The organism is Sphingomonas hominis (assembly GCF_013328205.1).
GTDB classification, from domain to species: domain Bacteria; phylum Pseudomonadota; class Alphaproteobacteria; order Sphingomonadales; family Sphingomonadaceae; genus Sphingomonas; species Sphingomonas hominis.
The window spans coordinates 113,420-226,200 of sequence record NZ_JABULH010000004.1 but is presented as its reverse complement, the minus strand read 5'-3'; the positions used below and the strand labels follow the sequence as shown (position 1 = coordinate 226,200).

112 protein-coding genes and 2 tRNA genes (2 of these 114 running past the window's edge) are annotated in these 112,781 nt (G+C 67.6%); 72 read left to right on the top strand and 42 right to left on the bottom strand.

Features of this window, described 5'->3' with window-relative positions; genetic code table 11:
- From edd to HRV97_RS11160, 5 genes are all read left to right on the top strand, one after another.
- Positions 1-1,398 carry the 3' portion of a phosphogluconate dehydratase gene (gene edd / locus HRV97_RS11180; protein ID WP_174194348.1) on the top strand. 429 nt of this gene lie to the left of the window's left edge, so the window shows 1,398 of its 1,827 coding nt (coding positions 430-1,827); its start codon lies beyond the left edge, outside the window; the stop codon is at positions 1,396-1,398.
- Positions 1,395-2,363: a glucokinase gene (gene glk, locus HRV97_RS11175; RefSeq protein WP_174194347.1), complete on the top strand. Its 969-nt coding sequence runs from the start codon at positions 1,395-1,397 to the stop codon at positions 2,361-2,363. The genes edd and glk overlap by 4 nt, the downstream gene beginning before the upstream one ends.
- Entirely contained in the window at positions 2,360-2,962 is a 603-nt protein-coding gene (gene eda / locus HRV97_RS11170) for a bifunctional 4-hydroxy-2-oxoglutarate aldolase/2-dehydro-3-deoxy-phosphogluconate aldolase (RefSeq protein ID WP_174194346.1), read from the top strand. Before glk ends, eda begins: the two co-directional genes overlap by 4 nt.
- Positions 2,963-3,133: 171 nt before the next feature.
- A complete protein-coding gene (locus HRV97_RS11165; RefSeq protein ID WP_174194345.1) occupies positions 3,134-3,835 on the top strand; it encodes a bacteriorhodopsin in 702 nt (233 codons plus the stop codon).
- Entirely contained in the window at positions 3,832-4,662 is an 831-nt protein-coding gene (locus HRV97_RS11160; protein ID WP_343044492.1) for a Brp/Blh family beta-carotene 15,15'-dioxygenase, read from the top strand. The genes HRV97_RS11165 and HRV97_RS11160 overlap by 4 nt, the downstream gene beginning before the upstream one ends.
- A 214-nt stretch (positions 4,663-4,876) precedes the next feature.
- On the opposite strand, the gene mltG is transcribed toward HRV97_RS11160, so the two are convergent.
- The 6 genes from mltG to HRV97_RS11130 all read right to left on the bottom strand — a co-directional run bounded on the left by mltG (position 4,877) and on the right by HRV97_RS11130 (position 10,900).
- Positions 4,877-5,845: an endolytic transglycosylase MltG gene (gene mltG / locus HRV97_RS11155; protein WP_174194344.1), complete on the bottom strand. Its 969-nt coding sequence runs from the start codon at positions 5,843-5,845 to the stop codon at positions 4,877-4,879.
- Between the two features lie 13 nt (positions 5,846-5,858).
- Entirely contained in the window at positions 5,859-7,118 is a 1,260-nt protein-coding gene (fabF, locus tag HRV97_RS11150) for a beta-ketoacyl-ACP synthase II (RefSeq protein WP_174194343.1), read from the bottom strand.
- 129 nt (positions 7,119-7,247) lie between these two features.
- Positions 7,248-7,484: an acyl carrier protein gene (locus HRV97_RS11145; RefSeq protein ID WP_019515010.1), complete on the bottom strand. Its 237-nt coding sequence runs from the start codon at positions 7,482-7,484 to the stop codon at positions 7,248-7,250.
- Between the two features lie 125 nt (positions 7,485-7,609).
- Complete coding sequence (fabG, locus tag HRV97_RS11140; protein ID WP_174194342.1) at positions 7,610-8,407, bottom strand: 3-oxoacyl-[acyl-carrier-protein] reductase; 798 nt, start codon at positions 8,405-8,407, stop codon at positions 7,610-7,612.
- A gap of 23 nt (positions 8,408-8,430) precedes the next feature.
- Entirely contained in the window at positions 8,431-9,390 is a 960-nt protein-coding gene (gene fabD, locus HRV97_RS11135) for an ACP S-malonyltransferase (RefSeq protein ID WP_174194341.1), read from the bottom strand.
- A 52-nt stretch (positions 9,391-9,442) separates the two neighbouring features.
- Positions 9,443-10,900, bottom strand: a complete 1,458-nt coding sequence (locus HRV97_RS11130; protein WP_174194340.1) for a hypothetical protein — start codon at positions 10,898-10,900, stop codon at positions 9,443-9,445.
- Between the two features lie 206 nt (positions 10,901-11,106).
- On the opposite strand from HRV97_RS11130, the gene HRV97_RS11125 reads away from it, so the two are divergent.
- The 4 genes from HRV97_RS11125 (at position 11,107) to rplI (ending at position 12,911) form a co-directional block, all read left to right on the top strand.
- Positions 11,107-11,463, top strand: coding sequence for an RcnB family protein (locus tag HRV97_RS11125; protein ID WP_174194339.1), 357 nt, complete (start codon positions 11,107-11,109; stop codon positions 11,461-11,463).
- A 168-nt stretch (positions 11,464-11,631) separates the two neighbouring features.
- Positions 11,632-12,081, top strand: coding sequence for a 30S ribosomal protein S6 (rpsF, locus tag HRV97_RS11120; protein ID WP_174194338.1), 450 nt, complete (start codon positions 11,632-11,634; stop codon positions 12,079-12,081).
- Positions 12,081-12,305, top strand: coding sequence for a 30S ribosomal protein S18 (gene rpsR / locus HRV97_RS11115; RefSeq protein ID WP_010163758.1), 225 nt, complete (start codon positions 12,081-12,083; stop codon positions 12,303-12,305). The genes rpsF and rpsR overlap by 1 nt, the downstream gene beginning before the upstream one ends.
- Before the next feature lie 12 nt (positions 12,306-12,317).
- Positions 12,318-12,911, top strand: a complete 594-nt coding sequence (rplI, locus tag HRV97_RS11110) for a 50S ribosomal protein L9 (protein ID WP_174194337.1) — start codon at positions 12,318-12,320, stop codon at positions 12,909-12,911.
- Between the two features lie 536 nt (positions 12,912-13,447).
- Here the strand turns inward: rplI and HRV97_RS11105 are convergent.
- Both HRV97_RS11105 and mutL read right to left on the bottom strand, forming a co-directional pair.
- Entirely contained in the window at positions 13,448-13,939 is a 492-nt protein-coding gene (locus HRV97_RS11105; RefSeq protein ID WP_174194336.1) for a MarR family winged helix-turn-helix transcriptional regulator, read from the bottom strand.
- A gap of 91 nt (positions 13,940-14,030) precedes the next feature.
- Entirely contained in the window at positions 14,031-15,812 is a 1,782-nt protein-coding gene (mutL, locus tag HRV97_RS11100) for a DNA mismatch repair endonuclease MutL (RefSeq protein WP_174194335.1), read from the bottom strand.
- Between the two features lie 134 nt (positions 15,813-15,946).
- Between mutL and HRV97_RS11095 the strand changes: the two genes are divergently transcribed.
- From HRV97_RS11095 to HRV97_RS11070, 6 genes are all read left to right on the top strand, one after another.
- On the top strand, positions 15,947-16,987 hold the full coding sequence (locus HRV97_RS11095) for a rod shape-determining protein (RefSeq protein WP_174194334.1): 1,041 nt from the start codon (positions 15,947-15,949) through the stop codon (positions 16,985-16,987).
- Between the two features lie 16 nt (positions 16,988-17,003).
- Positions 17,004-17,945: a rod shape-determining protein MreC gene (locus HRV97_RS11090; RefSeq protein WP_174194333.1), complete on the top strand. Its 942-nt coding sequence runs from the start codon at positions 17,004-17,006 to the stop codon at positions 17,943-17,945.
- Complete coding sequence (gene mreD, locus HRV97_RS11085) at positions 17,942-18,445, top strand: rod shape-determining protein MreD (RefSeq protein WP_174194332.1); 504 nt, start codon at positions 17,942-17,944, stop codon at positions 18,443-18,445. The genes HRV97_RS11090 and mreD overlap by 4 nt, the downstream gene beginning before the upstream one ends.
- Positions 18,445-20,586 (top strand): penicillin-binding protein 2, encoded by a 2,142-nt coding sequence (gene mrdA / locus HRV97_RS11080; RefSeq protein WP_174194331.1) that lies wholly within the window; start codon positions 18,445-18,447, stop codon positions 20,584-20,586. The genes mreD and mrdA overlap by 1 nt, the downstream gene beginning before the upstream one ends.
- Positions 20,587-20,591: 5 nt before the next feature.
- Entirely contained in the window at positions 20,592-21,689 is a 1,098-nt protein-coding gene (rodA, locus tag HRV97_RS11075) for a rod shape-determining protein RodA (RefSeq protein ID WP_174194461.1), read from the top strand.
- A 120-nt stretch (positions 21,690-21,809) separates the two neighbouring features.
- Positions 21,810-21,885 (top strand) — tRNA-Lys (locus HRV97_RS11070).
- Between the two features lie 78 nt (positions 21,886-21,963).
- On the opposite strand, the gene HRV97_RS11065 is transcribed toward HRV97_RS11070, so the two are convergent.
- Entirely contained in the window at positions 21,964-22,329 is a 366-nt protein-coding gene (locus HRV97_RS11065) for a hypothetical protein (protein WP_174194330.1), read from the bottom strand.
- A gap of 194 nt (positions 22,330-22,523) precedes the next feature.
- On the opposite strand from HRV97_RS11065, the gene HRV97_RS11060 reads away from it, so the two are divergent.
- Positions 22,524-23,315, top strand: coding sequence for a S1/P1 nuclease (locus HRV97_RS11060; RefSeq protein WP_174194329.1), 792 nt, complete (start codon positions 22,524-22,526; stop codon positions 23,313-23,315).
- Positions 23,316-23,375: 60 nt separating this feature from the next.
- On the opposite strand, the gene ald is transcribed toward HRV97_RS11060, so the two are convergent.
- Complete coding sequence (gene ald / locus HRV97_RS11055; protein WP_174194328.1) at positions 23,376-24,455, bottom strand: alanine dehydrogenase; 1,080 nt, start codon at positions 24,453-24,455, stop codon at positions 23,376-23,378.
- Between the two features lie 110 nt (positions 24,456-24,565).
- Between ald and HRV97_RS11050 the strand changes: the two genes are divergently transcribed.
- Both HRV97_RS11050 and HRV97_RS11045 read left to right on the top strand, forming a co-directional pair.
- Positions 24,566-25,048 (top strand): Lrp/AsnC family transcriptional regulator, encoded by a 483-nt coding sequence (locus HRV97_RS11050; protein ID WP_174194327.1) that lies wholly within the window; start codon positions 24,566-24,568, stop codon positions 25,046-25,048.
- A 43-nt stretch (positions 25,049-25,091) separates the two neighbouring features.
- Positions 25,092-25,664, top strand: a complete 573-nt coding sequence (locus tag HRV97_RS11045) for a Uma2 family endonuclease (RefSeq protein WP_174194326.1) — start codon at positions 25,092-25,094, stop codon at positions 25,662-25,664.
- A gap of 3 nt (positions 25,665-25,667) precedes the next feature.
- On the opposite strand, the gene HRV97_RS11040 is transcribed toward HRV97_RS11045, so the two are convergent.
- Together HRV97_RS11040 and ettA are read right to left on the bottom strand one after the other, a co-directional pair.
- Complete coding sequence (locus tag HRV97_RS11040) at positions 25,668-26,096, bottom strand: ribose-phosphate pyrophosphokinase (RefSeq protein ID WP_174194325.1); 429 nt, start codon at positions 26,094-26,096, stop codon at positions 25,668-25,670.
- Entirely contained in the window at positions 26,096-27,775 is a 1,680-nt protein-coding gene (ettA, locus tag HRV97_RS11035) for an energy-dependent translational throttle protein EttA (protein WP_174194324.1), read from the bottom strand. The genes HRV97_RS11040 and ettA overlap by 1 nt, the downstream gene beginning before the upstream one ends.
- 107 nt (positions 27,776-27,882) lie before the next feature.
- On the opposite strand from ettA, the gene HRV97_RS11030 reads away from it, so the two are divergent.
- From HRV97_RS11030 to HRV97_RS11010, 5 genes are all read left to right on the top strand, one after another.
- On the top strand, positions 27,883-29,328 hold the full coding sequence (locus HRV97_RS11030) for a M20/M25/M40 family metallo-hydrolase (protein WP_174194323.1): 1,446 nt from the start codon (positions 27,883-27,885) through the stop codon (positions 29,326-29,328).
- Positions 29,329-29,468: 140 nt separating this feature from the next.
- Positions 29,469-29,732: a hypothetical protein gene (locus tag HRV97_RS11025; protein WP_174194322.1), complete on the top strand. Its 264-nt coding sequence runs from the start codon at positions 29,469-29,471 to the stop codon at positions 29,730-29,732.
- A 30-nt stretch (positions 29,733-29,762) separates the two neighbouring features.
- On the top strand, positions 29,763-30,014 hold the full coding sequence (locus HRV97_RS11020) for a hypothetical protein (RefSeq protein WP_174194321.1): 252 nt from the start codon (positions 29,763-29,765) through the stop codon (positions 30,012-30,014).
- Positions 30,015-30,150: 136 nt separating this feature from the next.
- Positions 30,151-30,606 carry a DUF4126 family protein gene (locus tag HRV97_RS11015; protein WP_174194320.1) on the top strand — a complete coding sequence of 152 codons (456 nt, stop codon included), beginning with the start codon at positions 30,151-30,153 and terminating at the stop codon, positions 30,604-30,606.
- 72 nt (positions 30,607-30,678) lie between these two features.
- Positions 30,679-30,751, top strand: a tRNA-Ile gene (locus HRV97_RS11010).
- Here HRV97_RS11010 and HRV97_RS11005 read toward each other — a convergent pair.
- Positions 30,720-31,760: a polysaccharide deacetylase family protein gene (locus tag HRV97_RS11005; RefSeq protein ID WP_343044491.1), complete on the bottom strand. Its 1,041-nt coding sequence runs from the start codon at positions 31,758-31,760 to the stop codon at positions 30,720-30,722. The two genes, HRV97_RS11010 and HRV97_RS11005, sit on opposite strands and share 32 nt — an antisense overlap.
- Positions 31,757-33,487: a histidine kinase dimerization/phospho-acceptor domain-containing protein gene (locus tag HRV97_RS11000; RefSeq protein ID WP_174194319.1), complete on the bottom strand. Its 1,731-nt coding sequence runs from the start codon at positions 33,485-33,487 to the stop codon at positions 31,757-31,759. The genes HRV97_RS11005 and HRV97_RS11000 overlap by 4 nt, the downstream gene beginning before the upstream one ends.
- 197 nt (positions 33,488-33,684) lie before the next feature.
- Here HRV97_RS11000 and HRV97_RS10995 point away from each other — a divergent pair, with 197 nt between their 5' ends.
- Positions 33,685-34,146 carry an Lrp/AsnC family transcriptional regulator gene (locus HRV97_RS10995; RefSeq protein ID WP_174194318.1) on the top strand — a complete coding sequence of 154 codons (462 nt, stop codon included), beginning with the start codon at positions 33,685-33,687 and terminating at the stop codon, positions 34,144-34,146.
- A gap of 64 nt (positions 34,147-34,210) precedes the next feature.
- Here the strand turns inward: HRV97_RS10995 and HRV97_RS10990 are convergent, their stop codons facing one another.
- On the bottom strand, positions 34,211-35,485 hold the full coding sequence (locus tag HRV97_RS10990; protein ID WP_174194317.1) for a hypothetical protein: 1,275 nt from the start codon (positions 35,483-35,485) through the stop codon (positions 34,211-34,213).
- A 150-nt stretch (positions 35,486-35,635) separates the two neighbouring features.
- On the opposite strand from HRV97_RS10990, the gene yaaA reads away from it, so the two are divergent.
- From yaaA to HRV97_RS10970, 4 genes are all read left to right on the top strand, one after another.
- Positions 35,636-36,391 (top strand): peroxide stress protein YaaA, encoded by a 756-nt coding sequence (gene yaaA, locus HRV97_RS10985; RefSeq protein WP_174194316.1) that lies wholly within the window; start codon positions 35,636-35,638, stop codon positions 36,389-36,391.
- The gene (locus HRV97_RS10980; RefSeq protein ID WP_174194315.1) at positions 36,388-37,071 is read left to right on the top strand and encodes an SDR family NAD(P)-dependent oxidoreductase; all 684 of its coding nucleotides are present in this window, start codon (positions 36,388-36,390) and stop codon (positions 37,069-37,071) included. Before yaaA ends, HRV97_RS10980 begins: the two co-directional genes overlap by 4 nt.
- Positions 37,072-37,181: 110 nt before the next feature.
- Positions 37,182-39,956, top strand: coding sequence for a DNA gyrase subunit A (gene gyrA / locus HRV97_RS10975; protein WP_174194314.1), 2,775 nt, complete (start codon positions 37,182-37,184; stop codon positions 39,954-39,956).
- Entirely contained in the window at positions 39,953-40,315 is a 363-nt protein-coding gene (locus HRV97_RS10970) for a DUF952 domain-containing protein (RefSeq protein WP_174194313.1), read from the top strand. The genes gyrA and HRV97_RS10970 overlap by 4 nt, the downstream gene beginning before the upstream one ends.
- 104 nt (positions 40,316-40,419) lie before the next feature.
- Here HRV97_RS10970 and HRV97_RS10965 read toward each other — a convergent pair whose 3' ends face one another.
- The gene (locus HRV97_RS10965; protein ID WP_174194459.1) at positions 40,420-40,851 is read right to left on the bottom strand and encodes a DUF488 domain-containing protein; all 432 of its coding nucleotides are present in this window, start codon (positions 40,849-40,851) and stop codon (positions 40,420-40,422) included.
- 62 nt (positions 40,852-40,913) lie between these two features.
- On the opposite strand from HRV97_RS10965, the gene HRV97_RS10960 reads away from it, so the two are divergent.
- The gene (locus HRV97_RS10960) at positions 40,914-41,903 is read left to right on the top strand and encodes an aspartate carbamoyltransferase catalytic subunit (protein WP_174194312.1); all 990 of its coding nucleotides are present in this window, start codon (positions 40,914-40,916) and stop codon (positions 41,901-41,903) included.
- The gene (locus tag HRV97_RS10955; protein ID WP_174194311.1) at positions 41,900-43,111 is read left to right on the top strand and encodes a dihydroorotase; all 1,212 of its coding nucleotides are present in this window, start codon (positions 41,900-41,902) and stop codon (positions 43,109-43,111) included. The genes HRV97_RS10960 and HRV97_RS10955 overlap by 4 nt, the downstream gene beginning before the upstream one ends.
- Before the next feature lie 162 nt (positions 43,112-43,273).
- Here HRV97_RS10955 and HRV97_RS10950 read toward each other — a convergent pair whose 3' ends face one another.
- A complete protein-coding gene (locus HRV97_RS10950; RefSeq protein ID WP_174194310.1) occupies positions 43,274-44,599 on the bottom strand; it encodes an SPOR domain-containing protein in 1,326 nt (441 codons plus the stop codon).
- 214 nt (positions 44,600-44,813) lie between these two features.
- On the opposite strand from HRV97_RS10950, the gene HRV97_RS10945 reads away from it, so the two are divergent.
- The 3 genes from HRV97_RS10945 (at position 44,814) to HRV97_RS10935 (ending at position 48,018) form a co-directional block, all read left to right on the top strand.
- Positions 44,814-45,878, top strand: a complete 1,065-nt coding sequence (locus tag HRV97_RS10945; RefSeq protein WP_174194309.1) for an SPOR domain-containing protein — start codon at positions 44,814-44,816, stop codon at positions 45,876-45,878.
- Between the two features lie 348 nt (positions 45,879-46,226).
- Positions 46,227-47,459, top strand: coding sequence for a M20 metallopeptidase family protein (locus tag HRV97_RS10940; protein ID WP_174194308.1), 1,233 nt, complete (start codon positions 46,227-46,229; stop codon positions 47,457-47,459).
- Positions 47,460-47,463: 4 nt separating this feature from the next.
- Positions 47,464-48,018: a biliverdin-producing heme oxygenase gene (locus HRV97_RS10935; RefSeq protein ID WP_174194307.1), complete on the top strand. Its 555-nt coding sequence runs from the start codon at positions 47,464-47,466 to the stop codon at positions 48,016-48,018.
- Between the two features lie 40 nt (positions 48,019-48,058).
- Here HRV97_RS10935 and HRV97_RS10930 read toward each other — a convergent pair whose 3' ends face one another.
- Complete coding sequence (locus HRV97_RS10930; RefSeq protein ID WP_343044490.1) at positions 48,059-50,173, bottom strand: histidine kinase dimerization/phosphoacceptor domain -containing protein; 2,115 nt, start codon at positions 50,171-50,173, stop codon at positions 48,059-48,061.
- Between the two features lie 267 nt (positions 50,174-50,440).
- On the opposite strand from HRV97_RS10930, the gene HRV97_RS10925 reads away from it, so the two are divergent.
- The gene (locus HRV97_RS10925; RefSeq protein WP_174194306.1) at positions 50,441-51,565 is read left to right on the top strand and encodes a CaiB/BaiF CoA transferase family protein; all 1,125 of its coding nucleotides are present in this window, start codon (positions 50,441-50,443) and stop codon (positions 51,563-51,565) included.
- A gap of 37 nt (positions 51,566-51,602) precedes the next feature.
- Here HRV97_RS10925 and HRV97_RS10920 read toward each other — a convergent pair whose 3' ends face one another.
- Positions 51,603-52,898, bottom strand: coding sequence for a sugar MFS transporter (locus HRV97_RS10920; protein ID WP_174194305.1), 1,296 nt, complete (start codon positions 52,896-52,898; stop codon positions 51,603-51,605).
- Positions 52,899-52,995: 97 nt separating this feature from the next.
- Here HRV97_RS10920 and HRV97_RS10915 point away from each other — a divergent pair, with 97 nt between their 5' ends.
- A complete protein-coding gene (locus HRV97_RS10915) occupies positions 52,996-53,532 on the top strand; it encodes a (2Fe-2S)-binding protein (protein WP_174194304.1) in 537 nt (178 codons plus the stop codon).
- A 247-nt stretch (positions 53,533-53,779) separates the two neighbouring features.
- On the opposite strand, the gene HRV97_RS10910 is transcribed toward HRV97_RS10915, so the two are convergent.
- A complete protein-coding gene (locus tag HRV97_RS10910) occupies positions 53,780-55,108 on the bottom strand; it encodes an MFS transporter (protein WP_174194303.1) in 1,329 nt (442 codons plus the stop codon).
- A gap of 110 nt (positions 55,109-55,218) precedes the next feature.
- Between HRV97_RS10910 and cyoA the strand changes: the two genes are divergently transcribed.
- The 10 genes from cyoA to HRV97_RS10860 all read left to right on the top strand — a co-directional run bounded on the left by cyoA (position 55,219) and on the right by HRV97_RS10860 (position 64,551).
- Positions 55,219-56,364, top strand: a complete 1,146-nt coding sequence (cyoA, locus tag HRV97_RS10905; protein ID WP_174194302.1) for a ubiquinol oxidase subunit II — start codon at positions 55,219-55,221, stop codon at positions 56,362-56,364.
- Between the two features lie 6 nt (positions 56,365-56,370).
- Entirely contained in the window at positions 56,371-58,377 is a 2,007-nt protein-coding gene (cyoB, locus tag HRV97_RS10900) for a cytochrome o ubiquinol oxidase subunit I (protein ID WP_174194301.1), read from the top strand.
- 3 nt (positions 58,378-58,380) lie between these two features.
- Positions 58,381-59,016: a cytochrome o ubiquinol oxidase subunit III gene (cyoC, locus tag HRV97_RS10895; RefSeq protein WP_174194300.1), complete on the top strand. Its 636-nt coding sequence runs from the start codon at positions 58,381-58,383 to the stop codon at positions 59,014-59,016.
- Entirely contained in the window at positions 59,013-59,480 is a 468-nt protein-coding gene (gene cyoD, locus HRV97_RS10890; protein WP_174194299.1) for a cytochrome o ubiquinol oxidase subunit IV, read from the top strand. Before cyoC ends, cyoD begins: the two co-directional genes overlap by 4 nt.
- Positions 59,477-60,163 carry an SURF1 family cytochrome oxidase biogenesis protein gene (locus tag HRV97_RS10885; RefSeq protein ID WP_174194298.1) on the top strand — a complete coding sequence of 229 codons (687 nt, stop codon included), beginning with the start codon at positions 59,477-59,479 and terminating at the stop codon, positions 60,161-60,163. Before cyoD ends, HRV97_RS10885 begins: the two co-directional genes overlap by 4 nt.
- Before the next feature lie 8 nt (positions 60,164-60,171).
- Entirely contained in the window at positions 60,172-61,461 is a 1,290-nt protein-coding gene (locus tag HRV97_RS10880) for an ATP-binding protein (protein ID WP_174194297.1), read from the top strand.
- Complete coding sequence (locus HRV97_RS10875) at positions 61,458-61,988, top strand: response regulator (protein WP_174194296.1); 531 nt, start codon at positions 61,458-61,460, stop codon at positions 61,986-61,988. The genes HRV97_RS10880 and HRV97_RS10875 overlap by 4 nt, the downstream gene beginning before the upstream one ends.
- 78 nt (positions 61,989-62,066) lie before the next feature.
- The gene (locus tag HRV97_RS10870; protein WP_246248683.1) at positions 62,067-62,639 is read left to right on the top strand and encodes a cysteine hydrolase family protein; all 573 of its coding nucleotides are present in this window, start codon (positions 62,067-62,069) and stop codon (positions 62,637-62,639) included.
- A gap of 44 nt (positions 62,640-62,683) precedes the next feature.
- On the top strand, positions 62,684-63,823 hold the full coding sequence (locus tag HRV97_RS10865; protein WP_174194294.1) for a glycosyltransferase: 1,140 nt from the start codon (positions 62,684-62,686) through the stop codon (positions 63,821-63,823).
- A complete protein-coding gene (locus HRV97_RS10860; protein WP_174194293.1) occupies positions 63,820-64,551 on the top strand; it encodes a heparin lyase I family protein in 732 nt (243 codons plus the stop codon). The genes HRV97_RS10865 and HRV97_RS10860 overlap by 4 nt, the downstream gene beginning before the upstream one ends.
- A 75-nt stretch (positions 64,552-64,626) precedes the next feature.
- On the opposite strand, the gene HRV97_RS10855 is transcribed toward HRV97_RS10860, so the two are convergent.
- The 3 genes from HRV97_RS10855 to HRV97_RS10845 form a co-directional block, all read right to left on the bottom strand.
- Positions 64,627-65,349 carry a sugar transferase gene (locus HRV97_RS10855; RefSeq protein ID WP_174194292.1) on the bottom strand — a complete coding sequence of 241 codons (723 nt, stop codon included), beginning with the start codon at positions 65,347-65,349 and terminating at the stop codon, positions 64,627-64,629.
- A gap of 85 nt (positions 65,350-65,434) precedes the next feature.
- Entirely contained in the window at positions 65,435-66,658 is a 1,224-nt protein-coding gene (locus tag HRV97_RS10850) for a polysaccharide deacetylase family protein (RefSeq protein ID WP_174194291.1), read from the bottom strand.
- A complete protein-coding gene (locus tag HRV97_RS10845) occupies positions 66,628-67,620 on the bottom strand; it encodes a GNAT family N-acetyltransferase (protein ID WP_174194290.1) in 993 nt (330 codons plus the stop codon). Before HRV97_RS10845 ends, HRV97_RS10850 begins: the two co-directional genes overlap by 31 nt.
- A gap of 67 nt (positions 67,621-67,687) precedes the next feature.
- Between HRV97_RS10845 and HRV97_RS10840 the strand changes: the two genes are divergently transcribed.
- From HRV97_RS10840 to HRV97_RS10805, 8 genes are all read left to right on the top strand, one after another.
- Complete coding sequence (locus tag HRV97_RS10840; protein WP_174194289.1) at positions 67,688-68,773, top strand: lipid II:glycine glycyltransferase FemX; 1,086 nt, start codon at positions 67,688-67,690, stop codon at positions 68,771-68,773.
- The gene (locus tag HRV97_RS10835) at positions 68,766-69,416 is read left to right on the top strand and encodes a GNAT family N-acetyltransferase (RefSeq protein WP_174194288.1); all 651 of its coding nucleotides are present in this window, start codon (positions 68,766-68,768) and stop codon (positions 69,414-69,416) included. Before HRV97_RS10840 ends, HRV97_RS10835 begins: the two co-directional genes overlap by 8 nt.
- A complete protein-coding gene (locus tag HRV97_RS10830) occupies positions 69,413-71,017 on the top strand; it encodes a lipid II flippase MurJ (protein ID WP_174194287.1) in 1,605 nt (534 codons plus the stop codon). Before HRV97_RS10835 ends, HRV97_RS10830 begins: the two co-directional genes overlap by 4 nt.
- A complete protein-coding gene (locus HRV97_RS10825; RefSeq protein WP_174194286.1) occupies positions 71,014-72,090 on the top strand; it encodes a glycosyltransferase in 1,077 nt (358 codons plus the stop codon). The genes HRV97_RS10830 and HRV97_RS10825 overlap by 4 nt, the downstream gene beginning before the upstream one ends.
- Positions 72,091-72,168: 78 nt before the next feature.
- Complete coding sequence (locus HRV97_RS10820; protein WP_174194285.1) at positions 72,169-72,918, top strand: polysaccharide biosynthesis/export family protein; 750 nt, start codon at positions 72,169-72,171, stop codon at positions 72,916-72,918.
- Between the two features lie 28 nt (positions 72,919-72,946).
- On the top strand, positions 72,947-74,809 hold the full coding sequence (locus HRV97_RS10815; protein ID WP_174194284.1) for a GumC domain-containing protein: 1,863 nt from the start codon (positions 72,947-72,949) through the stop codon (positions 74,807-74,809).
- Positions 74,787-76,130 (top strand): O-antigen ligase family protein, encoded by a 1,344-nt coding sequence (locus HRV97_RS10810; protein WP_174194283.1) that lies wholly within the window; start codon positions 74,787-74,789, stop codon positions 76,128-76,130. Before HRV97_RS10815 ends, HRV97_RS10810 begins: the two co-directional genes overlap by 23 nt.
- Positions 76,127-77,326, top strand: a complete 1,200-nt coding sequence (locus HRV97_RS10805) for a glycosyltransferase family 4 protein (protein ID WP_174194282.1) — start codon at positions 76,127-76,129, stop codon at positions 77,324-77,326. The genes HRV97_RS10810 and HRV97_RS10805 overlap by 4 nt, the downstream gene beginning before the upstream one ends.
- A 54-nt stretch (positions 77,327-77,380) precedes the next feature.
- On the opposite strand, the gene HRV97_RS10800 is transcribed toward HRV97_RS10805, so the two are convergent.
- On the bottom strand, positions 77,381-78,271 hold the full coding sequence (locus HRV97_RS10800; RefSeq protein ID WP_174194281.1) for a JmjC domain-containing protein: 891 nt from the start codon (positions 78,269-78,271) through the stop codon (positions 77,381-77,383).
- Entirely contained in the window at positions 78,268-79,374 is a 1,107-nt protein-coding gene (locus HRV97_RS10795; RefSeq protein ID WP_174194280.1) for a GNAT family N-acetyltransferase, read from the bottom strand. Before HRV97_RS10795 ends, HRV97_RS10800 begins: the two co-directional genes overlap by 4 nt.
- Positions 79,375-79,497: 123 nt before the next feature.
- On the opposite strand from HRV97_RS10795, the gene HRV97_RS10790 reads away from it, so the two are divergent.
- The gene (locus HRV97_RS10790; RefSeq protein ID WP_174194279.1) at positions 79,498-80,625 is read left to right on the top strand and encodes an SET domain-containing protein-lysine N-methyltransferase; all 1,128 of its coding nucleotides are present in this window, start codon (positions 79,498-79,500) and stop codon (positions 80,623-80,625) included.
- Between the two features lie 398 nt (positions 80,626-81,023).
- Complete coding sequence (locus HRV97_RS10785; protein WP_174194278.1) at positions 81,024-81,380, top strand: hypothetical protein; 357 nt, start codon at positions 81,024-81,026, stop codon at positions 81,378-81,380.
- 19 nt (positions 81,381-81,399) lie between these two features.
- Here the strand turns inward: HRV97_RS10785 and HRV97_RS10780 are convergent, their stop codons facing one another.
- Together HRV97_RS10780 and HRV97_RS10775 are read right to left on the bottom strand one after the other, a co-directional pair.
- Positions 81,400-81,963: a sensor histidine kinase gene (locus HRV97_RS10780; protein ID WP_246248682.1), complete on the bottom strand. Its 564-nt coding sequence runs from the start codon at positions 81,961-81,963 to the stop codon at positions 81,400-81,402.
- A 150-nt stretch (positions 81,964-82,113) separates the two neighbouring features.
- The gene (locus tag HRV97_RS10775; protein WP_174194277.1) at positions 82,114-82,410 is read right to left on the bottom strand and encodes a hypothetical protein; all 297 of its coding nucleotides are present in this window, start codon (positions 82,408-82,410) and stop codon (positions 82,114-82,116) included.
- Between the two features lie 123 nt (positions 82,411-82,533).
- Between HRV97_RS10775 and HRV97_RS10770 the strand changes: the two genes are divergently transcribed.
- Both HRV97_RS10770 and HRV97_RS10765 read left to right on the top strand, forming a co-directional pair.
- Complete coding sequence (locus HRV97_RS10770) at positions 82,534-82,842, top strand: hypothetical protein (RefSeq protein WP_174194276.1); 309 nt, start codon at positions 82,534-82,536, stop codon at positions 82,840-82,842.
- 341 nt (positions 82,843-83,183) lie between these two features.
- Positions 83,184-83,894, top strand: coding sequence for a hypothetical protein (locus HRV97_RS10765; RefSeq protein ID WP_223176769.1), 711 nt, complete (start codon positions 83,184-83,186; stop codon positions 83,892-83,894).
- Positions 83,895-83,942: 48 nt separating this feature from the next.
- Here the strand turns inward: HRV97_RS10765 and HRV97_RS10760 are convergent, their stop codons facing one another.
- The 4 genes from HRV97_RS10760 to HRV97_RS10745 form a co-directional block, all read right to left on the bottom strand.
- The gene (locus tag HRV97_RS10760; RefSeq protein ID WP_174194274.1) at positions 83,943-85,811 is read right to left on the bottom strand and encodes a CHASE4 domain-containing protein; all 1,869 of its coding nucleotides are present in this window, start codon (positions 85,809-85,811) and stop codon (positions 83,943-83,945) included.
- The gene (locus tag HRV97_RS10755; RefSeq protein ID WP_174194273.1) at positions 85,811-87,694 is read right to left on the bottom strand and encodes a putative bifunctional diguanylate cyclase/phosphodiesterase; all 1,884 of its coding nucleotides are present in this window, start codon (positions 87,692-87,694) and stop codon (positions 85,811-85,813) included. Before HRV97_RS10755 ends, HRV97_RS10760 begins: the two co-directional genes overlap by 1 nt.
- A 61-nt stretch (positions 87,695-87,755) precedes the next feature.
- A complete protein-coding gene (locus HRV97_RS10750; protein WP_174194272.1) occupies positions 87,756-88,673 on the bottom strand; it encodes an ROK family protein in 918 nt (305 codons plus the stop codon).
- Entirely contained in the window at positions 88,670-89,113 is a 444-nt protein-coding gene (locus HRV97_RS10745; RefSeq protein ID WP_174194271.1) for a MarR family winged helix-turn-helix transcriptional regulator, read from the bottom strand. Before HRV97_RS10745 ends, HRV97_RS10750 begins: the two co-directional genes overlap by 4 nt.
- A gap of 145 nt (positions 89,114-89,258) precedes the next feature.
- On the opposite strand from HRV97_RS10745, the gene HRV97_RS10740 reads away from it, so the two are divergent.
- A complete protein-coding gene (locus tag HRV97_RS10740) occupies positions 89,259-90,170 on the top strand; it encodes an alpha/beta fold hydrolase (RefSeq protein WP_174194270.1) in 912 nt (303 codons plus the stop codon).
- Positions 90,171-90,481: 311 nt separating this feature from the next.
- On the opposite strand, the gene glmS is transcribed toward HRV97_RS10740, so the two are convergent.
- Together glmS and glmU are read right to left on the bottom strand one after the other, a co-directional pair.
- Positions 90,482-92,305 carry a glutamine--fructose-6-phosphate transaminase (isomerizing) gene (glmS, locus tag HRV97_RS10735; RefSeq protein ID WP_174194269.1) on the bottom strand — a complete coding sequence of 608 codons (1,824 nt, stop codon included), beginning with the start codon at positions 92,303-92,305 and terminating at the stop codon, positions 90,482-90,484.
- A gap of 119 nt (positions 92,306-92,424) precedes the next feature.
- Positions 92,425-93,792: a bifunctional UDP-N-acetylglucosamine diphosphorylase/glucosamine-1-phosphate N-acetyltransferase GlmU gene (glmU, locus tag HRV97_RS10730; RefSeq protein ID WP_174194268.1), complete on the bottom strand. Its 1,368-nt coding sequence runs from the start codon at positions 93,790-93,792 to the stop codon at positions 92,425-92,427.
- Positions 93,793-93,896: 104 nt separating this feature from the next.
- Here glmU and HRV97_RS10725 point away from each other — a divergent pair, with 104 nt between their 5' ends.
- On the top strand, positions 93,897-94,565 hold the full coding sequence (locus tag HRV97_RS10725) for an HAD-IA family hydrolase (RefSeq protein WP_174194267.1): 669 nt from the start codon (positions 93,897-93,899) through the stop codon (positions 94,563-94,565).
- Positions 94,562-94,933: a VanZ family protein gene (locus HRV97_RS10720; protein ID WP_246248681.1), complete on the top strand. Its 372-nt coding sequence runs from the start codon at positions 94,562-94,564 to the stop codon at positions 94,931-94,933. Before HRV97_RS10725 ends, HRV97_RS10720 begins: the two co-directional genes overlap by 4 nt.
- Here the strand turns inward: HRV97_RS10720 and HRV97_RS10715 are convergent.
- Genes HRV97_RS10715 through HRV97_RS10700 form a run of 4 tightly spaced genes read right to left on the bottom strand, consistent with a single transcriptional unit; the run spans position 94,881 to position 97,482 of the window.
- Positions 94,881-95,939, bottom strand: coding sequence for a nucleotidyltransferase family protein (locus HRV97_RS10715; RefSeq protein WP_174194266.1), 1,059 nt, complete (start codon positions 95,937-95,939; stop codon positions 94,881-94,883). The genes HRV97_RS10720 and HRV97_RS10715 overlap by 53 nt on opposite strands.
- Complete coding sequence (locus HRV97_RS10710) at positions 95,924-96,778, bottom strand: HprK-related kinase A (RefSeq protein WP_174194265.1); 855 nt, start codon at positions 96,776-96,778, stop codon at positions 95,924-95,926. Before HRV97_RS10710 ends, HRV97_RS10715 begins: the two co-directional genes overlap by 16 nt.
- A 13-nt stretch (positions 96,779-96,791) precedes the next feature.
- A complete protein-coding gene (locus HRV97_RS10705; protein ID WP_174194264.1) occupies positions 96,792-97,067 on the bottom strand; it encodes an HPr-rel-A system PqqD family peptide chaperone in 276 nt (91 codons plus the stop codon).
- A 4-nt stretch (positions 97,068-97,071) separates the two neighbouring features.
- On the bottom strand, positions 97,072-97,482 hold the full coding sequence (locus HRV97_RS10700) for a hypothetical protein (protein WP_174194263.1): 411 nt from the start codon (positions 97,480-97,482) through the stop codon (positions 97,072-97,074).
- Positions 97,483-97,622: 140 nt separating this feature from the next.
- On the opposite strand from HRV97_RS10700, the gene HRV97_RS10695 reads away from it, so the two are divergent.
- The 9 genes from HRV97_RS10695 to HRV97_RS10655 all read left to right on the top strand — a co-directional run bounded on the left by HRV97_RS10695 (position 97,623) and on the right by HRV97_RS10655 (position 106,472).
- Positions 97,623-98,828, top strand: coding sequence for an ATP-binding protein (locus HRV97_RS10695; RefSeq protein ID WP_174194262.1), 1,206 nt, complete (start codon positions 97,623-97,625; stop codon positions 98,826-98,828).
- A 105-nt stretch (positions 98,829-98,933) separates the two neighbouring features.
- Entirely contained in the window at positions 98,934-100,001 is a 1,068-nt protein-coding gene (locus HRV97_RS10690) for a substrate-binding domain-containing protein (RefSeq protein ID WP_174194261.1), read from the top strand.
- Positions 100,001-101,377, top strand: coding sequence for a phosphate ABC transporter permease subunit PstC (gene pstC / locus HRV97_RS10685; protein ID WP_174194260.1), 1,377 nt, complete (start codon positions 100,001-100,003; stop codon positions 101,375-101,377). The genes HRV97_RS10690 and pstC overlap by 1 nt, the downstream gene beginning before the upstream one ends.
- The gene (pstA, locus tag HRV97_RS10680; protein ID WP_174194259.1) at positions 101,370-102,665 is read left to right on the top strand and encodes a phosphate ABC transporter permease PstA; all 1,296 of its coding nucleotides are present in this window, start codon (positions 101,370-101,372) and stop codon (positions 102,663-102,665) included. Before pstC ends, pstA begins: the two co-directional genes overlap by 8 nt.
- On the top strand, positions 102,665-103,432 hold the full coding sequence (gene pstB / locus HRV97_RS10675) for a phosphate ABC transporter ATP-binding protein PstB (protein WP_174194258.1): 768 nt from the start codon (positions 102,665-102,667) through the stop codon (positions 103,430-103,432). Before pstA ends, pstB begins: the two co-directional genes overlap by 1 nt.
- A gap of 11 nt (positions 103,433-103,443) precedes the next feature.
- Positions 103,444-104,148, top strand: a complete 705-nt coding sequence (phoU, locus tag HRV97_RS10670) for a phosphate signaling complex protein PhoU (RefSeq protein WP_174194257.1) — start codon at positions 103,444-103,446, stop codon at positions 104,146-104,148.
- Between the two features lie 6 nt (positions 104,149-104,154).
- Entirely contained in the window at positions 104,155-104,847 is a 693-nt protein-coding gene (gene phoB / locus HRV97_RS10665; protein ID WP_174194256.1) for a phosphate regulon transcriptional regulator PhoB, read from the top strand.
- 153 nt (positions 104,848-105,000) lie between these two features.
- Positions 105,001-105,492 (top strand): hypothetical protein, encoded by a 492-nt coding sequence (locus HRV97_RS10660; protein ID WP_174194255.1) that lies wholly within the window; start codon positions 105,001-105,003, stop codon positions 105,490-105,492.
- Between the two features lie 80 nt (positions 105,493-105,572).
- The gene (locus tag HRV97_RS10655) at positions 105,573-106,472 is read left to right on the top strand and encodes an SDR family NAD(P)-dependent oxidoreductase (protein WP_174194254.1); all 900 of its coding nucleotides are present in this window, start codon (positions 105,573-105,575) and stop codon (positions 106,470-106,472) included.
- Positions 106,473-106,644: 172 nt separating this feature from the next.
- On the opposite strand, the gene HRV97_RS10650 is transcribed toward HRV97_RS10655, so the two are convergent.
- Both HRV97_RS10650 and epsC read right to left on the bottom strand, forming a co-directional pair.
- Positions 106,645-106,989, bottom strand: coding sequence for a DUF2794 domain-containing protein (locus HRV97_RS10650; RefSeq protein ID WP_174194253.1), 345 nt, complete (start codon positions 106,987-106,989; stop codon positions 106,645-106,647).
- Entirely contained in the window at positions 106,989-107,660 is a 672-nt protein-coding gene (gene epsC, locus HRV97_RS10645) for a serine O-acetyltransferase EpsC (RefSeq protein WP_174194252.1), read from the bottom strand. Before epsC ends, HRV97_RS10650 begins: the two co-directional genes overlap by 1 nt.
- A 144-nt stretch (positions 107,661-107,804) precedes the next feature.
- On the opposite strand from epsC, the gene HRV97_RS10640 reads away from it, so the two are divergent.
- Positions 107,805-108,575: a sulfite exporter TauE/SafE family protein gene (locus HRV97_RS10640; protein WP_174194251.1), complete on the top strand. Its 771-nt coding sequence runs from the start codon at positions 107,805-107,807 to the stop codon at positions 108,573-108,575.
- Between the two features lie 68 nt (positions 108,576-108,643).
- The gene (locus tag HRV97_RS10635) at positions 108,644-109,546 is read left to right on the top strand and encodes a hydrogen peroxide-inducible genes activator (RefSeq protein WP_174194456.1); all 903 of its coding nucleotides are present in this window, start codon (positions 108,644-108,646) and stop codon (positions 109,544-109,546) included.
- Positions 109,547-109,937: 391 nt separating this feature from the next.
- Here the strand turns inward: HRV97_RS10635 and HRV97_RS10630 are convergent, their stop codons facing one another.
- From HRV97_RS10630 to pgsA, 3 genes are read right to left on the bottom strand one after another with little or no spacing between them, the layout of a single operon-like run.
- Positions 109,938-110,369: a molybdenum cofactor biosynthesis protein MoaE gene (locus HRV97_RS10630; protein ID WP_425505766.1), complete on the bottom strand. Its 432-nt coding sequence runs from the start codon at positions 110,367-110,369 to the stop codon at positions 109,938-109,940.
- Between the two features lie 11 nt (positions 110,370-110,380).
- The gene (moaD, locus tag HRV97_RS10625; RefSeq protein WP_174194249.1) at positions 110,381-110,632 is read right to left on the bottom strand and encodes a molybdopterin converting factor subunit 1; all 252 of its coding nucleotides are present in this window, start codon (positions 110,630-110,632) and stop codon (positions 110,381-110,383) included.
- A gap of 4 nt (positions 110,633-110,636) precedes the next feature.
- The gene (pgsA, locus tag HRV97_RS10620) at positions 110,637-111,203 is read right to left on the bottom strand and encodes a CDP-diacylglycerol--glycerol-3-phosphate 3-phosphatidyltransferase (RefSeq protein ID WP_174194248.1); all 567 of its coding nucleotides are present in this window, start codon (positions 111,201-111,203) and stop codon (positions 110,637-110,639) included.
- A gap of 401 nt (positions 111,204-111,604) precedes the next feature.
- Between pgsA and HRV97_RS10615 the strand changes: the two genes are divergently transcribed.
- On the top strand, positions 111,605-112,781 hold the 5' portion of the coding sequence (locus tag HRV97_RS10615; protein WP_174194247.1) for an MFS transporter. The gene runs 143 nt beyond the window's last position; the window shows 1,177 of its 1,320 coding nt (coding positions 1-1,177); it begins with the start codon at positions 111,605-111,607; its stop codon lies beyond the right edge, outside the window.

Sequence of the window (112,781 nt, the reverse complement as noted above, 5' to 3'; positions counted from 1 at the left end):
TTCGAGGGCGCGGCGCTGCTCGGCATCTGCGACAAGATCGTGCCCGGCCTCTTGATGGGCGCGCTGCGCTTTGGTCACCTGCCGATGGTGATGGTACCCGGCGGCCCGATGCCGTCAGGCCTGCCCAACAAAGACAAGGCCGCGGTGCGCGAGCGCTACGCGGTCGGCCAGGTCGGACGCGAGGAACTGCTCGAGGCGGAGATCGGCGCTTATCACAGCCAAGGCACCTGCACCTTCTACGGCACCGCCAACACCAACCAGATGATGATGGAGGTGATGGGCCTCCACATGCCCGGCGCCGCCTTCGTCAATCCGGGCACCAAGCTGCGCCAGGCGCTCACCCGCGCTGCGGTTCACCGCCTCGCCGCGATCGGCACGTCCAGTCAGGATTACCGCCCCCTCGGCCTGTGCGTCGACGAGAAAGCGATCGTCAATGCGGCCGTCGGCCTGCTCGCGACTGGCGGCTCGACCAATCACCTGCTGCACGTCCCCGCGATCGCGCGCGCGGCGGGGATCGTGATCGACTGGGAGGATTTCGACCGCCTCTCCGCCGCCGTCCCGCTGCTCGCACGCGTTTATCCCAACGGCTCGGCCGACGTGAACGGGTTCGAGGCGGCGGGCGGGATGCCCTACGTGATCGGCGAATTGCTGGCGAGCGGGCACCTCCACCGCGACATCATGACGATCGCGGGCGACGACCTATCGGCCTACGCCAACAAGCCGGTGCTCGAGGGCGACGCGCTCGGCTGGGTCTCGCCGGGCGCGAGCGGCGACGACACTATCCTGCGCCCGGCCTCCGCGCCCTTCTCGCCCGACGGCGGGATGCGCATCCTGCAAGGGAACGTCGGTCGCGCCTGCATCAAGGTGTCGGCGGTCGAGCGCGACCGCTGGATCGTCGAGGCACCCGCGCGCGTGTTCGACGACCAGCTCGACGTGCTCGAGGCGTTTAAGGCGGGCGAGCTCGACCAGGACGTGGTCGTGGTCGTCCGCTTTCAGGGCCCGCGCGCCAACGGCATGCCCGAATTGCACAAGCTCACCCCGCCCCTCGGCGTGCTCCAGAACCGTGGATTCCGCGTCGCGCTCGTCACTGACGGTCGCATGTCGGGCGCGAGCGGCAAGGTGCCGTGCGCGATCCACGTCAGCCCGGAGGCGCTGCCCAACGCGCAGGGCGTCGGCGGCAACATCGGCCTGATCCGCGACGGCGACATGGTGCGGGTCGACGCGGTATCGGGCACGCTTGACGTACTGGCCGACGCAGGCGTGCTCGCCGCGCGCGAGCGGCCGACGCCGCCGCCCGCGCCGACCGGCATGGGGCGCGAATTATTCGGCATGTTCCGCGCCGGCGCCGACGAAGCGGAAAAGGGAGCAAGTGCGATGCTGGCGGGAGCGATGCTGTGACGGAGATCGTAGCGGCCGACATCGGCGGCACCAACGCGCGCTTCGCCATCGCCGAGGTCGAGGGCGGCCACGTCGTGTCGCTGGGCGAGCCGGTGACGCTGCGCACCGCCGACCACGCCAGCCTGCAGACCGCGTGGCAGGCGTTCGCCGCGACGCTCGGCCGCCCGATGCCACGCGCGGCGGCGCTGTCGGTCGCCTCGCCGATCACCGGCGACGTGATCCGCATGACCAACAACCCCTGGGTGATCCGTCCGTCGCTGATCCCCGAGCGGCTCGGCGCCGACGTTTACACGATCATCAACGATTTCGGCGCGGTCGGCCACGCGGTCGGCCAATTGCCGCACGAGGATTTCGAGCATCTCTGCGGGCCCGACATGCCGCTGCCGGCCGAGGGTGTCACCACCGTGTGCGGCCCCGGCACCGGCCTGGGCGTCGCGCAGGTGTTCAAGACCGACGGGCGCTACCTGGTGCTGCCGACCGAGGGCGGGCACATGGACTATGCCCCGCTCGACCCGATCGAGGACGCGATCCTCAAGCGCCTGCGCCGCACCTTCACTCGCGTCTCGACCGAGCGGATCGTCGCCGGCCCCGGCATCGTCGCGATCTACGAGACGCTCGCCAGCCTGGAAGGACGCGCTATCCGCGAGCGGACCGACAAGGAAATCTGGACCGACGCGCTCGACGGCGACGATTCACTCGCCCTCGCCGCGCTCGACCGCTTCTGCCTGGCGCTCGGCGCGGTCGCCGGGGACTTGGCACTCGCGCACGGCGCCAAGGGCGTCGTGATCGCGGGCGGGCTGGGCCTGCGCATCAAGGACAAGCTGCTCCGCTCGGGCTTCGACCAGCGCTTCGTCGCCAAGGGGCGCTTTCAACAGTTGATGGCCGCGATCCCGGTCAAGCTCATCACCCATCCCCAGCCCGGCCTGTTCGGCGCCGCGGCCGCCTTCGCGCAGGAACACACATGAACATTTCCGACATCATGCAGACCGCGCCCGTCATCCCGGTGCTGGTGATCCACGACGCGGCACAGGCGCGCCCGCTGGCTGAGGCTTTGGTCGCCGGCGGCCTGCGCGTGCTCGAGGTGACGCTGCGCACCCCCGCCGCGCTCGACGCGATCCGAGAGATGAAGCAGGTGCCGCGCGCGATCGTCGGCGCCGGTACCGTGATCGCCCCCGACCAGTTCGATCAGGCGATCGACGCGGGCGCGGAGTTCATCGTCTCGCCCGGCCTGTCGCATCGCCTCAGCGAGCGGATCATCGACAGCAAGGTGCCGTATCTGCCCGGCGTCGCAACCGCGGGCGACATCATGCGCGGGCTCGACCTCGGCCTCACCCACTTCAAGTTCTTCCCGGCCGAGACGTCGGGTGGGGTCAAGGCGCTGAAGGCGCTCGCCGCGCCCTTCTATCAGTGCAAATTCTGCCCGACCGGCGGCATCAGCGCGAAGAACGCGCCCGACTGGCTCGCGCTCGACCCCGTGCTGTGCGTCGGCGGCAGCTGGGTGACCGAAGGTACGCTGCCCGAAGTGACCGAGCGCGCGAAGAAGGCGATGGCGCTCAAGGGCTGAACAAGGAGGCTGCACCCACTGCCTTCTCCCTTGCTGCCTGCACGACCAATTTGCTTCAGACAGGGAGCCCGCCTGTCGGGAAATATAAAGTCACAATATCGGCACCGTAACGGTTGATCTGCGTTAATCGGTTCACCTTGCCGCCCACCGGCGAGAGTTGGAGATACGCCGATGGATCAAACAGCCTTCTTGATCGGGTTTACGGTCATGTCACTCGCCTCGCTGGCGATCTACTCGAAGGGGAAGAAAACCTCGCCTTCGCTTCACCACACGCTGCTACACTCGGCCGTCCCCTTCATCGCCGCCACCGCCTACCTCGCGATGGCATTCGGCATCGGTACGCTGATCAAGGGCGACGGATCGGCCACCTATTTCGCCCGTTACGCCGACTGGACGTTCACGACGCCGATCCTGCTGTCGAGCCTCGTGCTGCTTGCCTTTCATGAGCGCGGAAAGACGGGCGAAGTCGGTAGCTATCTCACCGCGATCATCGTGCTCGACGTGCTGATGATCGAGACGGGTCTGATCTCGTCGCTGGTGGAGACGCCGGTGGTGAAGTGGGTGTGGTTCCTGTGGTCCTGCGTCGCATTCCTCGGCGTGCTCTACCTCTTGTGGGTGCCGCTGCGCGCGATGGCGGTGGAGCGCGGTCACGCGCTGGGCTCGGCTTATACGAAGAACGTCACCTTCCTGACGGTGATCTGGTTCTTGTACCCGCTCGTCTTCCTGATCGGTCCTGAGGGCCTGAAGATCATTACCGACCCGGCATCGGTGTGGGCTATCCTGATCATGGATATCATTGCCAAGGTCGTTTACGCATTCTTCGCGGCGAGCAACCTGGAGAAGGCGCTCCACGAACACGAACGCCGCGCGTGAACCGCGGCGTCGCATGGCTGGCGATGGGCGCTGTTGCAGCGTCCTTCGCGCCCCTGACGGTGCAGCTGGCCTTTGCGATCCTGGGCATCGGCGTCGTGGGCATGGTCCATGGCGCCGGTGATCTGGCGGTCGTCGAGAACTCCCGGCGACCGATGTTTCTCGTCATCTACTGCCTTGTCGCACTGGCGACATTATTGTGGTGGACGGTAGATCCCGCGGTCGCGCTGCCCGCATTCCTGCTCGCCTCCGCGTTCCACTTCGGCATGGAGGACGCGCCCGACGGGACGGTTGCAGAGCGCGTCGCACGCGGAGTCGCACTGGTCGCGGGTCCAGCGGCGCTGCACGTTGCAGGCTACGGCGATCTGCTAGCAATCGCGGGCGGGCCGTCGTCGGCGCTGCCGATACTTACACCTGTTCTCGCCGTAGCGGGCGGGCTCGCCTGCGGCGTCATGGTGGCGCTCGCGATTCGACGACGCGATGCGCGCCTCGGCATCGGCATGGCCGCGCTGTTGTGCCTGCCCCCGCTCGTCGGGTTCACGCTCGGCTTCCTCATTCTTCACGCACTGCCGCAGACGATCAAGCGTCGCGACCGGCTCGGCTGCGCTACGACGGCGTCGTACCTCGCGTCTGTCGCGCCCGTTCTCGGTGGAGCGCTTCTCGCAACAGGCTTGATCGTCGCACTGTTGCTGCACGTCGAGCCGAGCGGGCTGCGCGGCCTGTTCGCGGCAATCGCGTCGCTCGCGATCCCTCACCTGCTAGTGACACCATGGTTCGAGGCTCGGAACGCGGGTGATCGACCCGCACCGACAGCGGACCTCAGATGCTGAGATTGCTGAAAAGCGGTCGCTAGAGCGGGTCGCGACTGCTTCAATCCACCGTCATCCCAAACCTGATCCGGGATCCCGCTGCTTTCTCTCACCCCGGTTGATAAGCGGGACCCCGGATCAGGTCCGGGGTGACGAAGAATTTGTTGGACGACACGCTGGCGGTAAAGGGGGGCGCTAGCGTTCGAGCCTTGACTAGGCGCGACCAACCCTAGCGCTACATCTCCCCACGAGCACGGCGGATGGCGTACCATTTCTTCACGTTGGCGTTGTGCTCGGCGAGCGTGTCCGCGAAGACGTGCCCGCCGGTCCCATCCGCCACGAAGTACAATGCCTTGGTCTCCGCCGGGTTCAGCACCGCGTCGATCGACAGCCGGCCCGGATTGGCAATCGGCCCCACTGGCAACCCCGGCGAAGCGTAGGTATTATACCCATTCTTCGCGCGCAACTCCGACTGACGGATGCGGCGGCCGAGCGGACGACCCTTGGTGATCGGATAGATGACGGTCGGATCGGCCTGGAGCGGCATGCCGATGCGCAGCCGGTTAGAATAGACCGCCGCGACCATCCGCCGCTCGGACGGCTTGCCCGTCTCCTTTTCCACCACCGACGCGAGGATCACCGCCTCCTGCGGCGTCTTGGCGATCGTCGTCGGACGGCGCTTCCCCCAGGCTTGCGCGACATAAGTCTTCATCGCCGCCTGCATCCGCGCAAGCACCGCCGCGCGAGCCTCGTCGCGTTCGAACGAATAACCGTCGGGCAGCACCGACCCTTCGGCGGGCACGCCGACGCTGCCGGTCAGCGCGTCGGCCGCCATCAACTTGTCTCGCACCATGACGGACGGTAGCCCCTCAGGGATCACGACCAGGCGCTGGACCGCCTTGCCGCCCTGCAGGATCGACAGGATGTCCGATTCGCTCGCACCCGCCGGAATCGCGAACTCGCCCGCCTTGATCGAGCCCGTGCCTCCGAACAGCCGCGCGCGGAACCGGAAACGCGAGGCGGAGCGGATCGCGCCCGCCTTCTCCAGCTGCGCCGCCGCGCTCGCCAAGCTGGCGCCTTGCGCGATCTCGACATTCATCGGCTTCGTCGCCGGCCCGCTGCCCGACCAGCCGAGCAACACCCACGCGGCGGCGATGATTAGAACCAGCCCGGCGATCAGCGCCAGACAACCGGGACGGCGCATGGATGTCAGTTCCTCAGACCGGCTTCATCACCAGGCTGGCGTTGGTGCCGCCGAACCCGAACGAATTGTTGAGCACCGCGCGTACCTGCCGCTTCTTGGCGGTGTGCGGCACCAGGTCGACGCCCGCGCAACTGTCGCTCGGATTGTCGAGGTTGAGCGTCGGCGGCACGATCTGGTCGCGCATCGCCAAAATGCAGAAGATGCTCTCCACTGCACCCGCACCACCCAGCAGGTGGCCGATCGCCGACTTGGTCGAGCTCATCGACAATCCGCCGATCGCGTCGCCGAACAACCGCCTCACCGCGCCCAGCTCCAGCTCGTCGCCGAGCGGGGTCGAGGTGCCGTGCGCGTTGATGTAGTCGATGTCGTCGAGGCTCAGCCCCGACTTGCGCAACGCCATCTCCATCGAACGGTACGCGCCCGAGCCTCCTGGGTGCGGGGCCGTCACGTGATAGGCGTCGCCTGACAAGCCGTAGCCGATCACCTCGGCGTACATCTTCGCGCCGCGTGCCTTCGCGCGCTCATATTCTTCCAGCACGACGACGCCCGCGCCCTCGCCCATCACGAAGCCGTCGCGATCCTTATCGTAGGGGCGCGACGCCTTCTCCGGTTGGTCGTTGAACGCGGTCGACAGCGCGCGCGCCTGCGCGAAGCCAGCGATGCCCAGCGGGCAGATCGCGCCCTCCGCACCGCCCGCCAGCATCACGTCGGCGTCGTCCATCGCGATCATCCGCGCGGCGTCGCCGATCGAGTGCGCGCCCGTCGAGCAGGCGGTCACGACCGCGTGGTTCGGCCCCATCAGCCCGTATTTGATCGTCACCTGACCCGTGATCAGGTTGATCAGCCGCCCATGGACGAAGTGCGGCGAGACGCGGCTCGGCCCCTTCTCGTGCAGCACGATCGACTCGCTCTCGATTCCCGGCAGGCCACCGATGCCCGCGCCGATCGAGGCGCCTGCGCGGTAGCGCTCGGCTTCGCTCATCTCGGTCAGCCCGGCGTCTTCAAGCGCCTGGCACGCCGCGTCGATGCCGAACACGATGAACGGATCGACCTGTCGCTGCACCTTGTGGTCGACGCGCTTGTTGGCGTCGAAGCCATATTCGTGCCCCGCGGGCTTCACCTCGCAGGCGATGCGGCATTTCTGGTTCGACGCGTCGAAGCGCGTGATCGGGCCCGCTCCCGACTTGCCGGCGATGAGATTGGCCCATGCCGTTTCCACGTCCGCACCGAGCGGGGTGACGAGGCCGAGACCGGTGACGACGACGCGACGCATAGGCATTCCTTCTTCACCCCTGGCGCGCGGCGCATCGTGCGCGCGGGTGTCTTCTCAAACCGAAACGGCTCCCCGCCCTCTAGCCGAGGATGGGGAGCCGCTCAAATCTCGTGTCTCCGAGTTAAGGGATCAGCCCTTATGCTCGTCGATATAGGTGATCGCGTCCTTGACGGTCGTGATCTTCTCGGCGGCGTCGTCGGGGATCTCGACCCCGAACTCTTCCTCGAACGCCATCACCAGCTCGACGATATCGAGGCTGTCCGCGCCCAGATCGTCGATGAAGCTGGCATCCTCGGTCACCTTGTCGGCTTCGACGCCCAGGTGCTCGACGACGATCTTCTTCACGCGGTCGGCAGTCTCGCTCATGGTAATCCCTCTTCTTCTTGGGGGGTCAGTAACTTCCTGAACGCAGGTAGAACGGGCAGCGTTTCGTGACAAGTGCGACGTTTACCGGGCGAACGGCCCGTCTCGCCGCATCGCTGCCACCTGGATCATACCATCGCCATGCCGCCGTTAACGTGCAGCGTCTGCCCAGTGACGTAGCCCGCCTCCTTGGATGCGAGATACACGACCGCTGCGGCAATGTCCTCGCCGGTGCCCAGGTCACCGTTGGGGATACGCCCGACCAGCGCGCTTTTCTGCGCCTCGGGCAGCACATCGGTCATCGCCGAGCGGATGAAGCCCGGCGCGACGCAATTCACCGTGATGTTGCGGCTGGCGAGTTCCTGCGCCAACGCCTTCGACATGCCGACCAGCCCCGCCTTCGACGCGGCATAGTTCGCCTGGCCTGGGTTACCGGTCTGCCCGACGACCGAGGTGATCGAGACGACGCGGCCGAAACGCTGCTTCATCATCGGCTTGGCCGCCGCACGGATCAGGCGGAACGCGGCCTCCAGATTGACGCGGATCACTGCGTCCCATTCCTCGTCCTTCATCCGCATCGCCAGATTGTCGCGCGTGACGCCGGCGTTGTTGACGAGAATGTCGAGCCGCCCGCCCAGCGCCTGCACCGCCGCGGGGACGAGCCCGTCGACCGAGGCGGCGTCCGACAGATCGCATGGAAGGAACACAGGAGCGAGATCGTCGTTCTGCGCGGTTGCATGAGAAAATGAGACACGCTCACCATCTCGCATGACATTCGCAGTCTGCTGGGCAGCGCGTAACTTTTCTGCGTTTGTCCCCGACCACGCAACACGAGCACCTTGCAAGGTCAACGCACGAGCGATTTCTGATCCGATGCCACCCGACGCGCCGGTCACCAGCGCGGTCATGCCTGAAAGATCGAACATGCTTCTTCTCCTCAGTGTGCGGGTCAGAGCGTCTTGGTCAGCGCTTCGACGTCGTCCATCGTCACCACGCTGGTGACGGTCGCATCGGGCACGATCCGCTTGACCATCGGTCCCAGCACCTTGCCGCCGAACTCGACGAACTCGGTGACGCCCGCCTCGGCCATCGCCAGCACCGATTCGCGCCAACGCACGCGCCCCGTGACCTGCTCGACCAGCAGCCGCCGGATCGCGCCCGGATCGGCCACCGCGGCCGCGTCGACATTCGCGAACACGGGCACGAGCGGCGCGCGCAGATCGGCCTCGGCGAGTGCCGCCTCCATCGCGGTCGCGGCGTCCGCCATCAGCGCGCAGTGGAACGGCGCCGATACAGGGAGCAGCACCGCGCGCTTCGCGCCCATTTCCTTCGCCAGCGCGACCGCACGCTCGACCGCGGCGCGGTGGCCGGAGATCACGACTTGGCTCGGATCATTGTCGTTGGCCACGGTGCAGACCAGCTCCGCGCCGCCTTCGGCCAGGATCGAATCAACCGCCGCGCCCGCGATCACGCCCGCCTTCTCGACGTCGGCCCCCAGCAGCGCCGCCATCGCCCCCTCGCCGACCGGCACCGCCGCCTGCATCGCGCGCCCGCGCAGCTTGAGCAGCCGCGCGGTGGTCGCCAGATCCAGCGCCTCGGCCGCGCACAAGGCGCTATATTCGCCGAGCGAGTGACCCGCGACGTAATCGGCTTTCTCGGCCAGACGCACGCCGCCTTCGTGTTGCAGCACCCGCAGGGTCGCGATCGCATTCGCCATGATCGCGGGCTGCGCATTCTCGGTCAGCGTGAGGTCGTCCGCCGGACCGTCCCACATCACGCGGCTCAGATGCTGGCCGAGCGCGTCATCGACCTCCTCGAACACCGCGCGCGCGGTCGGCGACGCGTCGGCGAGTGCGCGACCCATCCCGACCGCCTGGCTGCCCTGTCCGGGGAAAATGAATGCGCGCATCGCCCTCTCCATGCGTGAAGGGCTGCGCTGCTAGGCGCGGGGGCGATAGCGGTCAACTGGAGCGGCGGACCAGCACCGCCTCCGGGCTAGGCGCGAACATCCGCCGCGCGACCGCGCCGGGCACCAACGGTTCGAGCTCCAGCGCGCGCAGGATTGCCCCGACCCGCGTCGGCGGCGAGGGATAGCGCGCCACCACCTGCCCCGCGGGCGCGTGGTCCGCCTCGGCGATCTCCAGCCCGCCAGGCCGCGCGGGCGCGTAGCGCAAATTCTCGCGCCCGGCGTACAGCATCGGGATCAGCGCGCGGCGCACCGTCTGCGGATCGCCCGCGATCACCTCGTGCGAGTGCGCGGCGGAGGCCTCAACCATCGCCTCCATCACCCAGCGCGGATGCGCGTTGCCGACACCCATCAGCAGCAGGTTGCTCGACACCAGGACAGTCAGCAGCATGACCCGCCAGACGGCCGAGAGCCGCGCCACCCAGACCGCGACGATCACCACCGCCGCGAGCGCGGGCAGCGTGAAGTAGCGCGGGTTGAGCACCAGCTTGCCGTACAGCACCGCCACCAGCAGGAACATCGCGCCCGCCATCGCGGAGAGCACCACCATTCGCGGACACTGCTCCCGCGGAACCAAGCCCCAAGCGCCCAGCCCCACCGCCGCGCCCGCGATCCAGAACAGCAGCCCGAAATCGTCGTTGATCAGCAGCACCAGCAGCGGATCGATTGGCGGCCAAAGCGGGAAATTGCCTTCCATGTTCGCCGCGCGGTCGATGTGATCGTCGTGATTGAACGCGATGGTGTAGCGCCGCAGCGGATCGCCGGTCAGCGCCCATTGGTACAGCGCCTCGCCCCCCAGCACGACCGCGACCCCGACGCCCACCGCGATCAACACGCCGCGCGGCACCGGTCGCCCGAGCAGAAACAGCGGCACCAGCCCGACGAGCGGCAGCACGCTAGTCTCACGACACAACACCGCCACCCCGAACGCGATGCCCGCCGCAACCCCGCGCAGATAGCCCGCACGGTCCGCGCGCGCGCCGCCCAGCAGCATCACGCCCAGCACCAGCGCCGCCGCCTCGATCAAATCGACCGACACGGTCGTCGCGTGACTGACGATCACCGGCAGCGTCGCGGTCAACAGCGCCGCAATCCACCCAGCGAGCGCGCCCGCCACCTTGGCTGCGAACACCCCCGTCACCGCGACTAAAGCTGCGTAGAAGATCATCGCCGTCACCGCGAACGCCGCGAACCCCTGCCCCATCGCGCGCAGCACCGCGGCAAAGGTCAGCGTCAGCGGGAAGCGGGTCGTCCAGTGGTTGTCGCCCGGAAACGGCGGCTGCGTCATCACCTTCATCGCGCCCTGCCAGTAGAGCGAATCGTCCGACGCCTCGAACCCGATCCAGCCGATCCACAGCGCAGCCGCGGCGCAGGCGAGCAGCACCAGCAGCCACGGCAACGTGCGTGCGCGGTCATTCGCGTCGATGCGATGAAAGGTGTGATGCATCTTCATGCGCGCGGACCTAGCGCGCCGCCGCTTATGATTTGGTTGAAGCGGGCGAAATCGCGGCCTTTCTGACGCCTCATTCAGACTAGGCGTCGGTCCGCGACAATTTGCGACCAATTGGTGCCGCCCGCGACACGGGAACGCGACACGCGCTTCCTAATTTAGCTCTCGACGGCGGATCACGCCGCCGCAGATCAACGGGAGCCACGATCATGTTCAAGAAGATCATCCTTTCCGCCATTTCCGCTTCGGTCGCGCTGACGCCGATCGTCGCTGCCTCCGCCGAAGCGCAGACCCGCACCATCACCACGGTGAAGGAGCGTCGCAACGGCACAATCGTGCAGCGCACCGTCACGCGACAGAACGGCCCGCGCAACTGGCGCTCGGGTCAGCGTTTCGACCGCCGCTACGCCCCCAATTACGCGCAGATCGATTACCGCCAGTTCCGCGGTCGCGGACTCTACGCCCCGCCGCGCGGCTATCGCTGGGTCCGCTCCGGCCGCGACGCGGTGCTCATCTCGGATCGTGGCGGCACCGTCCGCACGGTGGTGACGCGCATCTACCGCTGATCCGAACACCCGCTCCGGCTTGCGTCACGGCGCAAGCTCGGGTATCGGACACAACGCTTCGGGCGGGATGGCATGGCCGTCCCGCCCTTCGCTTGTTTGAAGACGACAGCCGGAGGGGCGGTGCGCATGGGGCGTCCGTCAGCGATCGGCCAACATAGAAGGTAGCACATGGCTCTCTACGAGCACGTGTTCCTTGCGCGCCAGGATTTGGCACAGGCGCAGGTGGACACGCTGGCTGAAAACGCCAGCAAGATCGTGACCGACCACGGTGGTCGCGTCGTGAAGACCGAGAATTGGGGTCTGCGCAGCCTCGCGTATCGCATCGCGAAGAACCGCAAGGCGCATTACGTGATGCTCGAGATCGACGCACCCGGCGACACCGTCGCCGAGATCGAGCGTCAGGCCGGCATCAACGAAGACATCATCCGCTACATGACCGTCCGCGTCGACGAGCTGGAGCAGGGTCCGACCGTGATGATGCGCAAGCAGGAGCGCGACCGTGAGCGTCGTGCCGACCGCGGCGAGCGTGGTGGTGAGCGCGGCGATCGTGGTGACCGCGGCGACCGTGGTGATCGCGGCGGCGACCGTGGCCCCCGCCGTGAGGAGGAGTTCGCGTAATGGCCCGTCCGTTTTTCCGTCGTCGCAAGTCGTGCCCGTTCAGCGCCAAGGATGCGCCCCGGATCGACTACAAGGACGTCCGTCTGCTCCAGGGCTTCGTGTCCGAGCGCGGCAAGATCGTGCCCTCGCGCATCACCAGCGTGTCGGCCAAGAAGCAGCGTGAGCTCGCGCAGGCGATCAAGCGTTCGCGTCACCTGGGCCTGCTGCCCTATATCGTGAAGTAAGGAGTAGCAGACATGGACGTCATTCTGCTCGAGCGCGTCGAGAAGCTCGGCGCTATCGGCGACGTGGTGAAGGTGAAGGACGGGTTCGCCCGCAACTTCCTCCTGCCGCGCAAGAAGGCGCTGCGCGCCAACGAAGCCAACCGCAAGGTGTTTGAGGCCAACCGCGCCCGCATCGAGGCCGACAATGCGGCACGCCGCGGCGACGCCGAGAAGGAAGCCGGCTCGTTCAAGGACGCGCAGATCACGCTGATCCGTCAGTCCTCGAACACCGGTCAGCTCTACGGCTCGGTCGCGGTGCGCGATCTGGTCGAAGCGCTGGTCGCTGAAGGCTACAAGGTCAGCAAGGCGCAGGTCGTGCTCGATCGCCCGATCAAGGCGATCGGCCTGTACGACGTCAAGGTGCAGCTGCACCCCGAGGTCGTGGTGAACGTCAAGGTCAACGTCGCGCGCTCGCCCGAAGAGGCCGAGATGCAGGCGTCGGGCGTCGACGTCATGCAGCAGGTCTTCGAGGAAGGCCGGGACCAGGGCGGCTTCGTCGAAGCATATGATCCCAATGCGGAGCCCGGCGCCACCGCCGAGGTCCAGCAGGATCAGGCGCAGGGCTGACGCCCGCGCCGTTTCGGCAAACGAAAAAGGCCGCTCGGGAAACCGGGCGGCCTTTTTGTTTGCGCTGATGCTGCGGGTCAGCGGCGGATCGGCTTCACGGATACATCAGCACCGCAGACACAACGGCGGAGAACGGGATCAGCGCGAGGACGACGGGGAAGAGCTGCTTCATGGCATCACCTTGCGACCATGGTTTGATGTTGCGCGGTAGAATGCGCGAGCCGCGATAGGGTTTCCCGCAGATTAACGCAGGCGTCAGGACGCCTCCCCGCCGTGCCCGGCAAACGCGTTGCAAAGGTGTCCGGCTTTCTGCCTTAGTTACTTAGATCGCTGAGATATTCTCCCTGCCGACCACCCGCACCTTACAGAACTGTCCTACAACGGAACAAGCCGCTACGCCTCATCGGTTCTTTGCCACGTCGAAACTCCGCCCCGCCGCGTCGCCCAGCCACGCGACCATGTCGCCGGTCCACCACCTCGGCAAAGGTGCGCGTTGGTGTGACCTTCCCGTGACCTTCCGATCGCGCGACCGGCGATCAGAGCCGCTGCACCGTCCTGAACTGCACCCGCGCCTCCTCGCCCATCAAATGCTGCAGCACGATCCACAATCCGGTCACCGCCTCGCTGCCCGCGGCCCGGTACGCGCGCACCACATTGTCGTGCAGGTCGTCAAAAATCGCCTTCTCGAGCTTCGCGCCCTCGGGCGTCAGCTTGAGCAGCCGCTGCCGACGATCTCGCTCGCCGGTGTGCTGTTCCATCAATCCCTTGGCGATCAGCTGCTTGGCGACGCGCCCGAACGACTGTTTGGTGATCCCCAGGATCGCGAGCAGCGCGGTTACGTTGATCCCAGGCTGCCGCGCGACGAAATACATGATGCGATGATGCGCCCGCCCCAGCCCCAGCTCGGCGAGCGTGTCGTCGGCGTGCCGCAGGTGACGCGTGTTGGAAAAGAACAACAGGTCCATGCCGCCGCGAATCGTTTCTTCGCGTAGGAACTCGTCGCCGGGCGGAAGCAGGATCTCGGTCATCGCGCCACGATGCCAAGGCAAACTAGGTTAATCCAGACCCGTCGCGCATTCGTTAGCGCTACCCCGTCCCGCTTTCGCGCACGGTGTGGCTTCAGCGCCTGCCGAACAGCCGCTCGATGTCGCCGTGCGCCAACTTGACCCAGGTCGGTCGCCCGTGATTGCACTGGCCCGAATGCGGCGTCGCCTCCATCTCACGCAACAGCGCGTTCATCTCGGCGACCGACAGCACGCGTCCGGCGCGTACCGACCCATGACACGCCATCGTTCCCGCGATCGCGTCCAGCCGCTCGCGCAAGCTCAACGCCTCGTCATAGGCGGCGAGCTCGTCCGCCAGGTCGGTCACCAACCCGCTCGGGTCCGCGCTGCCGAGCAGGGCCGGCGTCGCGCGCACCAGCATCGCGCGCGGACCGAAGCGCTCCAGCTCCAGCCCCAGCTCGCCGAGTTCACCGGCTCGCGCCTCAAGCCGGTCGCACGCCGGCTCCTCCAACTCGACCACCTCGGGCAGCAACAGCGCTTGGCTCGCGACCACGCCACCCGCTAGCGCGCGGCGCATCCGCTCGAGCACCAGCCGCTCATGCGCGGCATGCTGGTCGACCAGCACCAGCCCGTCCTCGGCTTCTGCGACAATATAGGTCTTGCTCACCTGCCCGCGCGCGACACCCAGCGGATGCTCGCGCGTCTCCGGCGGCGGCGCCCAGGCCGGCTCGGCGCGCGCGAGCGGGGGTGCGGCGATGAAGCTCGCATGGCGCTCATTCACGTAGGACGGCGCGGTGGCCGGCGAATCGAGCAGGCTCACCTGCGTCGCCTCCCCGCTCCACGCCGCCGGTGCCGCAAGCGGCTCCTGCTGCCACATCGCGAGCGCGTCCTCGCTCGGCCGCTGCACCGCGCGGTGCCCGGCGGCGTCGAGCGCGCGGCGAAGGCCTGAGACGATCATGCCGCGGATCATGGCCGGATCACGGAAGCGCACCTCGGTCTTCGCCGGATGAACGTTCACGTCGACCAGATCGGCCGGCAGGTCGAGGAACAACGCCACCACCGCGTGACGATCACGCGGCATCATCTCGGCATAAGCACCGCGGATTGCGCCCAGCAGCAGTCGGTCCTTCACCGGCCGTCCGTTGACGAACAGATGTTGGTGATCGGCCACGCCGCGATGGAACGTCGGCAGCCCGGCGACGCCGCCCAGGACCACGCTGTCGCGCTCCAGGTCGATCGCGACCGAATTGTCGGCGAGCGCGCGGTCGGTCAACGCCGCGACTCGCGCCGGCCGGTCGTGCTGCGCCGGCACGCTCAACGCGCGCCGCCCGTCATGCTCGACCGCGAAGGCGATCTCGGGTCGGGCGAGCGCCAGCCGGCGTACCACGTCGAGACAGGCGCCATATTCCGCCCGCGCGGAGCGCAGGAACTTTCGCCTCGCCGGCACCCGCGCGAATAATTCCTCGACCACCACACGCGTCCCCGGCGGCAGCGCGGCCGGGCCTTCGCGCACCACGACGCCGTTGTCGACCGCGCGCGCCCAGCCCTCCGCCCGCGCTGGCCGACTCTCGATCGTTACCCGCGCGACGCTCGCGATCGAGGGCAGCGCCTCGCCGCGGAAACCCAGCGTCTCGACCCGGTCGATATCCTCGTGCGGCAGCTTGGACGTCGCGTGGCGTTCCAGCGCGAGCGCGATCTCGGCGGGCGCCATGCCGCAGCCGTCATCGGCCACCGCGATCCGCTCCACCCCGCCCCCGACCAGTTCCACCGCGATGCGCGTCGCGCCCGCGTCGATCGCGTTCTCGACCAGCTCCTTCAACGCACTGGCCGGTCTTTCCACCACTTCACCGGCGGCGATCCGGTTGACCAGATGCTCGGGCAGACGACGTATTGACACGGTGGTGTCCCTAGCCCAAGCGGCCTCATCCCGCGACCTGAAAGATTGATTTCGCGAAGCCGCCAGCGTGGCTTCGACGGGCCGGGCACAGGCAAGAACCGCCGGCCAACGGCGCCACACGGAACGCATCTCACATGGTCTTCTCGCGCTTGTTCAAGATGTCCTCGCACGACATGGCGATCGATCTCGGAACGGCGAACACCGTCGTCTATGTCCGCGGTCGCGGCATCGTGCTCAACGAACCGTCGGTCGTTGCCGTCGAGACGATCAACGGGCAGAAGCGCGTCAAGGCAGTCGGCGACGATGCCAAGCTGATGATGGGCAAGACGCCGGGCACGATCGAGGCGATCCGCCCGCTGCGCGACGGCGTGATCGCCGACATCGACGTCGCCGAGCAGATGATCAAATATTTCATCGAAAAGGTGCATGGGCAGCGCCGCTTCATGCGCTGGCCCGAGATCGTAATCTGCGTCCCTTCGGGCTCGACCAAGGTGGAGCGCCGCGCGATCCGCGACGCCGCGCAGAACGCGGGTGCGAGCCAGGTGTGGCTGATCGAGGAGCCGATGGCGGCCGCGATCGGCGCCGACATGCCGGTCACCGAGCCGGTCGGCAGCATGGTGGTCGACATCGGCGGCGGCACGACCGAGGTCGCCGTGCTGTCGCTCCGTGGCCTCGCCTACACCACTTCGGTTCGCGTCGGCGGCGACAAGATGGACGAGGCGATCGTCTCCTACGTCCGCCGAAATCACAATCTGCTGATCGGTGAAGCGACCGCCGAGCGGATCAAGCAGGAACTCGGCTGCGCGAAGCCCCCGGTCGACGGCATCGGCAAGACGGTGTTCGTGAAAGGTCGCGACCTCGTCAACGGCGTGCCAAAGGAAATCCCGATCACGCAGGCGCAGATCGCCGAAGCGGTCAGCGAGCCCGTGGCGCAGATCGTCGACGGTGTCCGCATCGCACTGGAGAACACCGCGCCCGAACTCGCCGCCGACATCGTCGATCAGGGCATTGTCCTGACCGGCGGCGGCGCACTGTTGCAGGGCTTGGACGAAGTGCTGCGCGACGAGACCGGGCTGCCCGTCACCATCGCCGACGATCCGCTGATCTGCGTCGCGATCGGCACTGGTCGTGCGCTGGAAGATCCGATGTTCCGCGCTGTCCTGCAGAGCGGCTGAAGGACAAGAGCGATATATGGCGCCGCCGCGTGATCGGCGCCCGGGTTTCTCGCGACGGGCGCAATATGGTGTGTTCTTCGGCTACATCCTCGCCATTGCCGGCGGGGTTGTCGGCGCGGTGCTGCTCGCGCTGTCGCTGCTGAACCCATCCACCTTTGCGCCGGTGCGTGCCGGCATGGCGGAAGTGACCGCGCCGGTGTCGAGCGCGCTGGCGGTAGCGGTGGACACCGTGTCCGGCGTGCCTGGTGCGATCGCATCGTGGTGGAACGTCCACGGCAAGAATGCCGAGTTGACGGCACAGGTCGCGCGCGCGCGTCCGGCGCTGGTTGCGGGGCACCTCGCACAGCTCGAGAATGCGCGGCTGCGTCGCTTGCTGGCGGTGCGCGATCTCCAGCCTGCCGTGATCGTCACCGCGCGGATCGTCAGTTCCAGCGCGTCAAGCACGCGGCGCTTCGGCCTGCTCAATGCCGGCGCCTGGCAGGGCGTGCGCGAGGGACAGCCGGTGCAAGGGCCCGAAGGACTCGTCGGTCGTGTGCTGGAAACCGGGCCGAACACCGCGCGCGTGCTGCTGTTGACTGATCCGCAGAGCATCGTGCCGGTCCGCCGGCTGCGCGACGGCCTGCCCGCGCTCGCCGCCGGGCGCGGCGACGGCCTGATCGACATTCGCGTCATCGACACCGACGATGCGCACTTCAAGTCCGGCGACATCTTCGTGACCTCGGGCAGCGGCGGCATCTTCGCACCCGGCGTGCTGGTCGCGCGCGTGTTGCAACCCGGCCCCGAGACCGCACCGGCCAAGCCGTTCGCGCGTCCCGACGCGACCGATCTTGTTTCCGTTCGCGCGATCTACACCCCGCCGCCGTTGCCCGAGCCCGCAGCGAGGCCCGGTACCGCGCCATCGCCGCAGGCGAGCCCGACCGCTGACGCCGCACTTGCCGCGACACCGACCCGCCGATGACGCCTGAGCAACCGTTCCGCGAGCCGCTGCCGCTCGGCAGCGCGCGCCTGCTGCCGTGGTCGACCGTCATGGCGGGCTCGCTGCTGACGATCGTGCCGGTGGGCGCGACCTTAGCGCTGATGCCGCCGTTCGGGCTGCTGGTGCTACTGTCGTGGCGGCTGCTCGCGCCGTTCGCGATCCGGCTATGGGCGCCCGCCGCGCTCGGCTTGTTCGACGACATCGTATCGGGTCAACCGATCGGCAGCGCGATGCTGCTGTGGACGCTCGGCTACTTCCTCGTCGGCGTCATGGAGGCGCGTTCGGGCATGCGTGATTTCTGGCAGAATTGGGTGATCGCGGCGGTGGCGATCACCTTGTGCCTGGTGGGCGGACGCATCATTGCCACGCCAGTGGCGGCGCACGTCGATGTCGCACTGGCGATGCAGATCACGCTGTCGATCCTGTTCTTTCCCGCGGTCGCGTATCTGATCGGTCGCCTCGACGCGCGGCGGGTGCGCTGATGCTGCGCGGCCCCCGCGTGCTCACCGAGTCGATGCAGGCGTTCAGCTTTTCGAGGCGCGCCTGGCTGCTCGGACTCGGCCAATTGGGCGTGGGCGGGCTGCTCGTCGGGCGCATGGCATGGCTGTCGATCGCGCAGAACGAGCGCTACAATCTCCTGTCGGAGAGCAACCGCGTCAACAACACGATGATCCCGCCGCGGCGCGGCTGGATCGTCGACCGACACGGTCAACCGATCGCCAACAACCGCACCGACTTCCGCGTCGACCTGATCCCCGACCGCTTGGTCGACAGGGATGCGACGCTCGCCGCCTTGCGCAAGCTCCTCGCGCTCACTGACGAGGACATGCTGCGGGTCGAGGCCGATTTGAAGAAGGCCGCCGGGTTCCAACCGGTGCCGGTGGCCGAGAACATCGATTGGGAGCGCTTCGCCGCGGTTTACGTCCGCCAACCTGAGTTACCGGGCGTCGCCCCCACCCGCGGTTTCGCGCGCAACTATCCCGCCGGCGCCGCGGTCGCGCACCTGACCGGCTACGTCGGCGCGCCTTCCGTCGAGCAATATCGTGCCACACGCGATCCGCTGCTCGTGACCCCCGGCTTCAAGCTCGGCAAGGATGGGCTGGAAAAGACGCTTGAGCCCATCTTGCGCGGCAAGGCAGGGGCGAAGCGGGTCGAGGTCACCGCGCGCGGCAAGGTCGTTCAGGAACTCGCCACGCGCAAGGACGAACCCGGGCGCACCGTGCGGCTGACGATCGACGCCGGATTACAGGAATATGCCGCACGGCGCCTTGGCACCAACTCGGGCTCGGCGGTCGTGTTCGACTGCCTGTCGGGCGAGATGCTGGCGATGGTGTCGATGCCCGCCTACGATCCCAACAGCTTCTCGGAGGGGATTAGCCACCTGGAATGGGACTTGCTGTCGAACGACGACCACGTGCCGCTGATGAACAAGGTGACGCAGGGGCTTTATCCGCCGGGCTCCACCGTCAAGCCGATGAACGGCCTCGCGCTAATGGCGGCAGGGGTGAGCCCGAACGAGCGGGTGTTCTGTTCGGGCGCGATGCGTGTCGGCACCAGCGTGTTCCACTGCCACAAGCGCCACGGTCACGGTCCGCTCGATCTCAAGAACGCGATCATGCAGAGCTGCGACATCTATTTCTACGAGATGATCCGCCGTGTCGGTTACGACAAGATCGCACCGGTTGCGCGCGCGCTGGGCCTGGGCGAGAAGTTCGACCTGCCCTTCTCGACGCAGCGCTACGGCACCGTTCCCGACAGCGCGTGGAAGCTGCGCAAGTATAAGACGAAGTGGAGCGTCGCAGACTCGCTCAACGCTTCGATCGGTCAGGGCTACGTGCTCGCCAACCCGCTGCAGATGGCGGTGATGGCGGCGCGCATGGCATCGGGCAAGGCGCTCGTCCCGACGATCCTGCGCGATCCGTTCAAGCCGCAGGCGAAGCCGCTCGCGATCGATCCCGACCATTTCCGCATCATCCGCGAGGCGATGAACGGCGTCGTCAACTTGGGCGGCACCGGCGGCGCGGCGCGGATGCAGGTGCCGGGCGTCGGCCTGGCGGCGAAGACCGGCACCGCGCAGGTGCGGCGCATCACCATGGCGGAGCGCCGCTCGGGCGTGCTCAAGAACGGGCAATTGCCATTCAAGCTGCGCGATCACGCGCTGTTCGTCTGCTTTGCCCCCTACGACAACCCACGCTACGCCGCGGCCGTCGTGTTGGAGCATAACGGCCACACGGTGCGCAACCTCGACACGCCGCTGATCGGGCGCGACATCATGACCTATCTGTTCGACCGCGAGCGCGCGATGAAGTCGCTGGCCGAGGTCGAGCCGACCTGGGGTGGTGACATCCGCACCCGCATGGCGGCGCAGGAGGCCGCCTACCGCGCCGCGCACACCGCCCCACCCGCTCAGGCGGCCGCGACCGAAACCGATGCTCCTGCACCCACCGAGGCACGCGCGGTGGAGGTCGCCACCGACATCCAGAACGCGAGCCAAGCCGCGGTCGAGCGCGACATCGCCAACGGTGCCGGGCCGGCGCAGACCGGTTCGCCCGAGCCCGACATGGACGACATGCGCAACCTGCCGCCGCTTCCACCCGCTACCGCCACGGAGCCGCCACGTTGAGGTCGATCATCCCCTCGCCGCTGACGATCCTGCCGTGGCGCACGTTGCTGCTCGTGGTGGCAATCGGTTGTTTCGGATTGGTGGTGCTCTATTCCGCCGCCAACGGCAGCATGCGCCCTTGGGCGTTGCCGCAAGGCGTGCGCTTCTTCGTGTTTCTCGGCGGCTCGCTCGTCCTGTCGCGCGTTCCGCTGCAATGGTGGCGCAACCTCGCTTTTCCCGCTTACGGCGGGCTAGTCGTGGCACTCCTGCTGGTCGAACTGCTCGGCGCGGTACGCGGGGGTAGCCAGCGCTGGCTCGACCTCGGCTTCATCCGCCTGCAACCGTCCGAATTGATGAAGATCGGCATCGTGCTCGCCGCCGCGCGCTTCTACGAGATGCTGCCCGCGGCCGAGACGCGCAAGTTCGTCGCGATCTGGCCGGTCGCGGCGCTGATCGGCGTGCCGGCCGCGCTTGTCATGCTCCAGCCCGATCTCGGCACTGCGCTGATGATCTGCGCGGGCGGCGCGACGGTCATGTTCCTCGCGGGCGTGCCGCTTCGGCTGTTCGTCGGTGGCGCCGCCGCGCTGGCGATCGCCGCGCCGCTCGCCTTCATGTTCGCGTTGCACGATTACCAGCGCAACCGGGTACTGATCTTCATGGACCCCGAGAGCGACCCGCTCGGCACCGGCTACCACATCAGCCAGTCGAAGATCGCGATCGGATCGGGCGGCATCTTCGGCAAGGGCTTTCTCCAGGGCACGCAGAGCCACCTCGATTATCTGCCCGAGGGACAGACCGACTTCGTCTTCGCCACCATGGCGGAGGAATGGGGCCTGATCGGCGGCATCTTCATCATCGCCGCCTTCCTGCTGGTGATCCGTTGGGGCGTGAACGTCGGCGTGCGCGCGGAGAGCCGTTTCGCAAAGCTGGTCGCCGCGGGATTGTCGACCACCATCTTCTTCTACGTCGCGATTAACCTGATGATGGTGATGGGGCTCGCCCCCGTCGTCGGTATCCCGCTGCCGCTGGTGAGCTTCGGCGGTTCGGCGCAAATGACGGTGTTGATCTCCCTCGGCATTCTGATGGGGATCGATCGCTCGACTCGACAGAAGTCTCTGTGGTGAGCGCGGGCGAAAAAATGCACGCTCAGCGGAAAAAAGGGGTTTGCAGAATCGGCCGGTCACGGTAGAGGCGCGCTTCCCGATCGGGAGCGACCAACCAAGCCGCTCCTTTCAACCGGTCATGGACGCATAGCTCAGTTGGTAGAGCAGCTGACTCTTAATCAGCGGGTCCTTGGTTCGAGCCCAAGTGCGTCCACCACCGCCTGTATCGGTACCCACCATCTTACGTGCTTAAAATAACCGGCAGCGTGACGCGCACACTGCCGGTCGCGTCACGTTAGTCGCGGATCGAGGAGCCTGCGTTCTGGAGCGCGGCACCCGTGCGGTCGGCGGCGCGATCGCCGGCGCGGTCGATCTTCTCGCCGGCGCGGTCGGCGGCGGCATCGGCTTCGCGGGCGGCTTCCTTCGTCTCGGCCGCGGCGCGGTCACCGGCCCGGTCGATCTTCTCGCCAGCGCGATCGGCGGCTGCCGCCACGTCGTCCGCTGCGCGCTCGGTCGCGTTCGCTGCGCGCGCACCGACCGATTTGGCGTCGTCGCCGATCGCGTCGGCTGCCTGCGACGTCTGCTCCTGCGCACGCTCGCTGCATGCGGCGAGCGGCATGGCGGCAATCGCGAATGCCAGACCCAAATGAACCTTCTTCATACATCCTCCCGGAACACGACGCGCGCGGCGTCCGACAAAGCGTCGTCGGCGCCATACGCCGGCAACGGCAGCAACAACCCGGTATGCGGCGCAACTGTTCCGCAGCGGCAACGAAAGCAGCGACGACGTTCTTCGGCCCTGCAAAGCGCGGCGCGATCACGCGCCGGTCACAATTGTGCGGCACCGCTATCACCATGCGATTACTAGCCTTTGCCGTTACGGCACTCCTCGCGCTGCCCAGCCCCGTGCTTGCCTGGGGCAAGACCGGACACCGTGTCGTCGGTGCGATCGCCGACCCGTTGCTCACACCGTCCGCGCGCGCCGGCGTGCGTAGCATTCTGGGCGTGGAGACGATGGCCGAGGCATCGAACTGGCCCGACTTCATGCGAGCCGACCCGGCGCCCTATTGGCAACGCCAATCGACCCCGTGGCATTACGTCACCGTGCCGAAAGGCGCGGGTTACGCCCAGGTCACGCCCCCGCCTGAGGGAGACGCGGTGACCGCGCTGCGCCGGTTCAGCGCAACCGTTCGGGACAAGAGCGCCCCCCTTCCCGAGCGTCAGGCCGCGCTGCGCTTCATCATCCACATCGTCGGCGACCTGCATCAGCCGCTTCACGCCGGTAACGGCACCGACAAGGGCGGGAATGAGGTGCCGGTGACCTTCTTCGGCAAGCCCACCAACCTGCACTCGGTGTGGGACTCGGGCCTGATCGACGACGAGCAACTGTCATACAGCGAGCTGGCGACGTGGCTGGGTGCACGAATTACCCCCGCCGATCGGCGCGCCTGGGCGAGCACCGACCCCGCCGTCTGGATCGCGGAGAGCACTGCGATGCGCGACCAGATCTACCCGACCGATCCGGCGCTGTCCTACGCTTACGTGTACCAGAACAAGGCGCGCGTCGAGCAGCGGCTGGAGATGGGCGGCGTTCGCCTCGCCGATTACCTCAACGCGCTGTTCCAGCCTCAGCGCAAGCGGCGCTGACACGAAAAGGGCGGCGTGCCCGCGACACGCCGCCCTCCTTGTCTCTCGCGGTCGAACCAATCAGGCGAGCGCGTCGGCCACGACCTTGTTGACGATCTTGCCGCCGCGCACGTTTAGACCTTCCATTAGGCCCGGGTTCTCCTCGCACGCCACATAGCCCATGTCAGCGAGCGCCAGACCATAGGGCAATGTCGCGTTGTTGAGCGCGTGGCTCGACGTCAGCGGCACCGCGCCCGGCATATTCGCGACGCAGTAATGGATTACGCCATCGACTTCGTAGGTCGGCTCGGCGTGTGTCGTCGCGTGGCTGGTCTCGAAACAGCCACCCTGATCGATCGCGACGTCGACCAGTACCGCGCGCGGCTTCATGTGGGCGAGCATCGGACGCGTCACGAGCTTGGGGGCCGAGGCACCGGGGATCAGCACCGCGCCGATGACGGCGTCGGCCTCGGCAATCTCCTGCTCGATCGATTCGAGCGTCGAGACGCGCGTGCGGACGCGGCCGGCGAACATGTCGTCAAGCTCGCGCAGGCGCGGAATCGAGCGGTCGATGATCGTCACCTCGGCACCCAGCCCGACCGCCATCCGCGCGGCATGCGTGCCGACGACACCGCCGCCCAGCACGACGACACGCCCCGGCTGCACGCCCGGTACGCCGCCCAGCAGCACGCCGCGCCCGCCGTTTGGTGCCTTCAATGCGTGCCCCGCCGCCTCGATCGACAGCCGCCCCGCGACCTCGCTCATCGGGGCCAGCAGCGGCAATTGCCCGCGCGCGTCGGTGACCGTCTCGTACGCCACCGCGGTCACGCCCGAGGCCATCAGCCCCTTGGCCTGCTCGGGATCGGGGGCGAGATGGAGGTAGGTGAACAGTATCTGCTCGTCGCGCAGCTGCACCCACTCGCTCGGCTGCGGCTCCTTGACCTTCACGATCATCTGCGCCCGCGCGAACACTTCCTCGGCGGTATCGACGATCTCGGCACCCGCTGCGCGGTAGACGTCGTCCGACGCCGCGATGCCCAGCCCGGCGCCTGCCTGCACCAGCACCTCGTGGCCATGCGCGACATATTCGCGCACCGCGCCCGGCGTCAGGCCGACGCGATATTCGTGGTTCTTGATTTCCTTGGGCACGCCGACGCGCATGGTAACTCTCCTCTAGTTTGCCGCCTTTTACTGCGTGGCGCGCGCACTTTCCCGGCAAAGCACGCTGCCCTCTTGTCCGAAGACGCCCACTTCCGGCATGATCAAGCAATATGGCGCCACAATCACAAACGCTCGACCGTGTCGACCGTCGGCTGCTCGGCGCTCTAGTCGAAAACGCGCGCGAAACTGCCTTCGCGCTCGCCGAGCGAATCGGGCGCAGCGCCACCGCGATCGCCCGGCGGCAACGCGCGTTGGAGGAAAGCGGCGTGATCGCGGGCTATGCCGCGCAACTCGACCTCGCTCGCCTGGGGCTCGGCACCACCGTCCACATCAAGATGACGCTGGAAAGCCAGCGCAAGGACGTACTCGACGCATTCGAGCGCGCGATCGCCGACAGCCCCTCGGTGGTGCGCTGCGATCTGATGTCGGGCTCGTACGACTATCTCGTCACCGTGCAGGCGCGCGACCTGGCGCATTTCGCCGAGGTCCACCGCGAAGAATTGTCACGATTGCCCGGCGTCACCAGCATGGAATCCGGATTCGTCCTGCGCGAGGTCGTCGCCGCGCGGTTGCCACTCCATCTGCTCGATTGAGGCGCGGTTGGAACCATGCGGTCGGCATGATAGCTTCGCCGACATGACCGAGCATGTGCCGATCACCAACGTGCCGACACGCGTGAAGCTACGGGTTGAGGATTACCTGTCGCTCGACCACGACGGCGCGTTCGAAGGCTACGGCAAGACGGAGCTGATCGACGGTGAGGTCACCTACATGAACGCGCAGCATCGGCCACACGCGCTCGCGAAGATGGCGCTATACGATGCGCTACGTGATGGTCTTCGTGCCGCCGGCTCTACGTTGCATGTCATGGTGGAAGCAAGTGTGGCGTGGGCACCCGTCGACGTTCCCGAGCCCGATCTGCTCCTCACGTCCGAACCACGCGGGCCCGGTCCGGTCCCCGGCGTGAGCGTTTCCCTGATAATACAGATTGCGGATGCGACGTTGCAGTCTGACCTGGACCGCAAGGCTGCTCTCTACGGGCGACACGGTGTTCGGGAGTATTGGGTTATCGACGTGAACGGCCGGACCATCCACCAGCTATCGTCGCCCACGAACGGTCGCTATGCCGACCATGTCCAGCATCAGTTCGGCGCTGTCATCACTGCCGCCACGATCGACGGGCTTACCGTCTCCACCGACCACCTCTGACCATCAACGCTCGCGCCAGTAGTCGAACGCCTTCCCCTGCTCGCCGGCGACAAAACATTCCGCCTCGCTGCCCTCCCACGCACCACGATAGCCGCGTCGCTCCGCCAGCGTCGTCCACCATCCCTGCCCCGGCAACCGATCACCCTCGCGCACCACCAACGCGGCGAGTGCCGGTTCGCCGACCGCCTCACCCGCGGCATCGATCGCGTCGAGCGTCTTGCACAACGCACGCATCTTCGGTCGCGTGAAGCGGTGGCCGAGTGCGCGCAACAGCTCGGAATAACTTACCGCCCGCCCCTCGCGCGCCGCGTTCACCAGCAGCCCGCGCACCAGCGCCACGTCGGCGATCGTGCCCGGCCCCTCGACCGGCACGATCCCCTCCGCCTCCAGCCAGCGCGGCAAATCGTCGCCGGTACCGGAGGCAGCGCGCATCAGCGCGTCAGCTTCTTATACGCCAGCCGCGTCGGACGATCGGCGGCATCGCCCAGACGACGGCGCTTGTCCTCTTCGTAGCTCTCGTAATTGCCCTCAAACCATTCGACGTGGCTATCGCCCTCGAACGCGAGGATATGCGTGCACAGACGATCGAGGAAGAAGCGATCGTGGCTGATGACCACCGCGCAGCCGGCGAACGTCTCCAACGCCTCTTCGAGCGCGCGCAGCGTCTCGACGTCGAGATCGTTGGTCGGCTCGTCGAGCAGCAGGACGTTGCCGCCCTCCTTCAGCATCTTGGCCATGTGGACGCGGTTGCGCTCACCGCCTGACAGCTGACCGACCTTCTTCTGCTGGTCGGGCCCGCGGAAGTTGAACGCACCCACATAGGCGCGCGTGCCCAGCTCCTGCTTGCCGAAGCGGAACACCTCCAGCTCGTCGGAGATTTCCTGCCACACGTTCTTGTTCGGATCGAGGTGGTCGCGGCTCTGGTCGACGTAGCCGAGCTTGACGGTCGAACCGACCTCGATCGTGCCGCCGTCGGGCTGTTCCTGGCCCGTGATGAGCTTAAACAATGTCGACTTGCCCGCACCATTCGGCCCGATCACGCCGACGATGCCGCCCGGCGGCAGCGTGAAGTCGAGCCCGTCGAACAGCAATTTGTCGCCATAGGACTTGGTCAGCCCCTTGGCCTCGATCACCTTGCCGCCCAAACGCTCGGGCAGCTGGATCAGGATCTGCGCCTTGCCCGCGACGCGGTTCTCCTGCTTCTCCATCAGCTCGTCGAACGCGCGAATACGCGCCTTGGACTTGGTCTGACGTGCCTTGGGGGTCTGGCGCATCCAGGCGAGTTCGTCGGCGATCGCGCGCTGACGGCCCGCCTCCTCGCGCTCTTCCTGTTCCAGCCGCTTGGACTTCTTCTCCAGATAGCCCGAATAGTTCGACTCGTAGGTGTAGTAACGCCCGCGATCGAGCTCGAGCACCCAGTTGACGACATTGTCGAGGAAGTAGCGGTCGTGGGTAACGAGAATGACGTTGCCGGTATATTCCTTCAGGAAGTTTTCCAGCCACGACACGCTCTCCGCGTCCAGGTGGTTGGTCGGCTCGTCGAGCAGCAGGATGTCGGGCTTCTCCAGCAGCAGCCGGCATAGCGCCACGCGGCGCTTCTCACCGCCTGACAGGTTGGTCACCGGCGAATCGGACGGCGGGCAGCGCAGCGCCTCCATCGCCTGTTCGAGCTGGCTGTCGAGCGACCATCCGTCCGCGGCGTCGATCTTCGCCTGGAGGTCACCCATCTCCTCCATCAGCGCGTCGAAATCCGTGTCGTCCTGCGGATCGCCCATCTCGGCCGAGATCGCGTTGAACCGATCAACCATCGCCGCGACCGGACCCGCGCCCAGGCGCACGTTCTCGATCACGGTCTTGCTGTCGTCCAGCTTAGGCTCCTGCGGCAGATAGCCGACGCGCACGCCCTCGGCGGCCCATGCCTCGCCGGTGAACTCGGTGTCGATCCCGCCCATGATCTTCATCAGCGTCGACTTGCCGGCGCCGTTCGGACCGATGATCGCGATCTTCGCGCCCGGAATGAATTGCAGGTGGATGTTGTTGAGCACGGGCTTGTTCGCGCCCGGGAAGGTCTTGGTAAGACCCTTCATGACGTAGGTGTACTGGACGGCCATGGGTCGCCTTCTCGCGTGATGATGCTGCGGGGAAATTCGTTCCGTTCGCATGTAAGGCCCCCGCACGGCGTTGGCAAACCGGCAGGTGCCGGTTACGCCTTGCCGCCATGAAGCGCCTCCTGCTCGCGGCGACCGCCGCTTCCGCCCTGCTCTCTGTCTCTGCGCTGGCGCAGACCTCGCCGGCCTCGACGCCCGCCGGTCAGCCCGCGATCACTCGTCCGGCGCCGACTCCGCCCGCACCCGTCGACGCGCGCGTGGCCGCCCTGCGGGACGCGGCGCTCAAGGACGAGGTCGCCTATGAGATCGTCGAAGGTTTAACGACCGAGGTCGGCCAGCGCCTGGCGGGTACCGAGGCGGAGGCTCGCGCGCGCACTTGGGGCGCCGCCAAGCTCAAGGCGCTCGGCTTCAAGAACGTGCGGATCGAGACGTACCAGATGCCGGTCTGGGTGCGCGGCGCGGAGGAAGCCGAGATCGTCGCGCCGTTCGCGCAGAAGCTCAAACTCGCCGCGCTCGGCAATTCAGGCTCGACCGGCGCGCAAGGCCTGACCGCCGAGCTCGTCGTCTTTCCGAGCATGACCGAGTTCCTGAACGCCCCCGACGGCGCGATCCGCGGCAAGATCGTCTACATCGGGAATTCGATGCAGCCGACGCAGGACGGGTCGAGCTACGGCGCGAACGGCCCCGCACGCTTCACCGGCCCTGCGCTCGCCGCGGCGAAGGGCGCGGCCGCGATCGTGATCCGCTCGATCGGCACCGACACGCATCGCCTGCCGCATACCGGCGTTACCAACTTCCCCGCGGGCACGGCGGCAATCCCGGCCGCCGCGCTGTCGGTCCCCGACGCCGAGTTGATCGAACACATGGCGAAACGTGGCAAGCCGATCCGCATGCGCCTGGTCCTCACGCCGCAGCAGACCGGCAGCCACGAATCAGGCAACGTCATCGCCGAGGTGCCCGGCACCGATCCGAACGCGGGCGTGGTGCTGGTCGGCGGTCACCTCGATAGCTGGGACTTGGCGACCGGCGCGATCGACGACGCGAGCGGCATCGCGATCACCACCGCGGCGGCGAAGCGCATCCTCGACTCAGGCCGGCGCCCGCGCCGCACGATCCGTGTCGTCTGGTTCGGCGCGGAGGAAGTCGGCGGCTTCGGCGGCGAGGATTACGCGAAGAAGCACGGTGCCGAGCGCCACGCGATCGCGGCCGAGAGCGACTTCGGCGCCGACCGCGTCTGGCGCTTCGAGACGACGCTGCCGTCCACCGCCAAGCCCGTCGCCGACCGACTGGCCAGCGCGCTCGCCCCGCTCGGCATCGTGCGCGGCACGAGTCCTGGCGGCGACGGATCGGACATCGAAGCGACGATCGCAACCGGGGTCGCAGGCATCGACCTGAACCAGTCGGGCCTGCGCTATTTCGACGTCCACCACACGCCGGACGACACGCTCGACCGCGTCGATCCGGCACAGTTGCAGCAGAATGTCGCTGCCTGGACGACGATGCTGGCGGTCGTGGCCGACGCCCCCGAAGAGATCGGATCGGTCACCCGCCCGTAAAGTCGAGCACGCAACCACTCGTCGCAACCTGTACGCCAGATGAATTTTACTTATTGACCCCCTGAACCACTAGGGTATTCGGGCGTTTCGCGACGGCGTTGGGGTCGGCCGCGATTGTTGTGATGCTTGGGAGCATTCGAATGAAGAAGATCCTGCTCGTTGCCGCTGCCGCCGGCCTGATGTCTGTCGCTGCCTGCTCGAAGTCGCCGGAAGCCTCGGCTACCGAGAACAACGCCGAAATGGTTGCTGACAACATGGAAGCGATGGCCGACAACGTCGCCGACATGTCAAACACCACGGCGAACCCGTTCGCTGAGGACAACGCCGAAGCAGTTGCCGAGAACATCGACGCAGCGGCCGACAACGTTCGTGACTCGGCCGACGCCGCGACCACCAACATGTAATCGAACCGAAGCCGGGCTCGGACACTGCTGATGCGAGGATTGATCCTTCCGCTCGCCGCGCTGGTCGCGCTGGGTGGATGCAACAAGCAGCCCGAGCCGGTTTCGGTCGAGAATGGTGCCGAAGCGCTGTCCGCCAATCTCGAGCAGATGGCGAACGAGCTGGAGGCCGCCGCCGCGGGTCAGGTCAACGCGACCGAGCACGCGACGCTTTCCGAAGCAGCGGCGGCGTTCGACAATGCGTCCGATACGATCAACGTATCGGACACGACTGCGAACTTCTAGCACGCGGCCGGACACACCGTTCCACGGATCAAGGGCGCTCCTTTGCGGGAGCGCCCTTTTTCGTATGGGCGCGCCATACCCGCACTGAACCCGACACCGCACCGGTGAGTTGTTCGGTCAAACAGATGACGGAGACATGATGCGCAACGCTTTCCTGATGGGGCTGGTCGGTGGCCAGCGCGCGATGACGCCGCTGGCGACGGTAGCAATTGCCAGCGCTCGCGGCCAATTGCCGGCGGACAATGGCGCGCCTAAGCTGCTCGCCCATCCACTGGTCGCCGCGGGCACGCTGGTGCTCGCGATCGGTGAGATGGCGGGTGACAAGCAGAAGACTGCGCCTAACCGCATCGTCCCGATCGGCCTTGCCGCACGATTCATTACCTCCGCCATCGCGGGTACCGCGTTGGTTCCGAAGCGGGAGCGCTGGATCGGTGCCGCGATCGGCGGCGTAACGGCGGTGGTCGCATCCTATCCGGGCTGGCGAGCGCGCATGGCAACGCTGCCGAAGTACGGTCAAACGCCCACCGGGTTCGCGGAAGATCTGACGGTATTGTCGTTGGCCGCCGCAATCGTGCGATCGAAACCAAACTGATCGGCTGCATCGTGGTGACGGCATGCTTGCCAAGCCGCCGCCCATGCCGCTACCTGCTGCACGCGCGCGGAGGGGCCTGTAGCTCAACGGTTAGAGCTGGCCGCTCATAACGGCTAGGTTGCGGGTTCGAGTCCTGCCGGGCCCACCGCGCGTTTGGCATCGGCACAAGCGTCCAGCACCTGTTGCAGCGACGCCGGCGCGTAACCGTGCCGCGCAAGGGCGGCAAACACTTCCTCCCACCACGCATGAAAGCGGGCCAGATCACGCTCGGTGCGGACGTATGGCGTATGCCCCGGCACCAACGATGGCGAGTGGAAGCTGAGCTGCAGCAAGCGTTCGCCGTCTCGCGCCGCAAGGCCGATTGCATGGACCGCCTCGCGCACCGGCGTACCTTCGGGTGTCAACGGCACGCGCGACAGCAATCCCAGACGAGCGAACATGCCGCGTCCTCGTGGGATCCGGCCGAGCAACGGGTGCAGCGTCGCGCCGCGACGCCGCAGCAATCCGGTATAGATGGCGGTCAACGGCAGCTCCACGATCGCACCGTCGTTCAGCCTAAACGGTGCCGCGGTGACCTGCGTGAAGTCAGGTCCGCCCTCACCCGAATAGTCGAACCGCGCGCGCATCGACGCGTCGAGCCGAAATCCACGCGCCGCCAGCGCCGCGATCGTGTGCGGACCCAAGCCGTATCGACCCGCGCGATAGATACACGGCCGACGATGCAATGATCGCTCGATCACCGCGAGGAGGCGATCGAGCTTCGCCGTCTCCATCTCGCGCGGCAAGTTCCCCGCGAACGTCTCAGCGCACGCACGCGCTCGCGCATCACCGAGCGGCGGGGTGACCCAAGGATGCAACTGCGCGCCGACGGCCGTGGCGGGATCGGACACCAGAATGTCGCGAATGACCGCCGCGGCGGCCTCGTTCGCCGCCACGACATAGTCCACCATGTAGATCGGGCTCACACCATGTGCGGCGAAGCGCCGCTGCATGGCGGGCAAAGCCGCGATCGCTGAAACGTCGTAATCGTCACTGGCGCCCGGCGTCGCCCAGTCGAACTCCTCCTCGGTGTCGATCGTCACCATGAAGCGCCGGCCGAACCCGTCCGGCCACTCGATCAGCGCGTCACTCGGCGTTCGGAAGCTTTGGCTCACGGCACCAACGTGGAAGCGGCATCCTTGCGCGTCGCGCTCGCCCGCGGCAGCGCAACCGTCAGCCGCGTCGGCTCGAATAGCAACTGGCCCCCGATCTCGTTCGCTAGATTGCGGACCAACCGCAGCGCGAAGCCGACGCCCAGCAATGGCGCGCCATCGGCATCGTCCGCCTGATCGTCGAGGTGGAGCAAGGCGGCATCATCGCGGCCGACGAAGGCAGCAGGTCGCTCGATCGAGACGTGCAGCGCTTCACCCAGTTGCGCAACCGTCACCGGCAATGTCTCGCCCGGCGTGCTGGCCGACAGCAACGTCGCGATCAGGCGCGAGATCACGCGCTCGACCGCGATCGGATCGGCGGCAACGCGTGCATCCGCCACCTCGGGCATGGACAGCGTCGTGCCGCGTCGCGAAGCTAGTGGCGCGAGATCCTCCGCGATCTGCGCCAACAACGGCGCGAGCGCGATCACGTCGGCGCGCAGGTCGAGCGCCGCTGATTCGATCCGCGCCGCCATGTCGAGGTCCTCGATCGCACCGATCAATCCGGACACTTGCGCGCGGATGGCTGCTGCGCGTTCACGATACGTCTCGGGCACGGGACCGAGCAACTGCCGCTCGATCAGTTCGGAGAAGCCCGCGATCGCGTTGGTCGGCGTGCGCAGTTCGTGCACCAGCCGACGCAGCCCGTCGGCCCCGCGCGGATCGATCGTCACCTCGGCCGGACGCGCACGTGCCGCATCCTCCTCGATCCGCGGTCGCCGCGCGCTGCCGCGATAACCCAGGAAGCGCCCGCTGCTCTGCTCGAACACCGGCACGCCCGCGATGCGCCAATCGCCCGCCAGCGGCGAGTTGCCTGCGACCACCAGGCGCGCATCGCTGAACGCCGCCCGCTTGCGGAATGCGCCCGCAGCCACGCCGTCCACTCCCGTCCGCGCGACACCGGCATGCGCCAGATGCGTGCCGATCACCGCGCCGCGCGGCGCACTGTCGATCCAGCGAACAATACCGTCGGCGTCGGTTTCGAACCGAAACGAGGCGACCTGCACCGCCTCTGCCCCGTCGAGCGGATAAGGCGCGTTGCGGCCACGCTGAAACTCCTCGATCCGGTGCACGAGATCGGCGATCTCGAACCGCTCGCTGCCAGTGCCGATCGCCGGCGACGCATCGTCGGGCTCGCGCGAGACCTCTCGCGATGGAACAAGAACCGCCGCAGGTTCGCCGCGCGAGCGGATCGGCGTGACCGGCGCTGCGGCCACTGGCGCGATCGGTGCCGGCGCGGGCGCTCGCTCGTGCGCGGTGCGTTGGTCACTCAACGCGAAATCGGTGCTGCCCAGGCTCTCGAGCGAGCGAACCGCACTCGGCGGAAGGTCGCGACGCTGCCGCAACACGCTGCGCCCCATCGGCGACAATTGTGGGATCAGCACTGCCCAATCTTCCGGCGACAGCCGCGCGACGCGTAGCACCGCGGCTGCAACCTCCGGCGTATCGCTGGCGAAGAACGCCACGAGCGACGCCGGCGGATCGACCAGCGCGAGCCCGCGCGCGACCCCGCTGCGTGTCTCGACCGGCACCATCGTCTGGAGCGAACGCAGCTTGGCGATCAGCAGGTCGTCGGCCGGCGCGCGGCCACGCGCGATCAGGTCGGACAATTGCCGAAATGCGGCGCGTGCGCCGAATGAGGTCGACACGTCGGCGGCGAGAACCGTCTTCAGACTGTCATCGAACCGCACGCGACCCTCCTTGGCGGGGCTGGAAAACGATCGCCCCGCGACCTGACCCGAATGGACTACAACGCGGAAGGGTCCACGTCATCAACGCCGGTGATTTGACCTGTCGCAGCTTGGCACAATTGCGTTAGCGCGCAATTATCCTATAGCAGCGCGTGGCGCTTATGTCGTCAATGTACGTAAGAGTTTAGGAATAGGTTATGGCGTTGGACAAGATCGACCGCGAAATCCTCGCGCTGCTACAGGACGACGGTCGCATGACCAACGTCGATCTCGCCGACCGTGTCGGGCTGACCGCGCCACCGTGCCTGCGCCGCGTCCGCGCGCTGGAACAGGCCGGGGTGATCCGTGGTTACCATGCCGACTGCGATCCGGCGAAGCTGGGCTATCCCATCACCGTGTTCGCGATGGTCAGCCTGCGCAGCCAGGCCGAGCAGGACCTGGCGCAGTTCGAGGAGCATATCGCGAACATTCCCGAGGTGCGCGAATGCCACATGCTCAACGGCGAGATCGATTTCATTCTCAAGATCGTCGCTCCCGATCTCGAGAGTTTCCAGCGCCTGCTGACGACGCAGCTCACCGCCGCGCCCAATGTCGCCAGCGTCAAATCGTCGCTGACGATCCGCACCGCCAAGGCACAGACCGGCGTACCGATCGCCTGATCGCAAGCGCACGAAAAAAGGGGCGACCCGCAGGCCGCCCCTTCTCATCACCCAACCTGCCGGCTCAGCCGACCGGCGGGTGATCCAGATACTCGATCCACAATCCGGCGAGGTCGGCGCGCGGCTGACCCTTGACCCCCTCAAATGCGGTGCGGGCACCAGCCTTGTCGCCCGAGTAAGCCAGCGCGATGCCGAGACGCGTATTGACCGCGTCGGCGTCGACCTGACCCTTCTGCAGCGCCGTGCGGTAGAGCCCCGCCGCCTTGGCGTAATCGCCCGTCCCGAAGAACGCGTCGGCCGTGCTCGCCGCCAGCTTGCCGTTAGCCGCGGCGTTGGCCCGCGTCTCCAGCCCCGACAACGACCCTTCGTTGCTGATCGACTTGTTCGACGCGGCGAGCAGCGAGGTCGCGTTCGCGCTGCCGGCAGGGATCTTGCCCGACGACGTGCCCTGGCTCAGCACCGTCTTGGCCTCCCACGGAATACCGAGATCGAAGGCATATTGCCCGTAGATCTCGTAATCATATTGGTCGGCCAGCGCCTTGCCGTGACGCAGCAGACGGAACAGATCGACCTTCTGCCCCTTGTCGAGCGTAGCGACACCGCCCGACGTCAGGCCGAAGGTGGTCACCACGTCGCGCCAGTTCTTGGCGGTCGGGTACGCTTCGACGTACTTCTTGAGCCAGGTGTAGGTGAGCGCGCCGTTGCGCTTCTGATTGCTCTTGGCGATCATGTACCGGTACAGGTCCTCGCCCGGCTTCTGACCCGCGGCGGCCTGCGCCGCGATGACCTTGTCCATCTCGGCCGACGCGCCCGCGAGATCGCCTGCATCCGCCTTCGACTTGACCAGCTGCAGCGTCATGTTGGGGTTGCTGTAACCGGCCGCCTGAGCGGCGGCGAAATATTGCGCCGCGCCGGCATTGTCCTTGGCGTTGGTCGCGATCCGGCCGAGCTCGTAATTATAGCGGCCGAGGTCGGCGGGCGGCGTCTTCGGGTTGGACACCAGCGCCTTGAGCGGCACCGCCAGCGCGGCATCGCTGCCCTGATTGGCGGCGATCTTCTTCGCCTCGACGTTCAGGCGCAGTGCGGCGGCGATATAGCGCTCGTCGTCGGTCTTGGCCGCCGCGTCGATCTGCGCGAGCGATGCCTCGGCGGTGGCGAGATCGTTCGCCGCGATCGCGGTCTGTGCCGCGGCCGCCGGCCCCTGCACTTCCTTGCTCAGCTTCAGCCCGGCGCCTTCTGCCTTCTTGTCCTTCTTCTGCGCGGCGGCGGGCTGAACCGCAAGCGACGCACCACCGGCGAGCAGGGCGGCTGCGAACAAAGCGTTAGTGAAGCTCTTCATCGACTATTCTCTCCGATACGGCCGCGATCGTGCCCGCTGCCGCGACGCTCTAATGATCCTGCGCCACGGGTTCAAGGAAGGTACGATGCCTACCCCTGATGCGCTGAACCGCGATTGAACGCGCTCGTTCCGCCCGCTAGCGGATCGAGGATGATCGCCCTGCTCTCCCCTGCCAAGACACTCGACCTCGACACGCCGGTGCCGTTCGATGCCACGCGCCCGCGCTTCACCGATGAGGCCGCGACGCTCGCCAAGGCCGCGTCGCACCTCACCCAGAAGAGGCTCGCCGAGCTGATGCACATCAGCCCCGCGCTCGCCAAACTGAACGCCGATCGCTTCCGTAACTTCGACGACGCCGCCGAGCGCCCCGCGATCTATACCTTCGACGGCGACGTCTACACCGGGTTCGAAGTCGCGACGCTCGACGAACCCGCGATCCGCTTCGCGCAGGACCACCTGCGGTTGCTGTCCGGCCTCTACGGCCTGTTGCGCCCGCTCGACGCGATGCGCCCCTATCGGCTCGAGATGGGCACGCGCTGGGCGCCCAGGCACAAGAAGCTGACCGATTGGTGGGGCACGCGCATCGCCGACGCGCTCGCCGCCGATCTGGCGGAGGAGGGTTCGGGCGCGATCCTCAACCTCGCCTCGAACGAATATTTCGCCGCCGTCGACGGCAAGCTGCCCGCCGGCACGCGCATCATCGCGGTCGATTTCCGCGAGGCCGACGGCCGCTTCATCAGCTTCCACGCCAAGAAAGCGCGCGGCACAATGGCGCGCTGGATGGCCGAGCACCGCGTGACCGACACCGACGCGATGCGCGGCTTCGACAGCGACGGCTATTCCTTCGACGCGAGCGCCAGCAGCGACGACCGCTGGACCTTTGCACGAACCGGAGCAACGGCATGAGCGAGATCAGGAATGCCGTCGTCATCGGCGCTTCGGGCGGGATCGGCGCCGCGCTGGTCGAGGCGTTGGAGGAAGAGGGTGTCCGCGTCCTGCACCTCGCCCGCTCCTTCACCGGCGACCGCCACCTTGATCTGGAAGACGAGCCGAGCATCGCCGCCGCCGCCCAGCGCGCGGGCTCGCCCGACCTCGTCATCGTCGCGACCGGCCTGTTGCATGACGCCGAGCACGGCCCCGAGAAGGCAATCCGCGAGCTCGACCCCGCCTGGCTCGCCCGCCAGTTCGCGGTCAACGCGATCGGCCCCGCGCTCGTCGCCAAGCACTTCCTGCCTGTCATGCCCAAGACCGGGCGCAGCGTCCTAGCCTTTCTGTCGGCGCGGGTCGGCAGCATCACCGACAACCGGCTGGGCGGCTGGTACGGCTATCGCGCGTCGAAGGCCGCGCTCAACCAGCTCGTCCGCACGCTCGCGGTAGAGGACAAGCGCCGCAACGATCGCGGGCTGGTCGTCGCGCTCCACCCCGGCACCGTCGACACCGCGCTATCTCAGCCCTTTCGCCAAGCTGGCCGAGACCTGTTCAAGCCCGACCGCGCCGCGGTGCAGTTGCTCGACGTGATCGACGGACTGAAGGTCACCGACAGCGGGCGCCACTTCGCCTGGGACGGCAGCGAGATCGCGCCCTGAACGCTTATGCCTTATACGCTCCCGCGCGCGCCCGTACGCGCGCGGGGGTGGTCAGCACCTTTATGCTCGGCTAGGCTGCATCCTTTCCTGACCCAAGCGAAGAGCATCCCTTGACCGACGCGACCCTGCTCGCCGATCCTTCCGACATCGCGCCCATCTCCATCGTCGAGGAGATGAAGACCTCCTACCTCGATTACGCGATGAGCGTGATCGTGGCGCGCGCGCTGCCCGACGTGCGCGACGGGTTGAAGCCGGTTCACCGCCGCATCCTGTATTCCGCGAACGAGAGCGGGTTCCTCTACAACCGCCCGTATCGCAAGTCGGCGCGCATCGTCGGTGACGTGATCGGTAAATACCATCCGCACGGCGACACCGCGATCTACGACGCATTGGCGCGCATGACGCAGGACTGGTCGATGCGCGTGCCGCTGATCGACGGTCAGGGCAACTTCGGCTCGATGGACCCCGATCCGCCCGCCGCGATGCGCTATACCGAAGCGCGGTTGGCAAAGGCGGCGAACTATTTGCTCGAGGATCTCGACAAAGACACGGTCGACTTCCAGCCGAACTACGACGGATCGGAGCGCGAGCCGACCGTGCTGCCGGCGCGCTTCCCCAATTTGCTCGTCAACGGCGCGGGCGGCATCGCGGTCGGCATGGCGACCAACATCCCGCCGCACAACCTCGGCGAGGTGATCGACGCGTGTTTCGCCTATCTCGACAATGGCGCGATCACCACCGAGGAACTGATGCAGATCGTTCCCGGCCCCGACTTCCCAACCGGCGCAATCATCCTCGGCCGCGCCGGCGCGCGCTCGGCCTATGAGACCGGACGGGGCTCGATCATCGTCCGCTCGCGCCACACGATTGAGGAGCGCGGCGGACGCGAAGGCCGCCGATCGATCGTGCTCACCTCGATCCCCTACCAGCAGGGCAAGAACGCGCTGGTCGAGAAGATCGCCGAGGCCGCCAAGGACAAGCGGATCGAGGGCGTCAGCGACATTCGCGACGAATCGAACCGCGAGGGCGTGCGCATCGTCATCGACCTGAAGCGCGACGCGACCCCCGACGTCGTGCTCAACCAGCTCTGGCGCCACACGCCCGCGCAAGGCTCGTTCGCCGCCAACATGCTCGCGATCCGCGGCGGACGGCCCGAGCTGCTCAACCTGCGCGACATCATCCAGGCGTTCGTGCAGTTCCGCGAGCAGGTCATCACCCGCCGCTCGAAGTTCGAGCTCGCCAAGGCACGCGAGCGCGCGCACATCTTGCTCGGCCTCGTCATCGCGGTCACCAACCTCGACGAGATGGTCAAGATCATCCGCGGCTCGTCGAGCCCGGCCGAGGCACGGCAGAAGCTGCTCTCACGCGCCTGGCCGATCGCCGAGATCGCGCCCTATATCCGCTTGGTCGAGGCGACCGACGTCGAGGTCACCGGCGACAGCTACCGCCTGTCCGAAACGCAGGTCCGCGCGATCCTCGACCTGCGCCTCCACCGCCTGACCGCGTTGGGACGTGACGAAATCGGCAACGAGCTCGAAGGCCTCGCCGGCTCGATCGCCGAGCTGCTCGCGATCCTGTCCGACCGCGTGAAGCTCTACGGCGTGCTGCGCGACGAGCTGCGCGAGGTGCGCGACCAGTTCGCGACCGCGCGCCGCACCGAGATCGCCGCCGCCGCCGACGGGATCGAGGACGAGGACCTGATCGAGCGCGAGGAGATGGTCGTCACCGTTACCCTCGAAGGATATATCAAGCGTACCCCGCTCGACGCCTTCCGTGCTCAGGCGCGCGGCGGCAAGGGTCGCGCCGGCATGGCGACCAAGGATCAGGACGTCGTCACCAAGCTGTTCGTCACCTCGACGCACACGCCGGTGCTGTTCTTCTCGACCCTCGGCCGCGTGTATCGTATGAAGGTCTGGCGCCTGCCCGAGGGTGGCCCGGCGACGCGCGGTCGTCCGATGATCAACCTGCTGCCGCTCGAGCCCGGCGAGACGATCTCCACCGTGCTGCCGCTGCCGGAGGATGAGGCCGACTGGGGCAAGCTCCACGTCATGTTCGCGACCGCGAAGGGCAGCGTGCGTCGCAACTCGATGGACGCGTTCACCAACGTGCCGTCGAACGGCAAGATCGCGATGAAGTTCGAGGGCGTCGACGCCGACGACCGGCTGATCGGCGTCGCCTTGCTCGACGAAGGCGACGACGTGCTGCTCGCGACGCGGCAGGGCAAGGCAATCCGCTTCGCCGCCGAGGAAGTGCGCGAGTTCCAGAGCCGCAACTCGACCGGCGTTCGCGGCATCGCGCTCAAGAACGACGATGCGGTGATCTCACTGTCGGTCCTCCACCGTGTCGATGCGACGCCGGAGCAGCGCGAGCAATATCTGCGCAACGCACCGTGGAAGGAGCGCGAGGGCGAGCTCGAGATGGAGCTGACGCTGTTCGAGCGGCTGCGCGGCTGCGAGCAGTTCATCCTGACAATCTGCGCCAACGGCTATGGCAAGATCTCGTCGGCCTATGATTACCGCCGCACCGGCCGCGGTGGTCAGGGGATCACCAACATCGACAACGTCAAGCGCAACGGTCCCGTCGTCGCGAGCTTCCCCGCGAGCAAGGCCGATCAGCTCATGCTCGTCACCGATCAGGCGAAGATGATCCGCACGCCGCTGGCGTCGCTGCGCATCATCAGCCGCAACTCGGCTGGCGTCCGCATCTTCAACGTCGCCGACGACGAACACGTCGTCTCCGCCGCGCGGATCGATGAAGAGCCCGAGCCCGAGGACGCCGCCGAGGCGATGGTCGCCGAGGAACTCGCCGAGGTCACTGAAACCGCACCCGTCGACGATGGTTCGATCGGCGACGATGCCGCGGCCGGGCCGGAGGATGGCGAATGAGCGACGATCAGAACAAGCCGCTTACCGCCTACAAGGTGCTGACCGCCGACCAGATGCAGGCGCTGGAGCGTGACGGCAGCTTCGCCGGCGCCCCGGTCGATCTGGAGGACGGCTACGTCCACTTGTCGACCGCCGACCAGCTTGCCGAGACGATCGACAAGCATTTCGCCGGACAGGCCGACCTCCACCTCGTCGCGGTCGATCTCGCGGCGTACGAAGGCAAGCTGCGCTGGGAGCCGTCGCGGGGCGGACAGCTCTTCCCGCACCTTTACGCCCCGCTGCTGCTCGAAACCGCGATCGCCTACTCGCCACTCGAGCGCCACGAGGACGGCAGCATCCGCCTGCCCGTAACCGGCTAACTCGTCATCCCGGGCTTGACCCGGGATCCCGCTTCTTCTGCGCCACGCGGACGAAGCAAAACGCGGATGAGGCTGGGTAATCAACGAGCCACGCAACGATCGCCTCACACGTACAGGTCAACCACCTCGCGCCCCTCACCCACCGCTTCCAGCAGCAGCGTGCGGTGGCAGTGGCAAGGATCGCGCTCGAAGCACAGCAACGCGCTCGGCATCTCGTCGGCGAGCGCCAGCATCTGCGCCGCCGCGACCTGCGCCTCGGGTAGCTCGAGCTGCGCGTCATACACCACGGTCAGCGTCGCCACGTCGCCCTTCTTGGCCGCATCGCGCCCCGGCTTGGGCGTGCCGAGCGCCTTCAGGTGAAAATAGTCGATCCCCTCTGCCTTGAGCGACGCCGCGAGCGTCGACTTGGAAAAGCCCGGTCGCCGCGACAAGGGTAGCGCGCGCACGTCGATCACGCGCCGCACGCCCGCCGCGTGCAGCGCAGTGATGAACCCCGACATCGTCGCGCCTTCGTACCCGATCGTGTAGATCGTCATCGCCTCATCCTTCCCCAACCAGCCTTGCGCGGGCACGCGCCACGCCATAATCACCCGCCCCGATGCAACGCTCGGACCACCGCCCCGGAACCCTGATCCCCGGCGGCGCGGTGTTTCCGCACCGTCACCTGACCGGGATTGACGGACTGGAGCCGCACGAGATCACCTTCCTGCTCGACGAGGCAGAACAGTGGGTCGAGGCGAACCGCACGCCTACTGCGCCGGGCAAGCGCCTGGCCGGGCTCACGCAGATCAACGCCTTTTTCGAGAACTCGACCCGTACGCTCTTGAGCTTCGAGATCGCCGGCAAACGGCTGGGCGCCGACGTCGTCAACATGCACGCTGCGCAGTCGAGCGTGAAGAAGGGCGAGACGCTGATCGACACCGCGATGACGCTGAACGCAATGCGCGCCGACGTGATCGTCATCCGCCACATGAGCTCGGGCGCGGTGCGCCTCATCGCGGATAAGGTCGACTGCCCCGTCCTGAACGCGGGCGACGGCCGCCACGAGCACCCGACTCAGGCGTTGCTCGACGCGCTCACCATCCGCCGCCGGCTCGGCAGCATCGCCAACAAGCGTGTCGTGATCTGCGGCGACCTGCTCCACAGCCGTGTCGCGCGCTCGAATATCCTGGCGCTCACCGCGCTCGCGGCCGAGGTCCGCGTCTGCGCGCCCTCGACGCTGATGCCGCCCGAGATCGAGCGGATGGGCGTGACCGCCTTCACCGATTTCGATCAGGCGATCGCGCACGCCGACGTCGTCATGATGCTCCGCCTCCAGACCGAGCGTATGTCGGGCGGCTACGTGCCGTCGGTGCGCGAATATCATCTACGCTACGGCCTCACGATGGCACGGCTAGAACGCCACGCGCCCGACGCGCTCGTCATGCACCCGGGTCCGATGAACCGAGGCGTCGAAATCGACTCGGCGGTCGCCGACCACGTCGAGCGTTCCGCGATCACCGAGCAGGTCGCGATGGGGGTCGCGGTCCGCATGGCGTGCCTCGACGTGCTGACCAGACGCGCGCGCGGCGTGGAGGGCTGGGCATGAGCGCGCTCCACCTCGTCAACGCGCACATAGTCTGTCCCGTGGCGGGCGAGCGCAACGGCGACCTGCTGATCGTCGACGGCGTCATCGCCGACGGCCTCGCGCCTGACGATGCGACCCGCGTCGATTGCGGCGGAAAGCTCGTCCTGCCCGGCATCGTCGACGTGGGTGTCGCCGCGATCGACCGCGCCGCCTTTCGCGCCGGCGGCATCACCCGAGTCGCGCTGATGCCCGACCAGTCGCCGGTGCTTGATGAGCCCGGCATCGTTCAGCGCTCCGCACTGATCGGCCGCCCCGACCTGTGGATTCACCCGATCGCCGCCGCGACGCGCGGGCTGAAGGGCCATGACCTCGCCGAGATGGCGATCTGCGCCTCGGCCGGTGCGCGCGCGGTCGGTACCGGGCGCGGCTGGATCGCCGACACCGGAGTCATGTACCGCGTGCTCAGCTACGCGCGCGACCTCGACCTGCCCGTCATCGCGCACGCCGAGGACGGCGGGCTCACCGCCGGCGCGGTCGCCTCCGCGGGCGAAACCGCGACCCGCCTCGGCCTGCCCGCCGCACCGTCGCTTGCCGAGCCGCTGGCGATCGCGCGCGACCTGATGCTCGCCGAAGAGACCGGTGCGCGGCTCCACCTGCGCCAGGTCACCACTGCCGCCGGCTTCGCGCTCGTTCGCGCCGCCAAGGCGCGTGGCGTCCACGTCACCTGCGGCATCACGCTTGCCCACCTGCTGCTGTCCGACAATGCGATGAGCGACTTCCGCACCTTCGCGCACCTCTCGCTGCCGCTCAGGTCGGAAACCGATCGCAAAGCCGCGCTCGCCGCGCTCGCCGACGGCACGATCGACCTGTTGTGCTCGGGTCACGACCCGCACGGCCCGGAGGAGAAGCGCCTGCCCTTCGCCGACTCGACCGCCGGCGCGGCGGGGGCGGTGACGCTACTCCCGCTGGCATTGGGGTTGGTGCGCGACGGCGTGATCGGCATGGCGCGCCTTACCGAATTGCTCGCCCACGCCCCTGCGCGGCTGCTCGGCGTTGAGACCGGCACGCTCGCGCCCGGCATGCCCGGCGACGTCATCCTTGTCGACCCGCACGCCCCGTGGCAGATCGACGCCGACGCGACTCCCGGCATGGCGGGCAACACGCCATTCGACGGCCTGCCCGTACAGGGTCGCGTGCTCCGCGTGTGGAAAGGCGGACGCGAAATCTAGCGCGTTGCCCGACCAGCCGGACGACCACCTTTCGTCACCCGCAAGTCAATCCGGGCTCACTCTTCTTGAAGCGGACCGCGAGATCTCGGATCAAGTCCGGGATGATGGCGGGTGAAATTGGCCGGATCAGCTCAAGGCGCCGCCCGATCCACCCCGATCGCCTCAGCGCGAGGCGACCTGCACGCCCTTGCTGCCCTTGACCCAGGCGGCGACCTGGTCGCCCGCCTGCTGGCGGACGAAACAGCGCCCACCCTTCACGCGGTAGCTGCGGCACATGCGCTCGGCATCGCCGCGCGCGAAGCCGCCGACCGACAGGCGGTAGTAGCTCGCGCCTCCGACCGACGCCGACATGCCCGCCGGGGTCAGAGCAGCGAACCCCGCGTAGCGGCGCGACGCCCGCGCCCAGCCATCGCGCGCCACCGCGGCATTCTCGTACGCGCCCAGTTGGACGTACCAGCGGCCGGGCGCGGGCGCCTTGGCAACGGCGGGCTGTTCGCCACGTGGCTTCGCCACTGGCGCGCCGGTGCGGACCTTGTAGCTGCCCGCGGCCCTGATCAAATTGGCAAGCCGCACCGGCTCCGGCCTCGACTCGGTCGCCCGAACGGGCGCGGAGACGGGCGCCTGCGCCACCTCTACCTCGCCGACTAACGGCTGCGGCTCGGCTTCCGCCATCTGCTGCGCGTCGGGGCGGCCCGGCATGAACTGATCCACCGGATCGACCGTCGCCGCACGCACCGGCGCAACCGCGGCATTGAGCGCGATCGCCACCGGCTGCCCGGGGTCCTCCACCGGCGTGATACCGAGCAGGCTGGCGACCTGCGCCGAGGAGGAGGCGGGATGCGCGAACTTGGCCCATTCGATCATGCGCGCGTCGGCCTCCGCCGGTGTCATGTCGACGCCGATCAGCGTCCGCGCCTCCTGCCACCGCCCGCCCAGCGCGAACGCCAGCGCCAAATTCTGCCGCGTCTTGGCGTCCGCCTCGGGCGAACGCGTCGCGGCGGTCAGCACCTCGATCGCGGTCGCCGGATCGCCCGCCAGCGCCACCGCCAGCCCGCGGTCGGCCGGCGCGATCGCACCCGAATGCGCCTCAAGCGTTTGGCGCGCCGCGTCCCACTGCCCCAGCGCGGTCTGCGCCAGCGCCAGATTCAGTGCCGCCTTGCCGTTCGCCGGTTGCAGCGACAGCACGTCACCGTACGTGGCGCGCGCCGACTCGAACCGGCCCGCACGCAGGTACGCGTTGCCCAGGATCATACGATAGCCCGCGTCCGCCGAACTGTTCGCCACCGCCGCCTCGGCATAGCGCACCGCCTTGTCCCACTTGCGCTTACCCAGCAGATCGGACGCCTTGCGCGCGTAGCCGGCCGCTTTCTTCGGATCGCTACGCTGCGTCGCGACCGCCGGGTCGATCGCCTGCACGACGACCAAGCCGCCGCCGCCCAGCAGCAGCGCGGACAGGCCGATGCCGGCCAATGCAGGAAGCTTCACCATCTTCTACCTCACCGCTCGCGTGCGTCCGCTCGGGCGCACCGTGTCTCGGTGAACGGCCAGCCGGGGTTCCGGCGCGGCATTCACCCGTTCGTGGTCCGGGGATGCCAGCAACGGCTCAATTTACCGTTAACGACGCGCGCGCATGGTTAAGCCACTTTCACCCGCGCGGCGGCTCGGGCATGATGGCCGTCATGGTTCGGGGCGGGATGAGACAATGAAGACGCGACTGATGGTGCTCGCAGCGGCGCTGGCGGGCGGAGTGGCGGGGACGCCCGCGCTTGCCGACGTAAAGGCGGGCGTGGAGGCGTGGAGCCGCGGCGACTATCCCGCCGCCGTGGCGCAGTGGCGCGCGCCCGCCGCTGCCGGTGACGCCGACGCGCAATTCAACCTCGGCCAAGCCTATAAGCTCGGGCGCGGCGTGGCCGCCGACCCCGCTCAGGCGGTCGACTGGTTCCGCAAGGCAGCAGCCCAGAACCACCCGCAGGCGACCGACAATTACGCGTTGGCATTGTTCCAGGACGGCAAGAAAGCCGAGGCGCTGCCCTGGCTCGAAAAGTCGGTCGCGCGCGACGAGAAGCGCACCGAACTCGTGCTCGGCACCATGCTGTTCAACGGCGACGGCGTGCCGCGCGACTGGACCCGCGCCTACGCGCTCGTCACCCGCTCGTCGCAGCAGGGCCTGCCGCAGGGCTCGCAGACGCTGGCGCAGATGGACAAATATATCCCCGAGGCACAGCGCCAACAGGGCGTCGCCCTCGCGCGCCAGATCGAGGCGCGCGGCCGCTCCGCAGGCGCCGCCCCGGCCACCGCGATCGCCTCGGCCGAGCCCGGCGCGCGGCCGACACCCGCTCGGGTTGCGCCTGCGCCGACACGCGCCGGCACTTCCTACGCGCAGCCCGGCCGACCCGAGCGCGTCCCCGCATCCGAGCAGCCCCGGCGCCCCGACCGCGCTGAACCGCGCCCGCGTCCCGCGCCAGCCGAGCGGTCGACCCGCGCCACCGCAGCGCCGACCCGTGCTGCGGCGGCGAAGCCCGCGCCTGAACGCGCCGCTCAGCCGAAGGCGAGCGGCGGCGCCTATCGTATCCAACTCGGCGCCTTCGCCAACGACGGCAACGCGCGCAGCCTATGGTCGAGCGTCGGCGCCCGTGTCGGCGGGACGCCCAGCTTCGCGCGCAGCGGCAACATCACCCGCCTGCAGGTGAGCGGCTTCGCCTCCAAAGCCGAGGCACAACGCGCCTGCACCCGCGCCGGCAGCGGCTGCGTCGTCCTGCCGCGCTGACCTCGCCCCACCTGCGCCGGTGTAACGCCCACCGGCCAGCAGCCCGCCACCCCATCAACCCTCCGTCATCCCGGACTTGATCCGGGATCCCGCTTCTTCTCGCCAGCAGCCATCACGCGGGCAGTCGGATCAGTCCGAAACCACGCTCCCGTCGGTCACGAGCGGAAGTAGATGTCAAACTCCGCACTTCCCCACTGTCCTACACGCGCCATACCTGCTCTCCTTGTCCCTCTCAAACCCACCCACCTGCCCGCGAGCAGTCGCGTTGGCGTGACCTTCGTGTGACCTTCCGCCCGCTTGGCGGCGGCGGCGCTCTCGCCTAGAACCATTCGCAAAGGAGCCGCTCGCATGACCGCCACCCTCGCCACCCGCACCGATTGGAGCGCGCTCGGCGCCGAACAACTCGCCGACACGATCGCGCTGCGCCGCGCCATCCACGCCGAGCCCGAAGTCGGCCTGCACTGCCCGCGCACGACCGAAAAGGCGAAGGCAGCACTCGCCGGCCTACCGCTCGAAATCCACGACAGCACCTCGACCACGGGATTCGTCGCGATCCTACGCGGCGGACGCGCCGGCGGCGCAGGCTCGAACGGCCGCACCGTCCTGCTGCGCGGCGACATGGACGCGCTGCCGATGACGGAGGAGACGGGCCTTCCCTTCGCCTCGACCATCCCGGGCGCGATGCACGCCTGCGGCCACGACGCGCACACCGCGATGCTCGCCGGCGCCGCCAAGGCCTTGTGTGCGCGCCGCGACGAGCTGTCGGGCACGATCGTGTTCATGTTCCAGCCCGGCGAAGAAGGCCATCACGGCGCGCGCTGGATGATCGAGGACGGGCTGCTCGACATCGCCCGGCCCGAGGCCGCGTTCGCGCTCCACATCTCGCCCAACGCCCCCGCCGGCGTGTTCGTCAGCCGCGAAGGCGCGCTGCTCGCCTCGACCGACACGGTGCTGGCGACGATCAAGGGCCGCGGCGGCCATGCCGCAATGCCGCACGAGTGCGTCGATCCGATCCCCGTGGCTTGCGCGATCGTCACCGCACTCCAGAACCACGTCGCGCGCCGCGTGCCCGTTGCCGACCCTGCCGTGCTGACGATCACGCAGATCCACGCCGGCTCGTCGCACAACATCATTCCCGGTGAGGTCAAGCTAATGGGCACGCTGCGCACGCTCTCGCCCGCCACGCGCGAGGCGATGCGTGCCGCCTTCGCGCGCATTTGCGAGAACGTCGCCGCCGCGCACGATTGCACCGCCGAGGTGGGGCTGGAGGAAGGCTATCCCGTCACGATGAACGATCCGCGCGCCACCGGGCTGATGCGCGGCCTCGCCGGCGAGATCAGCGGCGAAGACGGCTGGTCGGTGATGCCCGCGCCGATGATGGGCGGCGAGGATTTCTCCTACGTGCTGCGCGAGGTACCCGGCGCCATGGCCTTCATCGGCGTTGCGCCCGAAGGAACCGACCCACGCACCAACCCACCGCTTCACAACACCCGCATGACGATCGACGAAGCGGTGATGGCGAAGGGCATCGCAATGCACTGCGCGCTCGCCGAACGTTTTCTGGAGAACGGCCTCGACTGACACCTTGTCCGCGGTCGCGCGGCTGCGTGCCGCTACCCGCGCCTCGCACAACCTGGTCGATGCGGCCTTCGGCGACTTCGTCCTGTCTGACCGCGACGCCTATCGTTGCTTCCTCGTCGCGCACGCCCGCGCCCTGCCGCCGGCCGAAGCGGCGGTCCAGCGCCTCGCTTTCGCGCGCACGCTGCCATCCCGCGCGCCGCTGTTAGAGTGCGACCTCGCCGATCTCGGCGCACCGATGCCCGCCCCGCTGCCGTTCGCCGATCTCGACGAGCCTGGCCTATGGGGCGCGCTCTACGTCGTCGAGGGGTCACGTCTGGGCGGCGTGATGCTCGCGCGATCAGTCCGGACCGACGTGCCCGCCCGCTATCTCGCCGCCGCGCACCAACCCGGTCAGTGGCGCGCGATCCGCCACGCGATCGACAGCGCAGCCGCGAACGGCTCGACCACGTGGAACGACGCGATGCTCGCCGGTGCCGCCGCTACCTTTGATCTATACGCAGCCGCGGCACGGCTGGAGACGGATTGGCCAATGCCGAAGATCAGCCCCGACCGTAGCTGACCAAAGCAGACGGTAGATAGGTCCCCCGACGTCGTGCCGGTCAGTCTTCCTCGATCGGCGCGGTCAGCACCGCGCGCAGGCCCGGCTGGTTGTTCTGATACTCGACCTCGCCGCCGATCCGCTGCACCACCGCGCTCATCATCCGACTGCCGAAACCGACATTGTCGCCCTGCTTGCCGCGCCCCTGGTCGGCAACGATCAACCGCAGCTTGTTGCGATGCTGCTCCAGCACGATGTCAATCGGCCCGACCTTGCCCGCCGGATAGGCGTATTTCGTCGCGTTGATGACCAGCTCCGCTGCGATCAACCCGACATTGACCGCGCGGTCGGTCGGGATCAGCACCGGCGCCAGATCGGTCGACAAGCGATTGCCCCAATCGCGCCCCAGCGAAGCGCGCATGTCGTCGAGCAACTCGCCCAGATACCGACTGAGGTCGATCGTCGCGATTTGATCGTCGCGGTACAAGCGGCGGTGAACCAGCGCCACCGCCGACAGCCGCGACCGCGCTTCCTGCAACTGGTCCGCGACCTCGCCCGGTCCGGCAGCACGCGCCTGCAACATCAGGAACGAGGCGACGAGCTGCAAACTGTTCTGCACGCGGTGGTCGACCTCGCGCATCAGCAGGTCCTTTTGCGCCAGCGCCGCATCCTTGTCCGCGATCGCACGGTTCAGGTCGGCGTTGACGCGGCGCAGCTCACCCAGCAACCCCGCCTCGCGCAGCATCCGCCGCAGCCGCTGCGCGGCGTCCACCTGCTCCAGCGTCCAACGCCGCGCACGGCCGCGCACCGTCTGCGTCCAGCTGTCGAACGACGTACGCGGCGTCAGCGTGGCGTGAGGATCGAGCTTGACCGCCTTGTGCGGATTGCCCGCCCATTCGACCTGCTCGACGTGCTCGGCACGCAACCAGATCAGCGCCACGCGCTCCTGCGGCAGCGTGATGGCGAGCACGCCGGTGAACGGCGACATGCGCTCCGCCTCGTCCCACTCGACACCGAGTTCACGCGTCGAGAAGACGCCCGCTTCGTCGCGCTTGAACAACCAACGCGACAGCGCGCGCAGGTGGTCGTCGGTCGGACAGAAACCGGTTGTCTCCACCGTGTCGCCGACGATCGCGAAACCGTCGGCGGCCATCATCCGCCGCATGTCCTCGCACCGCCGCGCGACCACGCGCTCGGGCCGCTCGTCGCCGAACAAAGCCGGCAGCAGCGTGTCCTCTTCGGCACGCAGCGCCAGCCGCTCGCGGTAATTCTCGGCCTCTTCCTTGGCGGTGATCTGCCGCGCCAGCCCGCCGGCGAGCGCCGCCGCAACCGTCCGCACGTCGCGCGACAGGCTGCGCGGCGCATGATGGTGGCACGCGATCAACCCCCACAACATGCCGTCCTTGACGATCGAGATCGACGCCGACGCGCCGACTTCCATGTTGCGTAGGTACTGGAGGTGGATCGGCGACACGCTGCGGATCGCCACGTCGCTGAGATCGATACCGGCGAACGCCGCAGGCCGGATCGGCTGCGGATGATAGTCGATCGTCGGGATCACGCGCGTTCGATTGCGCACATAGAGCGCGCGCGCCTGCCGCGGAATGTCAGTCGCGGGAAAATGATGGTTGAGGAACGTGTCCAGCGCCTCGTCACGGTCCTCCGCCACCACATAGCCCGCCTCGTCGTCGAGGAAGCGGTACACCATGACGCGATCGAAGCCGGTCAGCGCACGAAACGCGACCGCCGCGCGCTCGCACAAAGCCTTCAGCGTACCCGTCCGCTCGAACCCGCTCGCGGTCGCGTCGAGCCAGCCGAGCGTTTCCGCAGCACCACGCGCGTCCGGATCAACCGGCTCCAGCTCGGCGAGCAGGTACGCACCCGAGCGATGGAATGCGAGGTCGTGCCCGGCCACCACGCCACCGATCACCGTGCCGCCCGGACCAACCGCCGCCTGCGCCAGCACGCCCGCCACGTCGATGCCGAGCACGTCGGATAGGCTGCGTCCGAGCCAGTCCGGTGCGAGCCGTTGCTCGATATCGCCGGCCCCCGCGACGATGCTCAACGTCTGCGGCTCGGCGATGAGCAACAGGCCGTGCGGCTGCACCGCGCCCGGAATGTGGATCGGTTCGCGGTCACAGGCCGTCAGATCGACCGGTGTTCCCACCTTCCGCACCGCCACTCCGTCGCCCGCCAAACGCCACTCCTGTTCACGCCTTAACCTGCCTCTAGAACAAAGTGGCACCCTCCTGCTAGTCTTCTGGCGTCAGCACGGGACCATTGTGGGTCACACCCAAGCCAGGCTTTCGAAAGCTGACGGACTGTTCTCCGTAGCTAGGTCCCGAACCCCATCGAACCAAAACATGCTTTCGCCGCGCCGTAACTTTTGTTGTGCCGATCTAGCGCCGCTTCTACACTGATTCTCGACAAGGAGAGGGAACGCATGGCCAAGCCACCGCTCGACGGCATTCGCGTGATCGAGTTCGCCGGTATCGGTCCCGGACCGTTCGCGGGCATGATGCTCGCCGATCACGGAGCGGAGGTGATCCGCATCGATCGCGCTAGCCCCGGCGGACGCTCGCTGGCGATCGATGCCAAGGACCCGCTGCTGCGCAGCCGCAAGTCGATCGCGCTCGACCTGAAGAACCCGCGGGCGATCGCCGCGGTACGCCGAATCGTGGCATCGGCCGACGCGATCATCGAGGGGTTTCGCCCCGGCGTCATGGAACGGCTGGGCCTTGGACCCGACGTGCTGCTCGCCGACAATCCACGGCTCGTTTACGGTCGGATGACCGGCTGGGGACAGACCGGCCCGATGGCGCACGAGCCGGGCCACGACATCAACTACATCGCTTTGTCGGGTGTGCTCCACGCGCTGGGACGCGCTGGCGAGAAGCCGACACCACCGATCAACCTGGCAGGCGATTTCGGCGGCGGCTCGATGTTCCTCGCCTTTGGGATGCTCGCCGCCCTGCTTCACGCCGCACGCACCGGCGAGGGTCAGGTCGTCGACGCCGCGATGACTGAGGGGTCGTCGGTGCTGATGTCGATGATGTGGGGTTTTCGCGCGATGGGCCGGTGGAGCGACGAGCGCGGCACCAACCTGCTCGATACCGCTGCGCACTTCTACGACACCTACGAGACGCGTGACGGCAAGTTCGTCTCGCTCGGCGCGATCGAGCCGCAATTCTTCGCCGAGTTCCGCCGTGTCGCCGGGCTCGACGACGCCAAATGGGACCGCCAGATGGACCCGCGCGGCTGGGCCGCGCTCAAGGACGATCTCACCGCGCTGTTTCTCACCAAAACGCGCGACGAATGGGTCGAGGCCTTTCACGGCTACGACATCTGCTTCGCGCCCGTGCTCGGCTTCGACGAGGCCGCGGCGCACCCGCACAATGTCGCGCGCGAAGCGTTCGTCACCGCCGCCGGAGTCCGGCAACCCGCCCCTGCCCCACGCTACTCGGCGAGCAGCACGGTTGCCCCGCGCATGGCCGACCATCGCGACGATGCCGGCACCTTGCGCGACCTCGGCTTCGACCCGGACGAGATCGCCGCGCTCCGTTTCTGATGAACGTTCCCCTGGGGCAATCCAGGGGAGCCCAGGTTCAGGCGCCCGCCAGCTCAGGCGCCGGCTTGCGCGCGAACACGCCATACGCGGCGATCACCAGGTAGCACAGCGCAGGGAGGATCAGCGCGAACTGCAAGCTGCCGCTGGTATCCGCCAATTGCCCGGTCAGGTACGGCACGATCGCACCACCGACGATCGCAGTCGCGATCACGCCGGACCCTTCCGCCGCACGCTTTCCCAATCCCTCGCTCGCGAGGCTGAAGATCGTCGGGAACATAATCGAGTTGACCAGCCCGATCGCCAGCAGCGACCAGCCCGCGATCGCGCCGTGCAAATTGGCCGAGATCAGGATCAACGTGATCGCACCCGCCGCAACCGCCGCCAGCACCTTGCCCGGCGACACCTTGGTCAGCACCCACGCGCCGATAAAACGACCGACCAGCGCGCCGCCCCAGTAGAAGGGCACATGGTCGCCCGCCGCCTTGTCCGCGACACCCCACACGCTCGGCTGCATCAGATAGTTGACGATCAGCGACCCGATCGACACCTCCGCACCGACGTAGAGGAAGATGCACGCGACGCCCCAGGCGAAACGCGGACGCTTCAGCAACGTCAGCGCGTGGAAGATGCTGCCCGCTTCCTCCTGCTCCTCGTTCAACCGGTTGCGACGCGTCCATACCACCGCGGCGATCACCAGCAGCGCGACCGCGAGACCTAGATAGGTGTGGACGATCGTGCGCGAGCTCTCCGCACGGTACGCGTCGAGCGCCGCGCCGCTGAGCGTCGATGCACTCTGGTCGGCGAGCCCGCCCAGGATGAGCGCCGACCCAGCAAGCGGGAAAAGCGTGGTGCCGAGCGAGTTGAAGCCTTGCGCGAAGGTCAGCCGGCTCGACGCGCTCTGCGGCTTACCGAGCAAGGAAATCAGCGGATTTGCGACCACCTGCACGATGGTGATGCCGGCGCCAAGCACGAACAGCGCGAACAGGAACAGCCCGAACGCTGCGTTGCTCGACGCCGGGATGAACAGCAAACACCCCGCGGTCATCGTCACCAGCCCGATCGAAGCGGTACGCATATAGCCGAAGCGCCGCACGATCCCCGCCGCGGGCAGCGAGAACAAGGCGTAAGCGAAGAAGAAGGCCGTCTGCACCAGCATCGCCGACGCGTGCGTCAGCGTGAACAGCTCCTTCAGCTTCGGGATGATGATGTCGTTGAGGCTGGTGATGCCGCCGAAGATGAAGAACAACGCGAACACGAACACGCGCAGGTCCGGTGCGTCATAACCGTGGCTCGCGTCGCCGCTCGCCGCCGGTGCGTTGTTCATTGCCTGCATACGCCCTCTGATCCTTCGCGTGTCGCGCTAACGCGCGCCGTCTGTTCTCGTGTGAACGAACGGGTGCCATCGCTGCGACTTGCGCTATGGAACCCCCATGGCCCGTCTAACCGTCAACAACGAACCGGTCGAGTATCTGATGGTCGCGGATACCCCGCTGCTATGGGCGCTGCGCGACGGCTCCAACCTGACCGGAACCAAATACGGCTGCGGCACCGGCAGCTGCGGCGCGTGCACCGTCGACGTCGACGGTCGCGCGGAGCGTTCGTGCCAGCTCCCGCTCCGGCGCTGCGAGGGCGCGTTCGTCACCACGATCGAGGGGCTGTCGCGCGATCGTGATCACCCGGTGCAACTCGCGCTAGTCGCGGAAAACGTTTCGCAATGCGGCTTCTGCATCCCCGGCATCGTCATGGCGGCCGCGGCGTTGCTCAAGCGCGATCCGATGCCGGGCGAGGATCAGATCAAGGCGGCGATCACCAACATCTGCCCGTGCGGCATCTACCCACGTCTGGTCGCCGCGATCCAGCGCGCCGCGCGCGCGCAGCGCGGTGACGAGACGATCCCGGTAGGAGCACGTCCCGGCATCAATCCCGAAGACGCCGCACGCACCGTGCCCGCGCTCAATCCGCGCTGATCCCACCTGTCGCTCGCATGTTAAATAGCAGCAAGTAGGTGATGGGCGACACCGCGCTAATTGGCGTCTGCCCCAATGCTCAAGCCGCCGACTGCCGGCATCACAAGACCGTCCTCTATCAGGCCGTCGCGCGACAGAGGCATATTACACGCAACACGGTCTAAACGGCAGGTCGCCCAAAACAGCGCGAACACTAGCAACAGTCCCGAGCAGTGTTGGGCGAGTACGCCCAACACCACCACGCCGCTCAATCGAGCCGGTTCGCGAGTTCCTTGTTGAGCCCCAACGCAACTAGCGTACCCACCGCGCCCGACAACAGGTAAGTACCTGCCGCCACCAACCCGAACTCTTCCGCCAGCACCAGTGCGGCGAGCGGTGCGAAGCCGGCACCGAACAGCCACGCCAAATCAGAGGTGATCGCCGCCCCGGTGTAGCGCGCGCGCTTCGGGAAGTTGCTGGTCACCGCGCCAGACGACTGGCCGAACGACAGCCCCAGCAGGATAAAGCCGACGATCATGAACACCGCCTCGCCCGAGGTTCCAGCATCGAGCAGCTGCGGCGCGAAACCACTATATACCGCGATCGCTGCGGCAGTGTAGCCGAGCAGCGAGCGCCGTCCGATCCGATCGGCCAGCAATCCCGACACGACGATCGCGCCGACGCACACCGTCGCTCCGAACATTTCTATCAGCAGGAAGCGCGTGATGTTCTCGCTGGTGTTCAGCGCCACCCACGACAACGGGAACACCGTCACCATGTGGAACAAGGCAAAGCTCGCGAGCGGCGCGAATGCGCCGATCACGATATTGCGCCACTGGGCCTTCAAGGTCGCGGTGACGCGCGACGGGGTCAGCTCGCGCGTCTTGAACATGTCGGTATATTCGGGCGTCACCACGATGCGCAGCCGCGCGAACAGCGCGACGACGTTGAGCGCAAATGCAACGAAGAACGGATAACGCCAGCCCCACGACAGGAAATCGGCGGTCGACAGCGTACCCAGCGAGAAGGCGAACAAGCCGGCCGCGACGATCAGCCCCAAGGGCGCACCGATCTGCGGCACCATCGCCCACCAGCCACGTTTCTGCTCAGGCGCGTTGAGCGCGAGCAACGAGGCAAGCCCATCCCACGCGCCACCCAGCGCCAGCCCCTGCCCGATTCGGAACAGCGCCAGCAGCAGCGGCGAGAAGATCCCGACCGACGCGTAGCCGGGCAGGAACGCCATCGCCACCGTCGAGGTACCGAGCAGGAACAACGCGATCGTCAGCTTGGTGCCACGGCCCAGCTCGCGATCGACCTTCATGAAGATCTGCGTCCCGATCGGCCGTGCGATAAAGGCGAGCGCGAACAGCCCGAACGACCAGAAGGTACCCGTAACGCGATCGAGTTGTGGGAACACGATCTGCGGGAACACCAGCACGGAGGCGATGGCGTACACGAAGAAGTCGAAGAACTCGCTGGTGCGGCCGATGATCACGCCGATCGCGATCTCGCCCGGATTCACCTCATGGTCGTCCCGCGTGTGCAGGACGCGGGCATCGCGCTCGGCGGGCGCGGACGAGGCGATCGACTGTGCCATAGATATGAAACTCCGAAGCTATTCAGACGCTTTAGGTTCCACGCGAACGCGCGGGGATAGGACAAATTGTCCTATTTCACCGTCGAGCAACGGAGCCTAGCTCAATCGTGATGAAGAACCGGCCTCTCGCTTCCTGGCGCCGCCCCCGGCTCGCCGCTCCGCTGGCCCTCGCTGCGGCGCTGGCATTGTCCGGGTGCGACCTGGTGGTCATGAACCCCGCAGGCGACGTCGCGCGGCAGCAGGCTGACCTGATTCTGTGGTCAACCGCGTTGATGCTGTTGATCATCATCCCTGTCATGGCACTGACCGTCCTGTTCGCGTGGAAGTACCGCGCGACCAACAAGGATGCGGAATACGCGCCCGACTGGGACCATTCGACCGGGCTCGAGTTGGTGATCTGGGCCGCGCCACTGATGATCATCATCGCGCTTGGCGCACTCACCTGGGTTTCGACGCACCTGCTCGATCCCTACCGCCCGCTCGGCCGGCTCGCGCCTGCCAAGCCGCTCGCCGCCAACGATCGCCCGCTCGAGATTCAGGTCGTGTCGCTCGATTGGAAGTGGCTGTTTATCTATCCCGAACAGGGCGTCGCCACCGTCAACGAGCTGGTGCTGCCGCTCAATCGTCAGGTTCGTTTCCGCATGACCTCCTCGTCGGTGATGAACACCTTTTGGGTGCCCGCGATGGCCGGCATGATCTACACCATGCCGGGCATGGAGACGAAGCTGCACGCCGTGCTCGACAAGCCGGGCCGTTACGAGGGCCGATCGGGCAATTACAGCGGCGCAGGCTTCTCGGGCATGACCTTCTGGACCTACGCGGTGGATGACGCAGGCTTCACGCGCTGGGCCTCGCAGACGCGCGCGGCGCAGGCTCGCCTGACCGACGCCAACTACCTGAAGCTCGAGCAGCCGAGCGAGAACGTCCAGCCGATCCGCTTCGGTGGCGTGCAGAACGACCTGTTCCGCCGCATCACGCAAATGTGCGTAAAGCCCGGTGTGCCGTGCATGAGTGACGTGATGGCGGACGATATGGCGGAACCGGGCAGCCACGCCCCCGTCAACGACCGCCCGCCGGTCGACGCACCCAAGGGCGCATTGCGCAAGGACCCGAACGAGAAGGGCTCCGCGCCCCACCTCACTGCCCCGCGTGGCCCGGCCGAGGGATCGACCGAACGCGGCGCGCAGAGCAACCGAAACATGACCCGCCTCGAACCCGTGCGTCGTCCCGGCGTCACGGTCACGGCACAGGGCTGAACCGCTATGTCCGACACTTTGCTCAAGACCATCTTCGGCCGCCTGACGCTGGAGAGCTTCCCGATCCACGAGCCGATCATCCTCGCCACGTTCATCGCGGTCATGCTCGGCGGCATCGCGCTGGTTGGCGCGATTACCTATTTCAAGCTGTGGAAGTGGCTGTGGACCGAATGGTTCACCTCGGTCGACCACAAGAAGGTCGGGATCATGTACATGATCTTGGGCACCGTCATGCTGCTGCGCGGGTTCTCCGACGCGATCATGATGCGCGCGCAGCAGGCAATGGCGTTCGGTGCCAATGAGGGCTACCTGAACGCGCACCACTACGATCAGGTGTTCACCGCGCACGGTGTTATCATGATCTTCTTCGTGGCGATGCCGTTCGTGACCGGCATCATGAACTACGTGGTGCCGCTGCAGATCGGCGCGCGCGACGTCAGCTTCCCGTTCCTCAACAACTTCAGCTTCTGGATGACCGCGGCTGGTGCCGTGATCGTGATGGCCAGCCTGTTCGTCGGCGAGTTCGCGCGCACCGGCTGGCTCGCGATGGCGCCGCTATCGGGGCTCGACTACTCGCCCGATGTGGGTGTCGACTATTACGTCTGGGCCTTGCAGATCGCGGGCATCGGAACGCTATTGTCCGGCGTCAACCTGATCGCGACCATCGTGAAGATGCGTGCGCCGGGCATGACCATGTTCAAGATGCCGATCTTCACCTGGTCGGCGCTGGTCACCAACGTGCTGGTCGTCGCCGCCTTTCCGGTGCTGACCGCGGTGCTCGCGATGCTCAGCCTCGACCGCTACATCGGCACGCACTTCTTCACGAACACCGGCGGGGGTAACCCGATGATGTACGTGAACATGATCTGGATCTGGGGCCACCCGGAGGTCTACATCCTGATCCTGCCCGCGTTCGGCGTGTTCAGCGAGGTGACCTCGACCTTCTGCGGCAAGCGACTCTTCGGCTATACGTCGATGGTCTACGCGCTGCTGGTGATCTGCATCCTCGCCTATCTCGTGTGGCTGCACCACTTCTTCACCATGGGTTCAGGCGCCAGCGTCAACAGCTTCTTCGGCATCACGACGATGATCATCTCGATCCCGACGGGTGCGAAGATCTTCAACTGGCTGTTCACCATGTACAAGGGGCGGATCCGCTTCGAGCTGCCAATGATGTGGACGGTCGCGTTCATGCTCACCTTCGTCATTGGCGGCATGACGGGCGTGCTGCTGGCGGTGCCACCGGCCGACTTCCAGCTCCACAACTCGCTGTTCCTGGTCGCGCACTTCCACAACGTGATCATTGGCGGCACGCTGTTCGGCATGTTCGCGGCGATCAACTACTGGTTCCCGAAGGCGTTCGGCTTCAAGCTCGACGAATGGTGGGGCAAGGTCAGCTTCTGGTCGTGGGTTGTCGGCTTCTGGGTCGCGTTCACCCCGCTCTACGTGCTCGGCCTGATGGGCGTGACGCGTCGTCTGCGCCACTTCGACGATCCGTCGTTGCAGATTTGGTTCATCATCGCCGCGGTCGGCGTCGCGATGATCGCGGTGGGCATCGCTGCCTTCCTGATCCAGATCTACGTCAGCTTCCGCGATCGCGAGCGGCTGCGCGACTGGACCGGCGATCCGTGGGACGGCCGTTCGCTCGAGTGGGCGACCTCCTCGCCCCCGCCGGCGTACAATTTCGCCTTCACGCCCGTCATCCACGACCTGGACGCTTATTACGACATGAAGACGCGCAACGCCGAGCGTCCGCTGACCGGCTTCCGTGACATCCACATGCCCAGGAACACGGGCACGGGTGTGATCCTGGGCGGCCTGTCGATCGCGTTCGGCCTGTCGATGATCTGGTACATGTGGTGGCTGTCGGCGCTCAGCTTCGTGGGTATCCTGGTCGTGTCGATCGTTCACACCTTCAACTACGACCGCGACTTCCACATCCACGCCGATGAGATCGAGCAGACCGAGGCTGAGCGCACGCGCATCCTCGCCAATGCAGCCGCGGGGGCCTGAGCCATGACCAGCACGACCAACGTGCCCCCCGGTGCGCAAGACGCGGTGACGTTCTACGACACCGATCCGCACGAGCATCCGCCGGGCCAGAGCACCATGCTCGGCTTCTGGCTCTACCTGATGAGCGACTGCCTCATCTTCGCGATGCTGTTCGCGGCCTGGGGCGTGTTCGGCGGCAGCTACGCCGGGGGCCCACGCCCGTCCGAGCTGTTCGAGCTGCCGCTGGTCGCGCTCAATACCGCGATGCTGCTGTTCTCCTCGATCACCTACGGCTTCGCGATGCTGTCGGCGGACGCGAAGAAGCAGGGCGCGACGCTCGGCTGGCTCGGCACCACCGGCGTGTTCGGCCTCTGCTTCCTCGGCATCGAGCTGTACGAATTCTCGAACCTGATCGCGGAAGGTGCGGGTCCGTGGCGCTCGTCGTTCCTGTCGTCCTTCTTCACGCTAGTCGGCACGCACGGTCTGCACGTGACGTTCGGCATCATCTGGCTCGTCACGCTGATGGTGCAGGTGTCGCGCAAGGGGCTGATCGACGCCAACATGCGCCGTCTTCAGTGCCTGTCGCTGTTCTGGCACTTCCTTGACGTCATCTGGATCGGCGTCTTCACCTTCGTGTATCTTCTGGGAGTGCTGCGATGAGCGCGAACACGCAAGGAGCGCCCGTCGCCGCCGGACCCGAGGTCGCGCCGCAGGCTCACGCGCAGGGCCAGGCGGCCGGGCAGTCGCACCACGGCCACGACGATCACGCGCATGACGGCGCACCGCACGGCTCGATGAAGAGCTACGTCACCGGCTTCGTCCTGTCAGTGATCCTGACCGCGATCCCGTTCGGGCTCGTCATGTCGGGCGCGATCGCCAACAAGTCGGTGGTGGCGGGGATCTGCATGGTGTTCGCGATCGTGCAGATCGTCGTGCACATGATCTACTTCCTCCACATGAACCGCAAGTCGGAGGCCGGCTGGACGCTGATGTCGCTGATCTTCACGATCATCATCGTCGTGATCGCGCTGACCGGTTCCTTGTGGGTCATGTTCCACATGAACGAGAACATGATGCCGCCGATGCAGCCGATGTCCGCGGCGGAGATGTCGGACCGGATGTGAGCCTCGCACGCGTCCGCGTCCTGCCGCTGGCACTCGGCGCGGTCGCGATCGCCCTGCTGATCGCATTGGGCGTGTGGCAGGTCGAGCGCCGCGCGTGGAAGCTGTCGCTGATCGCGCAGGTCGAGCGCCGACTGGCCGCTGCACCGATCGCGGCACCCGGCCCGGCAGTGTGGCCGACCATCAGCAAGGACGACGCCTATACGCGCGTTGCGGTGGTCGGCCATTATCGCCCGAATGCCGACACTTATACTCAGGCCGCGAACGAATACGGCTCTGGCTATTGGGTGTTGACCCCGCTCGACACCGGGGGCTGGACGCTGCTCGTCAACCGCGGCTTCGTGCTCAGTGCCGAGCGTGGCCGGCACCCCGCGCCCACCGGCGAACAGCGCGTCACCGGGTTGCTGCGCATTACCGAGCCGGGTGGCGGTTTCCTGCGCAGCAACGACCCCGCCGCCGACCGCTGGTACTCGCGCGACGTGTCAGCGATCGCCGCAAAGCGCGGGCTGGCGCACGTCGCCCCTTACTTCATCGACGCCGACGCGCGCGGGTCGGGCTGGCCGCGCGGCGGGCTGACCGTGGTCCGCTTTCCGAACAACCATCTCGTCTACGCGCTGACGTGGTTCGGCCTCGCCGCGCTGGTCGCCTTTCTACTCGCGCGCTCGCTGCGCAACGACGCGGATTGAGCGCCGCCATGAGTGGGCGCGGCGCGCAGCTCGACACCAGCCCCGACGATGCGCTCAGGCGCAATTTCATGCTGCTGGTGCAATTGCGCTGGCTGGCGGTCGGCGGACAGCTCGCGACGATCCTCGCGGTCCGCTACCTGCTCGGCATCCCGCTGCCGGTCCATACCATGTTGATGACCGCGATGCTGCTGGTCGTCCTCAACCTGCTGGTGCTGATCGCGGAGCGCCGCCACACGCCAACCAACCTGCAATTGCTCGCCGGCTTGAGTGTCGACGTCGCCTGCCTGACGCTGCAATTGTACCTGAGCGGCGGGGCGACCAACCCGTTCGTCACCTTGTTCCTGCTCCAGGTCGTGCTCGGTGCCGTGCTGCTCGAGGCCTGGTCGAGCTGGCTGCTGGTCGCGATCACCAGCGTCGCCTTCGCCGCACTCACGCTCGCGTTCCGCCCGATCGCGTTGCCTGCACTCTACGCCAGTCACCTGTCGCCGCCATTCCTGTTCGCGTCCTGGTTCAACTTCACGCTCGCCTCGGTGCTGCTGGTCGCGTTCGTCACCCGGATCGCGCAGAATCTGCGCGACCGCGACGCGCGGCTCGCCCGGCTGCGCCAGCGCGCGGTCGAGGAAGAGCATATCGTCCGCATGGGCCTGCTCGCCAGCGGCGCGGCGCACGAACTCGGCACCCCGCTCGCCTCGCTCTCGGTGGCGCTCGGCGACTGGCGTCACGAACCCGCGATCGCTGCGAACCCGGCGCTCGCCGCCGAGGTCGAGGACATGCGAATTGAGGTCGCGCGCTGCAAGCACATCCTCGCCGGCATCCTGTTCGCCGCCGGCGAGGTGACGGGCGAGGCGCCAGCGCGCACCGGACTACGCCGCTTCGTCGGCGGCATCGTCGCCGACTGGACCGGACCCGCGCAGGCAACGCTCGACGATCAGCTCTCCCAAGACGCCACCATCGTCGCCGACCACGCGCTGGCGCAGGCGCTCATCAACCTGCTCGACAATGCGGCGGAGGCCGGCGCGACGCGGATCGGCGTCACGCTGCGACAGGACGACGACCAACTCGTGTTCGTCGTGCGCGATGACGGCCATGGCTTTCCACCCTCAATCCTCGGCAACATCGGCAAGCCGTACCAGAGCAGCAAGGACCGCCGCGGCGCGGGGCTCGGCCTGTTCCTGTCGACCAACGTCCTGCGCACGCTCGGCGGAACGCTGGACGCGCGTAACCTGTTGAGCGGCGGCGCGGAGGTGACCTTGCGGCTGCCGTTCGACGCCTTGTTGTTGGAGGATGCCACGCCGTGAGCCAGCCGCGACTGCTGATTATCGAAGATGATGCGGTGTTCGCGCGCACGCTCGCCCGCTCGTTCGAGCGGCGCGGCTACCGCGTCGAGATGCTCGACGGCCCCGAACGGCTCGACGAGGTCGCCGATGCGCTCCAACCCGACCATGCGGTCGTTGATCTGCGGCTCGCCGGCGCGTCAGGGCTCGTCTGCGTCGAGCGATTGCACCAGCGCGACCCCGCGACCCGTATCGTCGTGCTGACCGGTTTCGCCAGCATCGCCACCGCGGTCGAAGCGATCAAGCTCGGCGCCACCAACTACCTGACCAAGCCCGCCAACACCGACGATATCGAGGCCGCCTTCGCGCGTACCGAAGGCGACGCGCAGGCCGACCTGTCCACCCGCCCCACCTCGATCAAGACGCTGGAATGGGAGCATATCCACCAAACGCTCGCCGACACCGGCTTCAACGTGTCGGAGGCGGCGCGGCGGCTCGGGCTGCACCGCCGCACGCTCGCGCGGAAGCTCGACAAACGTCACATGACGTGACGCGCGGGTAACCTGCGTCATCACGCCCGCGCCCGCCGCGCGCCTATGCGCGGAGTTCAACGATCAGGGAAGGCCGACATGGCGGACGCCGCATTGCTCATCATCGACATGCTCAACCGCTTCGATTTCGAGGACGCCCGCCCGCTCGTCCAGGCGGCCTACCGCGCGGCGAACGCGGTCGAGGGCTTGCGCGATCAGGCGCGCGCCGCCGATGTGCCGGTCATCTACGTCAACGACAATTACGGCCAGTGGCAGTCGACGCCCGACCAGTTGATCGAGATGCTGATCGGCGACAATCCAGAGGGCGGCGAGATGGCGCGCCGGCTTGCGCCCGGCGAGCAGGATTATTTCGTCATCAAGCCCGAGTTCTCCGGCTTCTATGCCACCAATCTGCCCGCGATCCTGCCGCGGCTGGGCGTGTCGCGGCTGATCCTGACCGGGGTAGCTGCCGACATCTGCGTGCTGTTCACCGCCGCCGACGCGCACATGCGCGAATATGACCTGTGGGTGCCCGCCGACGCGGTCGCCGGCGTCAGCCCGGAGCGCGCCGCCTGGGCGATCGACATCATGCGCGACACGCTCAGCGCCGAGGTCGCCGCCACCACCGACCTGTCGCTCGCCGATTGGATCCAGCGCCAGTCGAAGGATTGAGCGCGTTATCCGAATATCAACCGCGCGGCGGCTAGGCGCGATGGATGCAGTCGACCGCCTGGATTCTGCTCGCCCTGCCGTTCGCGGTGTTTCTCGGCTATCCCGCGCTCGTCCTCGGCGCAGCGGCACTGCGCCCGCCGCGTTACCTCCCTGCCCAATCACCCGAGCCGCCGTCGATCACGATCCTGATCTGCGCGCATAACGAAGCCGCGACGCTGGGCGAGAAGCTCGCCTCGGTCGCGCGCGCACTCGCCCATTGGCCGGGTGAGGCCGAACTGCTCGTCGCCGATGACGGCTCCACCGACGACACGGTTACCATCGCGCAGGCGGCCGGCGCGACCGTGATTGCGGCACCGCGCGGCGGCAAGGCGGCGGCGCTCAATCGCGCGATCCCGCAGGCGCGCGGCGAGATCTTGGTGATGACCGACGCCGATCCGTTGTTCGATGACGCCACGCTGCCCGCCCTCCTCGCCCCCTTCGCCGATGACCAGGTCGGCGCGGTCGCCGGACGGGTCGAGACGCTGCGCACCCGTCGCGCCGGTCGCTTCGCCGCCGCCGACCGCCTGTTCCGCGGTTACGAATCGCGTTTGCGCGCGGCCGAGGATCGGTTGTTCGGCTGCGTTTCCGCCGACGGCGGGCTCTACGCGATCCGCCGCGCCCTGGTGCCGCATGTCGTACCGGACGCAACCGACGATTTCTTCATCAGCACCGCCGCGGTCGCCGCCGGCTATCGCATCGCCTTCGCCGACGACGCGCGCGTGTGGGAACACAGCATCGCCGGTGGGCGCCAGCAATTCCGCCGCCGCGTTCGCATCACCGTTCGCGGCCTGACCGGCCTGTGGCGTCGCCGCGCGCTGATGAATCCTTGGCGCACCGGTTGGTACGCCCCCGCGCTCGTGCTGCACAAGGTCGCGCGCCGGCTGGTGCCGCTCGCGCTGCTGCCATTGTGGCTGCTCGCCGGCGTGCTCGCACTCGCGGGCAGCGCTTGGTGGACGCTCGTGTTCATCGCGCTCACCGCCACCTTCGCGATCGGCGCGGCGGGAGCGCTGGGCATGCGGCTACTCGGACCGCTGCGCGTCGTGCACGGCGCGACGCTCCACCTCGCCGGGCTCGCGCTCGGCACCTTGCTGTTCGTCTCCGGTCGTCGCTACGCGCAGTGGACACCGCAGAAGGACGCGGCATGATGCGTGTCGCGATCCCCGTGCTGCTCGCCACTGCGACGCTGATCGCGGCGGGCGTGGCGTCACGCTCCAATGCACAGCCCGATCTCGCGAGCTTCTCCGACGATTTCGACCGCGGCCTCTGCGTGGGCCGCTGCGCCGCCTCTCCCTGGGCGATTGCGCAGCAGGTGCGTGGCACGGTCCGCGCCGCTCCTGCGCCCGCGCGCGCCGGTCTAGCCTTGCTCGCGCGCGCAGAGCCCAAGGCCGATGGCGTCGCCAAGGCTGACGTCGTCGCCCGCCTGCGCCCGGTCGGCGCCGGTCGCCGGATCAGCGTCGCCTTCGACCTGCGAGTCCCCACTAGCACGCCGCTCAACTCGCTCCAGCTCGTTGACCTCGAATGCGCCACCTGCGGCGAAGGCGGCAATCCGGGTATTCGCCTCTACCTTCGTCGCGGCCGGCTGCGCGTTGATCGCTCCAAGATCGGCATCGAGCACGCCTGGACGCGCGACGACGCGCCGACGCTCGCCAACGACCGCTGGCATCACATCGTCTGGCAAGTTCGCGTCGCGGCGGACGGAAGCGGCGCCACCCGCGTGACACTCGATGGTTATGAGGTCTTGGCCGCGCGCGGGGCGACCGCCGCCAACCTGCCGCGAGTCGCGGTCGACCGCGTGCAGATCGGCATCACCGCCAATAGCAACCCGGTCCCAGCCACCGCCTGGTTCGACAACGTCCGCGTCAACGTTCGCTAGCGCTAACCGATCTCACTCCGGGCTCGATCCAAGGGCCCTCTCGTCACCCGCACCCACGATCCGCCGCAGCCTGCATTAGCAGGCACCGTCGCCGCGCTTCACCGCGCCGATCGTGCGCATGATCAGGTCGATGTCCTGCTTCGCCGACAACGACTTGATGTACCGCATGTCGAGCTCCGACCGCTCGTCGAAGTCGATGTTGGCGCGGCCCGATACCTGCCACAATCCGGTCAATCCCGGCTTCACGGCCAGCCGCGGCAGATGCGCCATGCGGTAGGTGCCGGCCGAGAAGGACGTCGGTCGCGGCCCGACCAGCGCCATGTCGCCCAGCACCACGTTCCACAAATTGGGCAGTTCATCGAGGCTGGTCTTGCGTAGCAATCGCCCGATCCGCGTTACCCGGGGATCGTCGATCAGTTTGAAATCGGGCGAGTCGGCGGCGTGGACGTTGCGCGCGCGCAGCTTCTCCTTCAGCGCCTCGGCATCCACCACCATGGTCCGGAACTTGAACAAGCGGAACCGCCGGCCGAGATAGCCGGTACGCTGCTGGATGAACAGCACCGGACCACGATCGTCGAGCTTGATCGCCAGCGCGACCGCAACGAACACCGGCGAAAGGACGATTGTTGCGGCGAGTGCCAGCGCGCGGTCGAAGAACGGTTTCAGCGCCTGCGCGTAACCCCGCCGCTTGACCTCCAGGTGCAGCGGCACGCCGCGCATGTCGCACTCGAACCGAACGCGCCGCGCCAGGTCCTTGCGCCGTTCGGCCGGCGGAAACGATGGCGGTGAGTCGGTCATGCGGCGCGGATCTTGTCTCGTGAAAGGCAGCTCGTGCCCGTCATTGGTTTACGTTGCATCAACGAACAAGGTTACCGGTGCTGCCTCACGCAAAATCCGATCCGAACCGGCGGCGTATCGCGAAAACCACGCGCCGCGTGACCTGCATGGGCGCCAGCAGCAAATACCAATAATGATTGCCCTGCATCAGCCGAACCGCCGCGCGCAGGTATAGCGCCTCTGCCGCCAGCCACCGGAACCCCAGCACACGATCGTTTACGTGAATGCGCGAGATCGTGTCGGCGGGCTCGTCCGCGGTGTTGCGTCCCTTGCCCCCGGTCGTGGCGCGATAACCGAGATCACGCGCGATCGTCCGCCCTTGCGCGCACAATTTATTCTCCGGCCAGCAGAACAGCTTCGGCGTGATGCCCAGCTCGCGCTCGAACGCCGTGCGACACGCGGTCAGGTCGCGCGCGATGCGATCGTGCAGCGTGTCGACGCTCTCGCGAAGGCCGTCGCGAAAAGCCGGCTCGGCGAGTGCCAGTCCCGAGGCGGGGATCGCGCTGCCGATCGGCACCGCGTCGGGCAAGGTACGGCGATACCAATCGTGCTTCGGCCCCGGCGTCGCGTCCCATTGCATCCAGGCGTGGGTGCGCCAGTTCGCCGCGTCCAGGGTTCCCACGACGCGCTCGCTGGTCGGCACGCGCGCGTGCGCCACGCCGTGCGGCTCGACCTCGAACCGCGGATCGGCCTCCAGTTCGGCCAACTCGTCCCAGTTCATATAGCCGTCGAGCGCGCCCCCGCTCCGAACGCCGCGCGCCGGATCGACGAAGTCGAGCGACGCGAAGAAGGTCGCAGGCGCATCATACGCGCGCAGCAACGGTGCCGCACAGCGCCAATTGTCGAAATACCCGTCGTCGAAGTGCAGCGCGACGGCGTCGGGCAGCACCGGCGCGCCGGCACTGCGCCGCTCGGTCAGCGCGCGGCTGCCCACCAGCGTCACCCCCATGCGCCGCAGCGTGCGCAGGTGCCGCTCGAACGTCGCCGGATGCACCGCGATCTCGCGCGACCACGGCAGCCACGCAGGGTCGGGGCTGACCGAATGATAGGTGAGCACCGCCACGCCTGCGGGCGCGATCATCTGCCGGTGACCGATCGCCAGCGCGGCGGCGACGATCAGCCCGGCGCCCCAGTGCCACGGCGCCGGCAGGGCTACCCACATGATCACCGCCGCGGCGATTCCCAGTGCGACGATCGCCGCCCACCGCCGCGTTCGTGCGATCCGCTCTTCCTTGCGGGTCACGCCGCAGCCCGCCGCACGTCGCGCCACGCCTTGGCGCGCGCCCGCGCCGTATCATAAGCGAACAGCATCAATCCCTCCGGGTTCGGCGCATAGATGGTGACGCGGTACAACGTCGCGCACGCATCGGCGAAGCGCAGCTTGTACGGCGCCGGCGTCATGCCGTTCCCCATCTTGTCGTAGCAGCCGATCGCGGGATGCTCGAAACAATGCCGGATCATCTGCGCCGCCAGCACGTGACCGAGCGACATGCTGGAAAACTCCTCGTCATACGCGACCTTGAGCAGGAACAGCCGGTCGCCCCCCAGCACGCCGAATTCGAACGCGACCAGTCGCTCGCCCAGCCACATCAACCCGATCTGCAACGCACCCGCCGCCGCCGCACGCCGCGCCAGCTCGGTATAGAAGCGCGTTGCCGCCGGATCATCGAGGATCGCGCTACGCTCGCGCCCCTTCCAGCCGGATTGTTCGAGCAGCAGCATCCGCTGCCACAGGTCGCTCGTGGTCGGGTCTTCCGTAACGTTCTCGAACCGCATGCCCCGCTGCGCGGCCGCGTCGCTCTCACGGCGCAGCATCGTGCGCACCTTCTTGCTGCGGCGCGCGAGCCACGAGTCATGGCTGCCGGTGGTATCGATCAGCGGGGCGAGCGCGTGCGGTGCGATTCTGGTGCGTACACCGCGCCAGCCCTGTGCCGCCCGCAACAATCGCCCGCCCTCGGGCAGATAGTCCAGCTCCACCGCCGCAACTCGGTGATGCGCCAACAGCCGCGTCGCGAGATCGTCCGGCAGCGCCGCAGCCTCGGGCACGCCATAGTGAACGCTGTGGGGGTTGGTCGCGCTGCGCAGCACGCGAAAGCGCACCGGGCCGACCCGCCGCTCCGCGGTGACGACCCGCAATCCTTCGACGAGATCGGCCTCTCCGAACGCGCCGGTCCAGCAATCGAACCAGTCCGCTCCAAAGTGGAACGGTTCGCGAGACGTCAGCGCCAGCATTTAACCACTCTGCAAGTCCCTCCCTGATACTGGACCGGCTATCATGCTTGTTCCGAAGAATTGATGAATGGACGGATCGGCCCTTTCCAACAACACCGCTACGGCCACGTTAAGTCACGTACTTGATGCAGCCGATCTCGCCGAGTTCGACGCCTTCATGTGCGCCGCACCCTTCGGCGCCTATCAGCAGACACGTGCCTGGGCGACCGTGGCGCCGCGTCATGCGCGCCGCGGCTGGCGCTTCTTCGTGTGCCGCGTGGGCGGTGACATCGTCGGTGCGGCCGTCGTGCGCACGACCCGGCTGGCGGTGGGCGCGTGGCTCGCCACCGTGCAGCGCGGACCGGTGGTGCACGACCCCGCGATGCTGCCGCTGGTGCTGCATCACCTGCGCGACTCCTTGAAGCGTGCCGGCTGCTGTTCGGTGCAATCGGCGCCGCGCGTGCGCGGACGGCCGCTGCCGATCATGGCGGAGGCGATGCGCGCCGCCGGGTTCGTGCCGCTGCCGCCGCATCAACAATCGCTACACCACGCGACCGGGATCGTCTGGCTCGACAAGCCCGAGGCCGAGATACTGGCCGGCTTCAAGCAACGCGCCCGCCGTGCGATCCGCGCCGCCGACAAAGCCGGGATCACGGTGCGCGCCGTGACGAACGAGCGCGACATGGACGAATATCAGGCCCTGCTCGACCGCTTCGCGGTTGAACGCAGCGACTATGACATGACCGGGCAAGCCGATGCGCGGGGCCAGGCCGCGCTCGTTGACGCTTGCGGCGGCGCGATGTTGCTGGCCGAGCGCGAGGGCGTGGCGGTCGGCGCGCACGCCTTTGTGCGCCAGGGCGACGAGGCGATCTGGCTGTCGCTGGTCACGCTCGATCGCGACGGTGCGTCGCCGGGCTATCCGTTGCTGTGGCACGCCATGCGCGCCGCAGCGGCATTGGGGTGCGTCGGCTACGATCTCGCCGGCCTGCCCCAGGGCGAGCCGCGCGACGCGGGCGAGGCAGGTCGCGTACAGTTCAAGACCGCCTTCGCACCGCACCGCCGCATCATGCTGCCAATGCAGCAACTGGTGCTCCAACCCGTGCAGCACACCCTGCTGCTGGGTGCGCGCGAGGCATATCGCCGCCTGCGTCGCTCAGGCGCGCTTCATGGTTAGAATTGAGCGCTCCGCCGTTGCCAAATGGCGCGCCCGGTTGCGCAAGGCGTGGGGCGATCACGTGTATCGCTCCAGTGAGAGCGTGGTGATGGAATGTCGTCGCGAATGGATCCGCGCCGGCGTCGGCACCGCGCCCGGACTGTCGTTCGTCACCGTGACCGATGCCGCCGACCTGCCTCCGCTCTGCGCCTGGCTCGCCCCCCGCGCCGCCGCGTTCGCCGACATGTGCCGGGCGGGCAAGGTCGGGCTGTTCGTCCTGCGCGACGGGGCCGCCGTCGGCTGTGCCTGGCTGGCGCTCAGCGATCATCACGACCGCGGCGCGCGCGAGTTCTACCGCTTGGCACCGGGCGAAGCCTATCATTATTGCTGGCTGGTCGAGCCGGCCGAGCGCCCGCGCGGCGGTGCGCTCGCGCTTGCCCGCTACGCGCTGCACGTCATGCGCGACATGGGGATCGAGCGTCAGTTCGGCGTCATCGACCGCGACAATCGCGCTTCCTACCAGATCCAGCGCCATTTCGGTTACCGAGAGTGCGGCGTGCGCGTGCGCCACTTCCATTTCTTTCATCGGCGCTGGACCCGCTTCTCGACCTACACGGGCACGCTCGGCCTGCATCACACCGTCACGGGACAGCGCGCGCGATGACCGCGCCCACCACCACCTATCGCCCGCGCAGTTCGATGCGTACGCTGGTGCGTTCCGCCGGCGTCGTATCGGCGATCCGCGGGCTCGATTTCGGGCTGTCGTTCCTCGTCTCGGTGCTGCTCGCCAACCGCTTTGGCGCGTCGGGGCAGCTCGATGCTTTCTTTCTCGCGCGTCGCACCACCGTTGGGTTCGCCGACACGATCCGCAAGCTGATCGGCCAAGTCGTGCTGCCGCCCGTCATGGCGGCGGTCGACCGCGGCCAGCCGCTGTCGATCTACCTGCTGCCGCGCCGGATCGGCTGGTTCCTGCTCGTCTTCGCATTGGTGCTCGCCGCGGCCATGCTCGCGCCGGACCGACTTGTCGGCCTGTTCGCACCAGGTTTCCGCGGCGAGCAGGCGACGCTGACCGCGCGCATGATGACGATCATGCTGCCCCTGCTGCCGATCGCGGTGGTCGCCTCGTTCCTCGCCGCGATCCTCCAGGCGCGTCGGCGCTACCTGCTGAGCGAGGGCACCAACCTCGTTCAGCGCGCGATGCTCGTCCTCGTGCTCGCATTGTTCATCCCGCCGCTCGGCATCATCGCCGGCGCTTGGACGATGCTGGCGAGCGGTGTGGTCGGCTTCCTGATCCTGCTCGCCGGAGCGTGGTCGATCGTGCGCCCACCCGCTGCCGCGGCGACCGATTCGACACTTCAGGCCAAGCCGCTGCCGACGGCCGGCGGCGGGATCGTCGCCGCGCTCGTCATCAACGCCTATTTCCAGGCAACGACGCTGCTCGATTTCGCTTTTGCCTCGACCGCGGCGGACGGCGCGGTCGCCTCGCTCGAATATGGCTCGCGCCTCGTCTCGCTCGTCCCCGGCCTCGTCATGTCGAGCCTGTCGACCGTGCTGACGCCCGAACTCATCCACGCGGTGCAGCAGTCCGATCGCCGCGCCGCGGCCGCCGGCATTCAGCGTTTCCAGCGCATCTCGGTGTTCGCGCAAATGCCCGTGTCGGTCGGCATGATGCTGGGCGCCCAGTTGATGGTCGGTGCGCTGTTCGGCCACGGCGCGTTCGGCGCGCAGGCGATCGCAACCGCCGCTGCCTGCACCGCGGGCTATGCCGCCGCGCAGATCTTTCTCGCACCATCGAGCGCGATCATCAGCGCGATCTACGCCGACCCGCACGCCTCCCCCCTCGCAGACCTGATCCGCATCGCGGTGCTCGGCCTGATCATGCGCGTCGCCGCACTCGCGCTCGCCGCTCCCTTGTGGGGCGCGGGCGGGATCGCCTGGGCAGCCACGATCGCCACCGCCGGCACCTTCGTGGTGGCGCAGATCATCGCGGTCAGGCGCTTTCACCATTTCGCGATGACGCCGCAATTGATTGATCTCGCGCGAAGCGCGCTGAGCGCCGGCGTCGCCGCGCTGGCTGGGGCGGCACTGCTCTGGCTCGTCCCGGCACCCCACGCCTTGTGGAGCCAGTTGCTGTTGCTAGCCCTACTCGGCACGGTCGTGCTGCTCGCCTACACCGCCGCCGCGATCGCGCTTCACGTGCCGGAGGTCGCGCAGGTGCGCGAGATCGTCGGCAAGATCGTGGCGAAGCGCAGGCGCCGCGCGTGAGGCCGCATCGTGTCGCCTTCCTGCTGCCGCACTTCCGAGCGGGCGGTGCCGAGCGCGTCGTGCTCAACTGGATCACGGCGCTCGATCGGACCCGGTTCGCACCGGTCCTGATGCTCGGCCGCGTCGACGGTGCCTTTCTCGACCTGTTGCCCGCCGACACGCGCCTCCTGGCGATCGGCGGCAATCGCGCGCTCACCCGCCCGTTGCGCATCGCGCGGTTGTTGCGCGAGCACCGGATCGACGTCGCTTATTCCGCCACCAGTGCGATGAACCTCGCGCTGCTCGCCGCGCCGACGCGCACGCCGCGGATCGTGTCCGAGCACACGCCTCCTGCCGCCTTCCGTGCCGAAGCCAAATGGCCGCTGCTCCGCGGCACCGCGACCCGACTGTTGCACCGCCGCGCGCGCGCGATCGCGGTGCCGACGCAGGCGATCGCCGACGAGCTCGCCGTTCCGCGCGTCCACGTCGTCCGCAATCCCGTGCTCGCCGGCGCGCCGGGTCCGCTCCTCCCGTTCGATCCCGAGCCACACCACCTGGTCGCCGCCGGTCGCCTCGTGCCCGCCAAAGGGTTCGACACGCTGATCGCCGCCGCCGCCCACCTTCACGTTTCGGGTGAGCGCTTCACCATGACGATCCACGGTGACGGTCCCGATCGCCCGGCACTCGAACAGCAGATCGCGCGCGCGGGGCTGCATGACATCGTGTCGCTCGCCGGTCACACCGCCGATCTCGCGCCCGCGCTCGCGAGTGCCGCGCTGTTCGTGTCATCCTCGCGCCGCGAAGGCTTCGGCAACGTGCTGATCGAGGCGATGGCGGTCGGCACTCCCGTGCTCGCGACGCGCGCGGGCGGTCCGGAAACCTTCATCACGCACGATCGCAACGGCTTCCTGGTAGAACCCGGCGATCCGGACGCGCTCGCGCGAACGATCGCCGCGCTGCTGCACGATCCGACACGCCGCGCCAGCGTACGTCTGCCTGCGCGCGATACCGCCGCGCGCTACACGGTCGCTGCCTCGACGGACGAGTTCACGGCCCTGCTCGACGCGGTGCTCGCCCACTCGAGACCGACGTAAGGTCAAGGCGCACTTAACGGTAAAGTTACGCCGCTTCGGTACCACCCCGCTCACCTTCATCTCGCGAGTTTCCCGCGCATGCGCTCCACCGTTCTGCTTCTCTCCACTGCTGCCGCGACGCTCGCCGCCTGCGCGGGGCCGGTGCGCTATGCGCCGGCACCAGCAGTGCCGCTGACCGCGGGCTCGCTCGATCTCGCGCGGGATGCATCGCGCATGGTGGAGGCACGGCTCGATCAGGACGGCGACTTCCACGCCGGCGACCTCGTCCGCCTCACCTTCCCCTACACGCCACAGCTCAACAGCGATCAGCGCGTCCAGCTCTCCGGCGCGATCAGCCCGCCGCTGCTCGCCCCCGTCGAAATCCGCGGCCTGACCGCCACACAGCTACAAACCCGGCTCCAATCGCTCTACCGCCCCAAGCTCGCGCGACCCGATGTTTCGGTGACTGTGCTCGAATACAACCGCCCGCCCCCGCCACAGGAGATCTTCGTGCTAGGTGAAGTCGCCAAGCCCGGCAACTTTCCTTATCGCGACGGCACCACCCCGTTCGAGGGGATCGCGCGCGCCGGCGGCGGCAACCGCGACGCCGATCTGTCGCGCGTCGTCGCACTGACCCCGATCGGCAACCAATTGGTCGCGCGCATGCTCGACCTGTCGGCGACGCTGAACGGCAGCGCGCGGCCGATCGACTTCCTGCCGCCCTACACCATCCTGATCGTGCCACCGACCGCGATCGCGCGCGATGTCGACCGTTCGCGCCAGATCCGCGCGATTATCGGCTTCAACGGCATCAACGTCGGCTCGGCCGTCACGTTGATCCAGCCGTGAGCCTGGCCCTGCCCCGCGGAGCGCGTTCGTGAACGGCATCGGCGCCACCTATCTGCGGATTGTGCTGTCGCGCTGGAAGCTGATCCTCGCGCTCGTGCTCACCTGCACGCTGCTCGCCTGGGCGGTCAGCCAATTCTACCTCGCGCAGAAACCAAAGTTCGAGGCCGCGGCGCGGCTCAACATCGTGCCGACCGCGGAGGAGCTAGGCTACGCCAGCCGTTTCGTGCGCGGCTCGACCTTCGACGGCGGCAGCGTGCTGCTCGGCACCTACGCCGAGTTCGCACGCACCCGCCCCGTCGTCGCGCCGATCGTCGACCGCTACATCGCCGAGCATGCCGCCGCCGCCGGCCAGAGCAGCGCCGAGTGGATCAAGGCCAACACCGGCGCGCCGTCCTTCTCGCCCGGCCATATTCTCTCGATCCTCAATTACGGCGAGGCGCCCCCGCTTCCCTTGCGCGACGACATGATCGAGTCGCTGCTCGAGGGCACCACGATCGAGACGGTGGAGGGCACCTACCTGATCCGCATCGCGGTCGAGTGGGACGATCCGCAATCCGCCGCCTGGTTCGCCAACGCGCTCGCCGACGCGATCATCGCGCGCGCCGACACCGCGTCGCGCAACTCGGGCCGCGAACTCGCCGGCACGATCGAGAACCGGCTGGATCAGAAACGCGCCGAACTCGCCGCGGTGCTGAAACGCTCGCGCGACCTCAAATCCTCGATCGGCGTGGTCGACATCGACCGCCAGAAGCAGTCGCTGCTCGAAGCGCGCCTGACCGAACAGGCCGCGCTCACCACCGACCGCGCCGCGCGCGACGCGGCGGCGAGCCAAGTCGCCGCACTCCGTCGCCAGGCCGGCGGCAAATTGTCGAGCGCGCAGGGCGTGCTCGACCAGACGCTCGCGGTCGAGGCACCTCGCGCCTCCGGCCTCGAACGCAGCGTGGCGATCCGCGAAGGGCGCATCGGCCAGCTCGACCGCCAGATCGCCGGGCTGGGCGGCTACGAGGACCGCGTGAAAGCGCTCGACGATCAGGCAACCGCGCTCCAGGCCGAGGTCACAGCGCTGACCGAGCGCGTCAGCTTCAGCCAGACCGAGAACCTCGCCAACGGCCCGCGCATCCAGTTGATCGAGCGCGCCACCCCGCCGCTGGTCCGCTCCTCGCCCAAGATCTTCTTCAACACGGTGCTCGGCTTCATTGCCGGCTGCGCGCTGTCGGCCTGCGCGCTGCTGCTGCTCGGTGCGGCACCCGCGCGGCGCGACGACAAGGATGAGGAGGCGCTAGAGGCAACCGCGCTCGACCACGCTCACGCCGATCCGCCGCGCGCGATCGCCGACGTGCACCCGATCCGTCCCGAGCCCGCGCGCACCGCCAAGCGGGCGGTGGCGCTGGCGAGCGTCGCAGTCGCGGCCGAGCCCGAGCGCGCACCCGAGCCGCCGCGCGTCCACGACGACCATCATCTGTCGCAGGCGCTGCCGCGCCCGATCGATCCACAGGGCTATTCCGCCGCCGAGATCGCGGCCGCCGGGCGGATGCTCGCCGATGACGCCTTCATCCACCTCGACGACGATCGCCCGGTGTTCGTCGGCGCGATCGGCAGCGACCGCGACGCGCAGCAATTGTCGCAGATCGTGCACGGCCTGCTGCGTCGCAGCGGTCAGCGTCTGCACATCGTCGACGGCACGCAGGCAGGCGCACGCTGGGATGCCGCGGCGAAACCGTTCGTCTACCTCGGCGGGCTATCGCAGAGCGCGCACCCTGACACGCTGTCGCGCCTGCCAGCCGACGCATTGCTGATGCTGGCGGCAAGCGGCGACGAGCGCGTCTACTGGCGCGAGCAGGTCGACACGGCGGCCTTGCCGAGCGCGCATGTCGTCGAATTCGAGCGCTGAGCCCTCGCTCGCGCCCCGGCGCGGGCCGGTCGCCCCTGCCCCGACCGCCGCCTCGGCCGAGACGATGCGCGCGCTCGCGATGGTGCCGCTCGTCGTCTACGCCGTTCTGACGCAGCTCGATGCGGTCGCCAACCGGCTGTCGGGCGGTTCGCCGATCGGCACCACCGAACTGACGCTCGCCGCACTCCTCGGCATGACCGCGCTGATCTTCATCGCACCTGGCGACGAGCCGGCCCCAGCACGCGCATACGGCAACACCGGCGCGCGGCTGATCGCGCTCATGTTCTGCTGGGCAGTGGTCAGCTGGACGCTGTCAGCGCACCAGTCGGAGGGCCTCAGCTACCTGTCGAAGCTGTTCGTCGCCATTCTGCCGGCGCTGTGCACGCTCATCATCGCCGATCGGCCGTCCCGCATCCGCCTGCTGCTATGGGCGATCATCGCCGCCGGCGCGGTATCGGCCGCGATCATCGTGATCGAGTCGCGCACCGGCACGCGCCTCGTGTCGACCTCGATCGCGGCGACCACCGCGGGGTTCGAGGGCGTCGCGCGCTCGGCCGGCGGATCGGACCAGAACCCGACCACCGCGGCGCAGATGCTGCTCGTCTCGGTTGCGCTCGCGGCGGCCTTGCTGTTCTCGGGCGAGCGGCGCTTCCGTCTCGTCTACGCCGGTGTCGTCGCGCTCGGGGCGCTCGCACTGGTGCTCGGCTCGGCGCGCAGTGCGATCATCGGGCTGGCGGTCGCCTTCGCGCTGATCGCGCTGTCGTTCCGCGGCAAGCCCTATTTCCCGCTGCTCATCATCGGTGGGCTAGTCGCCTGCGTAGGCGCGATCCCGTTCCTGCCGCCGACCTTGCTCGAGCGCTTCACTGCCGTGACCGACTTCGGTCGCGACCAGACATTATACCGCCGCATCAGCTACCTGCGCATCGGCTTCGACCTGCTGCAGCAATCACCGATCTGGGGCGTGGGGCCGGGCAACTTCCCGCTCCACTACCTCCTGCCCGATTACCGCTGGATGCCGGGCCGCGAACTCTACCCGCGCGAACTCCACAACACCTACCTCGACGCCGCGGTCGAGTACGGGCTGGTCGGCTTCCTCGCCTTCGCTGCCGCACTCGGCTACGCGCTTCTTGCGGCGTGGCGGGCGATGGGCTCGCGGGACCCGCTGCTCGCGCGCTGCGCCTTCGCGGTCGGGGTCGCGCTCCTCGCGCTGATGGCGGCGTGTTTCTTCATGCCGCACAAGAACCTGCGCTACCTCTGGCTGGTGGTCGCGATTGCCGTGCAATGCGGACGCCTGCGCGCCGCCGAAAAGGTGTCCCCATGAAGCTCGCCGTTATCGTCACCGAATTTCCGAAATCGACCGAGACGTTCATCTACCGCGATCTCGTCAAGTTCATCGAGGCGGGCGTCGACGTGCGGCTCTACCACGTCGCGCCGTTCCGCCACGCGCAGCCGCTCCACGGGTTCGCCGCGCCGCTGAGAGATCGCGCGGTCGACTTCAGCTTCGTTCAGCCCGCCGCGCTCGCCCGCGCGCTGGCGCGGCGTCCCGCGGCGCTCACGGCCGGCATCGCGCGCATGCTCCACGCCTATCGCCGCCACCCGCGCATCGCCGCCAAGTCGCTGGCACTCGTGCCCAAGGCGCTGGCGATCGCCGAGGACGCGCGCGCCTGGGGCGCGACCCACGTGCACGCCGAGTTCGCCGGCCACCCCGCGACCGCTGCCTGGCTCGGGCATCTCGCGGGCGGCCTGCCCTATTCGGTCAGTTGCCGCGCGCACGACGTGTTCCGCACCCAGTCGCTGCTGGCCGAGAAACTGGGTGCCGCCGCCGCGGTCCGCGCCGTCAGCGACTTCGGGCGCGACTTCCTGCGCGGCCATGTCACCGGGCTCGCGACCCGCGACATTCACGTCATCCATTCCAGCGTCGATGTCGGCCGCATCGAGCCGGTCGAGGCAATCCCAGCAACCGACCCGTTCCGAATCCTCTACGTCGGCGCGATGGAGCCCAAGAAAGGCGTGCAGCACCTACTCGACGCGCTGGTGATCGCCGGACCTGCGCTCGGCGAGTGGCGCTGCGACCTGATCGGCCACGGCCCCGACGCGGAGACCTTGCGCGCACGCGCAGCGCAGCTCGGCCTCGCCGACCGCGTCCGCTTCCACGGCGCGCAAGCCTTCGAGGTCGTCGCGGAATCGTATCGCACCGCCAGCGTCTGCGTCGCGCCCAGCGTCATCGGCCCGAACGGCCGTCAGGAAGGCATTCCCAACGTGATGATCGAGGCGCTCGCCTATCAGCGCCCCGCCATCACCACCGCGATCTCCGGCATTCCCGAGTTGATCCGCGACGGCGACACCGGCCTGCTGGTGCCACCCGGCGACGCAGTAGCGCTCGCCACTGCTTTCACCCGCGTCCTTGCCGACCCACACGCCGCGCTGGCGATGGCGAAGCGCGGCCGCGCGCACGTCGAGGCGGAGTTCGATCTGGAGAAGAACGCGCGCCGCCAACTCGCGCTATTCTTCCCGTAAGGAGCACCGTCATCTCGGACCGGGTCCGGGATCCCGCTTCCTCCCGTCGGCTCCTCAGTAAGCCGTCCGGTTCCCGCCCTTGCCCAGCGCGCGCTTGACGTTCGCCGCCGTGCTCTTGACCAGCCGGTGCCCCGCGATCTTGGCCGCGTCGACGCTCGGGTTCGCGCCCGGCACGCCCGGCTCGACGCCCAGCGCGCGCATCCGCTGGTTGACGCGGTGCAGCCGCGCCTCGCCGTCGCTCAGCCCCGAGCGCCAGGTGATGCTGAACGAGATCGACGGTGTTGGGCCGTTCTGCACCCAGTGCGGCGCTTTGACCGGCACGTAGACCGCGTCGCCCGGTGCCATGGCGAAGTCGCGTGCCTTTGCATCGAAGCTCGGATCATGGCGCATGTTGCGGTGGCTGCCGCCGCGGTGGAACGCCTCGTGCACCTGCTGCGGCACGATCTCGTCGTCACCCGCCGGATAGACGCGCATCGTCTTGGTGCCCGCAATCTGCAGCAGGATATTGTGCTCCGGGTCCATGTGGAACGGCGTGACCGACCCCGGCGCCGACAGGAAGATGAACGCCTCGCGCCGGCGGTACGGGCCGGTCATCAGGCTGGTGACCGGCGCGATCTCGGCCAGGCACGCGTCGATCAGCGCGGCATAGTCGGGATCGACATCGACCTTCTTCAACACCATCCAGCAGCCGTTCGTCGCGATCGTGCGCACGATCTCGCCCGGCGACAGATCGGCCTGGCGGACGCCCGACGGATCCTGATCGACCTTGAGGTTTCCCAAACTCTGCTCGACGTGGCTGGCGGGCAGACGCTCTGCCAGCGCGGCGAGCGCCGGTAGCGCGAACAACGGATGGTCATGCAACTGGTGCCGAACCGGTGCGGCTGTCGCCGGGTAAGCGACGGAAAAGTCGGTCAGCCCGTGGTCGGCAAACAGCGAGTGCGTCATGCTGGTGTTCCTTGAGGGATCGGGGATGTGGACGCGCGGGCGCGCCGCGTGCGCCAGCGATCGCTGCCGAGGCACAGCAATCGCGAGAAAGCATTGTCGAACGGCACCGCCAGCGACACGATCCGCCGTCGCTCGGGCCAGATCCGGTCGATCATCGGGTGCCCGGCGCGCGCGCAACTATCGACCCGCGCGAGTCCGCGGCGATCGAGCGCGTAGGCGAGATATTCCATCTCGATCAGCACGCCGGGCGAGAAGCTCCCCCAGTCCTCGTCATACGCGATCTTCAGCTGGAACGCTTCGTCACCGCGCTCCAGGTTGGCGAGCATCGCGATCGCCTGGCCGCCCACGCTCATGCGATGGAAGTCGAGCGTGCCCTCGGCGTGCGCGGCGCGCAGAAGTCTGCGGAAACACCGCTCGGTCGCCGGGTCCGCCGCCGCCGCGACACCCTCGCGACCCTTCCACCCGGTCTGCTCGAGCGCGAACAGCGCGTCGATCCACGCCTCGACCGGCTCATCCGCCGTCAATCGCTCGAACAACAGCGCGCCGCGATCATTCAACCGTGCGCGCAGCCGGCGATGCTCCTTCAACACCTTGCCGCGGACGTGCTCGGCGGCATGTTCGGCGCTCGACACGCCGCCGTGCAGCACCGCGCGGCCGTAATCCCGCGTGCGATAGTACGGTCGACCCTGCTCGCCCAGCACCGCCAGCAGTGCGCGCGTCCCCGCGCTGTCGGCATCAAGCGCCGACAACCGCAGATACTGCCCCGGCATCCGCGCCAGCAGCGGCAGTCCCGCACGCCAGAACGCCGCCTCAGCACCCGCGAGCAACAGCGGCTCGCCCAGCGCACGCACGCGCTGATCCCAATTCTCGACGCACAGCGCCAGCCCGCGCGCGCGCCGCGTCGTGATCGGCAGCGCGCCGATCAGCGTCTCACCCTGCCACACCAGCAGCACGCGCGGTCGCGCCGCCTCCGGCAGATCGACGCACGCCGCCACCGCCGCCGGCGCGTAGAACGGATTGGCCGTACCCGCCGCCTGCGCGAGCGCGTGCCACGCGTCCGCGGGCACCGCCTGCCAGTCCAGTGTTTCGGCGCGTTCGGCCATGATCCTAGCTCGATATCTGCGCGTCGGCATAGGACGTAAGTCTCACCAACAGGTTCACGCGCGCCCGCTGGACGCGGCACCGGGCAATCGTTACGCTCGCGTTAACCCTTTCCGGCAGCGAGCATGTACCCCGACCCCTGGTTCCTCCTCGCCGTCGTCGCCAGCTTCACCGGCTACGCCATCTATCTCGCCGGGCTACAACGCCGCCTGGTCGAGCCGAACCGCGCCTCCTGGCTAATCTGGGGCAGCGGAACCCTGGTCGAGGCGGTCACCTATGCCGCGGTCAATCCCGGCACACTGCAATCGTTCGTGTTCCTGTTCTCCGCCGCTGCCTGCCTCACCGTCGCAATCGCCTTGTGGCGCCGCTCGCGCTGGTCGGCGCCCGATGCGATCGAAGGCGTCTGCATGGCCTCTTCGCTCGGCGCGATCCTGTTGTGGCTGGTCTTTCGCGAGGCGTTCTGGGCGCACATGCTGGTTGTCGCGGTGGTGCCGGTCAGCTTCTGGCCGACGTGGCGCAGCGTCTGGGCCGACCGCGCGCGCGAACGCTCGCCCGCCTGGGGATTGTGGTCGATCGGCGACCTCGCCACGCTGATCCTCGCCACCCGGATGGGCGGACAGGGTATCGGCGAATACGCGTATATCCTGGTCGAACTCGCCTGCCACGCCAGCGTCTGGTTCATGGTCGGGCTCGCCACGGTCAACCCGCTACGCTCGTTCGGCTGGCGCGAGGGCCGATTGCGCGTGCTCGACGCCTACGCGCCCGCGAACCCCTTCGCGGTTCGGGACACCCACCTCGGCAAGGCGGTGTTCGCCGCGCAAGCGTTCGCCGCGGGCGAGCCGATCGTCGCCTTTACCGGCCGTCGCCTCGCCGCCGACCGCCTGCCGCGCCGCCTGTCGGGACGTACCGATCGCTTCGTGCAGATCACGCGCGATGCGTACCTCGGCCCCTCGGGCGCGATCGACGACCTGATCAACCACAGCTGCGCGCCCAACGCCGGGCTGCACTTCACCGGCGACGCCCCGCTGCTTGTCGCGATGCGCGACATCGCGGTGGGTGAGGAGATCAGCTGGGATTATTCCACCACGCTCGCCGATCCTGATTGGCGTATGGCCTGCGCGTGCGGCGCGCCCGCGTGTCGCGGCACGATCGCCGCATTCGACACCCTCCCGCCGGAGCGACAGCGCTGGTATCTCGACCACGATCTCGTCGCCCCATACCTTAGACGCGACCGGACCGACGTCGCCGCGTGACAGGCTAGCGCGGTTTCAACCAATCCAACTTCCCGTCATCCCGGACTTGATCCGGGATCCCGCTGCCTTCCCCTACCCTGTCGAGAAAGCGGGACCCTGGGTCTAGTCCGGGGTGACGAAAGAAAGTGCGTTCACTCGGTCTAAAAACACCCAAGCACCACGTCTTCAACACCGCTTAGGACAGCAACACAGACCAACGACCAGTTACGACTTCCCCAATAAGCAGCATCACCCAACAATCGCGCCCATCATCGACGACTCACTGAACGAAATCTACCCCAATCAGGTGCAACAATACCTCGGATACCGTAGCCTATGCCGGCGGTTACTCGCTGCGACTTCACAACGACGATCGAACCGATCGTTGCTAGCGTGACGTCCAATGGGAGGATAACTCAATGCTCAACCGTTTGTCAGCCGGCACGTTCGTCGCCATCACCGCCGCATCGCTCGGCCTGGCCGGCTGCGTCGACCCATCGGCGAAGATCGCGGGCTCGCTAGAGGGTTACGGGTTCCAGCCCGCGCAATCGCAGTGCGTCGGCGACCGGCTGGAGGCGAACCTGTCGCTCGGCCAGTTACAGCAGCTCGGCCGCGCCGCCCGCGCCACGCGCGAGGGCGACACCACGCCCGGTCGTCTGACCACCAGCGACTTCGTCCGCGCCGCCCGTCAGGTGAAGGACCCCAAGGTCGCGCTGGAAGTCGGCAAGGCCGCCGCCGGATGCGGTATCCTGACCGACCCCGCCTCACCGCTGTAACTACGGACGAAGTGGGCGCTCAGGCCGCCTGGTCGAGCGCCCGCGCTCCGGTGCCGGCGGCCTTCAGCGTCAGCACCGCCGACGCCCCGGTACCCCGCCCCTCGCTCTCCAGCCGCAGCGACCCCTCCATCGCGGTCATCGAATTGGCGCACCAGTGCAGCCCCAGCCCGCCCGACTTGTGCGCACGGGTTGAATAACCGCGCTGGAACAACGTCGCACCGACGTGCGGCTCGAACCCCTCGCCATCGTCGCTGATCCGCACCTCGACCCGCCCGTCCACGCGCGCGAACGACACGGTGATGCGCCCGCTCGCACGCCCCGCCGCCGCGATCGCCTCCGCCGCATTGGCGAACAGGTTGCCGACCACCTGGCTCAGGATCACGCGGTTCGCCAGCACCGGGTGCGGCTCGGCCGGATAGCTGAACGCGATCTGCGTCGTACCCGAATAGCGAGCAATGGTCGCATTCTGCGCAATCACATCGGTCATGTCGCACTCTGACAGATGCGGTCGCTCGTGCGCCGCCGCCTGCTGCTGCCCGATGATGTCGAGCACGTGGGCGAGCGCGTCGCGCCCGATCCGCAACTGCTCCACCTTATCGGCCCGCGCTACCGGAGAGGTCTCTTCAACACCTTGCCGCGGACGTGCTCGGCAGGGTGGTCGGCGCTTAACACGCCGCTGTGCAGCACCGAGCGACCGTAATCGCGCGTGCGGTAATATGGCTCCCCTGCCCGCTCAGCACCGCCAGCAGCGCCGCGTCTTCGAATGGTCGGCATCGAGTGCCCACATCCGCAGATGTTGCCCCGGCCGCTGTGCCAACAGCGGCAGTCCCGCGCGCCGGAACGCCGGCTCGTCACCCGCGCGCAACAGCGGCTCGCCGAGCGCGCGGCTGCGCCGCCTCCGGTAGATCGACGCAGGCCGCACTGCCGCCGGCGCGTAGAACGGATTGGCCGTACCCGCCGCCTGCGCGAGCGCGTGCCACGCGTCCGCGGGCACCGCCTGCCAGTCCAGTGTTTCGGCGCGTTCGGCCATGATCCTAGCTCGATATCTGCGCGTCGGCATAGGACGTAAGTCTCACCAACAGGTTCACGCGCGCCCGCTGGACGCGGCACCGGGCAATCGTTACGCTCGCGTTAACCCTTTCCGGCAGCGAGCATGTACCCCGACCCCTGGTTCCTCCTCGCCGTCGTCGCCAGCTTCACCGGCTACGCCATCTATCTCGCCGGGCTGCAACGCCGCCTGGTTGAGCCGAACCGCGCCTCCTGGCTGATCTGGGGCAGCGGAACCCTGGTCGAGGCGGTTACCTACGCTGCGGTCAATCCCGGCACGCTGCAATCGCTCGTTTCCTGTTCTCCGCCGCTGCCTGCCTCACCGTCGTGGTCGCCTTGCGGCGCCGCTCGCGCTGGTCGGCGCCCGACGCGACGGCATGATCACATCTGTAGCCTTTTAGCCACGTGCAGCTGACACAACATGCCCGAATAACGTGGAATCAAAGGCGCCGCGTCGCATTGCTCGCGCTGCTCGGGCTAGCGCTCACGTTGATCATGCTAGGTCTACGCAGCGCCCCGGCCCCCATCAGTTCACAAGTGGCAGCAGGAACGGCCGGCGATGCTGCCTTATATCGGGCCATCGATCGACGCGTTGCCGCGGGTGAGCCTTATTACCGCGTCGTCGTACAAGAGCAGCGCGCGCGTAATTATCCGCTGCAACCGTTCGTCGTGGTGCGCCCGCCGACGCGCACATGGCTTTTCGCGCAGGTCGGGGACGCAGGTGCACTGTGTTTAGCGTGGCTGCTTGCCGGTTTCGTGATCGCGACCCTCGCTTGGCGACTGCGAACGGCCACGACATCGCTGCCGCTATGGAGCGCGAGCTTCGCCGTTGTCGCCGCCTCTGTCGTGCCGCTCGTCAATCCCGTGGTGGTGCTGTGGAGTGATCTGTGGGCCGGGCTACTGACTGCACTGTCGCTAGGCTGTCGCAGCGATCGACACTGGCGAGCCAGCGTCGCGTTCGGCTTCCTGGCCGTGTTATTCCGTGAATTGGCGCTCGCCTACCTCGCCGCAATGATGCTCGCCGCGCTGGTCGAGCGGCGCCGGTTCGAGGCAGCGGTCTGGTTCGGGGGCATTGCCCTGGCACTCGGTCTTCTCGCGGTCCATGCAGTCGCTGTTCATGCCGTGCTGCCGCCCGACGCACCGGTGTCGCAAGGCTGGCTGCGCGCCGGCGGCTGGCATTTCGATCTGTCAATGGCGCGCGCGACCACCTTCTTGCTGCTGCTGCCTGCGTCGATCGCCGCGGTCTTCGTACCACTCGCGCTGTTCGGATGGGCTGCCACGCGCGGCGGCTTCGCACGCCGCGTGACGCTCGCGCTCGCCGCTTGGCTGCTGCCGTTCCTGCTAATCGGACGACCGGAGAACAGTTACTGGGGACTGCTGATGGCGCCGTTCTGGCTCGCGGGCTTTCCGCTCGCTTTGCCGGCGCTCTACGAACTCGTGCGACGACCTCACCCGATCACGGCTTGATAGGATAGCTCGCCTACCCACTGGCGCGACGATCGCATCGCGCAACCGTCACGCCGCTCGGTCAAGCACCACCCCGACCGGCGCCTTCAGCGTCAGCACCGCCGACGCCCCGGTACCCCGCCCCTCGCTCTCCAGCCGCAGCGCCCCTTCCATCGCGGTCATCGAATTGGCGCACCAGTGGAGTCCCAAGCCCCCCGACTTGTGCGCACGGGTCGAGTAACCGCGCTGGAACAACACCGCGCCGACGTGCGGCTCGAACCCCTCGCCATCGTCGCTGATCCGCACCTCGACCCGCCCGTCCACGCGCGCGAACGACACGGTGATGCGCCCGCTCGCACGCCCCGCCGCCGCGATCGCCTCCGCCGCATTGGCGAACAGGTTGCCGACCACCTGGCTCAGGATCACGCGGTTCGCCAGCACCGGATGCGGCTCGGCCGGGTAGCTGAACGCGATCTGCGTCGTGCCCGAATAGCGCGCAATGGTCGCGTTCTGCGCGATCACGTCGGTCATGTCGCACTCGGACAAATGCGGCCGCTCGTGCGCCGCCGCCTGCTGCTGCCCGATGATGTCGAGCACGTGGGCGAGCGCGTCGCGCCCGATCCGCAATTGCTCGACCTGCTCGGCCCGTGCCGTCTCCAGCGCCGACACGCCCGCTGCCACGAACACGCCCAGCTTGACCCGTCGCGCCTCGGCCATGTCGGACTTGCCCAGCTCGCCCGCCGCGCGTGCCAGCATCGCCCCGTCAACCGGCGGCGGCTTGCCGATCCCGTGGCTGATCACGGTCGAGATCGGTGACAGCGCGTTGCGCACGTTGTGCATCACCGCCACCGCGCTCTCCGACCGGCCGAGCGCGAAGCTCTGCGCCTCGATCTGCTCGCGCAGGTCCTTCAACTGCGCCAGCATCGCGTTAAAGCTCAACCCCAGCGACCCGATCTCGTCGCGCCGCCCGTCGTCCTCCAGCAGCGCCAGCGATCCCGACGCGCGCACCCGCTCCATGTGCCGCTCGACCCGCGCCAACGGCACCAGCACCAGTCGCCCGATCATCCGCCGCAGCATCATCAGGACGATGAGCAGCAGCAGCACCGATCCCGCCACCGCCACCAACAGCATCCGCTTGCCCAGCATCGACACCTCGCGCGGCACCGTGAAGCGCGCGCTCGCCACCGGCTCCCCGCCCGCGCCGTCGATCGGCACGGTGATCGACATACGCGCGCGCGATTGCTGCACCGCTTCCTCGCGCGCCGGGTCCAGATCGATCCGCGCGTCGAGCTGCAACAATGCGGCGAGCTGCGGCGAGGTGATCTCGCGCGCCATCAGCACGAACCCGCGCGGCGTGCCGGTGCCGTCGCTGCGCCGCACCTGCGCGACACCGACCGCCGCCACCACGCCGCCCAGCCGCGCGTAGAAACTCGCCGAACTGCGCCCCTTGAGCAATCGCGACAGGTCGCGCTCGCCGATCATCCGCATCAGCCGCGCGCGCATCGCCGGCTGGTCGCGGTGCGCTTCGTCGATCCAGCGCGCGATCACGATGCGGCGACCGTCCGCGACATAGGCCATCGCGTTGACGTCCAGATTCGCCATCGCCAGCGGCGAGAAGCTCTCGCGCTCGAACGCGGCGGACGGCCGCGCCATGTAGGCGTAGCTGTCGTTCCAGTCGCCGTAATCCTTGACCGCGCTCTCGACCTTGTTGGCATATTCGGCGAGCGCGGCGTGCGTCCGCTCGACGTGCGCGTCGACCGATCGCCGCTCCAGCTTGTTGAAGCTCGGCAGGATGATCGCGGCGAGCAGCAGCGTGATCGCCACCGCGCCCACCGCCCCGACCGCGGTCAGGATCAGCACCAGCCGCGCCCCCAACGAGCGCGGGTTGCGCAGCGCGCCGACCTGCGCCCCGACGTGGCGCCGAACCTGCGCCGCCATCAGCCGTGCGTGCCCGTCGCCGGCTCCACCTGCACGAAGCGCGCGTGCGCCATCTCGCGCGCGGGCGCCTCCGCCAGCGGTCGCGCGAAATGATAGCCCTGCAGGTGGCTCGCCCCCGCCACGCGCAGCAAGTCGACCTGCGCTGCGGTTTCCACGCCTTCCGCGATCACCGTCAGGTTCAGCGACTGCGCGAGGTGGACGATCGAGCGCACGATCGCCGCCGATTCGCGCTCACGCGACATGCCGTCGATGAAGCTGCGGTCGATCTTCAACGCATCCAGCGCGAACTTGCGGATATTGTAGAGCGACGAATAACCGGTGCCGAAATCGTCTAGCGCGATCCGGAACCCCATCTGCCGCAACCGGTACAGCGTCTCCGCCGCGCGATCGGCGTCGTCGAAGATGGCGGTCTCGGTGATCTCGATCTGCAACCGGCTGGGCTCCACGCCGGCGCGCTGGCAGCGCTCGATGATATAGCCGACGAAATTGTGCCGCCGGAACTGGCGCGGGCTGAAGTTGACCGACACATATTGCCCCGGCCACGTCTTCAGCACGTCCAGGCTGTGTTCCAGCACCCAGTCGCCAAGCTCGTGGATCAGGTTCGATTCTTCCGCGATCGGGATGAACGTCGCCGGGCTGATCGGCCCGTATTCGGTCGTGTGCCAGCGCAGCAGCGCCTCGAACCCGACCACCTCGAACGTGCCGTGCGCGACGATCGGCTGATAGACCAAAGCCAGCTCGTCTCGCGCGATCGCCTGCGACAGGCCGGTCTCGATCCGGCGGCGCACGCGCACGCCCTCGTCCATGCTCTCGTCGAACAGCCGCGCGAGCCCGCGCCCCTGCCGCTTGGCATCGTTGAGCGCCAGGTCGGCGCGGCGGATCAGGTCGATCGGATCGCGATTGTCGCCCTCGCCCGCGGTCACCACACCCGCCGACGCCGCGGTCTGCACCGCGTGGCCCAACACCTTCAGCTCGACCGCGCAGGCGTGAACGACGCGCGTGCACGCCATCTCCGCCGCCTGCTCGCCCGGCGTCTCGAACAGCAGGCCGAACTCGTCGCCGCCCAGCCGCGCGACCAGCCCGCCCGGCGGCACCGCGTCCTGCAGGATCATGCAGATCTCGCGGATCAGCTCGTCGCCCGCCAGATGCCCCAGTGTGTCGTTGACCAGCTTGAACTTGTCGAGGTCGATCATCGCCACTGCGAACCGTCCCGGCTGCTTCGCCCGCTCCGCCAGGGCGCGCAGGAACGCGAGCCGGTTGGGCGCATCGGTCAGCGCGTCGTGCGTCGCGATGTGGATCGCCTTGACCTCGTTGGCGGCGAGTTCGGCCGCCTGTTCCTCCAGCAGCACGACCTGCCGCGACAATTGCTCGCGCGCCGCCTTCAACGCGCGGTCGCTTTCCCAGCGGTGGGAAAGCGCGGTGGCAGTCTGCACGATCTCGGCGACCTCGAACGGCTTGGCGATGTAGAAGATCTTGTCCGCCGGCCCGGCGACCTTGCTGATCTCGACCAGCGAGAAATCGGAATAGCCGGTCACGATCACGATGTTGACGTCGGGATCGAGCGCGCGGATGCGCCGCGCGGTTTCCTTGCCGTCGATCCCCGGCGGCATCCGTATGTCGATGAACGCGACCGCGAACGGCGTGTCGTCGGCGCGCGCACGCTCGACCTCGGCCACCGCGTCGAGCCCCTGCATGTGGTGGACGCAATCGAACGTCTCGGCCGGCTCGTGCGCGCGCACCGCACCGCCATCGCCATCCTCGTCGCCGAACAGCTCCGCCGCCATCGCCGACAACGACCCCGCCTCCGCATGATCCACCGGCGCGAAGCTGCGCCGGTAGCTGTCGTGCATCATCGGTTCGTCGTCTACGATCAGTATGCGCATGCGTATCGCCTCGTTGCCGCAACCGGTGCCGGTCGCGCCGCGATACGGTAAGCGAAGGTGGTTAAACGCGCGTAAAGGCCCGATCGGTGCGCTCCGCCAGCGCCTGTGCGCCGAGCACCACCGCGCCCAGCGGCCCGGCGCCTGCGCCCAGCGCGGCGGGCACCAGGAACGTCTCCATATTCTCCAGTTCGGGCCGCACGACGTAGCCGTTGAGCGACAGGCGCGTCGCCGCGCGCAGTTGAGGCAACAAATGCGGATTGCCGACCAGCACGCCGCCACCCAGCACGATCCGGCGCGGCACCCCAGTCAGCACCAACGTCGCCATCAAATGGGCGAGCGCGTCGACCACGCTGTCCCAGGCGGGGTGATCCGCGTCCAAATCTTCGCCCTTGATGCCGGTGCGGGCGGCGATCGCCGGACCCGAGGCGAGCCCCTCGACGCAGGCGCCGTGAAACGGGCACACGCCGGTCCAGTCGTCGCCGCTCAACCGCGGCACGCGGATGTGACCCAGTTCGGCGTGGGTCAGCCCATCGACCGGCTGGCCGTGTGCGATCATCCCCGCGCCGATCCCGGTACCGACGGTGACATAGGCGAGCGCGTCCAATCCCTGCCCCGCGCCCCAGCGCGCTTCGCCCAGCGCCGCCCCCACCACGTCGGTGTGGAACCCGACCGGCACGTCGTAGCGCGCGGCGAAGCGGCGCGCGACGTTGGTGTCCGCCCATCCCGGTTTCGGGGTCGAGGTGATGTTGCCGTAATCGCCGGACTGCCGGTCGATCGACACCGGACCGAAACTGCCGATGCCGATCGCGGCGAACCCGCGCCACCCGTCGAGCACCGCTTCCAACGCCGACAGCGTCTCCTCTGGGCGCGTCGTCGGCACCCGCACCTCCTCGTGGATCGCGTCGGGACCGCTCGCCAGCATCGCGACGCATTTGGTGCCGCCCAGCTCCAGCGCGGCGATGGGCGGCGCGTCGGTCATTCGCTCTCCTTGGCGGCGGCATCGATCCGCCGCAGCATGTGGGTGAACTGTTCCAACTCGCCGACCGCGAAGCGCGAGAAGATGCGCGCTTCCAGCTCCTTCGCCTTGGGCACGACCTCGTCGTACAATGCGTGCCCTGCCTGGCTCAGCGTCAAATGGTGCGATCGCCGATCCTGGCTGTTCGGGCTGCGCTCCAGCAGACCGCGCTGCGTCAGCGCAATCGCCGCGCGACTGACCGTCACCTTGTCCATGCGCGTGCGCTCGCCGATCTCAGCCTGCGTCGTGGCCGTTCCTTCGGCGATCACGGTGACCAGCCGCCATTCGGGGATGCTCAGCCCGAACAGCGCCTCATAAGCGGTAGCGATACGGCTGCTGACGCGGTTCGACGTGACCGACAGCAGGAAGGGGACGAAATCGTCGAGGATCAGGCGATCGGCCATATACCGCTCGCGCTAACACGCCCGTTCGCCGTCGCAAAGGACCGGCGCAGTCGCAAAGGACGGACGCACGCGCGCAGCACCGGAACATGCCGCCGTTCATTGCATTTTCATGACAGGTGCCGCATCGCGGCGGCGGAGTATATCAGTGGCCCAGATACGCGCGAACGACATCACGATCGAATATGAGGATTACGGCGACGCGTCCGCACCGCCGGTTGTGCTCATCATGGGGTTGGGCGCACAGCTCGTCCGCTGGCCGATCGAGCTGGTCAACGATCTGGTCGCACGCGGCTACCGCGTCATTCGCTTCGACAATCGCGACGTCGGTCTGTCGAGCAAGTTCGATCACGCGGGCACGCCCAACATCGTCTGGACCGCGATGATCCAGCAATTCGGCCGCACGCCGCCGGTGCCTTATACGTTGCAGGACATGGCGGCCGACGCAGTGGGGTTGCTCGACGCGCTGGGGATCGAGGCTGCGCACATCGTCGGCGCGTCAATGGGCGGCATGATCGCGCAATTGGTCGCCGCTTCCTGGCCCGAACGCACGTTGTCGCTCACCTCGATCATGTCGACCACCGGCCGTTCGGATTGTTCGCGCCCGACGATGCGCGCGACCGCAGTGCTGCTGCGCCATCCGCGCACCGATGATCTGGAGGCGATCGTCGCGCACGGCACGCTCGCGGCGAACGTCGTCGGCGGGCGCTTCCCGATGGAGGACGCGTTCCTCGCCGAACGCATCCGCAGCGAGACGCTGCGCAACCGCCACCCCGCCGGCTTCGTGCGGCAGATGGCGGCGATCATCGCCGACGGCGACCGCAGCAAGCGTCTCGTGCGCATCACCGCCCCCACGCTGGTGATCCACGGCAGCGACGACCCGCTCGTCCCCGTCTCCGGCGGCCGCGAAACCGCGCGCGCGATCCCCGGTGCGCGGCTGCTCGAGATCGACGGCATGGGCCACACCCTCCCGCCGCAGGTGCTGCCCCAGATCGTCGACGCGATCGACGCCCACGCCCGCGGCGCCAGCCTCGGTCACGACATGGCCCACGCCGCCTGATCGCGGCCCTCTTCCCACGTGCGTCATCCCGGCCTTGAGCCGGGATCCCGCTATCTTGTGCCCTCCGCAACTTGACGCACGACGTCGAGACACGCTGCCAAGCCTAGCCAGCGATCTCGATTACCGCTGTCCTACAAGCCCCTGCCCAAACTAGCTCCGAGCCATGTACGCCAAGGCTCCGCCGCCCGTTCGCAAAGCCAAAGAGACGAGCCGCACGCAGCCGCCTTGGTCTCTCCTTAGTGTGACCTTCCGACCAGCCGCAGCTCCCAATTGCCGCGTCTTGGCCTCTCCTTAGCGTGACCTTCCGCCGCTCACTCCACCGTCACGCTCTTGGCCAGGTTGCGCGGCTGGTCGACATCAGTCCCCTTGGCCACCGCGACATGGTAGGCGAGCAACTGCACCGGCACCGCATAGACCAGCGGCGCGATCAGCGGGTGCACCTTGGGCATGGTGATCGTCGCGACGCAGCCCTCGCCAGCCGCCTGGATGCCGTCATAGTCGCTGATCAGCACGACCTTGCCGCCGCGCGCCTGCACTTCCTGCATGTTGCTGACAGTCTTGTCGAACAGCGGTCCCGACGGCGCGATGACGATGACCGGAACCGCGTCGTCGATCAATGCGATCGGCCCATGCTTCATCTCGCCCGCGGCATAACCCTCGGCGTGGATGTAGCTGATTTCCTTGAGCTTGAGCGCCCCCTCCAGCGCCAGCGGATAGTCGGTCCCTCGCCCCAGGTAGAGCACGTCACGCGCTGCCGCGACCACGCCAGACATCGCCTGGATCGCCTCGTCATAGGCAAGCGCGGCGTTGATCGCCGCCGGTGCTTCGCCCAGGTGACGCACGATCTGCCGCTCCTCGCCCGGCTTCAACTGCCCCTTGGCACGTGCCAGATTGGCCGCGAGCGCGGCAAGGACCGCGAGCTGGCAGGTGAACGCCTTTGTGGAGGCAACGCCGATCTCCGGTCCCGCGTGCGTCGGCAGCAGCAGGTCGGCCTCGCGCGCCATCGAGCTGGTCGGCACGTTGCAGACGACCGCGATCGTCTGCCCCTCGCTGCGCGCGTGGCGAAGCGCGGCGAGCGTGTCGGCGGTCTCGCCCGACTGGCTGATGAAGAGGGCAAGCCCGCCCGCCTCCATCACCGGCGCGCGATAACGGAACTCGCTCGCGACATCCAAGTCGACCGGCACGCGCGCGAATTGCTCGAACCAGTATTTGGCGACCATGCCGGCGTAGAAGCTCGTCCCGCACGCGACGATCGTGACGCGCTTGATGCCCGAGAGCTCGAACTGCGGGATCGGCAGCGTGATCGTCTCGTCCATACGTTGCAGGTACGAACGCAACGTCTGCGCGACGACGATCGGCTGCTCGTAGATCTCCTTGAGCATGTAATGGCGGTGGTTGCCCTTGGAGATAAGCTCGCCTGTCACGCCCGAGATCGTCACCGCGCGCTCGACCACGTTGTTGTCGCGGTCGAACACCTGCGCGCCGTCGGCGGTGCAGACGACCCAGTCGCCCTCTTCCAGATACGCGATCCGCTGCGTCAACGGCGCGAGCGCGAGCGCATCGGAGCCGAGGTAGGTCTCGCCGTCGCCATGCCCGACGACCAGCGGCGAGCCGAGCCGTGCGCCGATCAGCAGGTCGGGATGTCGCCGGAACAGGATCGCGAGCGCGAACGCGCCGTGCAGCCGCGGCAGCACGCTGCGCACCGCGCTCTGCGGATCGAGCCCAGCCTCGACCTGCTCGCTGACCAGATGTGCCACAACCTCAGTATCGGTCTCGCTGGTGAAGACGCGTCCCCGTGCGATCAGCTCGTCGCGCAGGCTCTTGAAGTTCTCGATGATACCGTTGTGCACCACGGCAACCTCCTCGGTCGCGTGCGGGTGCGCATTGTTGGTGGTCGGGCCGCCGTGTGTCGCCCAGCGCGTATGTGCGATCCCGGTCGTGCCCGGCAGCGGATGCTCGGCGAGTTCGCGCGTCAGATTGATCAGCTTGCCCGACGCGCGGCGACGCTCAATCGCGTCGTTATGATCGGTCGCGATCCCGGCCGAATCGTAACCGCGATATTCCAGCCGCTTGAGACCATCGAGCAGCCGGTCCGCGACCTCATCCCGACCAACGATGCCAACGATGCCACACATGCGATCAATCCCGTTCTCGAAACGCGCGGACGCGTTGTTCAATCGTCATCCGTGAAGACGACCTCACCGCCAATAGCGCAAACGTGCAACCAACCGGTTGCCGTCACATGAAGCGCTTGTCACTTGCCCGCTTTCGCCGCCTTGCGCGCGCGCATCTTCTCGCGAAAGCGCGTGGCCCATCCCGGCTTCGCAACCTGCTCGGGCCGGACCAGCGCCAAGGCGCCCGCCTCGACATCGCGCGTTACCACCGATCCCGCCGCAACGATCGCGCCGTTCCCGATCGTGACCGGCGCGACCAGCGCAGAGTTCGAGCCGACGAACGCCCCCTCACCGATCACGGTTTGATATTTGAAGAAGCCGTCGTAATTGCACGTGATCGTGCCCGCGCCGACGTTCGCGCCCGCGCCCACGTCGGCGTCGCCGAGATAGGTCAGGTGATTGGCCTTCGCCCCCCGTCCCAACCGCGCCTTCTTGACTTCAACGAAATTGCCGACCTTGGCGCCTTCCTCCAGCACCGCGCCCGGGCGCAGACGCGCATAGGGGCCGACCTCGACGCCTGCGCCGATCTCGGCGCCCTCGATGTGGCTGAAGGCGCGGATTGTCGCGCCGTCCGCAATTTGCACGCCGGGGCCGAAGAATACGTCTGGCTCGATCACCACATCGCGGCCGATCACCGTGTCGTGCGCGAACCACACCGTCTCGGGTGCGATCAGCGTCGCGCCATCCGCCATCGCGCGCACCCGCCGCGCTGCCTGCCACGCCGCTTCGACGCCGGCGAGTTCGACGCGGCTATTGACCCCCGCCACCTCGCTCGCCGCGGTCTCGATCACCGCGGTCTGCCGGCCGTCGCGCTGCGCCAGCATGACAATGTCGGGCAGGTAATATTCGCCCGCGGCATTGTCGTTGCTGACGCGCGACAGCAGCGTAAACAGGTCGCGCGACGATGCCGCCATCAATCCGGAATTGCACAATGTCTCGGCGCGCTCCGCCGGGCTCGCATCCTTAAATTCGACCATCTTGGCGACCAGATCACTGCCAGGCGCCGTGATGACACGACCATAGGCCGCCGCGTCAGCCGGCCGGAAGCCCAGCACTACCGCCGCCGGCGCATCCGCGGCGTGCAGGCGATCGAGCATCCGCCGCATCGTCGCCGCCTCAACCAGCGGCACGTCGCCGTACAGGATCAGCACGTCGCCGTCGAAGCCGGTGAGCACCGCCTCCGCCTGCTGTACCGCATGTCCGGTGCCGAGCTGCTCGCCCTGGTGCGCGATCGCCGCGCCATGCGCCGCGACCGCCGCCTCGACCTGCTCGCGCCCGGCGCCTACCACGATCACCGTCCGCTCGGGCACCAGCGTCCGTGCGGTATCGATCAGGTGCATTAGCATCGGCTTGCCCGCCAAGGGGTGGAGCACCTTGTGCAGGTTTGACTTCATGCGCGTACCCTTGCCCGCGGCAAGGATCACGATGGCGAGAGGCGGCTGGCTCATGGCGCGCGCCCTGCCACCACTCGCCGCCGATTTCCAGCGGGCGGGTAAGCGATCGGAAAGGAGCGCGCTTGCCACCTTGGCCTCACACGGGCACGGGCGCGGCGATGACAGCATTCCCGTTCGACATCGTCGGTTTCGACCTCGACGGTACGTTGGTCGACACGTCAGGCGATCTTGCCGGCGCGGTCAATCACGCGCTCGGCGTCGCGCATCGGCCGGCGTTGCCGATCGCGCAGATCGTGACGATGATCGGCGGTGGCGCGCGCCACATGCTGGCGCAAGCGCTGGACGCGACCGGCGGATATGATGAGGCCGAACTCGACTTTCTACACGAGCGGCTGCTTACTCACTATGAAGCCAATATCTGCGTCAATTCAGCGCCGTATCCCGGCGTGATCACCGCATTGGACAACCTCACCGTGCGCGGCGTCAGGCTGGCGGTGGCAACCAACAAGATCGAACGTTTCACGCACGCGCTGCTCGACAAACTCGGGCTCACAGGACGTTTCACGACAATCATCGGCGGCGACACGCTTGGGTCAGGCAAACAGAAGCCCTCACCCGCACCGATCAAGGCGATGATTACCGCCGCGGGCGGCGGTCGCGCCGCCTTCGTGGGCGACTCGATCTACGACGTCACTGCCGCGCAGGCCGCCGATGTGCCCGCGATCGTCTATCGCCACGGCTTTACCCGCACCGGCGTCGACGAACTCGGCGCCAGCGCGATCATCGACCATTTCGATCAACTCATTCCCACGCTGGAGCAGCTATGACCGGCCCGCGCATGCAATTCGTCTGGCGTTTCCTGCTGCTCGTCGCGACCTGCTTCGCGGTAACGATGGCATTGCTGCCGCATCCGCCAGGGGTCGTCGAGGTTGGCGACAAATATCAGCACATGCTGGCGTTCGGCACGCTGACGATCCTCTACGCGCTCGCCTTCCCCACCACGCCGCTCCCGCGCATCGGCGAGCGCCTGTCGTTCCTCGGTGCGCTCGTCGAGGTGTTTCAGTCGATCCCGGCGCTGCACCGCGACTGCGACGTGATGGACTGGGTCGCCGATACCTTCATCATCGTCGCGGTGCTGGTCGTCATCGCGCTCGCGCGTCATCTCCGCCCGAGCCGGCGCGCCGTTGCGCCTTGATCAGCAGGTGCCGTGCGAGCATCAGCGGCGGCATCCGGATCCAGTGCGAGCGGACGTAGAAGGCGAACCGCGTCGCCGGGCACGTCTCACGGCCCCAGCCATCGCGCGCGAGGAACCGCCGCGCATATAGTCGATCGCTCACATTCCGGCGCCGCCACGCCGCCGGGATCGGGGTATCGAACAACCGCGCCGCCAGCCGCGCCGCACGCGCCACGTACCGGCTCGCCTGATGCTCTGCCGCCCGCGCATGGAGCTTGAGCCAGAAGTCCGCATCGTCGTCGGCGAACTCGCGCAACAGCCGGTCGATGTCCCAAAGGTTGCGCAATCCGCCGCTCAAATCGCCATCGGCGAACAGGTGAAGGCTGGCGTGGATCACCATGTCGGCGGGCGCGAGCACAGCCAACCCGTTGCCCAGCGGCACCGCCCCCGCGATCAGCGCGTCGGCATCGGGCGTCGGCCGCGCGGTGGGTGGCAGGATCGTGTGATGCACGTCGATCATCCGGTCACGCTCGCGATGGATGAGCGGCGGCAGCTCGTGCATCCAACGGCGGTAATAGAGCTCATCGTAAGCGTCGGGTTTGGCCCATTCCCAGCCCGCCGCCAGCAACACTTGCTCGACCAACGCGATCGACGCGCGCGGCACCAGCACGTCGAGGTCGCCGATGTGACGCCCTTGCCCCGCCGCCAGTCCGCTCGCCACGAATGCCGTGCCCTTCAACAAGATCAGCGGCACTGCGAGGGGCGCGAGCACCCGGCGCATCATCTCCGCCTCCCACAAGGCGGCGCGCCGCTGTTCGGTCGCGGCATCGCGGGCGTCGCGCAGTAACTCGGCAACGACTGGCGGCACCGCGCCCACATCGACCCGCAGCGCGAGCGTTCCGATCAACTGTTCCGCTCGCGCCGCGGTAATAAGCGCAGACCAGTCGGCAGCACCAAGTGCACCGGCACGATCGGGCCGGGCAAGCACGCGCGCGAGCAACCGCGCCGCGTTCACAGCGCGCTCCACAATGCTTCCACCATGGCGAGACCGCTCTCCCCATCGGGATAATCGATCGCGCGCGCGGGGACGCGCCCGACCAAATCGGTCAGCACGCGAAAACCACTTTCGCCTAGCGCGGCGTAATTGGTGGACGCCTGCGTCAGCCGCACGAACGCTTCGGCCACGCCTACCTCCCGCACGTCGCGCGCCGATCCGAAGCTGGGAAACAGCAACAGCGCGGGGGTGGCCGGCACGTCCATTCGCGCGATCGCGTCGCGGAATGGCACTAGGTGGCGAATGTCGCCTTTGGGCGTCGCGCGCAGCATCGGTCCGAAGCGCTCTCCCGGCAGCGCGCGTTCGACCACCGCAATGGCCTCATTCTTCAAACTGATCAGCCGCGGAAAGGCGTATGCCTCGCCACTCACGGTATCGAGCAACACGAACTCGTCGCCCATGAACCGCCACCCGCGCGCACCCAGCAGCGCCGCCAGCGTCGACTTACCCGCGCCCGACTCGCCCGTCATGATCAGCGCGCGCCCATCGCGCTCGACACAGGAAGCATGGAGCAGCAGGTGGCGACGATGGCCGAGCGCGACCTGAAGGTTCATCGCCATCTCCGCCGCGAGCAGTCCGTGCGCGAGCGGCAGCGGCGCCGTGTCGGGCAGCATGTAATCGCCCGCGATGTTCACCGCAGGACGCACGAACCGGCGCCACGGTGCTACTGCCGGGAGCCGCACGGTGAAGTGCGCGATCTCCGGCACCGGATAATCGGCGTAGAGCGCGCGCAAAGCCGCAATCGGCGCCGCGAAGTCGCTGCCGACGCGAAAACCGATCGGCCCGACCCTCACCGCCGCGACATGTTTCATGCCGGTACGTGTCTCACGTCGTGCTCACTAGGCCGACCAGCATCAGTTCGCTGAGCCTGGCATCCAGCAGGTCACCCGCCGCGTCCGCCACATCGTACCGCTCGACCAGCCGCGCGAGCAGTTCGTCGCGCGTCATCGTGCCTTCGGCCAACAAGTCGAGAAGTTCGGGCGCGGGCGACGCGAGCAGGTGCGTCGCGCCCGATGGTCGGTGATACAGCGCGACCAATCCGTCGAGCTCACGGATCAACAGCGCGTCGGCGGGCGGCGCGCGGTAGCGCGTCGCGGACAATCGCCTATTTCCTCAGCATCTGAACCGAGGCGAAGCAGGTGAACCCTGCCGTGCCCCGCTGCAATCGCTGAACGTATCGGAGGTACGCGCGGCTGCGTTCGTAATCGTAACCGGGCAGGTTCGATCCGCTCGCCAGCGCGCGGCGCACCTCTTCGCCCTTCAACGGGCGACTGGGCGGTGCAAAGGAACCCGCAGTTCCCGCCGCCACGACCTCTCCGTCCTTACTGATGTACCCGCGCGAACGGCCAGCGTCGGGCACAGGAATGTCGCACATCAGCACCGATCCTGCCGCCTGCGCCAGCGCGGGGCGGATCGACACCACCGACGCCGCACCGACTGCGCCCAGCATCAACGCGCGGCGACGCGTGGCGCCGTTCGCTTCGCCGTCGACACCGGTGGGAGTATCTTCGTCCATCGAGCCCTTCTAACAGCCTTCGCCCTTCCACAATCCTAATGTTGCGGCAAGCGCGGCGTTGAGGGCGTACCATTCGGGCACGTTTACCACCGTGCGGACGGACGCTTGCCCTCCGTCGCGAAACGGCTAGGCGACGAAGCGTGATCGAAGGTTTCGCGCTCCGCACCTGGCTTGCCGGCACGATCGCGGTGGTGACCGCCGCCATCGTCTTTGCCTATTCGCGCGATGTGCAGCTCGCGCTGATCGCGCTGGTCGGCGGCGCGACCGCGACCGTGATCGCGCGCAACATCGGCGATTCGGATACTATGGAGGCAGACAGCGACGGCGATGGCGACCAACCGCTTGAACTCGCGCCGGTGCTGGAGGCGATCCTCGATCCGGTCGTGATGGTGCGCCAGGACCGCGTGATCGCGGCCAACCGTCCCGCGCGCACCCTGCTGGGGCAGCATATCATCGGCGAGGATATCCGCACGGCGATCCGCCACCCCGCCGCCAGCGATTATCTTGCCCTGCCCCCTGCCGAGCGCGGCACCGCGCCGATCGAACTCGTCGGCCTCGGCGCACAGGACCGTCGCTGGCAGATGCGCGCGACCGAAACCGCGCCGGGTACGCAGATCGTCCACCTGCTCGATCAGACCGGGCAGCACGCCGCCGAGCGGATGCGCGTCGACTTCGTCGCCAACGCGAGCCACGAGCTGCGCACGCCCTTGTCCTCGATCCTCGGTTATGTCGAGACGCTCAGCGACGAGGCCGGCGACGATCCCGCGATCCGCCAACGTTTCCTCGGCATCGTGTTCGACGAGGCGACGCGCATGGAGCGGCTGGTTGAGGATCTGATGAGCCTGTCACGGATCGAGGCGGAGAAGTTTCGCCTTCCCTCGGCCACCGTCGACCTGAACCTGCTCGCGGTCGAAGTGCACGAGGCGCTGCGTCACAGCCGCGGCACGCGCGGCGAGGATATTGTGCTGCAACTCGATGAGAACGTGCCGCCGGTCGCGGGCGACCGCGTGCAATTGTCACAGGTGCTGCACAATCTGATTGGTAACGCGATGAAATATGGCCGCACCGGTACACCGGTTACTGTCACCCTACAGGCTGGCCCGCGTGATGCAGTGGTAATGCAGATCGAGGACGAGAGCGAGGGCATCGCGCCCGAGCACATCCCCCGGCTGACCGAGCGTTTCTACCGCGTCGACGCCGGACGCAGCCGCTCGCTCGGCGGCACCGGCCTCGGCCTCGCGATCGTCAAGCACATCGTCGAGCGTCACCGGGGCCGCTTCGATATCGCCAGCACCGTCGGCAAGGGCACGCGCGTGACCGTCACGCTTCGCGCCGCCGAGCGCTGACCGCGCGCTAGCCGGAGCCGCTGTCATCAAGCGGTAACGCGAGTGTCACACGGAGCCTGGCGGGGGTTGGCGCCGCGGGGGCGCGACCGTTCAATCGGGGAAACGATGCGTCGTCACGTCCTGGCGCTCGCGGCATGGCTGCCGGTCGCGCTCGGCGCCTGCGTGGATCAGGCGGCGGGCGGCGGCGCGGGTGCGCGCGACCAGATCCGCGTTGTCGGCTCCTCGACCGTTTATCCCTTCACAACCCTGATCGCCGAACAATATCTCGCCGCCAACCCTGATGCGCGGCCGCCCGTGATCGAGTCGACTGGCACCGGTGCCGGCATACGCCTGTTCTGCGCCGGTATCGGTGCCTCCTACGCCGACCTCGTCGACGCATCGCGACGGATGAAGCGCAGCGAATATGACGAATGCGCGCGGCACGGCGCGGGTGACCTGATGGAGGTGCAGATCGGCATCGACGGGATCGCCTTAGCCGAGGCGCGACAAGGGCCGCCGATGCGTTTGACGCCTGCCCTGCTGTTCCGGGCGCTCGCCGCCGCGCCGAACGGCCAGCTCAATCGCAGCCGCACCTGGCGCGATCTCGACCCGGCGCTGCCCGCAACACCGATCCGCGTCTACGGCCCGCCTGCGACCAGCGGCACGCGCGAGGCGTTCGCCGAGCTGATCCTGGCGCGTGGGTGCGAGGCGCTCGATCCAAATCTTGCCGAATTGCGCGAGCGGAACCGTGCGGCGTTCGATGCGCGTTGCCTGACCGTGCGCGACGACGGCGCCTATATCGACGCGGGCGAGAACGATAACTTGATCGTTCAAAAGCTAGGCGCCAACCCCGACGCGATCGGCATCTTCGGCTACAGTTACCTGGAGGAGAACAGCGACGCGGTGCGCGGCGTCGCGATCAGCGGCGTTGAGCCGACATATCAGGCGATCGCCGATGGCCGCTATCCCGGTGCTCGCCCGCTCTACGTCTACGTCAAGCGCGCGCACCTGCGCGCGGTGCCCGGGCTACGCCGCTTCATCGCGCTCTATGCCGGCGATTGGGCGCCAGGTGGCGCGCTGACCCGCCGCGGCCTGATCCCCAGCCCGGCGAGCGTGCGCGCGCGCGCCGCCGACACCATCCTGCACAATCGCGCGCTCGATCCCGGCTCCCTAGACTCCGACGTGATCGGTTGATGTCGTCGCTGACGCTCCTGTTTCTGATCGCCGCCTTGGGTCTCGTCGCCTGGGTGGTGGCGCGGACGCGGGCGCGGCGATTTCGGCGTGGCGCGCGCCAGCGGTTCAGCTCGTTGCCGCAGCATCACGGCTGGTATGTGGCGTTGTGCACGGTGGTGCCCGCACTGACCTTTCTGCTGCTCTGGTATTTCGTCTCGCCCGCGCTGGTGACCGATGCCGTGCTCGCCACGCCGGGCGCCGCAGCGCTGCCCCCGGCGGGGTTCGACCGTGCTGCGATCCTGTCCGAAGCGCGTGAGATCGCGGCCAATCGCGCTTTTGGGGCGTTTACGCCACTCGCCGACCGGCTCGCACCGGGTTACGCCGCAGCACAGGCGCGTTTCGATGCAATCGGTACCGCTATCGCGTTGCTGCTCGCCTTTGCCGGTTGCGCGTGGTCGTTTCTTCGCGTGCGGCCTGGGTTTTCTGCGCGGACACGCAACGAGCGGCTGGTCATGTGGCTGCTTCTCGCCGCCTCCCTCGTCGCGATCGCGACAACCGTGGGGATCGTGCTCAGTCTGTTAATCGAGAGCGCGCGCTTTTTCCGGATCGTGCCGGTCGGCGATTTCCTGCTCGGCACGCGCTGGAACCCGGGGGTGATTGACCCGCGCGATTCCGGTGCGGCGCTCGGCGCATTGCCGCTGTTCTGGGGCACGTTCTTCATCGGGGCGGTGATCGCGATGGCGGTCGCGGTGCCGCTCGGGCTGATGAGCGCGATCTACCTGACGCAATATGCGACCCCGCGCGCGCGCCGCTGGATGAAGCCGCTGCTGGAGGTGCTCGCCGGCGTGCCGACCGTCGTTTACGGCTATCTCGCCGCGCTGACGGTCGCGCCCGCGGTGCGACAGGTGGGTGCGGCACTCGGCATTGCCTCGGCCTCCTCGGAGAGCGCGCTCGCCGCCGGGCTGGTGATGGGGATCATGATCATCCCGTTCGTCTCCTCGATGGCGGACGATTCGCTCGCCGCCGTCCCGGCATCGATGCGCGATGGCAGTCTCGCGATGGGGGCGACGAGCGCGGAGACGATCAAGCGCGTGCTGGTGCCCGCAGCACTGCCCGGCGTGATCGGCGGCGTGCTGCTCGCGGTCAGCCGCGCAGTCGGCGAGACAATGATCGTCGTCATGGCTGCTTCGGGCGTTGCCACGCTGACGCTCAATCCGTTCGCCAGCACCACCACCGTCACCAAGCAGATCGTCGACCTGCTGACCGGCGAGGCGGCGTTCGCCTCCGCGAAGACGCTCGCCGCCTTTGCGCTCGGGCTCACGCTGTTCGTCGTCACCTTGCTGCTGAACGTCGTCGCACTGATGGTCGTGCGCCGCTACCGCGAGGCGTATGAGTAAGTCGCTCGTCCTCGAAGCGCCGTTGAGCACCGCCGAGGTCGAGCCGCACCGCCCGACCGATTGGCGCAGCAGCGCGATGGAGCGGCGCATCCGCCGTCGTTACGCCGCGGAACGTCGTTTCCGCCTGCTCGGGCTCGGCGCAGTGGTTATCTCCGCGGGGTTCCTCGCCTTCCTGCTGATCGTGATGATCGCGCAAGGTCACCTGGGTTTCGTCGAGACGCGCGTCGCGTTGCCGCTCGATCTGCGCCAGGCGCGTCTCGGGCTGAGTGCGGAGCGACTGCGCGGGCCCGGCGCCGACCTCGCGCTGTCGGGTGCGGGGCTGGAGCGCGCAGTGGATGCGGCAGCGAACCGCGCTTATCTTACCGAGGGCGGTGCGGCGTTGCTCTCGGACGGCGCATGGCTGCGCGTGCGCGACCGATTGAAGCGCGATCCGCACCTGCTGGCGCGACCGTTCACGATCGACCTGCCGGTCGCGAGCGCGATCGACGTCGGGGCAAAGGGCACCGGCACGCCCGCCGCGGAGCGCGTCGTCGCCGCGCTTGGTCCCCGGCTGTCGCGCGGGATGGCTTGGGATTTCTTCACCGGCGCCGATTCGACCGACGCGACGCGCGCGGGGATCTGGGGCGCGCTCAAGGGATCGCTGTTGACCATGCTCGTTACGCTCGCGCTCGCCTTTCCGGTCGGCGTGCTGTCGGCGATCTATCTCGAGGAATATGCGCCGCGGAACCGCGCGACCGATTTCCTCGAGGTGTCGATCAACAATCTCGCGGCCGTTCCCTCGATCGTGTTCGGGCTGCTCGGACTCGCGGTGTTCCTCGGCACGCTCCATCTGCCGCGCTCGGCGCCCCTTGTCGGCGGGCTGACGCTCGCGCTGATGACGATGCCGGTGATCGTGATCGCGTCGCGCAACGCGATCCGCGCGGTGCCGCCTTCGATCCGCGATGCCGCACTCGCGGTCGGCGCGTCGCCGATCCAGGTCGTGTCGCACCACGTCCTGCCGCTCGCCGCGCCCGGTATCCTGACCGGGACCATCATCGGCATGGCGCGGGCGCTGGGCGAAACCGCGCCGCTGCTGATGATCGGGATGCGCGCCTTTATTGCCGCGCCGCCCGACCGGCTGACCGATCCCGCAACCGCCTTGCCGGTGCAGATCTTTCTGTGGTCCGACCAGGTCAGCCGCGGCTTTGTCGAAAAGACGTCGGCGGCCATCCTGGTGCTGCTCGTATTCCTGCTCGCGATGAACGGCGTCGCGATCTTCCTACGCAACCGTTTCGAGACGCGCTGGTGATGAGCAACAACCCGCCCAAGATGACCGCGAGCCACGTCGACGTCTTTTACGGCGCGAACCATGCGATCCGCGACGTGTCGATCGACGTGTACCAGGAGGACGTTACCGCCTTCATCGGTCCGTCGGGCTGCGGGAAGTCGACTTTCCTGCGCAGTCTCAACCGCATGAACGACACGATCCCAACCGCGCGCGTGTCGGGCGACATCAGGCTCGACGGCGAGGACATCTACGCGCGCGATATGGACGTGGTGCAATTGCGTGCGCGGGTTGGAATGGTCTTCCAGAAACCCAATCCGTTTCCTAAGTCTATCTACGAGAACGTCGCCTACGGCCCCAAGATACACGGGCTGGCTCAGTCAAAGGCCGAGCTCGACCGCATCGTCGAGCGCTCGCTGACACGCGCCGGGTTGTGGAACGAGGTCAAGGATCGCCTGTCCCACTCCGGAACCGCGCTGTCAGGTGGTCAGCAGCAGCGATTGTGCATCGCGCGCGCGATCGCGGTCGACCCGGAGGTGATCCTGATGGACGAACCGTGCTCCGCGCTTGATCCGATCGCCACCGCGCGGATCGAGGAACTAATACACGACCTGCGCGGCCGCTACGCGATCGTGATCGTCACGCACAACATGCAACAGGCCGCACGCGTCAGCCAGCGGACAGCCTTCTTTCACCTCGGACAGTTGATCGAATACGGCGACACCTCCGACATCTTCACCAATCCCCGCCAGGAGCGGACCAAGGATTACATCACCGGCCGGTACGGCTGAGGGATAGAGCAATGGCAAGCAGCCAGGAACATACGGTCAAGGCGTTCGACCAGGACATCGGGCAATTACGCGGGCTGATCTCGCAGATGGGTGGACTCGCCGAGGCGGCGATCGGCAATGCGATGCTGGCGCTCCAGCGCGGCGATCACGAACTCGCCGCGCAGGTCCGCGCCGACGATCGCAAGATCGACGCAATTCAGCACGAGGTCGAGCGCGCGGTCGTGCGCATCATCGCACTGCGTGCACCGATGGCGAATGATCTGCGCGAGGTCGTCGCCGCGCTCAAGATTGCGACGGTGGTCGAGCGGATCGGCGACTATGCCAAGAACATCGCGAAACGCGTGCCGCAGATAGACAGCGAACACCGCATCGACCCGATCTCGACCCTTCCTGCGATGGCGCGGATGGCGGCGGACATGGTGCGCGACGTGCTCGACGCCTTTGCCGCGCGCGATCCCGATGCCGCAGTCGCGATCTGCGAGCGCGACGATGCGCTGGACGATTTCTACGACAGCATCTTTCGCACGCTCGTCACCTACATGGTCGAGAACCCGAAAACGATCAGCCAGTGCGCGCATCTGCTGTTCGTCGCCAAGCATCTGGAGCGGATCGGCGACCATGCGACCAACGTCGCCGAGATGATCCACTTCGCCGCGCACGGCACGTCGATCGCCGACCGCGAGCGGTCCGAACCCACCTTTTCGCCAAGGAGCTGACCCACAATGGCACGCGCACGCATGTTGCTGGTCGAGGACGATGCGAGCCTCGCCGAACTGCTCGTCTGGCATTTCGCCCGCGAGAATTTCGACGTGCAGCACACGATCGATGGCGAGGAAGCGCTGCTGCTCGCGCGCGAGACGCCGCCCGACATCGTGCTGCTCGACTGGATGGTCGAGGGTATTTCCGGCATCGAGGTCTGCCGCCGGCTGCGCCGCGCCGCCGAGACGCAGAACGTGCCGATCATCATGCTGACCGCGCGCGGCGAGGAAGAGGACCGCGTCCGCGGACTCGAGACGGGGGCGGACGATTACGTCACCAAGCCTTTCTCCCCGCGCGAACTGGTCGCTCGCGTCGGCGCGGTGCTGCGCCGCGTCCGCCCTGCACTCGCGGGTGAGGCGCTGAGCTATTCCGACCTCGAAATGGACACGGTCGGCCACAAGGTTCGCCGCAGCGGCGAGGTGATCCCGCTCGGGCCGACCGAATTTCGCCTGCTCAAGCACTTCCTCGAACATCCCGGTCACGTCTTCTCGCGCGAGCGGCTGCTCGACAGCGTCTGGGGCCACGACAGCGACATCGAGAGCCGCACCGTCGACGTCCACATCCGTCGGCTACGCAAGGCGATCAATGAGGGCGGTCGCCCCGACATCATCCGTACAGTGCGCTCAGCCGGTTATGCGCTGGATGCCGGGCATTGATAGCGCGGACCACACCGAAACATTGATCCCGTTGCGGGACCGTTCTGCCGGCCGACGTCGGATCGCTCCCGCAACAATGGACCCTTCCTGCCGATCGCACGTTCCCCCGACCGCGTGTCTTTCACACGACCGATATTCGGCAGGAGAGTTCTCATGAAGTCGATCCTATTCGCAGCCGCCGCTTTCATTGCGGTGCCCGCCATCGCGCAGACGACCACCCCCACCGACGGCAGTGCCACGATGCCGCAGGACCAGACCGCGCCGCCGACCGATTCGACGACGATGCCGTCGTCCGACCCGTCGATGTCGACGCCGCCGACCGCTTCGGATCCCAACATGTCGACGCAGGGTTCGATGCAGAACGCGCCGATGAACCAGTCGCAGACCATGCCCGCGCCGACGACCGGCGGTGACGGCACGATGGCCACTCCGGCAGGCGGCTACCAGCCTTCCCAGCCGGCGATGAGCGGTCAGATGACGCCGGGCGCGACCGTGCGCTATCAGGCGGCGCAGGATCCGGCCACCGCCTATCCGGCACCGGCACCCAAGGCGAGCTATCCGATCTGCAAGGCCGGTCAGTATGACGGCTGCACGCAGGCGAGCGACGCGCGCGGTTCGCGCAAGGCGACCCGCCGCCGTCGCTAAGCGGCACAAGCGGGCGGTTGCGCCCGTTTGAATGACGAGTATGGAAGGCGCTCCAGTTTTCACGCAGGAGCGCCTTTTCCATGTCCATCCGTTTCGACGACAAGGTCGCGATCGTCACCGGTGCCGGCGGCGGTCTAGGCCGCGAATATGCGCTCGAACTCGCGCGCCGCGGTGCGAAGGTCGTCGTCAATGATCTGGGCGGCGATCGCAGCGGCCAAGGCGCGTCCGATGCGGCGCAAAAGGTGGTTGCCGAGATTGAGGCAATGGGCGGCGAGGCGATCGCCAACGGCGCCAGCGTCACCGAATATGATCAGATGGTCGAGATGGTCGCGCAGGCGAAGGAAAAATGGGGTGGCGTCCACGTCCTGATCAACAACGCCGGCGTGCTGCGCGACAAGTCGTTCGCGAAGATGGAGCCTGCCGACTTCGATTTCGTTGTCAAGGTTCACCTGATCGGCTCGGCCAACGCGACCAAGGCGTGCTGGGACACCTTCCGCGAGCAGAATTACGGCCGCGTACTGATGACGGCGTCATCGACAGGGCTGTTCGGCAACTTCGGGCAGGCGAATTATGGCGCGGCCAAGCTCGGCCTCGCCGGCCTGACCAAGACGCTGTACCTCGAAGGCGCGAAAAACAACATCAAGGTCAATACGCTCGCTCCGACGGCGGGTACGCGCATGACGCAGGACATCTTTCCCGAACAATTGTTCGACGCCTTCTCGCCCCACAAGGTCGTGCCCGCCGCGCTGTTCCTGGTCAGCGAGGATGCACCGACCAATCAGATCCTCGGTGCGGGGGCGGGCGTGTTCCAGGCGAGCTACGTCACGCTGACCCAGGGTGTAGCACTTAAGGGCGACGATCTATCGCCCGAGGGGATCGCGGCGCATTGGGCGCAGATCACCGACCGCGCGAACGAGATCGTGCCGGAGTCGGGCGCTGCGCAGGCGATGCTGATCGGTAAGAAACTTCAGGAAGGCTGATTGGCAATTGGGTGCTTCCGACATGGAAGCACCCGCCACAGCGACCTAGCAGGGCTGGGTCAACTCGGGCTTATAGCCGGATTGATCATCGACAAGTAATCATTGGAGACAGCGCTTCTGTTCGACAAACGCGCCACCTGAATGTCTCATGCAAGTTAGCAGGCAGCCGCCGTCATTCTCCCACCAGCTTGACCAAGCGCCGCTCGACCGGAGCCAAAACTGGGCCGATCTCGTGCCCACGCTTGATCACCTGCCCCGCTTCCCCGATCAGCGCCCACATACCCTGACGCTGGCGTAGGCTGGGTCGCTTCTCGATCCGGAACTCGGGCCGCTCGGTTGCGCGGCGGAAGGCGGAGAACACCGCCGCCTCACGGCCAAGGTCGATTGCGTAATCGCGCCAATACCCCGCCGCGACCATCCGCCCATACAGATCGAGGATGCGCGTCAACTCCGCCCGCTCGAACGGCACTTGTGACGGCCCCGACGGCGATTGGGGAAAGGGCGTCACGACACCCATCAGGCGCGACGCCGATCCTGCTCGTCGAGCAGCGCATCGAGCCGCTTGCGCATCGCCTCCAACTCGCATCGCAGAATCTCGACCTGCTGCGTCGCGGGATCGAACATTTCCGAGCACGGCGTGCCGTAGGGCACAAAGCGGCGTTCCGGCGCCTGCCCACCCTCGACCATCGTCGGCCGAGCCGGAATGCCGACCATCACCGCGCCCTCGGGCACGTCGCGCGTCACCACTGCGTTCGCCCCCACACGTGCGCGCCGGCCAACCGTGATCGGTCCCAGCACCTGCGCGCCCGACCCGATGATCGCACCGTCGGCGATGGTTGGGTGCCGCTTTCCGCCGACACCATTGTCGGGGCTCGTGCCCCCCAGTGTCACGCACTGGTAGATGGTGACGTTATCGCCGATGACCGCCGTCTCGCCGATCACCACGAAACCGTGATCGATGAAAAAGTTGCGGCCGATACTTGCGCCCGGATGGATGTCGATCGCGGTCGTGACGCGCGAAAAGTGATTCACGCACCGCGCGAGAAAGAACATCCGTCGGCGAAACAGCGCGTGTGCCACCTTGTGCCAACCAAGCGCCCAGACACCGGGATAGGTAAGAATTTCGGCGCGGCTACGCGGCGCGGGATCGCGGGCGCGGATCGAATCAAGATAGGTAAGAAAAGGCATAGTTCCGCGCCCCTATACGCGTGAGCGGCTCACTTAGGTTCGGTGCGCGGCCTTTTCCAGCGGTGACACGCTGTGCCGCAAAGCCTAGCCTGAACATAGGATTTCTACCTCGACGCAGCCCGCCGATGTCCGCAAGAGGTGAACATGCCTGATCTCAGCCTGATCGACCCCGCCGCGATCCTGCCGTTCGTGGCGATCGGCTTTGCCGCGCAGCTGGTCGACGGCGCGCTCGGCATGGCGTTCGGCGTCATCTGTAACGTACTGCTGGTCGCGGTGGTCGGCCTTCCGCCGGCACGCGCGTCGGCGAACGTGCACATCGTGGAGACGTTCACGACCGCCGTGTCCGGCGTTAGCCACGCGCTGCACGGCAACATCGATCGCAAGCTGTTCGCCCGGTTGCTGGTTCCGGGCCTGATCGGCGGGGTGACCGGTGCCTATGTCCTGACCAGCATTGACGGCAGCGTGGTGAAGCCGTTCGTGCTCGCCTATCTGGTCGCCATGGGTATCTACCTGCTGGTGCGCGGGTTGATGGCGATTCCGCAGCACGGGCGTGCCAAGGTGGTGGCACCGATCGGGTTGGTCGGCGGGTTCCTCGACGCGGTCGGCGGCGGTGGTTGGGGCCCCATGGTGACCTCCAACCTGCTGGTTCAAGGCGTCGAGCCGCGCCGCGTCGTCGGCACCGTCAACGCGGTCGAGTTCTTCCTGACCGCGACCGTGTCGGCGACCTTCATCTATCACCTGGGGCTGAAGGATTTCGCCACCGCGACGCTCGGCCTGCTGATCGGCGGGGTCGCCGCGGCGCCGATCGGCGCGATATTGGCGAAGAAGATACCAACGCGGCCGCTGATGATCCTGGTCGGCAGTGTGCTGACGATCACCAGCACCTACGGTTTCATTGTCGCCGTCTTGATGTAGATCAACTTCAACGCTTGCTTGATCGACCGCATCGTCTATCCATGATGCTGCGATCGATCGGAGCGATGATGTCAGCCACCTATCTGCCGACGCTGAAGCAACTGCAATATCTGGTGGCATTGAAGGATCATGGCCATTTCGGCCGCGCGGCGGACGCCTGTTTCGTGACGCAATCGACGCTTTCCGCGGGTCTGCGCGAGCTGGAAACGCTGATCGGCGTGGTGTTGGTCGAGCGCACGCGCCGCGTGGTGCGCTTCACGCCGCTGGGTGACCAGATCGCGGCCAAGGCACGCCGCGTGCTGCGCGAAGCGGAGGAGCTGGGCGACATGGCGCGCGCCGCCGGGCGTCCGCTGTCGGGCGAGATGCGGATGAGCGTCATTCCGACGATCGCGCCGTTCATGCTGCCGCGCATCCTGCCGACGCTGCGCAAGGACTACCCCGATCTGAAGCTGTTCCTGCGTGAGGAGCCGAGCGGGCCGGCGTGCGAGGCGCTGGCGAACGGACGCGCGGACTGCGTGCTGCTCGCCCTGCCCTATGCGTGCGGGGATGTAACGGTGGCGCCGCTGTTCGACGACCGGTTGTACCTGGCGTTTCCGCAAGGCGAGCTGGCAGCGGGCGCAGCATCGGTGCAGCCGGCCGACATTGATGAAACGCGGCTGCTGCTGCTGGAAGACGGGCACTGCCTGAAGGATCACGCGCTGGCGGCGTGCAATCGGCCCGAGTTGCGCGCGGAGGCGACGATGCTGGGCACGTCGCTTCACACCGTGGTGCAGATGGTCGACAATGGATTGGGCGTCACCATGCTGCCGAAGATCGCGCTCGACGCGGGCATCTTGGATCACACGCGGGTGTCCGCGCGTCCGCTGGATGCCGAACATCCCGACCGGACCCTGGCATTGGTGTGGCGGCGCGCCTCGCCGCGCGAGCGCGATTTCCAATTGCTGGCCGAGGTGTTGAAGACGGCTGCCTGAGGCGGAAGGTCACGCGAAGTTCACACCAACACGAGCCGTCGCGGGTGAGCCGAGCGGTGGAAGGTCACACGAAGGTCACGCCAACGCATGACGTCGCGGGTATGCTATTCCTGATAAGTTTGGCGCATGCTCGTCCGTCGACCTGCGGTTCGCTTATGCGAGAAGGCAGCAGGATCCCGGATCAAGTCCGGGATGATGAGGGATCTTTGCTTAGCCGAGCGCCGGAAGGTCATGCGAAGGTCACGCCTATGCGGCGCCTGACACGCTCGACTGATCTCGCGTCGGCTTGTCCAGCGTGGGACGCACGTATGGACGGTGCGCGCGTCGTTGGACGAGCGCAGTTCAAGGAGCCGGGAGTGGGTAGAGGCTCGCGACCGTGTAGGACAGCGCGTCAGCGCCAGCGGTCAGCGGCGTGGTCGTCGGTTTCGCGTGCTTCGACCCAGCGGGTCTGGCCGTTGACCACCTCCCGCTTCCAGAATGGCGCGTCGGTCTTGAGGCGATCGATCAGGAAGGCGCACGCCTCCAGCGCGGCGGCGCGGTGGGCGGATGCTGCGCCGGTGAAGACGATGCGCTCGCCCGGCTGCATCGGGCCGACGCGATGGACGATCGTGGCGGCTGACAGTGACCAGCGCTGCACCGCCTCTTCCGCGAGCCGGCGCAGCGCCGCCTCGGTCGCACCTGGATAATGTTCGAGCTCCAGCGTCGCGACGCCGTCGTCGGCGCGGACGAGGCCGGTAAAGGTCGCGACCGCGCCGCCGTGTTCGAGCGCGGCATGCTCGGCCGCAACGTCGAGCGATTCCGTCGTGACGATGGCGCGGATGATGGACGTCACGCTCATCCGCCAGTCACCGGCGGGAAGATCGCGACCTCGCGCGCGCCGACGATAGGCGTGTCGAGCGGCACGAACGCCTGATCGACCGCGGCGCGCAGGCGTGAGGGATCGGCGAAGGCGGCGGCGTGACCCTCGCTACGGGTCGACAGCCAGCCGACGAGATCGGCGACGGTTACCACCTCAGGCGGTGGCGTCACCTGCTCCGCGCCCATACCGATGCGCTCGCGCACCCAGGCAAAGTACAGCAATTGCATGGGCTTAGTCCATGTGCCTGATACCGACACGCAGGTAGTCCCAGCCGGTGATCAACGTCAGCGCGGCGGCGCCCCACAGGCTCGCGAGCCCGACCGCCTTGATCCATGTCTCCGCCGGCAGTGCGCCGGCGAGGATCAGCGCGCCGAAGGCGACGAGTTGCAGCGTCGTCTTCCACTTGGCGAGCTTCGATACCGGCAGCGACACCTGCAGTCCGGCCAGAAACTCGCGCAGACCCGAGACCGCGATCTCGCGCAGCAGGATGACCAGTGCGGCGATGATGTGAACGCCGGTGATGACCGCGACATCCTCATGCCGCGTTCCCACCAGCATCAGGATGACCGCGGCGACCATGATCTTGTCGGCGATCGGATCGAGAAACACGCCGAGCTTCGACACCGTGCCCTGCGCGCGCGCGAGATAACCGTCGAAATAATCGGTCACGCCCATCAGGCAGTAGAGCGCGAAGGCGATGCCGAACCCCGCCGCCCAGGTCGGCCACCACAAGAACCAGACCAGCAGCGGCACCATCACGATGCGTGACAGCGTGAGGAGATTGGGAAGCGACAACATCGCCGTCACGCTTGGACCCGGGCGGCGCGTGGTGCAAGAGGCGGGCGGTACGGGCGAGGATGCCGGACGCGGCGGGCGCGTGTTGGGTTCGTTTCGGCAAAGGCCTGCACTGATTGATGGGGTTGGAAGCGGTGGCTGGGGTCCGTGATTGCGGGCCTTGGCTCGTGACGATGGACTTGGCGCGGAGCCTCGTCTTCCTTGCAGCGCGAAGAAGAAGCGGGATCCCGGGTCAAGCCCGGGATGACGGGTTTGGGTGGTGGCGAGCGATGTTGCTCAGCAGGCTACGTCCTTATCGGCTGTTCGATACACACACTCCTGCCCGCACAATCGGCATTGGTCCGCGCCGACGAAGCGGCTATGCCCGCGATCGTACAGCCACAGGACGGGCCTTTTCTCGCGTCATGATCAATGCCCTCGGGCTCCTGAAGCGCCGCAATTTCCTGCCGCTGTTCACCACCCAGTTCCTGGGCGCCTTCAACGACAATCTGTTCAAACAGGCGATGGTCCTGTTCGCGACCTACGCGATCTTCAACGATGCCAAGGTCGAGCAGAGCTTCAACGCGCTGGCGACCGCCTTGTCGACGCTGCCGTTCCTGTTGTTCTCAGCCCTAGCGGGGCAATTGGCCGACAGCCACGACAAGGCGCGCATCATACGCATCGTAAAGTCGGCGGAGATCGGCATCATGCTGGTCGGCGCGGCCGGGTTGCTGGTCGCGCATACCGCTTATCAGACGACTGGGATCGCCTTGATGCTGGGCGCGGTGTTCCTGCTCGGCATGCATTCAACCTTTTTCGGGCCGATCAAATACGCGATCCTGCCGCAGCATCTGGCACGCGGCGACGTGCTGGGCGGGACCGGGCTGGTCGAGGCGGGCACCTACCTGGCGATCCTGACCGGTACGGTGGTCGCAGGCTGGATCACGCCGCATAGCGCCGCCGTCGGCGTGCTGCTGATCGCGGTGATCGGCTGGTTCTCCGGCCGGCACGTCCCGCCTGCGCCGCGGCTGGGGCCGCCGATCCCGCTCGACCTCAACCCGTTCCGATCGTCGTGGCGTTTGGTGTCGGCGACCTTGCACATCCCGCGGCTGTTCCTGGCAATCTGCTCGATCAGCTTCTTCTGGACGATTGGCGCGGTGCTGATCATCATCTTCCCGCCGCTCGTGAAGAACGTGCTAACCACCAGCCAGCAGGTCGCGAGCATCTTTACCGGCACGCTGTCGGTCGGGATCGCGATCGGGTCGGTCGTCATCAACACGATGCTGAAAGGGCGCATCTCGGCGCGCTACGCACCCGCGTCGGTGCTTGCGATGGGCGTGTTCGTGGTAATCTTCTCGCTGCTGGTGCGCTCATGGGATCCCGCGCCGGCCGGGCAACTCTATGATTGGACGGCGTTCATCGCGCAGCCGCGCGCGGCGCTCGTCCTGCTCGCGCTGCTGGCGATCGCGGTGACGGGCGGCATGTTCGTGGTGCCGCTGTACGCATTCCTGACCACCACGGTGGCGGAGGATCAGACCGCGCGCACGGTGGCGGCGAACAATGTCGTGAACTCCGGCGCGATGGTGATCGGTGCCGGCGTGG

Excerpts from the sequence above, each read along its gene's own strand:
- eda (WP_174194346.1), top strand. The coding sequence starts at position 2,360 with ATGAACATTTCCGACATCATGCAGACCGCGCCCGTCATCCCGGTGCTG.
- HRV97_RS11165 (WP_174194345.1), top strand. The coding sequence starts at position 3,134 with ATGGATCAAACAGCCTTCTTGATCGGGTTTACGGTCATGTCACTCGCC.
- mltG (WP_174194344.1), bottom strand. The coding sequence starts at position 5,845 with ATGCGCCGTCCCGGTTGTCTGGCGCTGATCGCCGGGCTGGTTCTAATC.
- fabF (WP_174194343.1), bottom strand. The coding sequence starts at position 7,118 with ATGCGTCGCGTCGTCGTCACCGGTCTCGGCCTCGTCACCCCGCTCGGT.
- HRV97_RS11145 (WP_019515010.1), bottom strand. The coding sequence starts at position 7,484 with ATGAGCGAGACTGCCGACCGCGTGAAGAAGATCGTCGTCGAGCACCTG.
- fabG (WP_174194342.1), bottom strand. The coding sequence starts at position 8,407 with ATGTTCGATCTTTCAGGCATGACCGCGCTGGTGACCGGCGCGTCGGGT.
- fabD (WP_174194341.1), bottom strand. The coding sequence starts at position 9,390 with ATGCGCGCATTCATTTTCCCCGGACAGGGCAGCCAGGCGGTCGGGATG.
- HRV97_RS11130 (WP_174194340.1), bottom strand. The coding sequence starts at position 10,900 with ATGAAGATGCATCACACCTTTCATCGCATCGACGCGAATGACCGCGCA.
- HRV97_RS11125 (WP_174194339.1), top strand. The coding sequence starts at position 11,107 with ATGTTCAAGAAGATCATCCTTTCCGCCATTTCCGCTTCGGTCGCGCTG.
- rpsF (WP_174194338.1), top strand. The coding sequence starts at position 11,632 with ATGGCTCTCTACGAGCACGTGTTCCTTGCGCGCCAGGATTTGGCACAG.
- rpsR (WP_010163758.1), top strand. The coding sequence starts at position 12,081 with ATGGCCCGTCCGTTTTTCCGTCGTCGCAAGTCGTGCCCGTTCAGCGCC.
- rplI (WP_174194337.1), top strand. The coding sequence starts at position 12,318 with ATGGACGTCATTCTGCTCGAGCGCGTCGAGAAGCTCGGCGCTATCGGC.
- HRV97_RS11105 (WP_174194336.1), bottom strand. The coding sequence starts at position 13,939 with ATGACCGAGATCCTGCTTCCGCCCGGCGACGAGTTCCTACGCGAAGAA.
- HRV97_RS11095 (WP_174194334.1), top strand. The coding sequence starts at position 15,947 with ATGGTCTTCTCGCGCTTGTTCAAGATGTCCTCGCACGACATGGCGATC.
- HRV97_RS11090 (WP_174194333.1), top strand. The coding sequence starts at position 17,004 with ATGGCGCCGCCGCGTGATCGGCGCCCGGGTTTCTCGCGACGGGCGCAA.
- mreD (WP_174194332.1), top strand. The coding sequence starts at position 17,942 with ATGACGCCTGAGCAACCGTTCCGCGAGCCGCTGCCGCTCGGCAGCGCG.
- mrdA (WP_174194331.1), top strand. The coding sequence starts at position 18,445 with ATGCTGCGCGGCCCCCGCGTGCTCACCGAGTCGATGCAGGCGTTCAGC.
- HRV97_RS11065 (WP_174194330.1), bottom strand. The coding sequence starts at position 22,329 with ATGAAGAAGGTTCATTTGGGTCTGGCATTCGCGATTGCCGCCATGCCG.
- HRV97_RS11060 (WP_174194329.1), top strand. The coding sequence starts at position 22,524 with ATGCGATTACTAGCCTTTGCCGTTACGGCACTCCTCGCGCTGCCCAGC.
- ald (WP_174194328.1), bottom strand. The coding sequence starts at position 24,455 with ATGCGCGTCGGCGTGCCCAAGGAAATCAAGAACCACGAATATCGCGTC.
- HRV97_RS11050 (WP_174194327.1), top strand. The coding sequence starts at position 24,566 with ATGGCGCCACAATCACAAACGCTCGACCGTGTCGACCGTCGGCTGCTC.
- HRV97_RS11045 (WP_174194326.1), top strand. The coding sequence starts at position 25,092 with ATGACCGAGCATGTGCCGATCACCAACGTGCCGACACGCGTGAAGCTA.
- HRV97_RS11040 (WP_174194325.1), bottom strand. The coding sequence starts at position 26,096 with ATGCGCGCTGCCTCCGGTACCGGCGACGATTTGCCGCGCTGGCTGGAG.
- ettA (WP_174194324.1), bottom strand. The coding sequence starts at position 27,775 with ATGGCCGTCCAGTACACCTACGTCATGAAGGGTCTTACCAAGACCTTC.
- HRV97_RS11030 (WP_174194323.1), top strand. The coding sequence starts at position 27,883 with ATGAAGCGCCTCCTGCTCGCGGCGACCGCCGCTTCCGCCCTGCTCTCT.
- HRV97_RS11025 (WP_174194322.1), top strand. The coding sequence starts at position 29,469 with ATGAAGAAGATCCTGCTCGTTGCCGCTGCCGCCGGCCTGATGTCTGTC.
- HRV97_RS11020 (WP_174194321.1), top strand. The coding sequence starts at position 29,763 with ATGCGAGGATTGATCCTTCCGCTCGCCGCGCTGGTCGCGCTGGGTGGA.
- HRV97_RS11015 (WP_174194320.1), top strand. The coding sequence starts at position 30,151 with ATGATGCGCAACGCTTTCCTGATGGGGCTGGTCGGTGGCCAGCGCGCG.
- HRV97_RS10995 (WP_174194318.1), top strand. The coding sequence starts at position 33,685 with ATGGCGTTGGACAAGATCGACCGCGAAATCCTCGCGCTGCTACAGGAC.
- HRV97_RS10990 (WP_174194317.1), bottom strand. The coding sequence starts at position 35,485 with ATGAAGAGCTTCACTAACGCTTTGTTCGCAGCCGCCCTGCTCGCCGGT.
- yaaA (WP_174194316.1), top strand. The coding sequence starts at position 35,636 with ATGATCGCCCTGCTCTCCCCTGCCAAGACACTCGACCTCGACACGCCG.
- HRV97_RS10980 (WP_174194315.1), top strand. The coding sequence starts at position 36,388 with ATGAGCGAGATCAGGAATGCCGTCGTCATCGGCGCTTCGGGCGGGATC.
- HRV97_RS10970 (WP_174194313.1), top strand. The coding sequence starts at position 39,953 with ATGAGCGACGATCAGAACAAGCCGCTTACCGCCTACAAGGTGCTGACC.
- HRV97_RS10965 (WP_174194459.1), bottom strand. The coding sequence starts at position 40,851 with ATGACGATCTACACGATCGGGTACGAAGGCGCGACGATGTCGGGGTTC.
- HRV97_RS10960 (WP_174194312.1), top strand. The coding sequence starts at position 40,914 with ATGCAACGCTCGGACCACCGCCCCGGAACCCTGATCCCCGGCGGCGCG.
- HRV97_RS10955 (WP_174194311.1), top strand. The coding sequence starts at position 41,900 with ATGAGCGCGCTCCACCTCGTCAACGCGCACATAGTCTGTCCCGTGGCG.
- HRV97_RS10950 (WP_174194310.1), bottom strand. The coding sequence starts at position 44,599 with ATGGTGAAGCTTCCTGCATTGGCCGGCATCGGCCTGTCCGCGCTGCTG.
- HRV97_RS10945 (WP_174194309.1), top strand. The coding sequence starts at position 44,814 with ATGAAGACGCGACTGATGGTGCTCGCAGCGGCGCTGGCGGGCGGAGTG.
- HRV97_RS10940 (WP_174194308.1), top strand. The coding sequence starts at position 46,227 with ATGACCGCCACCCTCGCCACCCGCACCGATTGGAGCGCGCTCGGCGCC.
- HRV97_RS10925 (WP_174194306.1), top strand. The coding sequence starts at position 50,441 with ATGGCCAAGCCACCGCTCGACGGCATTCGCGTGATCGAGTTCGCCGGT.
- HRV97_RS10920 (WP_174194305.1), bottom strand. The coding sequence starts at position 52,898 with ATGCAGGCAATGAACAACGCACCGGCGGCGAGCGGCGACGCGAGCCAC.
- HRV97_RS10915 (WP_174194304.1), top strand. The coding sequence starts at position 52,996 with ATGGCCCGTCTAACCGTCAACAACGAACCGGTCGAGTATCTGATGGTC.
- HRV97_RS10910 (WP_174194303.1), bottom strand. The coding sequence starts at position 55,108 with ATGGCACAGTCGATCGCCTCGTCCGCGCCCGCCGAGCGCGATGCCCGC.
- cyoA (WP_174194302.1), top strand. The coding sequence starts at position 55,219 with ATGAAGAACCGGCCTCTCGCTTCCTGGCGCCGCCCCCGGCTCGCCGCT.
- cyoB (WP_174194301.1), top strand. The coding sequence starts at position 56,371 with ATGTCCGACACTTTGCTCAAGACCATCTTCGGCCGCCTGACGCTGGAG.
- cyoC (WP_174194300.1), top strand. The coding sequence starts at position 58,381 with ATGACCAGCACGACCAACGTGCCCCCCGGTGCGCAAGACGCGGTGACG.
- cyoD (WP_174194299.1), top strand. The coding sequence starts at position 59,013 with ATGAGCGCGAACACGCAAGGAGCGCCCGTCGCCGCCGGACCCGAGGTC.
- HRV97_RS10880 (WP_174194297.1), top strand. The coding sequence starts at position 60,172 with ATGAGTGGGCGCGGCGCGCAGCTCGACACCAGCCCCGACGATGCGCTC.
- HRV97_RS10870 (WP_246248683.1), top strand. The coding sequence starts at position 62,067 with ATGGCGGACGCCGCATTGCTCATCATCGACATGCTCAACCGCTTCGAT.
- HRV97_RS10865 (WP_174194294.1), top strand. The coding sequence starts at position 62,684 with ATGCAGTCGACCGCCTGGATTCTGCTCGCCCTGCCGTTCGCGGTGTTT.
- HRV97_RS10860 (WP_174194293.1), top strand. The coding sequence starts at position 63,820 with ATGATGCGTGTCGCGATCCCCGTGCTGCTCGCCACTGCGACGCTGATC.
- HRV97_RS10855 (WP_174194292.1), bottom strand. The coding sequence starts at position 65,349 with ATGACCGACTCACCGCCATCGTTTCCGCCGGCCGAACGGCGCAAGGAC.
- HRV97_RS10845 (WP_174194290.1), bottom strand. The coding sequence starts at position 67,620 with ATGCTGGCGCTGACGTCTCGCGAACCGTTCCACTTTGGAGCGGACTGG.
- HRV97_RS10840 (WP_174194289.1), top strand. The coding sequence starts at position 67,688 with ATGGACGGATCGGCCCTTTCCAACAACACCGCTACGGCCACGTTAAGT.
- HRV97_RS10835 (WP_174194288.1), top strand. The coding sequence starts at position 68,766 with ATGGTTAGAATTGAGCGCTCCGCCGTTGCCAAATGGCGCGCCCGGTTG.
- HRV97_RS10830 (WP_174194287.1), top strand. The coding sequence starts at position 69,413 with ATGACCGCGCCCACCACCACCTATCGCCCGCGCAGTTCGATGCGTACG.
- HRV97_RS10820 (WP_174194285.1), top strand. The coding sequence starts at position 72,169 with ATGCGCTCCACCGTTCTGCTTCTCTCCACTGCTGCCGCGACGCTCGCC.
- HRV97_RS10810 (WP_174194283.1), top strand. The coding sequence starts at position 74,787 with ATGTCGTCGAATTCGAGCGCTGAGCCCTCGCTCGCGCCCCGGCGCGGG.
- HRV97_RS10805 (WP_174194282.1), top strand. The coding sequence starts at position 76,127 with ATGAAGCTCGCCGTTATCGTCACCGAATTTCCGAAATCGACCGAGACG.
- HRV97_RS10800 (WP_174194281.1), bottom strand. The coding sequence starts at position 78,271 with ATGACGCACTCGCTGTTTGCCGACCACGGGCTGACCGACTTTTCCGTC.
- HRV97_RS10795 (WP_174194280.1), bottom strand. The coding sequence starts at position 79,374 with ATGGCCGAACGCGCCGAAACACTGGACTGGCAGGCGGTGCCCGCGGAC.
- HRV97_RS10790 (WP_174194279.1), top strand. The coding sequence starts at position 79,498 with ATGTACCCCGACCCCTGGTTCCTCCTCGCCGTCGTCGCCAGCTTCACC.
- HRV97_RS10785 (WP_174194278.1), top strand. The coding sequence starts at position 81,024 with ATGCTCAACCGTTTGTCAGCCGGCACGTTCGTCGCCATCACCGCCGCA.
- HRV97_RS10775 (WP_174194277.1), bottom strand. The coding sequence starts at position 82,410 with ATGGCCGAACGCGCCGAAACACTGGACTGGCAGGCGGTGCCCGCGGAC.
- HRV97_RS10770 (WP_174194276.1), top strand. The coding sequence starts at position 82,534 with ATGTACCCCGACCCCTGGTTCCTCCTCGCCGTCGTCGCCAGCTTCACC.
- HRV97_RS10760 (WP_174194274.1), bottom strand. The coding sequence starts at position 85,811 with ATGGCGGCGCAGGTTCGGCGCCACGTCGGGGCGCAGGTCGGCGCGCTG.
- HRV97_RS10755 (WP_174194273.1), bottom strand. The coding sequence starts at position 87,694 with ATGCGCATACTGATCGTAGACGACGAACCGATGATGCACGACAGCTAC.
- HRV97_RS10750 (WP_174194272.1), bottom strand. The coding sequence starts at position 88,673 with ATGACCGACGCGCCGCCCATCGCCGCGCTGGAGCTGGGCGGCACCAAA.
- HRV97_RS10745 (WP_174194271.1), bottom strand. The coding sequence starts at position 89,113 with ATGGCCGATCGCCTGATCCTCGACGATTTCGTCCCCTTCCTGCTGTCG.
- glmS (WP_174194269.1), bottom strand. The coding sequence starts at position 92,305 with ATGTGTGGCATCGTTGGCATCGTTGGTCGGGATGAGGTCGCGGACCGG.
- glmU (WP_174194268.1), bottom strand. The coding sequence starts at position 93,792 with ATGAGCCAGCCGCCTCTCGCCATCGTGATCCTTGCCGCGGGCAAGGGT.
- HRV97_RS10725 (WP_174194267.1), top strand. The coding sequence starts at position 93,897 with ATGACAGCATTCCCGTTCGACATCGTCGGTTTCGACCTCGACGGTACG.
- HRV97_RS10720 (WP_246248681.1), top strand. The coding sequence starts at position 94,562 with ATGACCGGCCCGCGCATGCAATTCGTCTGGCGTTTCCTGCTGCTCGTC.
- HRV97_RS10710 (WP_174194265.1), bottom strand. The coding sequence starts at position 96,778 with ATGAAACATGTCGCGGCGGTGAGGGTCGGGCCGATCGGTTTTCGCGTC.
- HRV97_RS10700 (WP_174194263.1), bottom strand. The coding sequence starts at position 97,482 with ATGGACGAAGATACTCCCACCGGTGTCGACGGCGAAGCGAACGGCGCC.
- HRV97_RS10690 (WP_174194261.1), top strand. The coding sequence starts at position 98,934 with ATGCGTCGTCACGTCCTGGCGCTCGCGGCATGGCTGCCGGTCGCGCTC.
- pstC (WP_174194260.1), top strand. The coding sequence starts at position 100,001 with ATGTCGTCGCTGACGCTCCTGTTTCTGATCGCCGCCTTGGGTCTCGTC.
- pstA (WP_174194259.1), top strand. The coding sequence starts at position 101,370 with ATGAGTAAGTCGCTCGTCCTCGAAGCGCCGTTGAGCACCGCCGAGGTC.
- pstB (WP_174194258.1), top strand. The coding sequence starts at position 102,665 with ATGAGCAACAACCCGCCCAAGATGACCGCGAGCCACGTCGACGTCTTT.
- phoU (WP_174194257.1), top strand. The coding sequence starts at position 103,444 with ATGGCAAGCAGCCAGGAACATACGGTCAAGGCGTTCGACCAGGACATC.
- phoB (WP_174194256.1), top strand. The coding sequence starts at position 104,155 with ATGGCACGCGCACGCATGTTGCTGGTCGAGGACGATGCGAGCCTCGCC.
- HRV97_RS10660 (WP_174194255.1), top strand. The coding sequence starts at position 105,001 with ATGAAGTCGATCCTATTCGCAGCCGCCGCTTTCATTGCGGTGCCCGCC.
- HRV97_RS10655 (WP_174194254.1), top strand. The coding sequence starts at position 105,573 with ATGTCCATCCGTTTCGACGACAAGGTCGCGATCGTCACCGGTGCCGGC.
- HRV97_RS10650 (WP_174194253.1), bottom strand. The coding sequence starts at position 106,989 with ATGGGTGTCGTGACGCCCTTTCCCCAATCGCCGTCGGGGCCGTCACAA.
- epsC (WP_174194252.1), bottom strand. The coding sequence starts at position 107,660 with ATGCCTTTTCTTACCTATCTTGATTCGATCCGCGCCCGCGATCCCGCG.
- HRV97_RS10640 (WP_174194251.1), top strand. The coding sequence starts at position 107,805 with ATGCCTGATCTCAGCCTGATCGACCCCGCCGCGATCCTGCCGTTCGTG.
- HRV97_RS10635 (WP_174194456.1), top strand. The coding sequence starts at position 108,644 with ATGTCAGCCACCTATCTGCCGACGCTGAAGCAACTGCAATATCTGGTG.
- moaD (WP_174194249.1), bottom strand. The coding sequence starts at position 110,632 with ATGCAATTGCTGTACTTTGCCTGGGTGCGCGAGCGCATCGGTATGGGC.
- pgsA (WP_174194248.1), bottom strand. The coding sequence starts at position 111,203 with ATGTTGTCGCTTCCCAATCTCCTCACGCTGTCACGCATCGTGATGGTG.